General features: G+C 72.3%; 109 protein-coding genes (1 of these 109 only partly in view). 48 read left to right on the forward strand and 61 right to left on the reverse strand.

From position 1 onward, the window contains the following. On the reverse strand, nt 1-198 hold the start of the coding sequence (locus tag ABEA43_RS45470; protein WP_345572289.1) for a TetR/AcrR family transcriptional regulator. 459 nt of this gene lie to the left of the window's left edge; 198 of the gene's 657 nt are visible here — the first part of the coding sequence; the start codon lies at nt 196-198; its stop codon lies off the left edge, out of view. Nucleotides 199-310: 112 nt separating this feature from the next. Between ABEA43_RS45470 and ABEA43_RS45475 the strand changes: the two genes are divergently transcribed. The 4 genes from ABEA43_RS45475 to ABEA43_RS45490 all read left to right on the forward strand — a co-directional run bounded on the left by ABEA43_RS45475 (nt 311) and on the right by ABEA43_RS45490 (nt 5,146). After that, complete coding sequence (locus ABEA43_RS45475; protein WP_345572290.1) at nt 311-1,516, forward strand: cytochrome P450; 1,206 nt, start codon at nt 311-313, stop codon at nt 1,514-1,516. Nucleotides 1,517-1,661: 145 nt separating this feature from the next. Next, a complete protein-coding gene (locus ABEA43_RS45480; RefSeq protein WP_345572291.1) occupies nt 1,662-2,978 on the forward strand; it encodes an MATE family efflux transporter in 1,317 nt (438 codons plus the stop codon). Between the two features lie 111 nt (nt 2,979-3,089). After that, entirely contained in the window at nt 3,090-3,785 is a 696-nt protein-coding gene (locus tag ABEA43_RS45485) for a YoaK family protein (protein WP_345572292.1), read from the forward strand. A 227-nt stretch (nt 3,786-4,012) separates the two neighbouring features. Further along, nucleotides 4,013-5,146 (forward strand): MFS transporter, encoded by a 1,134-nt coding sequence (locus ABEA43_RS45490; protein WP_345572396.1) that lies wholly within the window; start codon nt 4,013-4,015, stop codon nt 5,144-5,146. Here the strand turns inward: ABEA43_RS45490 and ABEA43_RS45495 are convergent. Continuing rightward, nucleotides 5,130-6,239, reverse strand: coding sequence for an NADP-dependent oxidoreductase (locus tag ABEA43_RS45495; RefSeq protein ID WP_345572293.1), 1,110 nt, complete (start codon nt 6,237-6,239; stop codon nt 5,130-5,132). The two genes, ABEA43_RS45490 and ABEA43_RS45495, sit on opposite strands and share 17 nt — an antisense overlap. A 103-nt stretch (nt 6,240-6,342) precedes the next feature. Between ABEA43_RS45495 and ABEA43_RS45500 the strand changes: the two genes are divergently transcribed. Beyond that, nucleotides 6,343-6,909 carry a TetR/AcrR family transcriptional regulator gene (locus ABEA43_RS45500; protein WP_345572294.1) on the forward strand — a complete coding sequence of 189 codons (567 nt, stop codon included), beginning with the start codon at nt 6,343-6,345 and terminating at the stop codon, nt 6,907-6,909. Nucleotides 6,910-6,989: 80 nt separating this feature from the next. Here the strand turns inward: ABEA43_RS45500 and ABEA43_RS45505 are convergent, their stop codons facing one another. The 5 genes from ABEA43_RS45505 to ABEA43_RS45525 form a co-directional block, all read right to left on the reverse strand. After that, nucleotides 6,990-8,822, reverse strand: coding sequence for a rhamnogalacturonan lyase (locus tag ABEA43_RS45505; RefSeq protein ID WP_345572295.1), 1,833 nt, complete (start codon nt 8,820-8,822; stop codon nt 6,990-6,992). A gap of 497 nt (nt 8,823-9,319) precedes the next feature. After that, nucleotides 9,320-9,862 carry an MOSC domain-containing protein gene (locus tag ABEA43_RS45510; protein WP_345572296.1) on the reverse strand — a complete coding sequence of 181 codons (543 nt, stop codon included), beginning with the start codon at nt 9,860-9,862 and terminating at the stop codon, nt 9,320-9,322. Next, nucleotides 9,859-10,434, reverse strand: a complete 576-nt coding sequence (locus ABEA43_RS45515) for a GNAT family N-acetyltransferase (RefSeq protein ID WP_345572297.1) — start codon at nt 10,432-10,434, stop codon at nt 9,859-9,861. The genes ABEA43_RS45510 and ABEA43_RS45515 overlap by 4 nt, the downstream gene beginning before the upstream one ends. Nucleotides 10,435-10,485: 51 nt before the next feature. Next, the gene (locus ABEA43_RS45520; protein WP_345572298.1) at nt 10,486-11,004 is read right to left on the reverse strand and encodes a MarR family winged helix-turn-helix transcriptional regulator; all 519 of its coding nucleotides are present in this window, start codon (nt 11,002-11,004) and stop codon (nt 10,486-10,488) included. A 33-nt stretch (nt 11,005-11,037) separates the two neighbouring features. Then, nucleotides 11,038-12,702, reverse strand: coding sequence for a hypothetical protein (locus ABEA43_RS45525; RefSeq protein ID WP_345572299.1), 1,665 nt, complete (start codon nt 12,700-12,702; stop codon nt 11,038-11,040). A 180-nt stretch (nt 12,703-12,882) separates the two neighbouring features. Here ABEA43_RS45525 and ABEA43_RS45530 point away from each other — a divergent pair, with 180 nt between their 5' ends. Beyond that, the gene (locus tag ABEA43_RS45530; protein WP_345572300.1) at nt 12,883-13,047 is read left to right on the forward strand and encodes a hypothetical protein; all 165 of its coding nucleotides are present in this window, start codon (nt 12,883-12,885) and stop codon (nt 13,045-13,047) included. Here ABEA43_RS45530 and ABEA43_RS45535 read toward each other — a convergent pair. The 3 genes from ABEA43_RS45535 to ABEA43_RS45545 form a co-directional block, all read right to left on the reverse strand. Then, the gene (locus tag ABEA43_RS45535; RefSeq protein ID WP_345572301.1) at nt 13,037-14,698 is read right to left on the reverse strand and encodes an NAD-dependent malic enzyme; all 1,662 of its coding nucleotides are present in this window, start codon (nt 14,696-14,698) and stop codon (nt 13,037-13,039) included. The two genes, ABEA43_RS45530 and ABEA43_RS45535, sit on opposite strands and share 11 nt — an antisense overlap. Nucleotides 14,699-14,823: 125 nt before the next feature. Next, a complete protein-coding gene (locus tag ABEA43_RS45540) occupies nt 14,824-15,366 on the reverse strand; it encodes an MFS transporter (protein ID WP_345572397.1) in 543 nt (180 codons plus the stop codon). Continuing rightward, nucleotides 15,252-15,563: a hypothetical protein gene (locus ABEA43_RS45545; protein WP_345572302.1), complete on the reverse strand. Its 312-nt coding sequence runs from the start codon at nt 15,561-15,563 to the stop codon at nt 15,252-15,254. The genes ABEA43_RS45540 and ABEA43_RS45545 overlap by 115 nt, the downstream gene beginning before the upstream one ends. Nucleotide 15,564: 1 nt before the next feature. On the opposite strand from ABEA43_RS45545, the gene ABEA43_RS45550 reads away from it, so the two are divergent. Further along, a complete protein-coding gene (locus tag ABEA43_RS45550; RefSeq protein WP_345572303.1) occupies nt 15,565-15,693 on the forward strand; it encodes a hypothetical protein in 129 nt (42 codons plus the stop codon). A 47-nt stretch (nt 15,694-15,740) separates the two neighbouring features. Beyond that, a complete protein-coding gene (locus ABEA43_RS45555; RefSeq protein WP_345572304.1) occupies nt 15,741-16,826 on the forward strand; it encodes a serine hydrolase domain-containing protein in 1,086 nt (361 codons plus the stop codon). Between the two features lie 18 nt (nt 16,827-16,844). On the opposite strand, the gene ABEA43_RS45560 is transcribed toward ABEA43_RS45555, so the two are convergent. From ABEA43_RS45560 to ABEA43_RS45570, 3 genes are all read right to left on the reverse strand, one after another. After that, nucleotides 16,845-17,288, reverse strand: coding sequence for a phosphatase domain-containing protein (locus tag ABEA43_RS45560; protein ID WP_345572305.1), 444 nt, complete (start codon nt 17,286-17,288; stop codon nt 16,845-16,847). Continuing rightward, on the reverse strand, nt 17,285-18,103 hold the full coding sequence (locus tag ABEA43_RS45565) for a CGNR zinc finger domain-containing protein (protein ID WP_345572306.1): 819 nt from the start codon (nt 18,101-18,103) through the stop codon (nt 17,285-17,287). Before ABEA43_RS45565 ends, ABEA43_RS45560 begins: the two co-directional genes overlap by 4 nt. Nucleotides 18,104-18,454: 351 nt before the next feature. Beyond that, nucleotides 18,455-19,267 carry a helix-turn-helix domain-containing protein gene (locus tag ABEA43_RS45570; protein WP_345572307.1) on the reverse strand — a complete coding sequence of 271 codons (813 nt, stop codon included), beginning with the start codon at nt 19,265-19,267 and terminating at the stop codon, nt 18,455-18,457. Nucleotides 19,268-19,408: 141 nt separating this feature from the next. On the opposite strand from ABEA43_RS45570, the gene ABEA43_RS45575 reads away from it, so the two are divergent. The 3 genes from ABEA43_RS45575 (at nt 19,409) to ABEA43_RS45585 (ending at nt 21,309) form a co-directional block, all read left to right on the forward strand. Next, nucleotides 19,409-19,960, forward strand: coding sequence for a carboxymuconolactone decarboxylase family protein (locus ABEA43_RS45575; RefSeq protein ID WP_345572308.1), 552 nt, complete (start codon nt 19,409-19,411; stop codon nt 19,958-19,960). A 109-nt stretch (nt 19,961-20,069) separates the two neighbouring features. Continuing rightward, complete coding sequence (locus ABEA43_RS45580) at nt 20,070-20,639, forward strand: hypothetical protein (protein ID WP_345572309.1); 570 nt, start codon at nt 20,070-20,072, stop codon at nt 20,637-20,639. Further along, nucleotides 20,620-21,309, forward strand: coding sequence for a hypothetical protein (locus ABEA43_RS45585; protein WP_345572310.1), 690 nt, complete (start codon nt 20,620-20,622; stop codon nt 21,307-21,309). The genes ABEA43_RS45580 and ABEA43_RS45585 overlap by 20 nt, the downstream gene beginning before the upstream one ends. A gap of 72 nt (nt 21,310-21,381) precedes the next feature. Here the strand turns inward: ABEA43_RS45585 and ABEA43_RS45590 are convergent, their stop codons facing one another. Next, nucleotides 21,382-21,735: an FG-GAP repeat domain-containing protein gene (locus ABEA43_RS45590; protein ID WP_345572311.1), complete on the reverse strand. Its 354-nt coding sequence runs from the start codon at nt 21,733-21,735 to the stop codon at nt 21,382-21,384. Between the two features lie 615 nt (nt 21,736-22,350). Here ABEA43_RS45590 and ABEA43_RS45595 point away from each other — a divergent pair. Beyond that, complete coding sequence (locus ABEA43_RS45595; protein ID WP_345572312.1) at nt 22,351-23,199, forward strand: aminoglycoside phosphotransferase/kinase family protein; 849 nt, start codon at nt 22,351-22,353, stop codon at nt 23,197-23,199. Between the two features lie 73 nt (nt 23,200-23,272). Further along, nucleotides 23,273-23,971 carry a DUF5666 domain-containing protein gene (locus tag ABEA43_RS45600; RefSeq protein ID WP_345572313.1) on the forward strand — a complete coding sequence of 233 codons (699 nt, stop codon included), beginning with the start codon at nt 23,273-23,275 and terminating at the stop codon, nt 23,969-23,971. A gap of 84 nt (nt 23,972-24,055) precedes the next feature. Here the strand turns inward: ABEA43_RS45600 and ABEA43_RS45605 are convergent, their stop codons facing one another. Then, nucleotides 24,056-24,715, reverse strand: a complete 660-nt coding sequence (locus ABEA43_RS45605; RefSeq protein WP_345572314.1) for a DJ-1/PfpI family protein — start codon at nt 24,713-24,715, stop codon at nt 24,056-24,058. 187 nt (nt 24,716-24,902) lie between these two features. On the opposite strand from ABEA43_RS45605, the gene ABEA43_RS45610 reads away from it, so the two are divergent. Then, complete coding sequence (locus tag ABEA43_RS45610; protein ID WP_345572315.1) at nt 24,903-25,850, forward strand: GlxA family transcriptional regulator; 948 nt, start codon at nt 24,903-24,905, stop codon at nt 25,848-25,850. 39 nt (nt 25,851-25,889) lie between these two features. Further along, the gene (locus ABEA43_RS45615; RefSeq protein ID WP_345572316.1) at nt 25,890-26,330 is read left to right on the forward strand and encodes a hypothetical protein; all 441 of its coding nucleotides are present in this window, start codon (nt 25,890-25,892) and stop codon (nt 26,328-26,330) included. On the opposite strand, the gene ABEA43_RS45620 is transcribed toward ABEA43_RS45615, so the two are convergent. From ABEA43_RS45620 to ABEA43_RS45645, 6 genes are all read right to left on the reverse strand, one after another. Continuing rightward, nucleotides 26,281-27,546, reverse strand: coding sequence for an alpha/beta hydrolase (locus ABEA43_RS45620; RefSeq protein ID WP_345572317.1), 1,266 nt, complete (start codon nt 27,544-27,546; stop codon nt 26,281-26,283). The genes ABEA43_RS45615 and ABEA43_RS45620 overlap by 50 nt on opposite strands. A 67-nt stretch (nt 27,547-27,613) precedes the next feature. Next, nucleotides 27,614-28,219, reverse strand: a complete 606-nt coding sequence (locus ABEA43_RS45625; RefSeq protein WP_345572318.1) for a DUF1707 SHOCT-like domain-containing protein — start codon at nt 28,217-28,219, stop codon at nt 27,614-27,616. After that, nucleotides 28,216-29,019 (reverse strand): ABC transporter permease, encoded by an 804-nt coding sequence (locus ABEA43_RS45630; RefSeq protein ID WP_345572319.1) that lies wholly within the window; start codon nt 29,017-29,019, stop codon nt 28,216-28,218. Before ABEA43_RS45630 ends, ABEA43_RS45625 begins: the two co-directional genes overlap by 4 nt. Continuing rightward, a complete protein-coding gene (locus tag ABEA43_RS45635; RefSeq protein WP_345572320.1) occupies nt 29,016-29,981 on the reverse strand; it encodes an ATP-binding cassette domain-containing protein in 966 nt (321 codons plus the stop codon). The genes ABEA43_RS45630 and ABEA43_RS45635 overlap by 4 nt, the downstream gene beginning before the upstream one ends. Before the next feature lie 30 nt (nt 29,982-30,011). Further along, nucleotides 30,012-30,914: a DUF4097 family beta strand repeat-containing protein gene (locus tag ABEA43_RS45640; protein ID WP_345572321.1), complete on the reverse strand. Its 903-nt coding sequence runs from the start codon at nt 30,912-30,914 to the stop codon at nt 30,012-30,014. A 195-nt stretch (nt 30,915-31,109) separates the two neighbouring features. Beyond that, entirely contained in the window at nt 31,110-31,622 is a 513-nt protein-coding gene (locus ABEA43_RS45645; RefSeq protein WP_345572322.1) for a toxin-antitoxin system HicB family antitoxin, read from the reverse strand. Nucleotides 31,623-31,815: 193 nt separating this feature from the next. Between ABEA43_RS45645 and ABEA43_RS45650 the strand changes: the two genes are divergently transcribed. Both ABEA43_RS45650 and ABEA43_RS45655 read left to right on the forward strand, forming a co-directional pair. Then, nucleotides 31,816-33,060 (forward strand): serine hydrolase domain-containing protein, encoded by a 1,245-nt coding sequence (locus ABEA43_RS45650; protein ID WP_345572323.1) that lies wholly within the window; start codon nt 31,816-31,818, stop codon nt 33,058-33,060. A 274-nt stretch (nt 33,061-33,334) separates the two neighbouring features. Further along, a complete protein-coding gene (locus ABEA43_RS45655) occupies nt 33,335-33,769 on the forward strand; it encodes a nitroreductase family deazaflavin-dependent oxidoreductase (protein WP_345572324.1) in 435 nt (144 codons plus the stop codon). Nucleotides 33,770-33,788: 19 nt separating this feature from the next. On the opposite strand, the gene ABEA43_RS45660 is transcribed toward ABEA43_RS45655, so the two are convergent. After that, the gene (locus tag ABEA43_RS45660) at nt 33,789-34,313 is read right to left on the reverse strand and encodes a hemerythrin domain-containing protein (RefSeq protein WP_345572325.1); all 525 of its coding nucleotides are present in this window, start codon (nt 34,311-34,313) and stop codon (nt 33,789-33,791) included. Nucleotides 34,314-34,803: 490 nt separating this feature from the next. On the opposite strand from ABEA43_RS45660, the gene ABEA43_RS45665 reads away from it, so the two are divergent. After that, a complete protein-coding gene (locus ABEA43_RS45665; protein WP_345572326.1) occupies nt 34,804-35,817 on the forward strand; it encodes an alpha/beta hydrolase in 1,014 nt (337 codons plus the stop codon). A 42-nt stretch (nt 35,818-35,859) separates the two neighbouring features. Here the strand turns inward: ABEA43_RS45665 and ABEA43_RS45670 are convergent, their stop codons facing one another. Both ABEA43_RS45670 and ABEA43_RS45675 read right to left on the reverse strand, forming a co-directional pair. Continuing rightward, nucleotides 35,860-36,267, reverse strand: coding sequence for a tautomerase family protein (locus ABEA43_RS45670; RefSeq protein ID WP_345572327.1), 408 nt, complete (start codon nt 36,265-36,267; stop codon nt 35,860-35,862). Between the two features lie 24 nt (nt 36,268-36,291). Further along, nucleotides 36,292-36,855 carry a TetR/AcrR family transcriptional regulator gene (locus ABEA43_RS45675; protein ID WP_345572328.1) on the reverse strand — a complete coding sequence of 188 codons (564 nt, stop codon included), beginning with the start codon at nt 36,853-36,855 and terminating at the stop codon, nt 36,292-36,294. A 344-nt stretch (nt 36,856-37,199) separates the two neighbouring features. Between ABEA43_RS45675 and ABEA43_RS45680 the strand changes: the two genes are divergently transcribed. The 5 genes from ABEA43_RS45680 (at nt 37,200) to ABEA43_RS45700 (ending at nt 42,721) form a co-directional block, all read left to right on the forward strand. Next, on the forward strand, nt 37,200-37,592 hold the full coding sequence (locus tag ABEA43_RS45680) for a GntR family transcriptional regulator (RefSeq protein WP_345572329.1): 393 nt from the start codon (nt 37,200-37,202) through the stop codon (nt 37,590-37,592). Then, nucleotides 37,589-38,479 carry an ABC transporter ATP-binding protein gene (locus ABEA43_RS45685; protein WP_345572330.1) on the forward strand — a complete coding sequence of 297 codons (891 nt, stop codon included), beginning with the start codon at nt 37,589-37,591 and terminating at the stop codon, nt 38,477-38,479. Before ABEA43_RS45680 ends, ABEA43_RS45685 begins: the two co-directional genes overlap by 4 nt. Then, nucleotides 38,476-39,492: an ABC transporter permease gene (locus ABEA43_RS45690; RefSeq protein ID WP_345572331.1), complete on the forward strand. Its 1,017-nt coding sequence runs from the start codon at nt 38,476-38,478 to the stop codon at nt 39,490-39,492. Before ABEA43_RS45685 ends, ABEA43_RS45690 begins: the two co-directional genes overlap by 4 nt. A gap of 22 nt (nt 39,493-39,514) precedes the next feature. Continuing rightward, nucleotides 39,515-40,702, forward strand: coding sequence for an alpha/beta hydrolase family protein (locus tag ABEA43_RS45695; RefSeq protein WP_345572332.1), 1,188 nt, complete (start codon nt 39,515-39,517; stop codon nt 40,700-40,702). A 285-nt stretch (nt 40,703-40,987) separates the two neighbouring features. Next, nucleotides 40,988-42,721, forward strand: coding sequence for a carbohydrate binding domain-containing protein (locus tag ABEA43_RS45700; protein WP_345572333.1), 1,734 nt, complete (start codon nt 40,988-40,990; stop codon nt 42,719-42,721). Between the two features lie 115 nt (nt 42,722-42,836). Here ABEA43_RS45700 and ABEA43_RS45705 read toward each other — a convergent pair whose 3' ends face one another. Both ABEA43_RS45705 and dnaE read right to left on the reverse strand, forming a co-directional pair. Beyond that, nucleotides 42,837-43,868: a LacI family DNA-binding transcriptional regulator gene (locus ABEA43_RS45705; protein ID WP_345572334.1), complete on the reverse strand. Its 1,032-nt coding sequence runs from the start codon at nt 43,866-43,868 to the stop codon at nt 42,837-42,839. Between the two features lie 102 nt (nt 43,869-43,970). Then, the gene (gene dnaE / locus ABEA43_RS45710; protein WP_345572335.1) at nt 43,971-47,516 is read right to left on the reverse strand and encodes a DNA polymerase III subunit alpha; all 3,546 of its coding nucleotides are present in this window, start codon (nt 47,514-47,516) and stop codon (nt 43,971-43,973) included. A gap of 131 nt (nt 47,517-47,647) precedes the next feature. Between dnaE and ABEA43_RS45715 the strand changes: the two genes are divergently transcribed. Further along, nucleotides 47,648-48,583, forward strand: a complete 936-nt coding sequence (locus ABEA43_RS45715; protein WP_345572336.1) for a LysR family transcriptional regulator — start codon at nt 47,648-47,650, stop codon at nt 48,581-48,583. 138 nt (nt 48,584-48,721) lie between these two features. Beyond that, nucleotides 48,722-49,324: a Dps family protein gene (locus ABEA43_RS45720; protein WP_345572337.1), complete on the forward strand. Its 603-nt coding sequence runs from the start codon at nt 48,722-48,724 to the stop codon at nt 49,322-49,324. Between the two features lie 34 nt (nt 49,325-49,358). On the opposite strand, the gene ABEA43_RS45725 is transcribed toward ABEA43_RS45720, so the two are convergent. The 3 genes from ABEA43_RS45725 to ABEA43_RS45735 all read right to left on the reverse strand — a co-directional run bounded on the left by ABEA43_RS45725 (nt 49,359) and on the right by ABEA43_RS45735 (nt 51,386). Beyond that, nucleotides 49,359-50,171, reverse strand: coding sequence for an SGNH/GDSL hydrolase family protein (locus tag ABEA43_RS45725; RefSeq protein WP_345572338.1), 813 nt, complete (start codon nt 50,169-50,171; stop codon nt 49,359-49,361). Further along, on the reverse strand, nt 50,158-50,514 hold the full coding sequence (locus tag ABEA43_RS45730) for a virulence activator alpha C-terminal domain-containing protein (RefSeq protein WP_345572339.1): 357 nt from the start codon (nt 50,512-50,514) through the stop codon (nt 50,158-50,160). Before ABEA43_RS45730 ends, ABEA43_RS45725 begins: the two co-directional genes overlap by 14 nt. A gap of 71 nt (nt 50,515-50,585) precedes the next feature. Next, entirely contained in the window at nt 50,586-51,386 is an 801-nt protein-coding gene (locus ABEA43_RS45735) for a hypothetical protein (protein ID WP_345572340.1), read from the reverse strand. 102 nt (nt 51,387-51,488) lie between these two features. Between ABEA43_RS45735 and ABEA43_RS45740 the strand changes: the two genes are divergently transcribed. Continuing rightward, the gene (locus ABEA43_RS45740) at nt 51,489-51,842 is read left to right on the forward strand and encodes a DUF1932 domain-containing protein (RefSeq protein ID WP_345572341.1); all 354 of its coding nucleotides are present in this window, start codon (nt 51,489-51,491) and stop codon (nt 51,840-51,842) included. Between the two features lie 28 nt (nt 51,843-51,870). Here the strand turns inward: ABEA43_RS45740 and ABEA43_RS45745 are convergent, their stop codons facing one another. Then, on the reverse strand, nt 51,871-52,434 hold the full coding sequence (locus ABEA43_RS45745; protein WP_345572342.1) for a TOPRIM nucleotidyl transferase/hydrolase domain-containing protein: 564 nt from the start codon (nt 52,432-52,434) through the stop codon (nt 51,871-51,873). A 232-nt stretch (nt 52,435-52,666) separates the two neighbouring features. On the opposite strand from ABEA43_RS45745, the gene ABEA43_RS45750 reads away from it, so the two are divergent. From ABEA43_RS45750 to ABEA43_RS45770, 5 genes are all read left to right on the forward strand, one after another. Continuing rightward, the gene (locus ABEA43_RS45750; RefSeq protein ID WP_345572343.1) at nt 52,667-54,106 is read left to right on the forward strand and encodes an MFS transporter; all 1,440 of its coding nucleotides are present in this window, start codon (nt 52,667-52,669) and stop codon (nt 54,104-54,106) included. An 89-nt stretch (nt 54,107-54,195) separates the two neighbouring features. Continuing rightward, a complete protein-coding gene (locus ABEA43_RS45755) occupies nt 54,196-54,345 on the forward strand; it encodes a hypothetical protein (RefSeq protein WP_345572344.1) in 150 nt (49 codons plus the stop codon). 122 nt (nt 54,346-54,467) lie between these two features. Beyond that, a complete protein-coding gene (locus tag ABEA43_RS45760) occupies nt 54,468-55,229 on the forward strand; it encodes an alpha/beta hydrolase (protein WP_345572345.1) in 762 nt (253 codons plus the stop codon). Then, entirely contained in the window at nt 55,226-55,720 is a 495-nt protein-coding gene (locus ABEA43_RS45765; RefSeq protein ID WP_345572346.1) for a hypothetical protein, read from the forward strand. Before ABEA43_RS45760 ends, ABEA43_RS45765 begins: the two co-directional genes overlap by 4 nt. Nucleotides 55,721-55,780: 60 nt before the next feature. After that, nucleotides 55,781-55,912, forward strand: coding sequence for a hypothetical protein (locus ABEA43_RS45770; RefSeq protein ID WP_345572347.1), 132 nt, complete (start codon nt 55,781-55,783; stop codon nt 55,910-55,912). Between the two features lie 110 nt (nt 55,913-56,022). Here ABEA43_RS45770 and ABEA43_RS45775 read toward each other — a convergent pair whose 3' ends face one another. From ABEA43_RS45775 to ABEA43_RS45790, 4 genes are all read right to left on the reverse strand, one after another. Further along, nucleotides 56,023-57,516, reverse strand: a complete 1,494-nt coding sequence (locus ABEA43_RS45775; RefSeq protein WP_345572348.1) for an acyl-CoA synthetase — start codon at nt 57,514-57,516, stop codon at nt 56,023-56,025. A 99-nt stretch (nt 57,517-57,615) separates the two neighbouring features. After that, nucleotides 57,616-58,074, reverse strand: a complete 459-nt coding sequence (locus ABEA43_RS45780; RefSeq protein WP_345572349.1) for a MaoC family dehydratase — start codon at nt 58,072-58,074, stop codon at nt 57,616-57,618. Further along, nucleotides 58,071-58,961 (reverse strand): amidohydrolase family protein, encoded by an 891-nt coding sequence (locus ABEA43_RS45785; RefSeq protein ID WP_345572350.1) that lies wholly within the window; start codon nt 58,959-58,961, stop codon nt 58,071-58,073. Before ABEA43_RS45785 ends, ABEA43_RS45780 begins: the two co-directional genes overlap by 4 nt. Beyond that, nucleotides 58,958-59,860, reverse strand: coding sequence for an SDR family oxidoreductase (locus tag ABEA43_RS45790; RefSeq protein ID WP_345572351.1), 903 nt, complete (start codon nt 59,858-59,860; stop codon nt 58,958-58,960). Before ABEA43_RS45790 ends, ABEA43_RS45785 begins: the two co-directional genes overlap by 4 nt. 664 nt (nt 59,861-60,524) lie before the next feature. Here ABEA43_RS45790 and ABEA43_RS45795 point away from each other — a divergent pair. The 3 genes from ABEA43_RS45795 to ABEA43_RS45805 are packed head-to-tail and all read left to right on the forward strand — an operon-like array spanning nt 60,525 to nt 64,420. Beyond that, nucleotides 60,525-61,571: an ABC transporter substrate-binding protein gene (locus ABEA43_RS45795; protein ID WP_345572352.1), complete on the forward strand. Its 1,047-nt coding sequence runs from the start codon at nt 60,525-60,527 to the stop codon at nt 61,569-61,571. Then, nucleotides 61,568-63,271, forward strand: a complete 1,704-nt coding sequence (locus tag ABEA43_RS45800) for an ABC transporter permease (RefSeq protein ID WP_345572353.1) — start codon at nt 61,568-61,570, stop codon at nt 63,269-63,271. The genes ABEA43_RS45795 and ABEA43_RS45800 overlap by 4 nt, the downstream gene beginning before the upstream one ends. 18 nt (nt 63,272-63,289) lie before the next feature. After that, nucleotides 63,290-64,420 carry an ABC transporter ATP-binding protein gene (locus ABEA43_RS45805; RefSeq protein WP_345572354.1) on the forward strand — a complete coding sequence of 377 codons (1,131 nt, stop codon included), beginning with the start codon at nt 63,290-63,292 and terminating at the stop codon, nt 64,418-64,420. Here the strand turns inward: ABEA43_RS45805 and ABEA43_RS45810 are convergent. From ABEA43_RS45810 to ABEA43_RS45860, 11 genes are all read right to left on the reverse strand, one after another. Beyond that, nucleotides 64,380-65,663: a 2-hydroxyacyl-CoA dehydratase gene (locus ABEA43_RS45810; RefSeq protein ID WP_345572355.1), complete on the reverse strand. Its 1,284-nt coding sequence runs from the start codon at nt 65,661-65,663 to the stop codon at nt 64,380-64,382. The two genes, ABEA43_RS45805 and ABEA43_RS45810, sit on opposite strands and share 41 nt — an antisense overlap. Beyond that, on the reverse strand, nt 65,651-66,865 hold the full coding sequence (locus ABEA43_RS45815; protein WP_345572356.1) for a 2-hydroxyacyl-CoA dehydratase: 1,215 nt from the start codon (nt 66,863-66,865) through the stop codon (nt 65,651-65,653). The genes ABEA43_RS45810 and ABEA43_RS45815 overlap by 13 nt, the downstream gene beginning before the upstream one ends. Nucleotide 66,866: 1 nt before the next feature. After that, nucleotides 66,867-68,105 (reverse strand): CaiB/BaiF CoA transferase family protein, encoded by a 1,239-nt coding sequence (locus ABEA43_RS45820; RefSeq protein ID WP_345572357.1) that lies wholly within the window; start codon nt 68,103-68,105, stop codon nt 66,867-66,869. Then, nucleotides 68,098-69,222, reverse strand: a complete 1,125-nt coding sequence (locus ABEA43_RS45825) for a CapA family protein (RefSeq protein ID WP_345572358.1) — start codon at nt 69,220-69,222, stop codon at nt 68,098-68,100. Before ABEA43_RS45825 ends, ABEA43_RS45820 begins: the two co-directional genes overlap by 8 nt. Further along, nucleotides 69,219-70,016 (reverse strand): amino acid ABC transporter ATP-binding protein, encoded by a 798-nt coding sequence (locus tag ABEA43_RS45830; protein ID WP_345572359.1) that lies wholly within the window; start codon nt 70,014-70,016, stop codon nt 69,219-69,221. The genes ABEA43_RS45825 and ABEA43_RS45830 overlap by 4 nt, the downstream gene beginning before the upstream one ends. Next, entirely contained in the window at nt 70,013-70,837 is an 825-nt protein-coding gene (locus tag ABEA43_RS45835) for an amino acid ABC transporter permease (RefSeq protein WP_345572360.1), read from the reverse strand. The genes ABEA43_RS45830 and ABEA43_RS45835 overlap by 4 nt, the downstream gene beginning before the upstream one ends. Before the next feature lie 17 nt (nt 70,838-70,854). Next, nucleotides 70,855-71,772: a transporter substrate-binding domain-containing protein gene (locus tag ABEA43_RS45840; RefSeq protein ID WP_345572361.1), complete on the reverse strand. Its 918-nt coding sequence runs from the start codon at nt 71,770-71,772 to the stop codon at nt 70,855-70,857. 263 nt (nt 71,773-72,035) lie between these two features. After that, on the reverse strand, nt 72,036-72,959 hold the full coding sequence (locus tag ABEA43_RS45845) for a PaaX family transcriptional regulator (RefSeq protein ID WP_345572362.1): 924 nt from the start codon (nt 72,957-72,959) through the stop codon (nt 72,036-72,038). Nucleotides 72,960-73,016: 57 nt separating this feature from the next. Further along, nucleotides 73,017-74,405 (reverse strand): cytochrome P450, encoded by a 1,389-nt coding sequence (locus ABEA43_RS45850; protein WP_345572363.1) that lies wholly within the window; start codon nt 74,403-74,405, stop codon nt 73,017-73,019. Next, a complete protein-coding gene (locus ABEA43_RS45855) occupies nt 74,402-74,929 on the reverse strand; it encodes a cytochrome P450 (RefSeq protein WP_345572364.1) in 528 nt (175 codons plus the stop codon). Before ABEA43_RS45855 ends, ABEA43_RS45850 begins: the two co-directional genes overlap by 4 nt. Before the next feature lie 24 nt (nt 74,930-74,953). Then, a complete protein-coding gene (locus tag ABEA43_RS45860; RefSeq protein WP_345572365.1) occupies nt 74,954-75,706 on the reverse strand; it encodes a cytochrome P450 family protein in 753 nt (250 codons plus the stop codon). A 102-nt stretch (nt 75,707-75,808) separates the two neighbouring features. Between ABEA43_RS45860 and ABEA43_RS45865 the strand changes: the two genes are divergently transcribed. The 3 genes from ABEA43_RS45865 (at nt 75,809) to ABEA43_RS45875 (ending at nt 78,200) form a co-directional block, all read left to right on the forward strand. Beyond that, a complete protein-coding gene (locus ABEA43_RS45865; protein ID WP_345572366.1) occupies nt 75,809-76,459 on the forward strand; it encodes a uridine kinase family protein in 651 nt (216 codons plus the stop codon). Nucleotides 76,460-76,638: 179 nt separating this feature from the next. Beyond that, entirely contained in the window at nt 76,639-77,232 is a 594-nt protein-coding gene (locus ABEA43_RS45870; protein WP_345572367.1) for a TetR/AcrR family transcriptional regulator, read from the forward strand. After that, nucleotides 77,229-78,200: an alpha/beta fold hydrolase gene (locus ABEA43_RS45875; RefSeq protein WP_345572368.1), complete on the forward strand. Its 972-nt coding sequence runs from the start codon at nt 77,229-77,231 to the stop codon at nt 78,198-78,200. The genes ABEA43_RS45870 and ABEA43_RS45875 overlap by 4 nt, the downstream gene beginning before the upstream one ends. Nucleotides 78,201-78,343: 143 nt before the next feature. Here the strand turns inward: ABEA43_RS45875 and ABEA43_RS45880 are convergent, their stop codons facing one another. Then, nucleotides 78,344-79,417, reverse strand: coding sequence for a Gfo/Idh/MocA family protein (locus tag ABEA43_RS45880; RefSeq protein WP_345572369.1), 1,074 nt, complete (start codon nt 79,415-79,417; stop codon nt 78,344-78,346). Nucleotides 79,418-79,609: 192 nt separating this feature from the next. On the opposite strand from ABEA43_RS45880, the gene ABEA43_RS45885 reads away from it, so the two are divergent. Then, nucleotides 79,610-80,518, forward strand: coding sequence for an NADP-dependent oxidoreductase (locus tag ABEA43_RS45885; protein ID WP_345572370.1), 909 nt, complete (start codon nt 79,610-79,612; stop codon nt 80,516-80,518). Between the two features lie 56 nt (nt 80,519-80,574). Next, nucleotides 80,575-81,288 carry a histidine phosphatase family protein gene (locus tag ABEA43_RS45890; RefSeq protein ID WP_345572371.1) on the forward strand — a complete coding sequence of 238 codons (714 nt, stop codon included), beginning with the start codon at nt 80,575-80,577 and terminating at the stop codon, nt 81,286-81,288. Nucleotides 81,289-81,388: 100 nt separating this feature from the next. On the opposite strand, the gene ABEA43_RS45895 is transcribed toward ABEA43_RS45890, so the two are convergent. Beyond that, nucleotides 81,389-84,172: a DUF7507 domain-containing protein gene (locus tag ABEA43_RS45895; protein ID WP_345572372.1), complete on the reverse strand. Its 2,784-nt coding sequence runs from the start codon at nt 84,170-84,172 to the stop codon at nt 81,389-81,391. A 396-nt stretch (nt 84,173-84,568) separates the two neighbouring features. Here ABEA43_RS45895 and ABEA43_RS45900 point away from each other — a divergent pair, with 396 nt between their 5' ends. Continuing rightward, entirely contained in the window at nt 84,569-85,138 is a 570-nt protein-coding gene (locus ABEA43_RS45900; protein ID WP_345572373.1) for an RICIN domain-containing protein, read from the forward strand. A gap of 74 nt (nt 85,139-85,212) precedes the next feature. Here the strand turns inward: ABEA43_RS45900 and ABEA43_RS45905 are convergent, their stop codons facing one another. From ABEA43_RS45905 to ABEA43_RS45945, 9 genes are all read right to left on the reverse strand, one after another. Continuing rightward, entirely contained in the window at nt 85,213-85,563 is a 351-nt protein-coding gene (locus tag ABEA43_RS45905; RefSeq protein WP_345572374.1) for a DUF3703 domain-containing protein, read from the reverse strand. Beyond that, on the reverse strand, nt 85,560-86,315 hold the full coding sequence (locus ABEA43_RS45910; RefSeq protein WP_345572375.1) for a cation efflux transmembrane domain-containing protein: 756 nt from the start codon (nt 86,313-86,315) through the stop codon (nt 85,560-85,562). Before ABEA43_RS45910 ends, ABEA43_RS45905 begins: the two co-directional genes overlap by 4 nt. Beyond that, the gene (locus ABEA43_RS45915) at nt 86,315-86,656 is read right to left on the reverse strand and encodes an ArsR/SmtB family transcription factor (protein WP_345572376.1); all 342 of its coding nucleotides are present in this window, start codon (nt 86,654-86,656) and stop codon (nt 86,315-86,317) included. Before ABEA43_RS45915 ends, ABEA43_RS45910 begins: the two co-directional genes overlap by 1 nt. Before the next feature lie 93 nt (nt 86,657-86,749). Next, a complete protein-coding gene (locus ABEA43_RS45920) occupies nt 86,750-87,577 on the reverse strand; it encodes an ABC transporter ATP-binding protein (protein ID WP_345572377.1) in 828 nt (275 codons plus the stop codon). Then, entirely contained in the window at nt 87,571-88,593 is a 1,023-nt protein-coding gene (locus ABEA43_RS45925; RefSeq protein ID WP_345572378.1) for an ABC transporter ATP-binding protein, read from the reverse strand. The genes ABEA43_RS45920 and ABEA43_RS45925 overlap by 7 nt, the downstream gene beginning before the upstream one ends. After that, the gene (locus ABEA43_RS45930; protein ID WP_345572379.1) at nt 88,590-90,128 is read right to left on the reverse strand and encodes an ABC transporter substrate-binding protein; all 1,539 of its coding nucleotides are present in this window, start codon (nt 90,126-90,128) and stop codon (nt 88,590-88,592) included. The genes ABEA43_RS45925 and ABEA43_RS45930 overlap by 4 nt, the downstream gene beginning before the upstream one ends. A 62-nt stretch (nt 90,129-90,190) precedes the next feature. Continuing rightward, nucleotides 90,191-91,051 (reverse strand): ABC transporter permease, encoded by an 861-nt coding sequence (locus ABEA43_RS45935; protein WP_345572380.1) that lies wholly within the window; start codon nt 91,049-91,051, stop codon nt 90,191-90,193. Next, nucleotides 91,048-91,977, reverse strand: a complete 930-nt coding sequence (locus ABEA43_RS45940) for an ABC transporter permease (protein WP_345572381.1) — start codon at nt 91,975-91,977, stop codon at nt 91,048-91,050. Before ABEA43_RS45940 ends, ABEA43_RS45935 begins: the two co-directional genes overlap by 4 nt. A 28-nt stretch (nt 91,978-92,005) precedes the next feature. Next, a complete protein-coding gene (locus tag ABEA43_RS45945) occupies nt 92,006-93,052 on the reverse strand; it encodes a LacI family DNA-binding transcriptional regulator (protein ID WP_345572382.1) in 1,047 nt (348 codons plus the stop codon). 195 nt (nt 93,053-93,247) lie between these two features. On the opposite strand from ABEA43_RS45945, the gene ABEA43_RS45950 reads away from it, so the two are divergent. The 6 genes from ABEA43_RS45950 (at nt 93,248) to ABEA43_RS45975 (ending at nt 103,475) form a co-directional block, all read left to right on the forward strand. Beyond that, the gene (locus tag ABEA43_RS45950) at nt 93,248-94,216 is read left to right on the forward strand and encodes a dihydrodipicolinate synthase family protein (RefSeq protein WP_345572383.1); all 969 of its coding nucleotides are present in this window, start codon (nt 93,248-93,250) and stop codon (nt 94,214-94,216) included. 40 nt (nt 94,217-94,256) lie between these two features. After that, nucleotides 94,257-96,317: a golvesin C-terminal-like domain-containing protein gene (locus ABEA43_RS45955; RefSeq protein WP_345572384.1), complete on the forward strand. Its 2,061-nt coding sequence runs from the start codon at nt 94,257-94,259 to the stop codon at nt 96,315-96,317. Nucleotides 96,318-96,377: 60 nt separating this feature from the next. Beyond that, nucleotides 96,378-98,264, forward strand: a complete 1,887-nt coding sequence (locus ABEA43_RS45960) for a glycoside hydrolase family 127 protein (protein ID WP_345572385.1) — start codon at nt 96,378-96,380, stop codon at nt 98,262-98,264. A gap of 10 nt (nt 98,265-98,274) precedes the next feature. Then, nucleotides 98,275-100,125 carry an MGH1-like glycoside hydrolase domain-containing protein gene (locus ABEA43_RS45965; RefSeq protein ID WP_345572386.1) on the forward strand — a complete coding sequence of 617 codons (1,851 nt, stop codon included), beginning with the start codon at nt 98,275-98,277 and terminating at the stop codon, nt 100,123-100,125. After that, the gene (locus ABEA43_RS45970) at nt 100,122-102,176 is read left to right on the forward strand and encodes a golvesin C-terminal-like domain-containing protein (RefSeq protein ID WP_345572387.1); all 2,055 of its coding nucleotides are present in this window, start codon (nt 100,122-100,124) and stop codon (nt 102,174-102,176) included. The genes ABEA43_RS45965 and ABEA43_RS45970 overlap by 4 nt, the downstream gene beginning before the upstream one ends. Before the next feature lie 99 nt (nt 102,177-102,275). Continuing rightward, nucleotides 102,276-103,475, forward strand: coding sequence for an MFS transporter (locus ABEA43_RS45975; RefSeq protein ID WP_345572388.1), 1,200 nt, complete (start codon nt 102,276-102,278; stop codon nt 103,473-103,475). Here ABEA43_RS45975 and ABEA43_RS45980 read toward each other — a convergent pair. Genes ABEA43_RS45980 through ABEA43_RS45990 form a run of 3 tightly spaced genes read right to left on the reverse strand, consistent with a single transcriptional unit; the run spans nt 103,472 to nt 106,359 of the window. Then, nucleotides 103,472-104,653, reverse strand: a complete 1,182-nt coding sequence (locus ABEA43_RS45980) for an alpha/beta hydrolase family protein (protein ID WP_345572389.1) — start codon at nt 104,651-104,653, stop codon at nt 103,472-103,474. The two genes, ABEA43_RS45975 and ABEA43_RS45980, sit on opposite strands and share 4 nt — an antisense overlap. An 18-nt stretch (nt 104,654-104,671) precedes the next feature. Further along, on the reverse strand, nt 104,672-105,451 hold the full coding sequence (locus ABEA43_RS45985) for an ABC-2 transporter permease (protein WP_345572390.1): 780 nt from the start codon (nt 105,449-105,451) through the stop codon (nt 104,672-104,674). After that, complete coding sequence (locus tag ABEA43_RS45990; RefSeq protein ID WP_345572391.1) at nt 105,448-106,359, reverse strand: ABC transporter ATP-binding protein; 912 nt, start codon at nt 106,357-106,359, stop codon at nt 105,448-105,450. Before ABEA43_RS45990 ends, ABEA43_RS45985 begins: the two co-directional genes overlap by 4 nt. 133 nt (nt 106,360-106,492) lie before the next feature. Here ABEA43_RS45990 and ABEA43_RS45995 point away from each other — a divergent pair, with 133 nt between their 5' ends. Continuing rightward, nucleotides 106,493-107,686, forward strand: a complete 1,194-nt coding sequence (locus ABEA43_RS45995) for a sensor histidine kinase (protein WP_345572392.1) — start codon at nt 106,493-106,495, stop codon at nt 107,684-107,686. Further along, nucleotides 107,683-108,342 carry a response regulator gene (locus tag ABEA43_RS46000; RefSeq protein WP_345572393.1) on the forward strand — a complete coding sequence of 220 codons (660 nt, stop codon included), beginning with the start codon at nt 107,683-107,685 and terminating at the stop codon, nt 108,340-108,342. Before ABEA43_RS45995 ends, ABEA43_RS46000 begins: the two co-directional genes overlap by 4 nt. Before the next feature lie 14 nt (nt 108,343-108,356). Here the strand turns inward: ABEA43_RS46000 and ABEA43_RS46005 are convergent, their stop codons facing one another. Both ABEA43_RS46005 and ABEA43_RS46010 read right to left on the reverse strand, forming a co-directional pair. After that, nucleotides 108,357-108,797, reverse strand: coding sequence for an OsmC family protein (locus tag ABEA43_RS46005; RefSeq protein WP_345572394.1), 441 nt, complete (start codon nt 108,795-108,797; stop codon nt 108,357-108,359). Then, entirely contained in the window at nt 108,791-110,098 is a 1,308-nt protein-coding gene (locus tag ABEA43_RS46010) for an alpha/beta fold hydrolase (protein WP_345572395.1), read from the reverse strand. The genes ABEA43_RS46005 and ABEA43_RS46010 overlap by 7 nt, the downstream gene beginning before the upstream one ends. Between the last annotated feature and the right edge of the window lie 127 nt (nt 110,099-110,225).

The raw sequence follows: 110,225 nt of genomic DNA on the forward strand, positions 1-110,225 counted from the left end.
GTCGTCGATCATCGTCGTGCAGGCGGCTTCGGCCAGCTCGTGCACGTCGCGGTAGTGGTCGTAGAACGTGGAACGGCTCACCCCGGCCCGCTCCGCGACGTCGGCGACGCTGATCCTGGGCAGGTCGTGGTCCTGAACGAGGTCGATCAGCGTGCGTTGCAGGGCCGCCTGCGTGCGGCGCACCCGTGGGTCGAGCAAGGCGCTGTCTCCGTCTCTGGCGAGGGCCACGCCTCAGTGTACCGACCCCTACATCTGTAGGTTAGTTTACAAGTGTAGGGATGTTGGGATGGCAAGCCGAATGGGGACGACCATGACCACTGCTGACTCCACTGAGACGCTGCAGATTGCCCGCACCTGCCCGTACGCTCCGCCTGAGCAGCACCTTCGGCTCCTGCGCGAGCAGCCCGTCGCCGAGGTCACCTTGCCCGGCGGGTCGAACGCCTGGGTGGCCACCCGCTATCAGGACATCCGCAAGGTCCTGAGCGACCCGCGGTTCAGCGCCGACCGCCGCAACCCCAACGCCCCGAAGCTGAACGGCGAGATGGGTGCGGGCGAGTCGCCGTTGCCCAAGATGATGCTGGAGATGGACCCGCCCGAGCACGGCCACGCGCGTCGCGCCGTGATCGGGGAGTTCACCGTACGGCGCATGGCTGCGCTCAAGCCCCGTATCCAGCAGATCGTGGACGAGCACCTCGACGCCATGCTGGCCGGCCCGAACCCGGTGGACCTGGTGCAGGCGCTGGCCCTGCCGGTGCCCTCGCTGGTCATCTGCGAGCTGCTGGGCGTGCCGTACGAGGAGCATGACTTCTTCCAGACGCACTCCGCGCAGTTGCTGAACCACACCATCACGGCAGAGGAGCGGCAGCACTCCGCCCTCGAACTGGTCATCTACCTGGACAAGCTGATCAAGGCGAAGGAGGAGAACCCGACCGACGACCTGCTCGGCCGCCAGGTGCGCAAGCAGCGCGAGAACGGCGAGGTGGACCACGGAGGACTGCTCAGCCTGGCGTTCCTGCTGCTGATCGCCGGGCACGAGACCACGGCGAACATGATCTCGCTGGGCACGTACATGCTGCTGCAGCACCCCGAGTCGCTCGAAGCCCTGCGCGCGGACCCGGACAAGACGGCGGGCGCGGTCGAGGAGCTCCTGCGGCACTTCACCATCGCCGAGTTCGCCATCATGCGCGTGGCCCTTGAGGACGTGGAGTTCGGCGACACGGTCATCCCCGCGGGGTCAGGCGTGCTCACGCTGGCCAACGCCGGCAACCGGGATCCGGAGGCGTTCGAGGACCCGGAGGCGTTCGACATCGAGCGCGACGCCCGCAGCCACCTGGCCTTCGGCTTCGGCCCCCACCAGTGCCTCGGCCAGAGCCTGGCCCGCGTGGAGCTGGAGATCGTCTTCAGCACCCTGTTCCGGCGCATCCCCAGCCTGCGGCTGGCCGTTCCCGCCGAGGAGCTCGCGTTCAAGGACGAGGCCTCTGTCTACGGCATGCACGAGCTGCCCGTCACCTGGTGACATAGCCGCTTCGTGAACCCCGGGTCCGATGACCCGGGGTTCTTGCTTTCTCCGGCAGTAATAGGCGTTGCCCGGAAGAGATCCTTACCCTTAGGCTTCAGTCCGTAAGGATCGCGAGCGGCTTGAGAGCATTACCGGAGGGCGCATGGCCGAGCAGGACGAGCGGGCCGGGTCCACGTTGCGCCAGCTGCTCACGCTCGCCGTGCCCGCGCTCGGCGTGCTGGCCGCTGAGCCGCTCTACCTGCTCGTCGACACGGCCGTGGTCGGCCATCTGGGCGCGGTGCCGCTGGCGGCGCTCTCGGTCGGCGCGATCGTGCTGGCCCAGATCGCCACCCAGATGACGTTCCTGTCCTTCGGCACGACGGCGCGCGCGGCCCGGCTGCACGGCGCGGGCCGCCGGGCCGATGCCGTCGCCGAGGGCGTCCAGGCGACCTGGCTCGGCGCGATCGCCGGGCTGGTGCTGCTGGTGGCCGGGCAGTTGCTGGCCGCGCCGGTGGCGGGCCTGCTCACCGGTGACGACCAGGTCGCCGCGGCGGCGGAGGGCTGGCTGCGGATCGCCCTGCTCGGCGCTCCGATGATCCTGATCACCATGGCGGGCAACGGGTGGCTGCGCGGGGTGCAGGACCTGCGGCGTCCGCTGCGCTACGTGCTCGCGGGCAACGGGATCTCGGCGGCGCTGTGCCCGGTGCTGGTGCACGGGTTCGGCTGGGGGCTCAACGGCTCGGCGATCGCCAACGTGGTCGCGCAGGTCATCTCCGCCGCTCTGTTCGTGCGGGCGCTGGTGGCCGAGGGCGTGCCGCTCGCGCCGGTTCCGGCCGCGATGCGGGCCCAGCTCGGACTCGCGCGTGACCTGGTGCTGCTCGGGCTGGCGTTCCAGACGTGCTGGGTGTCCGCGACCGCGGTGGCCGCGCACACCTCCACCGTGGCGGTCGGCGCGCACCAGGTGGTGTTCCAGCTCTGGATGTTCCTGGCGTTCGTGCTCGACGCGCTGGCCGTCGCCGCCCAGGCCCTGGTGGGCGCAGCGCTCGGGGCGCGCGACGGGGCGCGGGCACGCCGGCTGGCCTGGCACGTGGCGGGCGGCGGGCTGATCTTCGGAACGCTGCTCGGCGCGCTGTTCGCGGCGCTGGCCGGGGTCCTGCCGCGGGCGTTCACCCGCGACGCGGCGGTGCTGGGTGAGATGTCGCACGTGTGGTGGTTCTTCGTCGCGCTGCAGCCGGTCGGCGGTGTCGTGTTCGCCTTGGACGGGGTGCTGCTCGGCGCCGGGGACGCGGCCTACCTGCGCACGGCGACGATGGGCGCGGCGGCGCTGGGGTTCCTGCCGGTGGCGTGGGCGTCGCTGAGCTTCGGCTGGGGGCTGACGGGGATCTGGTCGGGACTGTCGGTGTTCCTGCTGGCCCGGCTGGTCACGTTGCTGGCCAGGCTCCGGTCGGGCCGCTGGGTCGTACTCGGCGCGGTGCGCTGATCGGGCCGCCGATCCGTACGCCGGGTGCGACGTGATCACGAGGGGCTAGCACGGGCCGTCGCGGGGAAAGACCCAGGTGAAGCCGGGTTATGTGAGCGTGGCGGAGGGCCGGTGAGGGGCGGGTTGCGGTGGGTCGCCGACGGGCTGTTCCCCCGTGGCGCGAACCCGCACGGCGTCCTGCCCGCGCTGCTGATCCTGCTGGCCCTCGTGACCGGCCTCGTGGACGCCGTCAGCTACCTCGGCCTGAACCGCGTCTTCGTCGCCAACATGACCGGCAACATCGTCTTCCTCGGCTTCGCCCTGGCCGGGGATGCCGATCTGTCGAAATGGGCGCCGCCGCTGGCCCTGGCGGTCTTCGCGGCCGGCGCGTGGAGCGCGGGACGGGTGGCCGGGCGGACGGGGGACGCGCGGCGGGCGTTCGCCGCCGTCACCGCCGTGCACGCGCTGCTCGTCGCGGCCGCCCTCGTCGTGGCGCGGGTGGCGGGGCACCACGAGGCCGGGGCGCAGGTGGCGCTCATCGGGCTGCTCGGCTTCGGGATGGGCCTGCAGAACGCTTCGGTACGCGCGCTCGGGGTGCCCGACCTGACCACCAACGTCCTCACCACCACCCTCACCGGCCTGGCCGCCGACAGTCCTGGACGTGCGGCGTTGCGCCGGTTCGTCTCCATCGGGGCGATGTTCGCCGGTGCGCTGGGCGGTGCCGCCCTGTATCTGACGGCCGGCCCCGTACCGGCGGTTGCGGCGGCCCTGGCACTGCTCACCGTCGTCGCCCTCGCCGCCCGCCACCACAGCCGGTCGGCGAACTGAGCCCCGCCGTCCCCGGCCGATCGGACGGGCCCACGGTCGGTCGGTCGGACGGACGGACGCCTCGTTTCGGGGATGGTCTCGTCCGAAACCTGCCGGTGTGTGCGGTTCCATCGCTGCTTGGCTGGTCCTCGTTCCCCTGTACCTCTGCCTGAACGGGACCCATGCCGACCACCACGCTGCCCCGACCGCGCTCGCCACTCATCGGCAGGCTCGCGGTCGTGTCACTCATGCTGAGCATCTTCGCCATCGTCACCAGCGAGATCCTGCCCATCGGCCTGCTGACCGACATCGGTGCCGATTTCGGCATCTCCGATGGCACCACGGGGCTGACCATGACGCTGCCCGGCGTCGTCGCCGCGATCGCCGCGCCGGCCGTCACGGTGGCCACCGCGCGGGTGGACCGCCGGGTGATGCTGTGCCTGCTCATGGCCGTGCTCGCCGCGGCCGACGTGCTGGCGGCCGTCGCAGGCTCGTACGAGGTCGTGCTGGTCTCCAGGGTGCTGGTCGGTCTCACCATCGGCGGCTTCTGGTCGATCGGGGCCGGGCTGGCCGCCCGCCTGGTGCCGCCGCCGGCCGTCGGCACCGCCACCGCGGTGATCTTCTCCGCCGTGCCGCTGGGGTCCGTGCTGGGCGTGCCGGCGGGCACGTTCGTCGGCCACCTCGCCGGGTGGCGGGCCGCGTTCCTCGTCCTGGCCGGGCTGGCCGTGCTCGTCCTGGCCGCCCTGGTGATCCTGCTGCCGCCGCTGCCCGCCGAGCAGGTCACGAGCCCGCGCGTCCTGCTCGCCGTGCTACGCCGCGCCGGTACGAGGACCGCTCTGCTGGCCACCTTTCTCATCGTGCTGGCCCATTTCGGCACGTACACCTATGTCACGCCGTTCCTCCAGCACGTCACCCATCTGCCGCCCGCGGCGGTCGGCGCGGTTCTGCTCGCGTACGGCGTCGCCGGGATCGCCGGGAACTTCCTCACGGGCAAGGTCATCGCCGTCAGCCTGCGGCATGCGTTCGTGGCGAACGGCTGCCTGATCGCGGCCGCCACGCTGCTGCTGCCCGTGGCCGGCGGCAGCCCGGCCGGCGCCGTCGTGCTGCTCGTGCTCTGGGGGCTGGCCTACGGCGGGGTCCCCGTCTGTTCGCAGGCGTGGTTCATGAGTGCCGCTCCGGACGCGCCCGAGGCGGCCACGGTCGTCTTCACCTCGTCGTTCCAGGCGACTTTCGCTCTGGGCGCGTTCCTCGGCGGGGGTGTCGTGGACGCCTTCTCGGTCTCCACCGTGATGATCTGCGGGGGGCTGACCGCGGCTCTCATGGCGGCCTGGCTGTGGATACACAGCAGGCCGGGGTCTGGCTCCGTCAAGGGCGGGCGGTGAGGGTGATCTTGCCTTGGCGGGGTCCCTGTGCGGCGGCCGCGTGCGCTTCTGCGGCCCTGATCATGGGGAACACCGCCTGTACGGGGATGCGGAAGCGGCCCTGTTCGCTGAGCGCGGCGGCTTGGGCGAGCCCGTGCCACCCGTCCGGCTCGCCGGCCAGCGCGCCGCGCGACAGGCCGACGCCGAGTCGCGGGCCGGTGAAGTCGGCGAGGGTGAGGACGGCGGCCGGCGTACCGGTGATCGCGATGAGCTCGGGAAGCGAGCCGGCGCCTGCGACGTCCAACGCGAGATCGATCCCGGCGACGGCCGACGGCCGGTCCTCCCGGGCGACGTCCGACGCGAGATCGACTTCGGCGACGGCCGATACGGGATCCACCCGGGCAACGTCCGATGCCGAATCATCCCGGGCGACGTCCGACGGCCGGTCCGCCCGGGCGGCGACCGGCGTGAGAGTGGCCGGTGCGGGCTCGGCACGTCCGAGGGTCAGCGTGCGGATGCGGTCGGCGAGCCCGGGGCCGTAGGCGACCGGGACGGCGCCCAGCCGGGCGATGAAGGCGTGGTTCTCCGGGCGGGCGGTGCCGATCACGCGGGCGCCGCGGGCGATCGCGAACTGGACGACGACGCTTCCCACCCCACCGGCGGCGCCCTCGACCAGGAGCGTCACCCCCGGCCGGACGCCGAGCCGATCGAGCGCCCTCGTGGCGGTCTCGATGCTCGTGCCGCCCGCGCCGGCCTGCGTCCACGGCATCGCGGGTGGCTTCGCGGCCCAGAGCTTCAGTACGGCGTACTCGGCGCTCGCCCCGCCCAGCCGCGCGACGTCGACCGTACCGAAGACCTCCTCCCCCACCGCGGCCCCCGTGACGCCCGCACCGACCTCGTCGATCACCCCGGCGGCGTCGACGCCGGGGATGTGCGGCAGCGGGAGCCGGTCACGCGACGGCGACGAGCCGGATCGCAGCGCGAGGTCGACCGGGGCGACCCCGGCGGCCTCGACCCTGATCCGCACCTCGCCGGGACCCGCGTGCGGCTCGGGGAACGGGCCGGTCGTGAGCACCTCCGGCGGACCGAAACGGCCGAACTGAACTGCGAACATGATCACCTCTCGGGGCTGAGCTGCCGGGACCGCGCACTACGGTAGGCGGAGAAAAGGGATCGGCTGCTGCGGATCGCCCGAAGTGAGAGGGGTGCGGACGACAGTGACTCGGAACACCCGGACCGACGCCACGCACAACCGGCGCCGCATCGTGACGGTCGCGCGGGCCGCGTTCGCCGCGGACGGGCTGGAGGTGCCGATGCGCGAGATCGCCCGGCGGGCCGGGCTGGGCGTCGCGACGCTCTACCGGCACTTCCCCTCGCGGCCGGATCTCATCGGCGCCGTGCTCGCCGAGCAGGTGGCCGTCTGCGGTGCGGAGATGCGGGCCGCGCTGGACGACCCGGACCCCTGGCGGGCGCTGCGCGGCACCATCCACCGCTTCTCCGAGCACCAGGTACGCGACCGGAGACTGAACGAGGCGCTGTTCGGCTCGCACGCGGCGGCGCTCCCGTTCGCCGGGCAGCGCCGCGCGCACGCGAAGGGGTTCGAGCGGCTGGTCGAGCGGGCCCGCAGCGCGGGCGTGGTGCGCCGGGACCTGTCGGTCGAGGACGTGCGGACCGGCCTGATGGCGATCTCCTCGTTCCGCACGCTCCCGCCCGAGACCGCGGCCACGGCGGTCCGGCGGCTGGCGGACCTGCTGCTCGCCGGCATGGCGGCCCCGCGCGCCTGAGCCGTACGACGCTCCGGGGCCGAAGCGGAAACAGGGCCGTGGCGGAACGGGGGCGCCGCCCGCGCACGGCCCCGGGGCGGTCAGCGGACGTAGATGTTCGGCCTGGCCGGGGTGGGCATGCCGTCGCCGATGTAGAAGCTCGTGTGCGGCGGCTGGTTATAGGCGGTGTTCTGCCAGGCGATCGACACGCGGTAGAGCGGGTCGTGCATCAGCGTGTAGAGGCGGCGGTCCGTCGGCGTGGGCGTGGCGTAGATCCGCAGCGCCCGGTTGTCGCTGGTGGGCCAGACGACCTCCTCGCGCCAGTCGCCGAACAGGTCTCCCGACAGCGACGGGGTCGCCTTGGTGCCGTTGTTGGAGTGCACGCCCGACGCGGTCAGCAGCCGGGTGTCCGAGCTGGTGCCGTACTTGTCGATCCTGGTCTGGTCGAGCAGTTCCCTGACGGGGTCGGCGTCCCACCAAGCCAGGAAGTTGACCGAGGACGGCTTGCGGCCGGCCGTGTTGCCGGTGACGCTGCGCAGGTTCGCGTCCGCGGCCGACCAGAACTCCGAGGCGACCCGGACGGTCGAGATGTCACCGGCCACGCCGCGGCCGTTGTCGGAGCCCGAGGGCGTCTGCCAGAGGATCTGGCCGGTGCGCGGGTCGATGTAGAGCGAGCCGGGCTGGCTGGTGGACTCGCTGACCTTGAAGTACTCCAGGCCGGCCCTGGCCGGGTCGAAGTCCCCCAGGTGCTGGGCGTCGCCGTGGCCGGTGCGGGTGCTCCACAGGCCGGTGCCGTTGTCGTTCACGGTCATGGCGCCGTACACGATCTCGTCGCGGCCGTCGGCGTCGACGTCGCCGACGGACAGGCTGTGGCTGCCCTGCCCGGCGTACTGCGAGCCCGCCGAGTTGCTGTCGAACGTCCACCGCTTGGTCAGGGTGCCGTTGCGGAAGTCCCAGGCGGCGATCACGGAGCGGGTGTAGTAGCCGCGCGCCATGATGAGCGAGGGGCGCTCGCCGTCCAGGTACGCCGTCCCGGCCAGGAAGCGGTCCACCCGGTTGCCGTAGCTGTCGCCCCAGGAGGAGACGGTGCCGCGCGGCGGATCGTAGGAGACCGTGGACAGGGCCGCGCCGCTCAGGCCGCTGAACATGGTCAGGTATTCGGGGCCCGACAGGACGTACCCGCTGGAGTTGCGGTGGTCGGCGCTCGAACTGCCGATCAGCGTGCCGGCGCCGTCCCTGGTGCCGTCGGCGGTCTTCATGGCGACCTCGGCGCGGCCGTCGCCGTCGTAGTCGTAGACCTGGAACTGGGTGTAGTGGGCGCCGGCGCGGATGTTGCGGCCCAGGTCGATGCGCCACAGGCGGGTGCCGTTCAGCCGGTACGCGTCCACGAACACGTTGCCGGTGTAGCCCGACTGGGAGTTGTCCTTGGCGTTGGACGGATCCCACTTGAGCACGATCTCGTACTGGCCGTCACCGTCGACGTCGCCCACGCTCGCGTCGTTGGCGCTGTAGGTGTACGCGACCCCGTCCGGAGTCGTCCCGCCCGACGGCGGCTGGATCGGGACGTCCAGGTACGAGCCGCCGGTGAAGCGCAAGGAGGCGGGCGAGGCGGCCTGCTCGGCTCCGCCGGACACCGCCCTGACCGTGTACGCGGCGTCGGCGGCGGCGCCGTTGTCGAGGAAGTTGGTCGAGGTCGTCAGGCCGGTCGCGACCCTGGTGGAGCCCCTGTAGACGTTGAAGGAGACGCCGTCGGGATCGGTGCCGAGCAGCCGCCAGGACACGAGGTTGCCCGAGCCGGACCGGACGCTGATCAGCCCGCGGTCCAGGTCCTCCATCTGCTTGGTCGGCGGGGCCGCCTGGGCGGGGGCGCCGATGGTCACGGTGGCCGCCGCCAGGGCGAGGGCTACGGCCGCGCCGGCCTTTCTTAACCGCATCGCGGGGTCCTTTCTGCGGGGTTGTCGAAATGCGTGGCAACTATCTCCGGTAAGCGCTTTCCCGATGGGCAAAAAGAAAGTTTCATCGGCTTCGTCGAACGCCTGTTAGCGCTAACGCCGTTGCGCCGGCAAAGCGTGTGCGCACGACGTGCGGGTACGGTCATTTGCTCTCCCAGCCGGGTACGGGGGTGTGGCCGGCAGGTCTCCGGCGTATTAAAGCGTCCGCACAACCGGGCCGCAAGCGTTTGCGGGATCCTGCTTTTTGGGTGGCGGGTGTCGTGCGGGAGATCCTTACTCGGGGCTTGACAACGGCGGGCCGGTCGGGCTTTATCGTGAATGGCCGGGCGCCAGCTCATGAGAGGCCCTGCGGGCGGATTTCACGCCGTCGGAGGTGCCGGATCGCACGTGGAGACGAGTCGGGGCGGGCGGATGTGCTCGGTGAGGCCGACGCCGTGCGAGCCGGCGACCTCTCGTGCGGCACCGGCGGAGCCTGGGTGTCAGACGCGGTCGAGGGGGTGGTGTGGCTCGGCCGGGAGCTGCGCCGTGATCGCGTCGCCGGGGCGCACGACGCCGCCCTGCCGGACGACGCTCATGACGCCGGCCTTACGTACCAGGTTCCCGGCCTCGTCGCGGCCGACGACCTGCTTGAGCAGGCCGCCCTGGAAGATGTCGATCTGCACGCACGGGTTGCGCAGCCCGGTCAGCTCTACCACGGCCTCCTCGCCGATGTGCAGCAGCGTGCCGACCGGCAGGGCGAGCAGGTCGATGTCGCGGGTGGTGATGTTCTCGCCGAGCTCGCCGGGCCCGACGGTGAAGCCCGCCTCGCCCACTTCGGCGAACAGCTCCTCGTGGATGAGGTGCACCTGGCGCAGGTTCGGCTGGGTGGGGTCCTGGGCGACCCGGGAGCGGTGCTTGACCGTCACGCCCGCGTGCACGTCCCCTTCGACGCCGAGGCCGGTGAGCAGGGTGATGCTTTCCCGGTTCGGCTTGGTGAAGGAGTATTCGCCGTTGCTGCTGACCGCGGTGACCGTACCGTTCATCCTGCTTTGCCCCCTGATGTGCCCTTGACCCGCTCGGAGCTTATCGAAGCGCGGGTGTAGACCACGACGTCGGCGTCCGGCCCGGTCAGGCGCTGCCAGCCGAGGCGTTCGTAGAGCCTGATCGCGTCGTGCGCGTCCGGCGCCGTGAGCAGCCAGCAATCGGGGGCGCCGGCGCAGAGCAGGCCGAGGATGCGCGCCGCCAGCCCTCGCCCGCGGGCGTACGGGCTGACCGCGAGCTCGTCGACCTCCAGCGCCCCGGTCAGCCGCGCTTCCGTCTGATCCCCGAGCTGACGGCGTACCCGGTCGTAGGAGCGGCCCGTGGGGAACGGGCTGAGGGTCGGCCAGGCCGTGCCGAATCCGGCGGGTTCGCCGTCCTGGCCGGCGAGCACCGCGACGAAGCCGGGGCGGCGGGCGTCCGCGGTCAGGCGCTCGGCGAAGGCCGCGACGCCGTGATCGTCCTCGAACCAGGGCGGGCCGCTGAACGAGGCGCGGTAGACCTCGATCAGTTCGGCGGCGCGGTCGAGGGCTTCGGCGCCGCTGAGCCGTTCCAGATTACTATCTACATGCGGCATGACAGTGACGATAGGGCGCCTTTCCATCACTGGTCAACTCGCAATAGGCAGTTATGATCGCTGGCGCTTGCGGGGGGCGGCGGAGCGGGGCGGCCGGGCGCGCATGTGATCGCGTACGCGGGTCATGATGTCGCCGAGGTGGCGCACGTCGTCATCCGTCAGGGGGTCGAACAGCAGGCGGCGGGAGACCTCGACGTGGCCGGGCAGGACGCGGGCGACGAGGGCCCGACCCGCGCCGGTGAGGGTGACCAGGGTGGCGCGGTCGTCGTCGGGCGCGGGGCCGCGGGTGATGAGGCCGGCCTTCTCCAGCAGGCCCGCCTGGTAGGTCAGGCCGCTGCGGCTGTAGACGACGCCGTCGGCCAGGTCGGTCATGGTCAGCGGGCCGGGGCCATGGGCGAGGCGGGCCAGGAGCTGGAACTGCACGTAACTGATGTCGCCTTCGGCGCGCAGCTGCTGTTCGACCTGGTGCTGGAGCAGGCTGACGGCTTCCATGAGCGCGAAGTAGGTGCCCAGTTGCTCCGGCTGGAGTGGCTGAACTGGCCGTACGTCGTCGGAGTGGGTGTCGGTCACCCTCTTACCGTACCTGTTTCGAATTCGCAGCACCTAGAGCTGGATGATGTCGTAGTGGTCGAGGCGGTCGACGGTCAGCGTCAGCTTGCCGTGCCGGCAGGAGAACGCCGGCGACTTCGCCTGCGGGAAGTCCGGCGAGATCAACGAGACACGGCGCGGGCAGGAGCCCAGGTCGGCCTGCACGCTGAACCCTGTCTGGGGCACGATGCCCTGGTCGTAATTGTGGTTGACGAGGTGGATGGAGCGCTTGCCGGTGCCGCGCTGCACGAGCAGGCTCGCCGCGACTCCGGCCGCACCGGCCCGCACCGGCTGGGCGCCGATCTCGTTGTCCTTGAAGATCGCGCGATGGTCCTTGTAGAAGCGGGTGTAGGTGGTGAAGAAGTCCATCATTCCGAGGTCCGTCGCGGTCGGGCTGCCGACCGTGTCCTTGAGGTGGAAGGCGGGGAAGATGCCGTTCGCGTACGCCTCGGCCCCGAAGATCCGCCAATAGTCCTGCTTCTCCCGCAGCGGCAGGTTCAGGTAGTCGGTCATCATGTCGTTCGGCCAGTCGATGAACACGACGACCGGCACCTGGCCCGCGATCCGGGCGTTCTGCTCCTTCAGGTAGCGGTACTGCGACTGCAGCGACTTGGCGCCGTCGAGGTGGCCGCCGTCCACCGGCACGTAGTCGGCGCCGCGGAAGTCGGGCGTCTGCTCGTCCGGGTTCCACGGGTACATGCCGACGCTGTTGACGTCCACGTAGGGCCACAGCCCGTTCGAGGAGATGAGGATGCCGCGGTGCCGGGTGCGCCGGGCGTACGCCCGCATCTCGTCGACGATCTCCTTCCAGTACCGGCGGATGTACGTGGCGGTGAACGACGTGTCCTCGGCGTACATGCGGTTGGCGACCACCCGGCCCCACTCGGGGGCGAGCGGGTTCGCCGCGTTCACGGGGTCGCGGTTCCAGCCGCCGGCCCGCAAGTGATCGCGGTAGTTGAAGTTGGCCGTCAGGTCGCCGGGCGGCACGTCGCGCCGGAGGATGTTGCCGTCGGTCATGCCGAAGCGCGACTTCCAGTCCGCGGCGGTGAACGCCGGATATTTCGCCAGCAGGTAGCGGTTGAAGTCGGCGATCGCGTAGTCGTCGAAGCCCTCGTTGCCGTTGAAGCCGTATTTCGACCCGCCGCTGAATCCGGCGTTGATCTCGTCGAAGTTGAGCCCGTCGACGCCGCCGTCGACCTGGATCCGTGCCCAGGAGAGGAGGTATTCGCGGTACTTGGGGTTGAACAGGTTGCCCCGCCGGGCCGGCTCAGGGAAGCCGAATTCGTCGTGGGGCACCGGATCGCCGTCCGCGTCGCGCGTCGACATGTCGTCGAAGATCTCGGCGGTGGCGAAGTCCTCCGGGAAGATCACGCTCGCCGTGCCGCTGCCCATGAAGGTGATGCCCTTGGCGTGGTAGCGGTCGATCTGCGCGAAGTCGTAGTCCGCCGCCTCGTCCCCCGCCGTGGACCACTTCCCGATCGCGCGGATGGTGGTGTCCGGGTCGAGCTCGTAGACCTGCGGGTCCTCCTCCCGCACGTCCGACTGGCTGAACCCGTAGACGACGAAGTCCCCCGCCCTGGACGGGCTTCCGGCGGCACCGACGGCCGGCGGTCCCGACGCCACGAGCGCCACCGCCACGATGCCCGCTGACCAGCGCCGTACCCCAGATCGCCGTGGCATCGCGTCCCCCTGGGAGCTTCGGTGCTGCTGATCGGCAGATTTTCGAAAGCGTATGCCCGGGTCCCCGATATGGGAAGCGCCCAAAGGCTCCGTGCCTAGGACGACAGACGGAACGCGACCGGGCCCGCAGACCCAGGCGCCCGCCTGGCCGCGCTGGCCGCCGACGCCGGGGTACGCCGGGTGACGCTGCTGTGGAACGGGCAACCTGGGCCCGTGGAGGAGGCGTTCGAGGACGGCGACGTCGAATGGACGCGCATCCAGCCGACGGACTTCATGAGCAACACGCTCGGCTGGGCCCCGGACATCCGCCAGGACGGGCAGGTCAACGGCCGCCTCAGCCGCTGACCGGAGGGTAGGCGGGCTGCCACATCGCGTCCTGCACCCGCTGGACGAGGTTCCCCGGCTCGGCGCGGGCCAGGCCCTCCTCGGCCGCCTGCCCGGCCACCGCGACCGCCACCGTGGCCGAGACCGCCCGCAGGTTCTCCACCTGCGGCAGCAGCGGCGCGCCCGGGGCGGAGACGTCCACCATCCCGCCCACCGCCTCGGCCGCGGCCCGCAGCATCCCGTCGCTGATCCGCCGCGCCCGCGCCACGATCGCGCCGAGCCCCAGACCTGGATACAGCAGGGCGTTGTTCGCCTGGGCGATGTCGTGGGTGACGCCGTCATGGACGATCGGATCGACCGGGATGCCCGTGGCCACCAGGGCACGGCCGTCGGTCCAGCGGAGGAGGTCCGCGGGCATCGCCTCGATCCGGTCCGTCGGGTTCGAGATCGGGAAGATGACGGGCCGGTCCACGCCGGCCGCCATCGACCGCACGATCTCCTCCGTGAAAGCGCCGTGCGCCGTCGAGGTGCCGAGCAGCATCGTCGGCTTGACCCGCTTGACGACCTCGCCGAGCCCGATGCCGGCCGCGCCCCGGTCCCAGCCGGAGACCTCGGCGGACGGCCGGGCGTACAGGGCCTGGAAGTCCCGCAGATCCGGCATGTCGTCGATCAGCAGGCCCTGCTTGTCGACCGCCCAGATCCGCCGCACGGCCTCCTCCTGGTCCAGACCGTCGCGGACCATCGCGTCCCGCAGCTGGTCGGCGACGCCCACGCCCGCCGTACCCGCCCCGAACACGACGATCCGCTGCTCGCGCAGCGGCGTCTGCGCCACCTGGCAGGCGCCCAGCACCGCCGCCAGCACGATCGCGCCCGTCCCCTGCATGTCGTCGTTGAACGTCGGCAGCGCGTCCGCATACCTCCGCAGGATGCGCCGCGCGTTCGACGGCCCGAAGTCCTCCCAGTGCAGCATGGCCTCGGGGAACAACCTGCTGATCGCCGACACGAAAGCGTCGATGAACTCGTCGTACCGCGCCCCGCGCACCCGGGCATGCCGCTCCCCCACGTAGAACGGATCGTTGAGCAGCGATGCGTTGTCGGTCCCCACGTCCAGCGCCACCGGGACGACCCGGCCGGGATCGATCCCCGCCGCGGCCGTGTAGACCGCCAGCTTCCCGACCGCGATGCCGGCGCCGCCCCCCACGCCCCAGTCCCCGATGCCCAGGATCTCCTCGGCGTCGGACGCGACGACCAGGTCCACGTCGTCGGCGCCGAGGCCGAAGTTGCGGAATGCGTCCTCGATGCCGGCGACATCGCCGATGGACAGGTACACCCCGCGCGGCCGCCGATATTCATGGCTGTACGCCTTGATCGCCTCGGCGACCGTCGGGTCGTACACGATCGGCAGCATCTCCCGCAGATGGTCGCCCAGGACGCGGAAGAACAGCACCTCGTTGCGGTCCTGCAGCGCGCTCAGGTAGACGTGCTTCAGCAGATCGTCCGGCTGCGCGCGGTACTGCGCGTACGCCCGGCCCGCCTGTGCCTCGATCGTCTCCACCGCCGACGGCAGCAGCCCGGCCAGGCCCAGCGCCTCCCGCTCCGCGCGGCTGAAGGCGGTTCCCTTGTTCCGCAGCGGATCGTCCAGCACCGTCCGGCCGCGATGACTCGTCGACATGCCTGAGCCCTACCCGGACCGCCGCACGCGGAAGTTCAGATCCCGTTCAACGAAACACCCCGAACCGGTCAGCTCAAGCACGACCACCACCTGGGGAAGACCGACGCCGGCACGCCCTTTCGAACTCAGCGAGTTCCAGGCCGGATCGGTGCTGTCCGGCCGGACCGCGGAACGTCTTTTTTGCGCTGCGCGGTGAGCAGCAGGCAGCAGGCGGTGGCCGCGCCGGGGGCCGCCGCCGAGGCCAGGAGCACGGTTCGCATCGCGTCCGCGAAACCGGCGGCGAAGACCTCCTGACCGAGGCGGGCGAAGCGGGCGGCGTCCGCGGGCGTCAGGCCGCCCGGCGGCACGGGCGGGCTGAACTGCCGTGCGCCCGCGACGGCACCTTCGATGAACGGGGTGCGCAGGCCCGCGGGCAGGTGGGCCGCCTGCTGCGCCGCCCCGTCGTGGAGCGCGGAGACGAGGCCGATGACGATCAGGCCGGGCAGCAGGTGCCACGCGCTGCTGTGCGGTCCTGCGGTCAGGACGAGGATCAGCAGCCCGGCGGCGAGCAGGGTCAGGCCCGCCATGAGGACGTACCTGCCGCCGATCTTGTCCGAGAGCCGGCCGGCCCAGGCCGAGCCGATCGCGGTGAGGACGGCGCCGGGCAGCAGGACCAGCCCGGTCTGCAGGGGTGAGTATCCGCGTGCGCCTGCAGATAGAGGACGAGCACCAAGGCGATGCCGATCATGCCGAGCTGGAAGACGAACCCGATCCCGTTGCCGGCCGCGAAGTCGCGCCCGGCGAACAGGCTCAGCGGCATCAGCGGCTCACCGCGCTGGAGGTGCTGCCAGCCGACGAACAGTCCCAGCAGCACGACGCCGGCCACGATGATCGAGGCGATGCTTGGCGGCCAGCAACTGCGCCGGGGAGCCGGCCAGGCCGCACAGGGCCGAGGCGACGGTGAAGGCCGCGGCGCCGGCCAGGAACAGGCGCCGGTACCCGGCAAGCCGATTTAAGCAACTCGTGTTGACTAAGCCCGAATTAGTCAACTACGGTTGCTTGCATGTCAACCAGCTTCCTCCCCCGCGCGAGCCTGCTCGCCCTCGCCCTGACCGTGGCGGGCGCCACCATGACCGCCCCCACCGCCTCCGCCGCCGGCCACGACCGGGGCCACGCCAAGATCCAGCGCGCGCTGGACCGGATCGTGGCCGGCGACGGCGGCCCCGGCATCGTCGCCGAGCTCAGGGCCGGCCACGCCAAGCCCTGGTTCGGCACCGCAGGGGTGGCCGACACGACCACCGGCCGCGAGCGCCGGCCGGGCGAGCACTTCCGCATCGGCAGCTTCACCAAGGCGTTCGTCGGCACGGTCGTCCTGCAGCTGACGGCGGAGGCCAAGCTGAGCCTCGACGACACGGTGGCGAAGTGGCTGCCCGGCGTGGTCGAGGAACACCTCGGCGCGGACGGCGCCAAGATCTCCATCAGGCAGTTGCTCAACCACACCAGCGGGCTCCCCGACGCACTCCCCGGCCAGGAGACCCCCCGCCCCGAAGAGCCCGGCAAGCGCTTCATCTACTCCAAGGTCAACTACACCCTCGCCGGCATGATCGTCGAAGAGGCGACAGGATCGACGATCGCCGACGAGATCCAGCACCGCATCGCCGGCCCGCTGCACCTGACCGGCACGTACCTCCCGGGCGCCGAGAAGACGGTCCGCGAGCCGCACGCCCGCCACTACTCCAAGCAGGACCAGAACGGCCAGGAGACCGCCGTCCACGACGTGACCGAGATCGACGCGGCGTGGGCCGGGGCGGCCGGCGGCATGATCTCGACGACCTCGGACCTGCACGTGTTCCTCAACGCCCTGCTGCGCGGCCGCCTCCTGCCGCCGGCCCAGCAGGAGGAGATGTTCACGACGGTCTCGACGGAGGGCGCGGGCTGGGTCCCGGACACCCGGTACGGTCTCGGCGTCTACTCCCAGAAGCTCCCCTGCGGCGTCACGCTCTGGGGCGGCGGCGGCTTCATCCAGGGCTCGATCTCGTACGCGATGGGCGACCGCCAGGGCACTCACGCGCTGGTGAGCAACCTGAACGGCGACTGGAACGACTTCCAGGCGACCTTCGAGCAGCTTTTCGGGGCACAGTTCTGCTGACTGCCTTTACAAAGTAGATCAGGATGTGGGGAAGCGGGACACCCAGCGCCGCTGCCACGGCGTCTCGATCGCCCGGGGGTGATGGTGCTCCCGGGTCCAGGCGACGGCCTCCGCCGGGGCCAGCCCGGACAGGACCGCGAGGCAGGCGATAACGGTGCCGGTACGTCCCACGCCTCCCCCGCAGGCGACCTCCGCCGCCGCGCCCGCGAGCGCCCGGTCGTGCAGCGCGCGGATGTGCCGGACGGCGGACTCACGGTCGCGGGGCAGCAGGAAGTCGGGCCATTCGACCCAGTCGTGCGCCCAGGCCAGCTCCCCTTCGTGGCGGCGGCGCAGCCGGCCGGACCCCAGGTACAGGCCGTACTCGGGCGCCGGCCCCGGCGGCAGCGGGCGGCGCAGGCCACGCCCGCGGATCCAGGCGCCGTCCGGCAGGCGGACGGCGCCCTCCAGCAACGGGACGCTCACCACGCCACCCCCTCGGGAACGGCGGCGCCGCCACGAAGGCCGTCCGGCGCCACCCCCTCCGGAACGGCGGTGCCACCCAGGAGTCCGTCCAGCGCCACGCCCTCGGGAACGAGGGCGTAGCCCGTGATGCCGTCCAGCGCCACCCCTTCGGGAACGGGGGCGTGGCCCGTGATGCCGTCCAGCGCCACCCCTTCGGGAACGGGGGCGTTGCCCCGGAGGCCGTCCGGCGCCGTATCCGAGTGGTCGGCGCGTGGCGTCTCCCGGCGGCGGGCGCGGTGGTTGGCGACGTTGACGCGGTTGCCGCACAGGTCCGGCGTGCAGTAGCGGCGGCGTCCCGCCCGGCTGGTGTCGACGAACAGGCCGCGGCAACCGGGCGACAGACAGGCGCAGAACCGCTCATGGCCGAGCGCACGGACGACGCCGAGCAGCCCGATGCCGATCAGCGCCGCCAGCTCGCCGGCCAGCGGCGCGCCCGGCGCGGTCGGGACGTACCACTCCAGCCGGCCACCGGGCGCGCAGCGCAGGCCCGGGGTCAGGCCGGCCCGGCCCGCCAGCACCATCGCGCCTGCGACGGCATGCTCCTCCGTGGCGGTCTCCAGGACGACGCGCACCTCCCTGCGCAGGTAGCGCACCTGATCGAGGTCGTCGTCGAGGGGCCGGCGCCCGTCCGTCAGCAGGTCGTGGCCGGCCAGGAAGGCCGCCAGCGCGTCCGTGTCCTGAAGGCCCTCCCCCGCGGCCCGCACGGTGGGCGAGGTGTTGACCAGGTCGGTCGCCACCGCCGCTCCCACGCTGTAGTCGGCAAGAGGAATGATCATGCGCCGCCCTTCGCCTGTAACTGGTATAGCGGGATCATAACCCTTACCAAGGCGACCTGTCGCCGCACCGGACAAACCGGGTGGCCGGTCGCCGAGTGACCGGGTGACCGGGTGGCCGGGTGACCGGCGCCCGCGGATGGCCAAGGCGACGCGCCTCTCGGACGACACCGCGATCGCCCCGGACGAGCGCGCCCGTCGGGCGACACCGCGATCGCCCCGGACGAGGCCAGCCCGTCAGGCCTCCGCGGCGCCCAGATGGCGGACCAGGAGGGCGAGCTGGTCAGCGAAGTGGCCGATGAACTATGTACGGCCATGCCTGGTCACATGGGCCTGCGACACGGCCATCGCCGCTCAGGTCCAGCGGTGCCGCTCCGTCGCGGCGTCGGCGGGGTAGAAGCCTTCGAGCCGCAGCTCCTGAGCCGTGATGTCCTGCGGCGTGCCGACCGTGGTGATCATGGAGAAGTAGCTCGCGGTCACGCCGCCGCTCACGAAGTCGACCGGGATGATCGGCATGATCGTGGAGGTCAGGTCCGGCTCGCGCCACCCGGCCCTGATGCCCGGGCGCGCGAGCACCTCCGCCAGCAGGGCCCTGGTCCCCGCGTCCTGGACGCCGCCGACCGCCTCGCGGTGCACCCGCTGGATGAGGGCGGGGGCGACCTGCTCCCAGTTGGCGACGTGCGGCCGGAGCCCCGCGGGGTCGAACATGAGCCGGACCACATTGGACGGGCCGTCCGCGACCTGGTCGCCGAGCAGGCGGGCGAACATCACCTCGGCGGTGCGGTTGGCCTGGGTGATGTTCCAGTGGCGGTCCATGACCACGGCCGGGTACGGCTCATGGTGGGCCAGCGCCCGCTCCAGCGCGGCCCTGATCGCGGCCATCGCGGGCGCGGCGATGTCGCTCTCGCGGTAGGCGGGGGCGTACCCACCGGCGAGCAGCAGGTCGTTGCGCTCCCGCAGGGGCACCTCCAGCGCGCCCGCCAGCGTGATGATCATCTCGCGGCTCGGCGTCGACCGGCCGCTCTCCACGAAGCTGAGGTGCCGCGGCGAGACCTGGGCGTGGTGGGCCAGGGCGAGCTGGCTCATCCGCCGTACCTGCCGCCAATGGCGCAGCAGCCGGCCCAGCGGACTGTCCGGCCGCCGGGGCCGGAGATCGGGCGTACGCACTCTTGCAAGCTAACCGGCTCCCGCCCCCGGGGCACTTCCCTCGGAGGGAATTGGAACGCCGCCCGCCCGGCCCGACAGTGGTGCTGCCGGTGCGGGAGAGCCCCGCCGGAGTCACCACGCAACGTCGCCCGGAGGCCCGCGATGACCGTCTTCCCCGTCCACTCGGCCGGCTCGGCCCCGCAGCAGTCCCAGCAGCCGCTGGACGAGCTGCGGCAACGAGTGGGGTTCATCCCCAACCTGGCCGCCACGATGGCCGAAGCTCCCACCACGATGGACGGATTCAACCAGTTGCAGCGCGCGCTGGCGCACAGCACGATCACCGCCGCCGAGCGCGAGGTCGTCGGCGTCACGGTCAGCGTCGCCAACCGCTGCCCCTACTCCGTGGCCGCGCACTCCGCCTTCGCCGCGCGCGCCGGCGTGTCACCCGAGGTGATCGCGGCCCTGCGCGCGGGCAAGGACGACCTGCCGGAGGAGAAGGCGGCCGCGCTGAGCGCGTTCACGAAGGCGCTGCTGCGCTCCGGCGGGCTCGTGGACCGGGCCGAGATCGACGCGCTGCTCGGCCATGGCTATTCGCCTGCGCAGGTTCTGGAGGTGATCACCCAGGCCGTGTACACGACCATGGCGAACTGGGTCGCCAACGCGACCGGCGCGCCCCTCGACGATGCGCTGGCCGCCCACGCCTGGACCGCCTGAGGTCCGCGCGGGACCGCCCGAGGCTGCGCGCGGAACCGCCTGAGGTCCGCGCGCGGAACCGCCCGAGGCTGCGCGCGGAACCGCCCGAGGTCTGCGCGTGGAGCCGCCTGTGGACCGCGTGCCGGGCCGGTACGCTGTGGCGGTGATCAACGTGGTCGAGTGGACCAGGCTGGCGCCGTGGCGGGTCGCCCGCTCCCGCCTCGGCCACGGCCAGACGGTGATCGTCAAGTGGGCCGGCCCCCACGTCGCCGGCGGGCGCACCGACGGGTGGCGGCTGCGCACGGAGGTGGCCGCCCTCAGATTCCTGTCGGAGGACCTCGGGGTGCTCCTGGCCCCGCGCGTGCTGGCCGAGGACCTGCCGGCCGGCTGGATCGTGCTGGAGGATCTCGCGCCGCGCACCGCGCTGGACGAGCTGCTGCGCCGGGACGGCGCCGGCCCGCATCTCGCCCGGCTGACCGCTTTCGCCCGCGCCCGGGGCGAGCTCGGCGCGCTCACCGCCGGCCGGGCGGAGCCGTACTATCGGCGCCGCCATGCTCGGGCCGGGCGACCCCGACGCCGACCGGCTTGGGCAGGTCGCGGCGGTGCGCTCGGAAGGGCTGCCGCGAGCCGAGGCGCTCGGGGTCCCGGTCTCCGGCGCGGTCTCGCGGGAGGTGGGCCTGATGCTGGCGGAGCTGGCTGAGCCGGGGCCGTTCCTGGCGTTCAGCAACAACGATCCGGAGGCCAACAACGTCCTGGTGCAGCCCAGCGGACCGGCCGATCCGCGCCTGATCGACTTCGAGTTCGCCGGCTTCACCCACGCACTGAACGACGCCGTCTGCCTGCACGTGCCAGGCCCGGCCTGGATGTCGGTGCGCATGGCCACCTCGGCGGGCTCGGCGGGCTCGGCGGAGTCGGCGGGCTCGGCCGGCTCAGCGAGGTCGGTCGGGTCGGTCGGCTCAGCGGGATCGGTCGGCTCGGTCGGCTCAGCGGGATCGGTCGGCTCGGTCGGCTCAGCGGGATCGGTCGGCTCGGCGGGGTCGCCGGCCGAGGCCTATCGGCGCGCCCTGGCCGCCGGGGTGCCGCAGGCCGAGGACGACCTGCGCTATGGCGTGGCGCTGGGGGCGGCGTGCCTGGCGTACGCGCTGGTCCGCTTGTCGCGTCTGCCCACGCTGGACGCCCGCCCGGCCGGGGACGCCAGCCGTGCCCAGCTCGTCTCGACCCTGGAGGCGGCCGCCGGCACCGCCGCATCCCATCGGGCCCTGCCGCAGCTGGCCGGCTGGTGCCGGCGCCTGGCCGGGGCGCTGCGCCGCCGGTGGCCGGACGCCGACGTGGACGTCACGGCGCTGGCTCCGTACACACCGCGGCACTAATCCGTACGCAGCGCGGCATCAAGGCGTACGGCGGGTACGGCCCGGAGGCTGCCGGGCCGCACTCGCCGGTTTCTAGTTGCCGCCGCGGTTCAGCCAGGCGCGGACCGCGCCGCCGTTGTAGACGACCAGGTAGTCAGCTTTGCCGTCACCGCTGATGTCGGCGAACTCGACGTACTCCCGCGGGTAGTCGGACGCGTGGGCCCAGTCGTACCGGGCCTCGAAGCTGCCGTTGCCCCCGCCACCGCGGTTGAGGAAGGCATGCACCGCGCCCTCGACGCTGACCTGCAGGTAGTCGGCCGCGCCCTCACCGTCACCGTCGGCGAACCGGACGGCCGCCAGCGACGAGCCCCGGGGGCCGCCGGCCCAGTTGAGCCACAGCGGCCAGTACGAGGCTCCGCGTTGCCGGTGCCGCCTCCGGGGTGCCACCGGTTCTGGTACACGTGGACCGCGCCCTCCGCGCTGACCCGCAGGATGTCGTCGCGCCCGTCCCCGTTGAGGTCGGCGAAGCGCAGCGCGATGCCGGTGCTCGTCATCGACAGTTGCCCGTGGAAGTCGGGCCAGTTGTCGAAGTCCTCGCCGCCTCCCTCCATGCCGTGCGGATTGTCCTGGAAGTCCTGGCGGAAGGTGTCGCTGAGACGCGGGTTGCGGTTCTGCGTCTCCTCGAGGTTCCGGCGCATCTCCTCCCAGTCGTACTTGTCCCCCTCCAGGCTCAGGGTGACGGACTCCGCCGCCACGGCCACGGAGAACGTCCCGGCTGGGCCGCTCGGCACGGCGAACCGCGGCGCCGCCGCCGTCACCGGGGGCGTCAGGCCCAGTAGCAGAGCCGCCACCATGGACCTGATCAAGGCCAGGCGACCGGTCGTTCTCCGCGTGTTCACGCACACTCCCGCGTTCGGGGAGTTGATCATGCCAAGCGCGGAGGATAGCGGCGTGAATGTGCCCTTTACGCTCGCGGTGCGTTGATAACGAGCTGAAAGCCCCACCTGCCCGAAGCTCGCCGCCGCTATCATGATCCGCCCGGCCCGCTACCCAAAGGGACACATGGACTCCGCCACGTACGTCGAACCGCCCGGACCCCAGACCGAGATCCCGCTGCTCGGCGGTGACGTCACCGAGGGGGTCGTGCGTGCGGGCGAGACCGTGCGCCGCACCGCCGGCCCCAACGCCCCGCTCGTCCATGCGCTGCTGCACCATCTGGAGGCGATCGGGTTCGCGGGCGCTCCGCGGTTCCTGGGCTTCGACGCGGCCGGGCGCGAGGTGCTGACGTTCGTCCATGGGGAGGTCGCGGGCCGGCCGCGGCCGGCGTGGCTCGCCGACGAAGGGCGGCTGGCCTCGGTGGGGCGGCTCGTGCGCGCGTACGACGACGCCGCCGCGAGCTTCGTGCCGCCCGAGGGCGTACGCCCGGCCTACGGGCCCTCCGAGACGCCCGGCATGCCGCCCGCGCCGCCCTACCCGCCGGAGCTGGTGGGGCACATGGACTACACACCCGACAACATCGTGTTCAGGGACGGCGCGGCGGCCGCGCTGATCGACTTCGACATCGCGAAGCCGGTCACCCGGGTGGACGAGGTCTTCAACGCGATGCTCTACTGGGCGCCCGTGGGCGACCCGGTGGACGCCGATCCGCTGCTGCGCGAGGTGGACGTGCCGCGCCGCTGCCGGATCCTCGCCGACGCCTACGGGATGTCCGGCACCGACCGCTCCCGGCTCGTCGAGGTGGGCGTGCTGCGGACGCGGCGGGCGTGGTTCTCGATGAAGCGGATGGCCGAGGAGCAGGGCGGCGGGTGGGCGCGGATGTGGGACGAGGGCGTCGGCGACCAGATCAAGCGGCGCGAGGCCTGGCTCGACCGCAACGGCGCGGCCCTCGACGCGGCGCTGACCGCCCCGTAAGACGCTGCGTTTACAGAGGTCTTAGCCCGCTCGGTGCACAGTTGTGGCGTTGTATACCTTTCGGGAGGACGAGATGATCCCTGGGCCGGACGGATTCAGCACCGAGGAAACACTGACGAACGAACCGCCCAGGCGCCGCCTCCCCCGTTCTCTGCTGCTCGTGGCCACCACCGCGCTGGTCGTGGTCACGGGGGCGGGCGTCGCCGCCGCCGCGGTGTTCTCCCCCTCGCCGTCGCCCACGCCGACGGTGAGTGACACGGCCAGCCCGTCCGCGACCCCTTCCGAGCGGACACCGGGGCAGGATCGCGGCTGGGGCCGCAAGCTCGGCCTCGGCGGCCCCGCGCTCCACGGCGAGTTCGTCGTGCCCGACGGCGAGGGCACGTACGTGACCGTCGCCACCCAGTACGGCGACGTCACGGCGGTGGACCAGGACTCGATCACGGTCAAGAGCGAGGACGGCTACACGAAGGAGTACGCGGTCAACGCCGACACCCGGATCAACCGTGGCGGCGATGGGGTCGACACGCTGAAGGCCGGCCAGAAGGTCACGGTCATGGCGAAGGTGGACGGCGGGACGGCCACGGCCGTCAGGATCCGCGACACGACCCTGCGCGAGGGGCGCGGCTACGGGCAGCGCGATGGACAAGGGGATGAGCAGGGCTGGCGCGGCGACGGTGGCCGCCGGCACCGGCCCGGCCAGCCGCCGACCTCATCACCCACCCCTTCCGACGCCACCCCGTCGCCGACCACGACCACGACCGCGACTTCCTGACCTGACCCGACCTGACCCGACCTGGACCGACCCGCCCCGGCCTGGCCTGGCCTGGCCTGGCCTGGCCTGGCCTGACGGGGAGGGTCACAGGGCGGCGGGGGCCGGGCCGTGGCTGCGCCAGACGGTGCCGCGGCGCTCGTGGGCGAACAGTCCCTCGACCGCATGGGCGATCTGCGGGCCGATCTCGCGTTCCAGCAGGTAGAGGCTCAGGTCGAGGCCGGAGGTGATGCCGGCGCCGGTGACCAGGTCGCCGTCGTCCACGACGCGGGCGCGTACCGCGTGGGCGCCCGTGGCGCCCAGCACGTCCAGGCCCAGGTGGTTGGTGGTCGCGCACCGGCCCTCCAGCAGCCCGGCCATGGCCAGCACGAGCGAGCCGCCGCACACCGTGGCGACCGTCACGCGCGGGTCGGCCATCGCCGCCTTCAGCAGCCCGGGCAGAGCGGTGGAGAGGGTACGGCCCAGCAGGACGGAGACGTGCTCGTCCCCATCGGCGCCCGGGTCCTCGCTGACACGGCCGGCGGCGCCGGGGACGAGGACCAGTCCCGGGCGGCCCGGGTCGAGGGCCGCGGTGGCGCGCAGTGCCAGGCCACCCGTACCGCTGATCACCTCCCGCGGCCCCTCGGCCGAGACGAGCTCCACGCTGACCGCCCCCGCGGAGGCGGCGCCACCGGCGTGCAACACCTCGAAGGGGGCGATGACGTCGAGCGGGTCGAAGCCGTCGAACAGAACGATCTGAGCGTGCATGCGGTGGTCCTCCGATGGTCGAGCGCCTGATTCGCCTCGACGGTAGCCGGGCCGGAGCGGCGCGGCCCAGTGGCATTAGTGACGGTGTTCAACGGAATATCGCCATCCGCTGTTAGAGGTAAGCGACCTGCTCAGATGCGTGCCGGCGAGCATGGGCGGGTGCTCGGCGGACGGGTATGTTCTGGACATGCACACCGTCGCCGTCCTCGCGCTCCCGCAGGTGATCCCGTTCGATCTGGCCACGCCGATCGAGGTGTTCACCCGCACCCGCCTGCCGGACGGGCGGCCCGGCTACCAGATCCGCGTCTGCGCGGCGGAGCCGGAGATCGACGCCGGCGCCTTCGTGCTGCGCGCGCCCTGGGGGCTGGACGGGCTCAAGGGCGCGGACACCGTCATCGTGCCCGGCACCGCCGACCCCACGGTGCCCCTCCCGCCCGGCGTCGGCGCGGCACTGCGCGAGGCCGCCGCCGCGGGCACCCGTATCGCCTCCATCTGCTCGGGCACCTTCCTGCTGGCGGCCACCGGGCTGCTCGACGGCCTGCGCGCGACCACCCACTGGCTCGCCGCGCCCCGGCTCGCCGCCGCCTACCCGGACATCGACGTCGACCCCGGCGTGCTGTACGTCGACAACGGCCAGATCCTCACCTCCGCGGGCGCGGCGGCCGGGCTCGACCTGTGCCTGCACCTGATCCGCCGCGACTACGGCTCGGCCGTGGCCGCCGACGCCGCGCGCCTGTCGGTGATGCCGCTGGAGCGTGAGGGCGGGCAGGCGCAGTTCATCGTCCACGATCACACGCCCAGCCCGAAAGGCGTCGTCCTGGAGCCCGTGCTCGACTGGCTGCGCGACAACCTCGCCCGCGAGCTCACCCTCGACGAGATCGCCGCGCACGCCGGGGTCAGCACCCGTACGCTGATGCGCCGCTTCCGCGAGCAGACCGGCACCACGCCGCTCCAGTGGCTGCACCGCGCCCGCGTCCGCCAGGCGCAGCACCTGCTGGAGACCACCCGGCACTCCGTCGAGCGCATCGGCGCCCAGGTCGGCTTCGGCTCGCCCACCGCCTTCCGGGATCGCTTCAAGCGCACCACCGGCGTCAGCCCGCACACCTATCGCCGCACGTTCAGCAGCCCCGGTTAGCCTCTGGCGGGGGCGATGCCGGCATGTCACCATTCATGGATGATCGTGTCGTCCGGCGAGAACCCGAGCCCGCGGCTCCTGCCCGCCGCCGTAGCCGGGATCATCCTTCCCGTCGGCCTGTTCGCGTGGGCGGCGCTGATGACCCGATTCTTTCCCGACTCCCACCACTGCGGGGAGTACACCGGATGCATCGGTTTTCTCGCCGAGGCGTGGGATGTCGGGCGGTGGGTGGCGATCGTCCTGGCGTGGCCGCTGCTCCACCTCTTGCGGGTACGGCCGGCGTGGCCCGTCGCCGTGCTGGCGGGCGCGTTCCTGCTGGTGATCTGGTGGGTCGCCGGGATGCTGCGGCTGGATCACGCTTTCACCGTCGTCGTCTTCAGCGGCCTGCTCGCCTATCCGGCCGCGGCCTGGCCGGCCGGAAGAATGCGGATCAGTCGCCGGATGCCCGAACCGCCGTCAGCCACTCGGCGACGTCCGTGATGACGGCCGGATCGACGTGCTGGGGCGGGCCGTATCCGGCCGGCGTGGACGGTCCGGTGCCGGGGAAGAACAGGTGGTCGTCCGCGTCGTACACGCGGATCGTGACGCCGGGCCGGTCGGCCAGGCCCTTCCGCCAGCCGGCCAGATCGTGCTCGACGGTCACCTGGTAGTCGCGGCCGCCCTGGAGGATGAGCATCGGCTGGGGGATGGTCGCCGCGGTCGCGACGGGGTCGTAGCCGCGCAGGTCGAGCCAGTACGCGCCGGAGAAGCCGAACGGCAGGTCCGCCGCCGGCGTCGCGGGCGACAGGCCGGGGCCGTCGACCACGGCCGCCTGCCGGATGATCGTCTCGACGGCGGCGTCGGCGGCCGGGCCGGGGTCCAGCGCGGCGAGATGGCGGACGACGCGGACGGCGGCCCGATGCATCGGCTGGGTGTCGCCCGCCAGGATCACCAGGCCCGCCAGCGACTTCTCGGCGACCGCGACACGGGGGGCCACTTTGCCGCCCATGCTGTGGCCGAGCACGAACACCCGCTCCGGGTCCACGCCCGGCTCGCGCTGGAGCAGGCGGATCGCGGCGACGGCGTGCGGGACGTACTCGTCGCCCATGGTGAAGTCCTGGGCCTTCGCCACCTGGGCGGCGTGGGCGTGGGTCACCTTGTCGAACCTGAGCACCGCCACTCCGCGCCCGGCCAGCCCCCAGGCCAGGTCCTTCAGCGGCTTGTTCGCGCCGGTGGTGGCGTCGCGGTCGAACGGCCCGCCGCCGGCGAGCAGCACCACGGCGGGCCGCCGGCCGTCCCCGCGCGGCAGGGTCAGCGTCCCCGGCACGGCGAGCGGGCCGTCGCCGACCGTGACCTCCCGCTCCTCGAAACCGGCGGGGCCGGCGTAGGGAGGCGGCTCCCACTGCGGGGCGCCCGCGCGCACGAACTGCAACCCGGTCAGCAGGCCCGCCTCGTCGACCGGCATGACCACCGTGAACTCCCCGCGCTCGCACCCCACCAGGACGCTCACCCGTGCCGCCCCGTCGCCGACCGGCTGTCCTGCGGTGGAAACGGGCCCGTTCGCGGCCAGCTCGGCGGACCAGGCCGCGCGCAGCGCCTCCGCCGGCACCTGGGCGCGCAGCGAGGGCGCGAACAGCTCCACCATCTCCGTGAAGCGGCCCTCACGGGCCAGGTCCACGAACGTCGTGGCGGTCGCCACCGGATCGGCTTCCCTCATGACCCCTACCTTTCTCGCTTTTGGAGAAAGGTAGCACGGTCTGAGATCGTAGTGCGGGCGGGTTCGGTCAGCGGGCGGCTCTGCGCCAGGTGTTCGCCTGCTTGATCTTCAGGCGGCCGTAGCCCAGCTCGCCGGTGACCCGGATGTGTGGCCGTCCCGGGCGCGTGCGCTGCGACGCCGTGCAGGTCACACGGCCCCATTCGGTACGTGTGCCGTCGGCGTTCGCGCTCGCGCCGGGCGGGAGGATGATCGTGGCGGAGCCGTACGCGAGCCGGAGCTCGATGTCGATCTCCGGATGGTCGATCACGGCCCGCGACAGGTCGAGCCGTACGCCGCCGTACTCGGAGTCGATCCGCAGGATGCGCGGGACCCGCCACTCCCCCGAGCGCTCGATGCGCGCGCCCGTGGTGGTGAGCCGGACGGCCTCTTCGGTCAGGCCCGCGAAGGCGGGCTTCAGGTCGCCGCGGGAGGTGGCGGTGAGCGCCAGTTCGAGGCGCGCCTCCATCTCGCCGGAGGTGAGCCGGCCGTCGGCGAACGCCTGCTGGAGCCGCTGGACGGCCGTTTCGCGTTCCGTGTCGGAGACGCGAATGAGGTCCGTGTCGGAGACGCGTATGAGATCGGCGTTGGTGTCGGAGACCCGTACGAGGTTCGTCCAGTGCTTGATTGTCGTCATCGGCTGACCGTCCGCTGGTAGAGCCGGGTGGCCAGCGGCATGAACACCACGAGCAGCAGCGCCGACCAGAGCAGCGCGGCCGGGACCGCGTGCTGGAGTGGCCACGCGCTCGGCACGGGCATGGCGGGGTTGGTGTTGCCGAACAGCTCGCGCACGGCCTGGACCAGCGTGGAGACGGGGTTCCATTCGGCGATCAGCTTGAGCGGGCCGGGCAGCTGGGACGTGTCCACGAACGCGTTCGACAGGAACACCAGCGGCATCGAGACGACGGTGGCGATGTTGTTGAACACCTCGGGCGTGCGCAGGGTCAGCGCGACCGTCGCCGTCACCCAGGAGAAGGCGTACGCGAACAGCAACAGCAGCAGGAAGCCGAGCACGGCCTCGTGGGGCGCGGAGTGGATCCGCCAGCCGACCAGCAGCCCGACGAGCGCCATGGTGACGATGCTGGTCACGTTCATGATCACGTCGCTGACCGTCTGGCCGACGAGCACCGCCGACGGGGACATCGGCAGCGTGCGGAACCGGTCGAAGATGCCCTTCTGCAGGTCCTGCGTGAGCGTGTAGCCGGTGATCTGCGCGCTGGTGACGATCGTCTGGACGAAGATCCCCGGCAGCAGGAACTCCTGGTACGACATGCCGGGCACGTCGATCATGCTGCCGAAGACGTACGCGAACAGCAGCACGAACACGATCGGGAGCGTGATCACCCCGCCCAGCAGGTCAGGCGCTCGCTTGATCTTGAGTGCGTTGCGTTTGGTGATCGTCATGCCGTCGGCGATCGCCAGCTGGAGGGTGTTCATCGGGCGTTCTCCTTGATCAGCTCGCTCGCCTCGTGCCCGGTCAGGGTGAGGAACACGTCGTCCAGGGTGGGCCGCCGCAGCCCCGCGTCGCGTACGGCGATCCGTTCTGCGGCCAGGTGGCTCAGCGCCCAGGTGAGCGAGGCCGCACCGTCGCTGACCGGGATCGTCACCCGGAACCCGGCGGCGTCGGTCTGGATGCCGTCGGTGGCCAGGGGCGCCAGCATCCGCCGGGCGCTCTCCAGGTCCGCCGCGCTCGTCACCGTCACCTCGATGCGGTCGCCGCCGACCTGGCCCTTGAGCTCGTCGGCGGTGCCGAGGGCGATCACCCGGCCGTGGTCGACCACCGCGATCCGGTCGGCCAGCCGGTCGGCCTCCTCCATGTACTGGGTGGTGAGCAGCACGGTCGTGCCGTTCTTGACCAGCTCGGCGATGACGTCCCACAGGCTCGCGCGGGCTCTGGGGTCCAGCCCGGTCGTGGGCTCGTCCAGGAACAGCACCGGCGGATCGGCGACCAGAGCACCCGCCAGGTCGAGCCGGCGGCGCATGCCTCCCGAGTAGCCCCGCACTGGACGGTCGCCCGCCTCGGTGAGGTCGAAGCGTTCGAGCAGCTCGCGGGCGCGTTCCTTGCTGCGTTTGACGCCCAGGTGGTAGAGGCGGCCGACCATCTCCAGGTTCTCGGCGCCGGTGAGGTGGTCGTCGACGGCGGCGTACTGGCCGGAGGCCCCCATGCGGGAGCGCAGCGGGCGGGCGTCGCGTACGACGTCGAAGCCCGCGACCGTGGCCCGGCCGGCGTCCGGCAGTAACAGGGTGGTCAGGATGCGGACGGTCGTGGTCTTTCCCGCGCCGTTGGGGCCGAGCAGGCCGAACACGGTGCCCTCGGGGACCGACAGATCCATCCCGTCGAGGGCCACCACGTCGCCGTACTTCTTGACCAGGCCTTCCGCTTCGATTGCCGGTGGCATATGAGCTCTCCTCTGTGGTTTCTGGAACTTCTAGGAGCGGTGGATCACGATGTCGCCGTACGAGGTGTGGGCGCGTACCTCGACGGTCTGGTCGGAGTGGGCGGGGCCGTCGCAGGTGTCCAGGGAGACGTCCACGGTGCCGTACGTGGAGCTGACGTCCAGCCAGGCGGCGCTGCCTTCGCGGATCCCGAGGTCCAGCGCGCCGCCCGAGGTCTCCATGACGACCGAGCCCGACACGACCTCGCCGATCCGGACGCTGCCGTACGCGGTCTTGGCGGCTACTCCGGCCAGGGCGCGGCCGACGGTGATGTCGCCGTACGCGGTGTTCAGCCGCAGGTCACCGGTCACGTCTCCGAGGCTGAGGTCGCCGTTGGAGGTCTTCACCACGGCGGTGCCGTCGATCTCGCCGATCCGTATGTTGCCGTTGGAGGTGGTGACGTCGGCGTGCCCGGTGGCCTTGGCCACCCTGATGTCGCCGGACCCCGTCTTGAGCCGCAGCCGGTCGGTCTGGTCGAGCTGGACGTCGCCGTAGGACGTCGTGAACTTCACCTCGCCCAGACGGCCCCTGCAGCGGAAGTCCGCCGCCGCGTTCGCCTCGACATGGGATCCGGCCGGCAGGTCGATCGTCACGGTGACCGAGCCGCCCCAGCCGAGCAGCGAGCGCGCCCACTTCATCGGCCCCTCGACCAGCAGGTCGAGCGGGCCGCCCCGCACCGGTGGGATGGTCCGCTCGGTGGGCGCCTTCACCAGCAGGGTTCCATCGGTGTACTCGATCTGGGTGCGCTCGGCGGCGTGCACGTCGGTGTCGTCGAACTGGTCGCTGGGGCGCACCTCGACGACCGTGTCGGTGCGGTCGCTCGCGTTGATCCGGACCTTGGCGCTGGCGAGGTCGATGATGGCGGCGATGGGCTCGGGGGTGACGAACGTCGGCATGGCGGTCCCCTCATCTCGGCTTTCTGAATGGCGTTCTGGTCAGCGGGATATTCGGGCGCGGGGGCTGACGGCCGTCTCGCGCCTGGCTCGTCGGCGGGGGGGCTTGTCGGCTGTACGCGTCTGCTCGTCGGTGCGCTGGCTTGTCGGCCGTACGCCCGGCTTCGGGGTTTGTCGGCTGTACGCCCGGCTTCTGGGTCAGTGGACCCAGCCGGTGAAGCGCTGCCCGGTCCGGGGTTCCGCGCGCTGGTCCGAACGGCGGCCGGCGTCGCCGGGTCCGAGTGCGGCGGAGACGGCGCGGACGAGCCAGGCGTTGACCGAGAGCCCGTCACGGGCCGCCGCCTCCTCGATGCGCGGCTTGAGGTGTTCGGGGACGCGGAGCGAGATCCGCGAGGTCCCGCCCTCGTCGGCGTCCGGCTGAGGCGGCGGGGCAGGCGTCTCGGCGCTTGCGGTCTCGAACTGGCCGGCCGGTGGTGGCGTCACGACGAAGCCGGGGTCGCGTCCGCGCAGGCGTACCTCGACGGAACCGGGTGCGAGGTCGCGGGTGATCTCGTCCGCCGCCGCCGACAACGCTTCCAGCAGGGCGAGCCGGGTGGCCGACTCGAGCGTGGCGGCGAGACGCTCGGCCAGCGCGCGGGCTTCCTCGCCGCCAGCCCCGGCGGCGACGGCCAGCTCGCGGCGGAGATGGTCGACATAGGGCGCAAGGTCCATGACGCCACTATGACGTCATGATGGCGTCAATGCAAGCGGCCGAACGCCATGCCCATTGGCATCATGCCCTTGAACTGGTCTTTCGATTTTCAGATGGATGGCGTCAAGGTGACGCAGAGCGCGCTGACGACCTTGGCGGCGTACCCTTTGGCCGTGCGTACGAAGTGAGCGAGCGGGCGGTGATCGGCGGGCCATGAGTGCTGACGAGATGCGCGAGCGCCTGCAGGCGGCGGCCGACGACCTGGTGGCGAGCGGCGCGGAAGCGGGGCTGCAGGTCGCGGTGACGCGGCACGGCCGGATGGTGGCGGACGTGACCGCCGGCCGTGCCGCCACCCACCACGGGCACGGCGGGCCGACCAGCACCCGCCATGGGCACGGCGGGCCGGCCGACACCCGGCACGGGGACGGCAGTCCGGCCGGTGCTCGCCGCGGGGACGGCAGCTCGGCAAGCGCCCGCCGGGAGTCCCCGGTGGAGTCCAGCACGCTGTTCTACGCGGCTTCCACGGCCAAGGGCGTGGCCTCGGCGGTGGCTCACGTGCTCGTCGAGCGCGGGGAGCTCGCGTACGACCTGCGGGTGGCCGAGGTCTGGCCGGAGTTCGGCGTCCACGGCAAGGACGGGGTGACGCTCCGCCACATCCTGCTGCACACCGCCGGTGTCCCCGCCCCGCCGTACGACACGACGGTCGAGGATCTGTGCGACTGGGAGCACATGTGCGCGGTGCTCGCCAAGGCCGAGCCCTGGTGGAAGCCCGGCACCCGCTTCGGCTACCACGCGCAGACGTTCGGCTTCCTGCTCGGCGAGACCGTACGGCGGGCCACGGGACGAACCCTGTCGTGGTGGCTGCGCGAGGCCGTCACCCGTCCGCTCGGGGTCGAGGACGAGGTGCACTTCGGGGTTCCCGAGCCGCTGCTGGACCGGGTGGCCCTCCAGGAACCGCCGATCGGCCCGCCGCCCGCGGAGCCGGAGCCGGGATCCCCTGCCGATCGCGCGATTCCGCCCGGCATCCGGTCCGACGCCGCCTATGCCAACCGGGCGGACGTCCTCTCCGCCGACGTCTACGCGGCCGGCACGATGACCGCGCGCGGCGTGGCCCGCGTGTACGCGGCCCTGCTCGGCGACGTCGAGGGCGTCCGGCTCGTCTCGCCGGCGCGCCTGGGGGCCATGGCGGCGGTGCAGTACGAGGGCATGGACGAGGTCATGGGGTTCCCGACCACCTGGGCGTTCGGCTTCAGCACCTACCGTCCGGGGGACGGCGCGGCCCGATCGGGATCGACGTTCGGCATGGTCGGGATGAACGATTCGGCGGCCTACGCCGACATCGACTCGGGCGTGGCGGTGGCGGTGATGCGCAACCGCTTCGGCGGCGGGCTGGAGGCGTTGTCCCGGATCGGCCGCATCGTCAACGACGCCTTCCCCTCCCGCGGCCACTCAGGTTGACCCAGGCGCGATCCGGCGGCGGCCCGGACGCGATGGGGATGCGATCCGGCTGCTGTCCGGCGGCGAAGCGGACGCAATCCGGGCGATCCAGCGGCCGCCCAATGGTGACCCGGGCGATCCCGTACCGGCCCGATGGTCGAGGGGTGTGTCATAGTGCGATATTCACCTTTTTGATCATTCCAGGGAGCCCCATGCGCATGACGACAGCCGCACTCCCCGTGGCGACGGCCGCCTCCCCGTTCCGGCGGGCCGGCCGACTGCACGGAGCGGCCCGATGAGCCAGGAGCCGACCGACAGCCCGGCCGGGTGGGTGGCCAAGCACGTCAAGAGCTACGTCGAGTCCGGCGGCACCCGGGGCCACCTCTACCAGGGCGCGCCCACCCTGCTGATCACCACGACCGGCCGCCGTTCAGGTCTCCCCCGCCGTACCGCTCTCATCTACGGCCGCGACGGCGACCGCTACCTGGTGGTCGCCTCCAACGGCGGCGCCGACGACCACCCGCTCTGGTTCCACAACCTGCTCGCCCAGCCGCAGATCAGCGTGCAGGTCGGCGCCGAGGTGTTCGACGCCGAGGCCCGCCCGGCGGACGCCGACGAACGGCCCCGCCTGTGGGAGACGATGACCGGGATCTGGCGGCACTACACCGGCTACCAGCAAAAGGCGCCGAGGGAGATCCCCGTCGTGGTCATCGAGCGGATCCAGCCGTAGCCGCCGCTTCCGGGCCAGGTCACGCGGGTTCGCCGTCCTGGCCGCCGGGCGCGGTGGTGAGCAGGAAGCCGGGCGGTGAGAGGGTCCAGCCGGGGACGTTCAGGGCGTCGAGGGCCGCGACGATCTTCCGCTCCTCGTAGGTGAAGTGCGACTCCAGCAACGCGGCCAGGCCGTCCAGCTCGGCGCGCACGCGCCGAGGCTCGATCGTGCCGAGGCCGTCGAGCAGCTCCTGCAGCCGGTGCAGGATCTCGCTGACCTGCCGGTGGTCACGGCTCAGCTCCTGGAGCACGGGCCGCAGCTCCGGGAAGTGCCCGGCCAGGGCGGGGAACGCGCCGCCGTCCTCGCCGGTGTGATGGCGTTCCAGCACGGAACAGAAGGCCAGGCAGTGCGTACGCAGCTCGCGCGGCCGGTCGGCCCGCCCCGCCAGATGGGCGTCGACGTCCCGGCGGAGCCGGGCCAGCTCCTCGCGGAGCCAGAGATGCACGTCGATCAGCTGGGTGCCGAACGCGGTGAGGCGCTCGGCGGGTTTGACAGGTGGGTCCATGGGCGTCCCATGTTTGCGCGCCTCCATGCCCTCGGCGATCTGCTTGCCGGGTACACCGCGACGCTGACGTGGGATCCCATCACGCTTCCCGCCGGGCGTCAAACGGCGGATGGTTTGACAGCCGGCGACCGCCGTGGCTGTAATGGCCTTCGTGTCGCGTGATGCCGGGCGAGGAGAACGCCGGCCGCATGGAGGCACCGTAATAGGGGGTAATCTCGTGACTTCTCAGCTCACCGGGCGCGGCTGACACCTCCATCGCGCGCACCCGCCACGCCGATCGCGTGTGCGGCGGTGCCGTGCGTCAGCGTCGCGGCTACCCGTCCCCAGCTTGCGTTCCCCACCCGCCTCCGGCTGCTCGCGGCTCATCGTCGCGCGCCGGCCGGCCGCGGGTTGCCGCCGCCCTTCGAGCGGCTTTCCCCACCGGCTTACGACCACGTAGGACGGCGTACGGCGCCAGCCTGCCCACCGTCCCGCACCAAGGACTCATCTCGTGTACATCACCCACATCCCCGCAACCCCCGATGGCGGCGCCATCGTCCTGGCCGAGATCATGGCCATGCAGTCGCAGCCTCCTGCGCTGCCGCCCGACGCCGATCTCACTCCTCTCCTGCCGCGCACCGGCGGCGTCCCCGCCACCTGGGTCACCGCCCCACGCCAGCCAGCCGAAACCGTCACCCCCGCGAACCACCCGGCGGAGACTGTGAGCACCACAGGCCAGTCGGCCGATGCCGTCACCGTCGCGCACGGCTCGACCGAGACCATCAGCACCGCAGGCCAGTCGGCCGAGGCCGTCACCGTCTACGTCCATGGAGGCGGGTTCGAGTACGCCAACCCGCACATGGAGCGGGTCATGGCCTACCGTCTGTCCCAGGCGACCGGCCGCCCCGTCGTCGCGGTGGATTACCGGCTCGCGCCCGCCCATCGGTATCCGGCCGCGCTCGAAGACGTGGTGGCCGTCTACCTGAGCCTGCTCGCTCAGGGTGTACCGGCTTCGGGGATCGTCCTGGCGGGCGAGTCCGCCGGCGCCACCCTGGTGCTGTCGGCGCTGCTCGTGCTCAAGGAAGCCGGGGACGAGCTCCCCGCGGCGGCCCTGGCGGTCTCCCCGCAGACCGATCTCACCCTGTCGAGTCCCTCGATCGAGGCCAACGACGGACAGGACGTCGTCCATCGGGCCGTGCTCGATCACGTCCGTACCCAGTACCTGGCCGGTGCGCGGCCGGACGAGGCGCCCCAGTCGCCCCTGCACGGTGACCTGCGCGGACTGCCGCCGCTCCTGCTCGCGGTGGGCTCCAAGGAGGTGCTGCTCGACGACGCGCGCCGCTTCGCCGAGGCCGCGTCGGCCGCCGGCGGAGACGTCCGGCTCGACGTCTACGACGAGATGCCGCACGTTTTCCACGCGTCCGCGCTCGCCGCCGAACCGGGCCCCACCGCCGTCACCTGGCTGCGCCGCGTCAAGGAATGGAGCGGCAGCCGGTCGCCTGTCTCCCCCGGTAACTCAGGCTGACCGCCACGTGCCACCTGTCGCCCCGGCCGCTCGGACTGACCGTCACGCGCCGCCCGTCGCGTCGGCGGAGACGGCGTAGTGGGCCACGCCGTCGGCGAACGACCAGTCGATCGGTTCGTTCTCGGTCAGGGCGACGAACACGTTTCGCGGCTCGGTCCCCGCGTACTCGTGGGCGAGCTCGGCGATCCGCCGGTAGAGGGCCTGTTTACGCTCGGGCGTGCGGCCGGAGCGCATCGTGATCGCGACGTACACGAGGCCGTCGTCGCGCCGCACGCCGGGGAAGCCGTCGTAGCGCAGTGTGCTCTGAGTGCCGTCATGGCTGGTCAGGACCTGGAAGCGGTCGTCGATCGGGATGCCGATGGTCTCGACCAGAGCGTCGTGGACGGCGCGGCCGAGCGCGTCGAGCCGGTCGGGGCCGGCCCGCAAGGCGTCGATACGGACGAATGGCATGGTTTCTCCTAACAGCGCGGGTTTCTAACGGGCGTGGCAGGCGAGCAGGCCGAGGGCGCCGTCGATGGCCTGGGCGTACACCTCGGCCGAGCCGGCGGCGCGGGCCAGCACGTAACCGCCCTGCAGCGCCGCCACCAGCGCGGCGGCCGTGGCCGCGGGGTCGAGCTTGTCATCGAGCTCACCACTCGTACGCCCCTCCGCGAGCAGCCCCGCCAGCCGTCCGGTGAGCCAGGCGAACACCTCCGCGATCGGCGCGCGCAGATCCGGATCGGCCATCACGTCGGGATCCTGGGTCAGGCGGCCGACCGGGCAGCCCTTCAGCGCGTCCCGCTCCAGCCGCAGGTAGGCGGCGACCCGCTCGACCACGGTGCCGGACCCTGCGAACGCGGTCTCCGCCCGGTCTCGCAACTCCTCCGCACTGCGGCTGATCGCGGCGAGCGCCAGGTCGGGTTTGCCGTGGAAGTGGTGGTACATGCTGCCCTGACCCGCACCGGAGCGCGCCTGGATCGCCTTCGGGCTCGTGCCCACGTAGCCGCGCTCCCACAGCAGCTCGCGGGTGCTCTCGATGAGACGTTCCCTCGTGTCCATGTCAGCATCATACATACTAGTAGGTACAGAGGCTTTATGGCGGCCTGGTGCGGCGGTGGAACTCGTGTGATTCTGAGCTCATGGAAAGCGGAGCTCCGCACGGTGTCCGGCTGGCCACGACGACTTGGCGGCGTTTCGCCACCGGTTCGCGCCCGTAGTGCGGTGACCCGCCCATGGATGTGGGCGCTGGCGTTGGTGATCTCCGAGTGGGTCAGACAGCCGGGTGAGCAGCCCGATCAAGGCCGGTCCGCCCGTAAAACCCTTGGGTCCTGAGGCTCCGCGTTGCCAGGCGCTCGACCATGACCCTATAGTGCTATCTAGATAGATAAATGAAGGAGCGCTTGGTGATCGAGTTCCATCTGGACAGCAAGTCAGGCCTGTCGCCGTACCAGCAGCTCGTCCAGCAGGTGCGGCACGCGCTGCGGCTGGGCCTGCTGGTGGAAGGGGACCAGCTGCCGAAGGTCAAGGACGTGGTGGCGGGGCTGGCGATCAACCCGAACACCGTGCTCAAGGCCTACCGGGAGCTCGAACACGCCGGGCTGGTCGCCGCACGCCCCGGGGTCGGCACGTTCGTCACCGCGACGCTGTCCGGCGCGTCCCCCGCCGCGCTCCGCCCGCTACGTCAGGACCTGCAGCGCTGGCTGCGCAAGGCCCGGCTGGCGGGGCTCGACGACGAGAGCATCGAGGCGCTGTTCAGCACCACCTTTCGGACCGCCGCAGAACAGGACATAGCGTGACGCCGGTCCTGCGGACTCAAGGGCTGGGCAAGAAGTACAAGCGGGACTGGGTGCTGACCGGCTGCACGCTGGACGTCCCGGCCGGGCACGTGACCGGGCTGGTCGGCCCCAACGGCGCCGGCAAGTCGACGCTGCTGAACCTGGCCGCCGGGATGCTGGCGCCGACGTCCGGCACGATCGAGGTGTGCGGCGGCGTGCCCGGCAGCGGCCCGGCGCAGCTGTCGAAGGTCGGCTTCGTCGCCCAGGACACCCCCACCTATGCCGGCCTGACCGTCGCCGAGCACCTGCGCCTCGGCGCCCGGCTCAACCAGCGCTGGGACGACGCCCTGGCCCGGCACCGGATCGAGCGCCTCGGCCTGGACCCGGACCGGCGGGCCGGAAAGCTGTCCGGCGGGCAGCGCGCCCAGCTCGCCCTGACGCTGGCCCTCGCCAAGCGGCCCGAGCTGCTCCTGCTCGACGAGCCGGTCGCCGCACTCGATCCGCTCGCCCGGCGCGAGTTCCTGCAGGACCTCATGGAGGCCGTCGCGGAACACGGGCTCAGCGTCGTGCTGTCCTCCCACCTGATCGGCGATCTCGAACGCGTCTGCGACCACCTCATCGTGCTGGTCGCCGCACGGGTGCGGCTGACCGGAGAGGTCGACGAGCTCCTGTCCGCCCACCACCGGCTGACCGGGCCGCGCCGCGACGAGACCACCCTGCCCGCCGACCAGGAGGTCCTCTCCGCCAGCCACACCGACCGGCAGTCCACGCTGGTCATCCGCACCGAGGCGCCGATCCTCGATCCGGCCTGGACGGTCGGCGCGATCGGCCTGGAGGACCTCGTGCTGGCGTACCTGGCCCGGCCCGCCGACGCCGGCCGCCACCCCGCCTTGGAGCTGCTTCGATGATCTGGCTGACCTGGCGGCAGTTCCGTGTCCAGGCCGTGACGGTGTACGCCCTGCTCGCCGTGCTCGCCGCCCTCCTCGTGATCGCCGGCCCGCCGCTCGGCTCCGGCGGGCCGCTCGTCCAGGGGGACGGATATCTGTACGACGCCGGCATCACGGCGGTCTTCGGGCTGCCCGCGCTGATCGGCGTCTTCTGGGGTGCCCCGCTGGTCACCCGTGAGCTGGAGACGGGCACCTATCGCCTGGTGTGGAACCAGGGCGTCACCCGCACCCGGTGGCTGGCCGTCAAACTCGCCGTCGCCGGCCTGGCCGCCGTCGCCGCGGCGGGGCTGCTCAGCCTCGCGGTCACCTGGTGGGCCGCCCCCGTCGACGCCGCCAGCCGGCCCGGCACCATCCTCGTCGACCTGATCACGCCGGACACCGGGCTCTTCACCGCGCGGCTCTCGCCGCTGGTGTTCGGCGCGCGCGGGATCGTGCCCGCCGGATATGCCGCCTTCGCGTTCGTGCTCGGCGTCGCCGCCGGGATCCTGCTGCGCCGCACCGTGCCGGCCATGGCCGCCACGCTCATGGTGTTCGCCGCCGTCCAGGTCGCCGTGCCCTTCGCGGTACGCCCGTACCTGCTGCCCCCGGCTCAGGAGAGCGTCACCATCACGGTCGCGAACCTCTCGAAGATCGGGGTGGACGACTCGGGCGGGCTGGCCGATCTGGCCGTGGCCGGGCCGCGCGGCGCGTGGGTGCTGGCCAACGAGACCGTCGACGCCTCCGGTCGCGTCACTCGTCCGCCCTCCTGGCTGGCGGGGTGCGTGCTGCCGGCGGGGCAGCAGATTCCGCTTCGTCCCTCGTTCAGCGAGGAGTGCTTCGCGAAGCTGTCCGGCCAGGGCTACCGGCAACTGGTGACGTACCAGCCGGCCGGCCGGTTCTGGGCCCTGCAGTGGATCGAGACGGCGCTCTTCCTCCTCCTCACCGCCTTGCTGACCTGGCTCTGCTTCCGGTGGACCCGCCACCGGCTGACCTAGAAAAGGAACAAGGAAGACCTTCATGCACAACCTGATAGCGCGTCGTACGCTGACGCTCGTGACCGGCCTGCTCACCCTGGCCATCTGCGCCGTACCCGCATCCGCGCAGGCCCGCGCGTCATCGTCGGGTACGGCGGCCACGCCGCACCTGCCGAAGCCGACCGGGTCCCAGCCCGTCGGCACCACCTCCCTCTACCTGAAGGACACCTCGCGCCCCGACCCGTGGGTGCCGTCGGTGAAGGCCAGGGAGCTCATGGTCTCGCTGTGGTACCCGGCCAAGGCGCCGGGCCGCCAGCGGGCCCCGTACATGACGGCCAAGGAGTCGGAGCTGCTCCTCAAGGACGGCGAGATCACCAGCGTGCCGGCCGACGTGCTGAGCAAGACGCGCACCCACGCGTTCCTCGACGCCAAGCCGGCCGGCCGGAAGCACACCCTGCCCCTCGTCGTGCTCTCCCCCGGCCACTCCAAGCCCCGCGCCGAGCTCACGGCGCTCGGCGAGGACCTGGCCAGCCGCGGCTACGTGGTCGCCTCGATCGGCCACACCTACGAGAACGTCGCCCAGACCTTCCCCGACGGGCGGGTGACCACCTGCGTCACGTGCGACATCAAGAAGAACCCGGCGTGGTGGGCGGGCCTGGAGAAGAGCCGGGCGGCCGACGTCTCCTTCGTGCTCGACGAGCTGACCGGCGCGCATCCGAGGTGGAAGCACGGCGGCCTGATCGACCGGTCCAGGATCGCGATGGCCGGCCACTCCGCCGGAGGCGCGAGCACCATCGCGGCGCTGCTCGCCGACTCCCGCCTGCGCGCCGGCATCGACATCGACGGCACCACGGAGAGCGAGATCCCGGCGGCCGGGCTGGCGCGGCCGTTCCTGTTCCTGGGCAAGCCGGGCACCTACACCCCGGGGGAGGGGGAAGCCGCCGCGACCTGGGAGCGCGACTGGAAGCTGCTGACCGGGTGGAAGCGCTGGCTCCTGATGACGGGGGCGGAGCACACGTCCTTCACCGACCTCGGCGTGCTGACCGACCAGCTCGGCATCGACGACGGGTCCGAGATCCCGGGCGCCCGCGCCATGAAGATCACCCGCACCTACGTCGCCGCCTTCTTCGACCTGCACCTGCGCAAGAAGCCCCAGCCGCTGCTGGACAAGCCGGCCGCGAGCTATCCCGAGATCACGTTCTGCGTGCCGGAGACCAAGACCTGCGCCTAGGCGCCGGACTGCAAGAAGGTTGAAAGCGTCGCCAGCCAGCGATTGGCCCGTTAGTCTCTCTGCGGAATTGAGAGAGCTTCAATCCGCCCTTTCAGCAATATATGGGGATAAAAGGGCGCAGCTTTTCTGCAATTCTCCCTGAAAGGCATTGCAAGGTATTGCAGAACGCGTCTTCAGTTAGTAACTTCCGGGCAAGCACGGGCCCCTCAAGCGTGAACGGGCCAGGTGGTGGCTCACCCGGCCCGTCCTACGGGATCCCGTTACGCATCCTGGAGACCCCCGCTGATGAAACCGTACAAACCCCTCATTACGGCCGCGTTAAGTGTGCTGGCGAGTGCCGCCATCGCGGTCCCCGCGCTCACCAGCCCCGCCGCGGACGCCGCGACCGGCACCGGCGTGATCGCCAACCTGTGGAACTGGAACTGGAGGTCGGTGGCCAGGGAGTGCACCGCCGTCCTCGGCCCCGCCGGGTACGGCGCCGTGCAGGTGGCGCCGCCCGAGGACTCGATGACCAAGGGCGGCTCCGTCTGGTGGGACGTCTACCAGCCCGCCCGCTACGAGCTGACCAGCAAGTTCGGTGACCAGACCGCGTTCAAGAGCATGATCGACACCTGCCACGCGGCGGGCGTCAAGGTGCACGTGGACGCGGTCGTCAACCACATGACCGGCCAGGGCAGCACCAGCTACGGCGGCTACGCCTTCGGCAAGTACGACTACCCCGGCCTCTACTCGGCCGCCGACTTCCACCGGCCCACCTGCTCGATCACGAACTACGGCGACGCGGCCAACGTGCAGGGCTGCGAGCTCGTCGGGCTGTCGGACCTCGACACGGGCTCGGACTACGTCCGCACCAAGATCGCGGGGTATCTGGGCAAGCTGATCGGGCTGGGCGTCGACGGCTTCCGCATCGACGCGGCCAAGCACATCAGCCCCGCCGACCTGGCCGCGATCAAGGCCAAGCTGCCCGGCTCGCCGTACTTCGAGCAGGAGGTCATCTACGGCGCGGGCGAGGCGGTGCAGCCGAGCCAGTACACCGGGATCGGCGACGTCCAGGAGTTCGTCTACGGCCGCAAGCTGCGCGAGCAGTTCACCGGCCAGATCAGGTACCTGCAGACCTTCGGCCAGAGCTGGGGCCTGTCGGTGGCCAGTGACAAGGCCGTGGTGTTCGTCGACAACCACGACACCGAGCGCAACGGCTCCACGCTCAGCTACAAGAACGGCGACGCCTACCGGCTGGCCAACGTCTTCATGCTGGCCTGGCCGTACGGGACGCCGAGCGTCTACGCGGGCTTCACCTGGAACGACAGTGAGGCCGGCCCGCCCTCGTCCGGCGGCGGGTTCGTCACCGACACCGACTGCGCCGGCGGCAGGTGGACCTGCTTCGACCGGCAGATGTCCGGCATGGTGGGCTTCTACAACACAGTGGCGGGCACCTCGGTCGCCAACTGGGCCGACGACGGCGGCAACCTGATCGCCTTCAGCCGGGGCGACAAGGGCTGGGTCGCGATCAACAACGGCGGCGGCGCCGTGACCCGTACGTTCACCACGGGCCTGGCCGCCGGGACGTACCAGAACGTGGCGGGCGGCGGCTCGGTCACGGTGGGCTCGGGCGGCACGGCCACGGTCACCGTCCCGGCCAAGAGCGCGATCGCCGTCCGCACCGGCGCGTCCGGCACGCCGTCTCCCACCCCGACCGGCAACCAGGCGACGGTCTTCTACAAGACGGGCTGGAACCCGGCCTACATCCACTACGGCGTCAACGGAACCTGGACCAATGTGCCCGGGATCGTCATGGACGCGGCCTGCGCGGGCTGGCGGAAGAAGACGGTCGGCCTCGGCACCGCGACGACGTTCCAGGTGACCTTCAACAACGGCTCGGGCAGCTGGGACAACAACCACGGCGCCGACTACACGATCGGGTCCGGCGTCACCGCCGTCGAGGACGGCGTCGTGCGGGGCGGCGCGGCCGACCCGTGCGCGCCGGGAGCCCCGTCGGTCACCGGGCGCGACACGAAGTAGGACCCCGGCGCGAAGCGAAGAAGGCCTCCGGGCGCGGAACGAAAGAGGAGGCCCTGCGCAGGGCGGGAGCCGTCCCCCGGCCCCGCCCTCAGGAGGTGCGGGAGGAGGTGCGGTGTCAGGAGGTGGCGGCGTGGAGGGCGGCGCGCGCGGGTGCGCTGGAGCGGCGGACGACCAGCTCCGGCCGGTGCACCAGCTCCCCGCGCGGCGCGGGCAGGCCGCGGATCTCGTCCAGGAGGCCGGCGACGGCGGCCAGCCCCATCTCGCGCACGGGCTGGCGGAGCGTGGTCAGCGGCGGGTCGAGGTAGGCCGTCATCGGCGTGTCGTCGAACCCCACGACCGACACGTCCTCGGGCACCCGCAGCCCCATGCTGCGCGCTCCCTTGATGGCGCCGATGGCCATGATGTCGCTGCCGCAGCAGATGGCCGTGCAGCCGCGCTCCAGCAGCTGCTGCGCGGCCGACCGGCCGCCCTCGACCGTGTAGAGGGTGTTGACCACCAGGTCGGAGGCGTCGGTCACGCCCGCGTAGTCGGCCACCGCCCGCTTGAAGCCCTCGGTCTTGCGGATCGTGGGCACGAACCGCTCCTGGCCGACCGCGAGGCCGATGCGCCGGTGCCCGAGCGAGACCAGGTGGTTGACGGCCATGTCGAGCGCGGCGACGTCGTCGTTGGAGATGTAGTGGCCCTCGATGTCGGCGCGGTAGCCGTTGATCAGCACCATCGGCAGCCCCAGCTCGATGAGCCGGAGGTAGCGGGCGCGGTCGGAGCGGGAGTCCGCGTGCAGGCCGTTGACGAAGATGATGCCGGCGACGCCGCGTTCGAGCAGCAGGGCGGTGTAGTCGTCCTCGGTGATGCCGCCGGGCGTCTGCGTGCACAGCACGGCGGTGTAGCCGGACAGCACGAGGGCGTTCTCGATGACCTGGGCGAACGCGGGGAAGATCGGGTTGTTGAGCTCGGGCAGGATGAGGCCGATCAAACCCGTGTGGTTCTGCCTGAGCTTGACGGGGCGCTCGTAGCCGAGCACGTCGAGCGCGGTCAGCACCGCCTGCCGGGTGTCGGCGGCCACGCCGGGCCGGCCGTTGAGCACGCGGCTCACGGTCGCCTCGCTCACGCCCGCTTGAACGGCGATGTCGGCGAGGCGCATAGTCACGACTCTCAGCCTACCGCCCGTACCCCTCCTGTCACGACGCCCGGATGGCAAGCCGGTCTGCAAGCCCTTGCAGTGGCTTGCAGACCGGAGGTGCCGGCTCGCTCATTGGCCGCCGATCGCGGCGGCGCCGAACAGGGCCTTGATGTCGCCGAAGAACGCCGGCTCCGCGGCGACCTGGAAGGGCTCCAGGTTCAGCAGCACGCTCCTGGCGCCTGGGCGGTGCAGGCACACGTGGACGGGGGCCCGTCCGGGATGGGTGCTCAGGATGTGCTTGAACTCCTGGACGACCCGGGCGTTGAGCTGCGCCTCCCTGATCGAGATCACGACGGGCGGCTCGGCGCCGGCGTCGGAGACGTCGAGCTGGACGATCTCCTCGCCGTACACGCTGATCGTCTCGTCGCGCACGTTGATCCGGCCGCGTACGGAGATCACCCGGTCCTCGGCCAGCTCTTCCCCGTACAGCAGGTAGGTCTTGGGGAAGATGAGGCACTCCACGGCGGCGTCGTGGTCTTCGAGGGTGACGATCGCCCACGGGCTGCCCTGCTTGGTGACCTTGCGCTGGAGCCCGGAGACGATGCCGCTCAGCCGGGTCACGCCGTCCTGGCGGCCGGAGGCCAGCAGTCCGGCGATGGTGGTGTCGCGGTTGGCGCTCAGCACGCGTTCGGCGGAGTCGAGGGGGTGGCTGGAGACGTACAGGCCGAGCATCTCGCGCTCGAACGCGAGCAGGGCCGCCTTGTCCCACTCCCCCTCCGGGATCGCGATCGAGAAGACCGCGTCCTGGCCCGGCTCCCCGAACAGCGAGTCCTGGCCGTGGGCCTCGTTCCGCTTGACCTGGATGACCGCGTCGACGGCCTGCTCGTGCACGGCGACCAGGGCCGCGCGGTGGTGGCCGAGGCTGTCGAACGCGCCGGACTTGGCCAGCGACTCGATGACGCGCTTGTTGCAGACGACGGACGGGACCTTGGTGAGGAAGTCGTTGAAGCCGGTGTAGGGGCCCTTGGCCTCCCGCGTGGCGACGATCGCGGCCACGACGTTCGCTCCGACGTTGCGCACGGCGCCCAGGCCGAACCGGATGTCGGCGCCGACGGCGGCGAAGTCGAGCTGGCTGGCGTTGACGTCGGGCGGCAGCACCTTGATGCCCAGCCGCCGGCAGTCCGACAGGTAGACGGCCATCTTGTCCTTGTCGTCCCCGACGGAGGTGAGCAGCGCGGCCAGGTACTCGGACGGGTGGTTGGCCTTGAGGTAGGCGGTCCAGTAGGAGACCAGGCCGTAGCCGGCGGTGTGGGACTTGTTGAAGCCGTAGCCGCTGAAGGGGACGAGGACGTCCCAGACCGACGTGATCGCCTCGTCGGAGAAGCCGCGGCCGCGCATGCCCGCCGCGAACCTGTCCCATTCGGCGTCCAGGACCTCCTTCTTCTTCTTGCCCATGGCCCTGCGCAGCATGTCGGCGGCCCCGAGGGAGTAGCCGGCCAGTTGCTGGGCGATGGCCATGACCTGCTCCTGGAAGACGACCAGGTGGTAGGTGTCGCCCAGGATCGGCTCCAGCGCCTCGGCCAGCTCGGGGTGGATGGGCTCGATCGGCTGCTTGCCGGTCTTGCGCAGCGCGTAGTTGGTGTGGGCGTTCATCTCCATCGGGCCGGGCCGATAAAGCGCGTTCACCGCGGCGATGTCGGTGAACGTGGTCGGCTGCATCAGCCTCAGCAGCACCCGCATCCCGCCGCTGTCGAGCTGGAAGACGCCGAGCGTGTCGCCGCGCGCCAGCAGCTCGTACGTGGTGGCGTCGTCGAGCGGCACCTCCAGGATGTCGATGTCGGCGCCCTTGTTGGCGCGGACGTTCGCGATGGCGTCGCCGATGACGGTGAGGTTGCGCAGGCCCAGGAAGTCCATCTTCAGCAGGCCCATGTCCTCGGCCTGGGTGAAGGGGAAGGCGGTGATGACCGGGCCGTCCGCCTTGGGCTTGACCAGCGGGATCACGTCGATCAGCGGCTCGCTGGAGAGGATCACGCCGGCCGCGTGGATGCCGGTGCCCCGCGTCAGCCCCTCCAGGCCGAGCGCGGTGTCGACGATGCGTTTGACGTCGGGGTCCTGGTCGTACATGCCCCGCAGCTCGGCCGCCTCGCCGTGGCGCGGGTGCCGGGTGTCGTGGATGGCGGCCAGCGGGATCTCCTTGCCGCCGGCCGCCGCCGGGAAGGCCTTGGTGATGCGGTCGCCCAGCGCGTACGGCAGGCCGAGCACGCGGCAGGAGTCCTTGACGGCGGCCTTGGCCTTGATGGTGCCGAACGTGACGATCTGGCAGACCCGGTCGTCGCCGTACTTGCGGGTGACGTAGTCGATCATCTCGTCCCGCCGCCGGTCGTCGAAGTCGAGGTCGACGTCGGGCATGGTGATGCGCTCGGGGTTGAGGAAGCGCTCGAAGATGAGCTTGTGCTCGATCGGGTCGAGCTGGGTGATGCCCGTGCAGTAGGCGACGATGGAGCCGGTGGCCGAGCCGCGCCCTGGGCCCAGCCCGATGCCGCTGCGCCTGGCGTGCCGGCAGATGTCGGCGACCACCAGGAAGTAGCCGGGGAAGCCCATGGCGTCGATGACCGACAGCTCGTAGTCGATGCGGTCGAGCACCTCCTGGGACGGATGGGGGCCGTAGCGGGCGCGGGCGCCGTCGAGCGCCTCCTTGCGCAGCCAGCTCGACTCGCTCTCCCCTTCGGGCACGGGGAAGCGCGGCGTCAGGTCCCGGTGGGCGAACACCTCGCCGTAGTCGCCGATCCGCTCGGCGATCAGCAGCGTGTTGTCGCAGGCGCCGGGCACTTCGGCGTCCCACAGCGCGCGCATCTCCCCGGCCGGCTTGACGTAGTAGCCGCTGCCGCTGAACCGGAAGCGGGCCTCGTCGGCGAGCCGTTTGCCGGTGCCGACGCACAGCAGCGCGTCATGCGCCCCGGCCTGGCCCTCGGTGACGTAGTGGGAGTCGTTGGTGGCCAGGGGCGGCAGGCCGAGCCGCTGGCCCAGGCGCAGGAGGTCGGCGCGGACCCGGCGCTCGATGGCCAGGCCGTGGTCCATCAGCTCCAGGAAGTAGTTCTCCGCGCCGAAGATGTCGCGGTAGCGGGCGGCGGCCTCGACGGCCTGGTCGTACTGGCCGAGGCGCAGCCTGGTCTGGACCTCGCCGGAGGGGCAGCCGGTGGTGGCGATGACGCCCTGGCCGTGCTCGGCGAACAGTTCATCATCCATGCGCGGATATTTCTGGACGTGTCCTTCTAGCCAGGCGCGTGTCTGGAGCCGGAACAGGTTCCGCAGCCCCTCGGCGCCGGCCGCCCACATCGTCATGTGCGTGTACAGGCCGCGCCCCGAGACGTCGCCGCCCGCGCCGGTGTCGTCGTCGGAGCGGCGCAGGGCCAGGTTGTCGCTGTAGTACACCGCCTTGCGGTGGTGCCGGGAGGCGGGGGCGACGTAGCTCTCGATCCCGATGACCGGCTTGACGCCCGCCTTGCGGGCCGCCTGGTAGAACTCGTACGCGCCGTGCACGTTGCCGTGGTCGCTCATCGCCACGGCCGGCATCCCCAGCCGGGACACCTCGTCCATCAGCAGGCCGACCTTGGCGGCGCCGTCCAGCATGCTGTACTCGGTGTGCACGTGCAGGTGTACGAAGGATCCCGCCACTGGCCACTCCCCCTGGTTGTAGAGTCTGACGCGACGCGGAGCATTCGACCCGAGGGAAGGCCTGGTTGTCCAACAATCGACACGCCGACACAGCACAACCAGCAGTTGTCGAAGAGGCCGCACCTGCGGACTTGGATCTGAGCGCGGTCCGGGCCTTCGTCGCCATCGCCGAGGACGGCTACTTCAGCGAGGCGGCCGTCCGGCTCGGCATCAGCCAGCAGGCCATCTCCAAGCGGATCGCGCGGCTGGAGTCCGCCCTCGGCCTGCGGCTGTTCTTCCGCTCGCGGCACGGGGCCGGGCTCACCGGCGACGGCCGGGCGTTCCTGCCGCACGCGCGCGCCCTGGTCGGGCTCGCCGACCAGGCGCTCGAAGCACTGCGCGGGCGGCGGCGCGCGCTGCGGGTCGACGTGCTGGACACCCGGCTGGCCTCCATCGATCTGATCCACGCGTTCCACCAGGCCACCGACGGGGCGGACGTCGACATCGTCACCTCCGACGGCTTCAGGACGGCCCGCGTCTCGCTCGCCCGCGGGCTGGTCGACGCGGCGTTCGGCCGGATCAGCGGCACGCTGGAGGACGACCTGAGCGCCCTGCCCGCCTACCTCGAACCGCTGCACCTGCTGGCCGCCCGCGACCACCCGCTCGCGGGCGGGGAACGGCAACGCCTGCGGATGGCGGAGCTGGCGGGGACCACCGCGTGGATGCCCGGCAACACCGAGGGCAGCGAGTGGGCCGAGTTCTACCGTTTCCTGGGTGCGGAGTTCGGCATTGTGATGGACATCTCGGGGCCCGACTTCGGCTACGAGCACTTCGTCCAGGAGATCGCCTCGAACCGGCTGGTGAGCTTCATCGGCGAGAGCACCCGGGTGCCGTGGCATCCGGACACCGTGCGGCTCCCGCTGATCGACCCGACGCCGGTCTATCCGTGGTGGCTGCTGCGCCACCAGCAGAATCCGCACCCGACGCTCGACCTGCTCGCCGACCACGTCAAAAGCGCCTGCCGGCCGTACGATCCGCGGCGCCAGTGGCTGCCCGAGCCCGACCGCGCCGCCTTCCTGGCGCCGTGACCCGTCAGGGCCGCGGCTCGATGACGGCGGCCCGGCGGGTTTGACCTGCTCTTGTGACGACTCGCAGGGACTCTTGGTGCAGCGCAGGGGAGGTTACGGGCGACCGTTCCTGTTCGCCTGTCTTCCAAGGAGTCACGCGTGGCCATCAGACGCTCGACCAAGGCAGCCCGGCCGAAGGCGGACAGCCAGCCGTGGCTGCACGTCAACGGCATCGAGATCCAGGAGTTCGGCTCGGTGCGGATGTTCCCGCTCGGGCTCACCCGTGACGCGCGGATGTACTCCTGCCAGCGGCTGAACCAGATCCTGGCGGACACGCAGATCCTCTACAGCCTGTACAAGAAGCACCACTGGCTGATGCGCGGCCCCACCTTCTACCAGCTCCACCTGCTGCTCGACAAGCACGCGGAAGAGCAGCTGGAGCTGGTGGACAAGATCGCCGAACGGGTCCAGACCCTCGGCGGCGTCGCGATCGGCGACCCCAGGCACGTGGCCGAGATCACCGTGATCCCGCGCCCGCCGAACGGCGCCGAAGAGGTGCCCGCCATGCTGTCCCGCCTGATCGAGGCACACGAGACGATCCTCGTCGCCTGCCACGACGCGGCTGCCCGCGCCCAGGAGATGGGTGACGACGGCACCAACGACCTGCTGGTCTCCGAGGTCATCAGGACCGGCGAGCTGCAGACCTGGTTCCTGATCGAGCACCTGGTGGACACGCCGCTGGTCGAGCGGCCCGAAGGCTGACCGGCGGGCCGGTCACGCCGATCGCGCCCGGGGGTCAGTCCGTCAGGCGCGCCTCGCCGTCGGCGGGGAGCGTCTGGAAGGGCAGCAGGTCCGGGCGTTTGGCCGTGCGGCCGTCGCCCGACGAACGCCCGCGCAGGCGGCGCACGATCCACGGCGTGAGGAAGGCGGCGGCCCAGCGCAGCTCCGTGGCCGACGCGCGCCACCTCGACGGGATGAGCGCGGGCGACGCCAGGGGGTGGGTCCACGCGTCGCTGCTGCCGGGCAGCTCGAGCGCGTGGGCGATGGCCGCCGCGATGCGTTCGTGGCCGAGCGGGTTGGCGTGCAGCCGGTCGGCGCACCAGAGCCGCGGGTCGGTGACGACCTCGTGGTGGGCGGTCTCGGCGACGATCACCCCGTGGCGCTGGGCCGCGGCGCGGATGCGCTGGTTGAGCGCGGCGGCCCGGGGGCCGAACGGGCGGGCGAGCGGCGTGATCCTGGCCATGTCGGGGAAGGTCAGGGTGGCCACGAGGGCCCCCTGCGCGGTGAGCGCGGCGAACATCGCCTCCAGATGACCGCCCACTTCGTCGGCGTCGAACCCGGGCCGCAGCAGGTCGTTGACCCCCGCGACGACGGTGGCCAGATCGGGCCGCAGGGCGAGGGCGGGGCCGAGCTGCTCGGCGCGCACCCCGCCGGCGAGGCGGCCGCGTACGGCCAGGTTCGCGTACTGGAGGCCGGGGCTGGTCGCGGCGAGCTGCGCGGCCAGCCGGTCGGCCCAGCCGCGCAGGCCGGTGTGGTCGTCGCCGTCGCCGAGCCCTTCGGTCTGGCTGTCGCCCAGGGCGACGTAACGCAGGTATTCACCGCTCGGCATGAGCCGTCCGCCTCTCTCGCAGGATCGCCGCGCTGCGGCGGCACCAGTCCCGGTCGCCCTCCTCGAAGGCGAGCCCGCGCCGGCACGTCAGGTAGGGGCCTATCCGGTCGCCGTGGCGCAGGAACTCCTCCTCGCGCCTGTCGCCGCGCATCCGCCGCAGCAGCCCGGCGAACAGCTCGATCTTGGCATCGGCGATCACGGCCCGCTCCTCCAGCTGCGCGATCAGCTCGCCGGCGTCGAGGTGGCCGGCGGCCTGGACCTTGACGAGGAGGTCGTCGCGGATGAAGGAAGGCTTGTGGACGGAGGTCGCGAACCGCTCCAGCACGGCGTGCCGCAACGCCATCGAGCCACCCTCCCTTTTCCCGCCATCGTACTCAAGAAGATGACTATTCACTTTCTTGAGTAGGGGTGCCGCTAGGTGAGGTCGCGGCGGCGCAGGCCGTACAGGGCGAGGCCGGTCAGTACCGCCGCCAGGGCGGTCAGCAGCACCGTGGCCACGGGCGCGAACTGCCCCAGCGGGTGCCAGGGAAGGTGGGACAGCAGGGAGGTGTCCGACACCCAGGCCGGTAGGCCGGCGTAGCTGCCCAGGACCGTCACGAACCCGCTGTAGACGAGCACGGCCCAAGCCGCGCCGACGGCGCGCGGGGCGAGCCCCAGCAGCGCGGCGGGGACGGCGAGCAGCACCAGCGGCTCCGGTACGCGGATGAGGCTCGCCCGGACGACCTCTCCCAGGAGGCCGGGATCGCCCGTGGAGAGGGCGGCTCCGAGGCCGAGCGCGGCCCCGTACACCGCCGACAGCATGACCACGGCGAGCGCGGTGACCAGCAGGGACGACCCCAGCCACGCGACCCTGCCGGTCGGCCCGGCCAGCACGGGACCGATCCGGCCGCGCGTCTCCTCCGCCCGCAGCCCGACGACCGACAGGACCGCGAAGACGCCGATGTAGAGGGATCCGGTGAACACCATGAGGCTGATCCACGCCCGCCCGAAGTCGGCCTCGGCGAAGAGGGGCAGATCGGTCTCCGCCATGCCGCCGGTCATGGCGCCGAAGACGAGGCCGACGGCGAGGAACACGGCCGTCCAGTAACCGATGGCGGCCCGCTGCAGCCGCAGGGCGAGCGTGAACGGCGAGCCCAGCCACGAAGGCGCGAACGCCTGGGGAGCACGATCGGCGGCTTCGCGGACGTGGCCATCCTGGGCCCGGTGCCGATGCACGGGCAGCAGGTGCCCCTGCTGGCCAGCGGCCCCGGGGGCGGCCGCGATCGCCGGGCTGCTGGGCGCGCCGGTGGAGGTGCTCGACGGGCCCCCGGTGCGGCCATGGGCCGCAAGCTGCTGCGCAGCGTGTTCATGAAGGGGCTGGCCTCGGTGGTCTGCGAGGCCGTCGCGGCGGGGCGGGCCGCGGGTGACGAGAGGTGGATCCGCGCCGAGGTCGCCGGGCAGCTCGCGGGCGACGGGCAGGCGATCACCGACCGGTTCCTGACCGGCACCCGCACGCACGCCGTGCGGCGGGCGCAGGAGATGCGCGACACGGGCGGGTACCTGGACGATCTGGGCGTGCCGTCCGAGATAACCCGGGCGTCCGAGATAACCCGGGCGTCCGAGATAACCCGGGCGTCCGAGATAACCCGGGCGTCCGAGCAGACCTTGGTACGGCTCGCGAACCTCAGCTGAACCTCCTGGACGGCGGCCGGACGTCGCGTCACCGGCTCCGGCTGCCTGACAGGTGGGCCAGCAGCAGGTCCAGCGGGCGCGGCACGCGATCGAGATCGAGGGCCGCGACGAGCAGGGCGGAATAGCGGATCTTGCGGCCGCCGCCCGACCCCATGAACCGGCGCAGCTGGTCGTGGGTGCTGCCCGCGCGCCAGGCGGGCTGCCGCTGGAGCGTGCGGAACGAGCGGAGCTCTCCCTCGGCATCGACGACGCGCTCGACCGCGTCGGTGCCGAGGGCGCGGATCAGCTCGTCCTCCAGGTCGGCGACGCATACGAAGAACCCGAGCGCCTCCAGGCCGGAGCCGAGTCCGGCGCGTTCGAGGGCCCGCCGGAAGTCGGCTTCCTCGCCGGCGTCGCACAGGCCGGCCAGCCGGAGGTCGCGGCCGAGGGGGCCGTACCTGGTGACGTACGTCCCGATGTTCGTGGCGCCGCCCATCGCCACGACGGAGACGTCTTCGGCGGCCAGGTCCCGGCCACGGCGCTCGGCCAGCGCTTCGATGGCCGACTTGTCGCTGACGCCCTCGACCAGGACCACGGTTCGCGTGTCACTCACGGGCCCAGCCTCGCACCGAACCTGGAGAGGATCATCTCCTTTTCCGGCCTTCACGGCACCGATCGGCGCCGTGAACAGGCGTCCTCGCCAGGGTCGAGCCCCATGGAAGCCCTTATCGGGACTTGAGTTCCCTTAATGTCCCATCTGGTGCTACTGTTCCTCTCGTCTTAACGGAACTGCAAACCCGTTTGCAGCGGCGTGCTGTCCGGCACGCCTGAGAGGAAGTCCTGTCATGACCACCACCAAGCCCTTGCCGGCGTCCGCCCCCGAGACGCCGCCCCGGCACCTGACCGGCCGGCTCAAGATCGTCCTCGCCGTGCTGCTGGTCGCCCAGTTCATGCTGGCCGTCGACTTCTCGATCCTGAACGTGACCCTGCCCGCCATCGGCGACGACCTCGGCTTCCCCCTGGCGAACCTGCAGTGGATCGCCACCGCCTTCGCCCTGAGCGCGGCCGGGTTCACCCTCTTCTTCGGCCGCATCGGCGACCTGATCGGCCGCAAGCGCATCTTCCTCGGCAGCCTCGCGCTCCTCGGCGTGGCCTCGCTCGCCGGCGGGCTCGCCCCCACCCCCGAGATCCTCATCGTGGCCCGGGTCGCCCAGGGCCTCGCGACCGCCGCCGCCACCCCGGCCGGGCTCGCGCTGCTCACCACGTCCTTCCCCGAAGGACCGCTCCGGCAGAAGGCGCTGGGCCTCAACGGGGCCCTCATGTCCGCCGGGTTCACCACCGGGGCCGTGCTCGGCGGCGTCCTGACCGACCTGCTGTCCTGGCGCTGGGCGTTCTTCATCAACGTGCCGGTCGCCCTCGCCGTGCTCCTCGTCGCCCCCGCCGTCATCGCCGAGTCCCGCCCCGCCGCCCGGCCCCGGCTGGACCTGCCCGGCGCGCTCAGCGTGACCCTCGGCCTGCTCGGCATCGTCTACGGCCTGACCCAGGCGGGCGAGCACGGCTGGACCCACCCCCTCGCCCTGACCGGGCTGCTGGCCGGCGCCGCCCTGCTCGTCGTCTTCCACCGCGTCGAACGCACGGCCGCCCAGCCTCTGGTCCCCCTGCACGTGCTGCGCAAGCCGACCGTGGCCTGGGGGAACCTGCTCGGCCTGCTCGCCTTCGTCACCGAGACCTCGCTGGTGTACCTGCTCACCCTCTACCTGCAGAAGACCCTCGGCTTCTCCGCCCTCGCCGCCGGGCTGTCCTTCGGCGTGCTCGGGCTCGGCACCGTGATCGGCGGCCTGCTCGCCCCGAAGGCGATCGCCCGTACCTCGATCGTGACCGTGCTGGTCGGCGGCGGGCTGCTGCAGACGGTCAGCACCGCCGCCCTGCTCCTCCTCGGCAGCAGCCCGGCCTCCATGGGGCTGCTGCTGCCCGCCACCTTCCTCGGCGGCGTCGGCAACATGCTGGTCATCGTCGGCTTCATGGTCACCGCCACCACCGGCCTGCCCGACCACCAGCAGGGCCTGGCCACCGGACTGGCCTCGATGTCGCAGCAGGTCGGCATCACCATGGGCACCCCGATCATGTCCGCGATCGTCACCGCCACGACGGGCGGCGTCGTGGCCGCGGGCGCCGTCCTGCACGGGGTCACCGTCGCCATCGCGGCCAACGCCGCCCTGGTCCTGCTCGGCGTGCTCATCGCCGCGCTCTTCCTGCGCGCCCGCCGCGACCGCACTCACACCTGACCGGCCCCGCTCACCCCTGACCGGCCGCACCCACTCCCCGCCGGCCCCGCCCACTTCCGACCGACCCGCACTGTTTCACGGAGCACACCATGGACCTTCAATTCACCGGCACGGTGATTCTCGTGACCGGCGCGACCAGCGGCATCGGCCTGGCCACCGCCCAGATGCTGTCACCCCTGGCCGCGCAGGTCACCGGAGCGGAGTGGGCCCTCGACGGCGGCGCTCTGCGTCAGCTGTGAGCACGGCGATGCGACCCGCAACCACCACCGGCCGGCGCCGGGCACCGTCATGGCCGGGGCTCGTCCTTCCCGGCACGCCTCCCCCGCCGGCCCGGGCATGGTCAGGGCTCGTCCTTCCCGGCGTGCCTCCCGTGCCCGCCCGGGTCTATCTGCCGGAGGGCCGCCGTCCCGACGGGGTACTGGTCTGGGCGCACGGCGGCAGCTGGCAGCGCGGCTCGGCCGCCGAATGGCACGACGCCACCGCGGCCCTGGCCACTCGCTCCGGATGGACGGTGATCAGCGTGGACTACCGGCTCGCGCCGCGTCACCGCCACCCCAGCGCCGTACAGGATGTCCTCACGGCCCTCACCTGGGCCCACGGCGAGGCGGCCGGAAGCCCGCTCGCGGTGGGCGGCGACAGCGCCGGCGGCACACTCGCCGCCGGCGCCGCCCTGGCCGCCCGGGACCGCAGACTGCCGCTGGCCGCGCAGGTGCTGGCCTACCCGCCGTTCGACCCCGGCTGCGGCAGCCCGTCCTACCACCGCTCGCCCTCCGCGTTCCCGCAGGCGGCGGCGCTGCGCCGGGCGTGGCGCGCCTGGCGCGGCGACGGCGTGACCGCCGTCCACGACGCCGACGGCACCCGCCTGTACGCGACGCCCTGGGAGGCGCCCACCCTGGCGGGGGTCGCCCCGGCCGTCCTCGCCGTCGGCCGCGACGACCCCGTGCACGACGACGTCGAGGCGTACGCGCGCCGGCTGCGCGAGGACGGCGTGCCGGTACGGCTCCTCCGCCCGCCGGGCGCCGTCCACGGGGACGTGCTGCGCCCGGACCGTCCCCTTCTTCACCAGCTCGCCGGGGCTCTGCGCAGGATCGCCCCGTCCGACCAGCGAAAGGACTCGCGATGACCACGAACGTTCCCCCTGCCCCGCTCGATGCTCTCGTCCGCCACTTCGCCGACCTGCGCGACGGCACCCACGCCGGGCACACCACCCGCCAGGGCAAGGAGAGCGCCTTCCGGCAGGTCGCCGGCCTCCTCGACGCGCCCGCGCGGCAGGTGCTGGCCGAGTTCGACCGGCACCTGCTCCTGGGCGCCGGCGCCATCGAGGCCACCGGCCTGCGCGCCGACGCCACCGGGGGCAGCTTCGCCACCTGGTCGCTGTCGTGGCCGGCGCAGCGGGCGGCGGGCATCGCGCCGATCACCCTGACCGCCCACTACGGCGCCGGATTCCACCACCCGCACCTGCGGGGCGCCACCGTCGGCGAGTGGCCGCTCAACGTCACGGACGCGCGGCAGGCGGCGGAGCTCGTTCCCGTCCTGCGGGCCATCGCCGCCGCCGATCTGCACAACCTCGTGTTCCAGCGTGACTGGCGCATCGTGCCTGCCATCCACCCTTGATGGAACGTCAGCGACGCCGTCAACCGGTGGATCCGCAGCTCCGGCGAGTACGACGCGGTGGTGGACCTCGACCGCGCCATGGCCGCCCCCGGCGACGCCGACGTGCTCAACCCCGCCTACGACAGCGGCGACCACCTGCACCCAACGACGCCGGCTACACCGCCATGGCCCGCCACGTCGCCGACGAGCTGACCTCCAGGGCGAAGTAGGCCCCGCGACGAGACCCACGCGTCCGGCCTCCCCGGGGAGACCGGACGCTCCGTCGCTTGTGCGAAGCGGACGGGAGATCGGCGACCCGGCGCTCAGCCGGGTTCCCGGCCGTCGGCGTAGGCCGCGCGCAGTTCGGGTTTGACGATCTTGCCGGAGGACGTGCGCGGCAGTTCGCCGGCCCAGACGAAGGAACGGGGGACCTTGTACGCCGCCAGACGCTCACGCAGGAACGCCACGAGCTCGCCGGCGCCGGCGGTGGCACCGGGCACGAGGACGACGATGGCGCGGCCGACCTCGCCCCACGTGTCGTCGGGGACGCCGATGACGGCGGCCTCGGCGACGGCCGGGTGCTCGGTCAGCACCGCCTCGACCTCGGCCGGGTAGACGTTCTCGCCACCGGAGATGTACATGTCCTTGGCCCTGTCCATGATGTGCAGGTGGCCGTCGGCGTCGAAGGCGCCGATGTCGCCGGAGCGGAACCAGCCGCCGGCGCCGAAGGCCGCCCGCGTGGCGGCGGGGTCGTTCCAGTAGCCGGGCGTGACGTTGGGACCGTGGATCAGCACCTCGCCGGGCTCGCCCGGCGCGGCGTCCGTGAGGTCGGGGCGGGCGACGCGGACCCGGGAGAAGAAGACGGGCACGCCGGCGGACCCGGCCTTGCGCGCGCTCATCGCAGGCTCCAGGAAGGTGGCGCCGGGCGCGGTCTCGGTCATGCCGTAGCCCTGGGAGAACGTCAGCCCGCGTTCCTGGTACGCGCGGATCAGCCAGGGCGGGACGGGTGCGCCGCCGGCCATCAGCAGCCGCAGCGACGACAGGTCCGCTCCGGGCCAGCGGGGTGAGCGGGCGAACCCGGCGAACATCGTGGTGACCCCGAACATCCAGGTCACGCGATGCCCGGTGATGAGGTCGTAGCAGCGCTCCACGTCCCAGGAGGGCATGATGACCGAGCGGCCGCCCTTGAGGAAGGTCGGCAGCAGCGTCTGGTTGAGCGCGGCGACGTGGAAGAGCGGGGCGCTGACCAGGGTGACCTCCTCGCTGGTGACGTCCACGTTGGCGAGCAGGTTGAAGGTGTTCCACACCAGGTTGCCGTGGGTGAGCACGGCACCCTTGGGGCGGCCGGTGGTGCCGGAGGTGTAGAGGATCAGGGCCGGGTCGTCGAGGGTCACCGGCACGTCGATCGGTTCCGCCCCTTCGCCGGACGTGTGCGGTGCGTCGGCGGCGATGCGGGTGACGGGCAGGCTCGCGACGGCGGCGGCGTGCTCGGGCGCGTGCACGAGCACGCCCGCGCCCGAGTGGTCGATCATGTACGCGAGCTCGGGCGCGGCCAGCCGGAAGTTCAGCGGGACGAAGATCGCGCCGAGCAGGTGGACGGCGAACATGGTCTCGGCGAAGGCCAGGTGGTTGGGACCGAGGTAGGCGACCCGGTCACCGGGCCCGACCCCGGCCGCGCGCAGGCGATGGGCGAGCCCCGTGGTCCGCTCGTACGCCTGCGCGTAGGTGATCGCCTGGTCGCCGAAGACGAACGCCGTCCGATCGGGGCTCATCAGGGCCCGGCGGGCCGGCCAGCCGCCCAGTCCGGCGTTACGCATCCGGGCTCCCGCAGGACTGCGGCGACGCGGCGGGGCGCGACCGGACGGGGTTCGACGGAAGGGACATGGGGGTTCCGTTCGTCGCGTTCCTGGAGGAGGTCAGGCGTAGTGGCGGTAGATGGCGCGGGCGGCGCAGGCGGGCTTGGCGGAGCCGTCGATCTCGACGGTGAAGTCGAGGTGCATCTGGACGCCGTCGCCGGGCACGTCCTCGACCTCGGCGACCCGGCCGGCCAGCCGGACCTTGCCGCCGACCTTGACGGGGCTGGGGAAGCGGACCTTGTCCAGGCCGTAGTTGATGCTCATGCGCACGCCCTGGATGTCGAGCAGCTCGCCGAACAGGGGGATGAGCAGGGACAGGGTGAGGTAGCCGTGGGCGATGGCGCCGCCGAAGGGACCGGCCTCGGCCCTGACGGGGTCGACGTGGATCCACTGGTGGTCGTTCGTGGCGTCGGCGAAGGTGTTCACCCGATCCTGGGTGATCTCCAGCCAGCCGGTGCGGCCGAGGTCGCGGCCGGCCAGGGCCTTGATCTCCGCCAGGCCGTTCGCGGTGGTGGTCATCGTGGGTCCTCCGTCGAGGTGGGGGTCGGGGCGAGGCCGAGCAGGCGGGCGGCGTTGTCCTTGAGGATCTTGGGGCGGACCTCGGGTTTGATGTCGAGCTTGGCGAAGTCGGCCAGCCACCGGTCCGGGGTGATCACGGGGTAGTCGGAGCCGAACAGGACCTTGTCCTTCAGCAGCGTGTTGGCGTAGCGGACGAGCTGGGGCGGGAAGTATTTCGGCGACCAGCCGGACAGGTCGATGTACACCGACGGCTTGTGGGTGGCGACGGCCAGGGCCTCGTCCTGCCAGGGGAAGGACGGATGCGCCAGGATGATCTTCAGGTGGGGGAAGTCCACGGCGACGTCGTCGACGAGCATCGGGTTGGAGTACTTCAGCCGGATCCCGGCCCCGCCCGGCACGCCCGCGCCGATGCCGGTCTGGCCGGTGTGGAACAGCGCGACCGCGCCCAGCTCCTCGATCACCTCGTACAGCGGGTAGGCGAGGGGGTCGTCCGGGGCGAAGCCCTGGATGCTGGGGTGGAACTTGAACCCGCGCACGCCGTGCTCCTCGACGAGGCGGCGGGCCTCGCGGGCGCCGGCGCGGCCCTTCCACGGGTCCACGCTGGCGAACGGGATGAGCGCATCGGGATGCCGGGCGCAGCTCTCGGCGATCTCCTCGTTGGAGATGCGCGGGTGGCCGGTGGCGTGCTCGGCGTCCACGGTGAACACCACGGCGGCCATCTTGCGCTCGCGGTAGTAGTCCGCCATCTGGTCGATGGTGGGCTTGTCGTGGGAGCCGAAGTAGCCGGCCGAGGCGCCGAACAGCTCGGGGGCCAGCGAGGTGTGGCCGTCCTTGGAGATCTCGGCATGGGTGTGCACGTCGATGGCGGTCAGCTCGCCGACGTTCATGCGACCGGCGCCTTCGGTGCGGGGATGCCGTAGGTCTCCGGCTCGAAGGTGTCCCAGACGGCCGCGATGGCGTCGGCGCTCCAACCGCCGCCGGCGTAGACGGCGCTCTTCTCGGCGGGGTGCGACCACAGGGCGAGCTTGTCGCCGCCGATGCCGACCGCCTGGCCGGTCACGCCGGCCGAGGCGTCGGAGGCCAGGTAGACGATCAGCCCGGCCACGTCCTCGACCGTGCCCATGCCCTCGTCCTTGCGCAGCCAGTCCGGCAGCGGCGCGCCGGTGCGCTCGGCCTCCGCCAGCACGGGGGCGAAGGCGGGGATGGTCTTGGTCATCTCCGTGGCGGCCACCGGGACGACCGCGTTGACCGTGATGCCCGCCCTGGCCAGCTCCATGGCCCAGGTGCGGGCCATGGCCACGATGCCGGCCTTGGCGGCGGCGTAGTTGGTCTGGCCGAAGTTGCCGCGCTGCCCGGCGGGCGAGGAGATCAGGATGATCCGGCCGCCGCCGCCCTGTTCGCGCATCCGTACGGCGGCGGCGCGGCCGCAGGTGAACGTGCCCCGCAGGTGGACGCCGACGACCGTGTCGAAGTCGTCGTCGGACATCTTCCACAGCACCCGGTCGCGCAGCACGCCCGCGTTGGTCACCATCACGTCCAGCCGCCCGAACTCTCCGACCGCCGCGGACACCAGCCGCTCGGCGACCTCCGTGCCGCCGACGGCTCCCGGCGCGGCCACCGCCCGGCCGCCCGCGTCGCGGATCGCGCCCGCCGTGCTCTCCGCGGCCTCGCCGTCCACGTCGTTGACCACCACGGCGGCGCCCGCGGCGGCCAGCGCCTCGGCGTACGCCCGCCCGAGACCCCGGCCCGCGCCGGTGACGACGGCTACCTTGCCCGACAAATCCATCAGCGACACCTCGTCCTGCAGTTGGGAACACGGCGAACATATGACAGTTCTGTTTCTGTCGTCAAAGGTATGCCTCACATTGAGCGGTCCGGCCACCTCCGGCTTCCCGGCGCCCGGCGCCGACCTCCCGCCCGCGCACCTCGTTCGCCGTCGCACGTCGGCGGCCCGAACACCGCGAGCGGGCCAGGGGCGCCCGGAGGGATGGCGTTCCTGGCGGCGACAGACGAGTGGAACGCAGGTGAGGACCCATGACGGTCGCGAGATTGATCATCAACAGATGTCCCACCCATCGGATCCGTGTTGTCCCCCTCGGAAGGCGAATCTACGGCCTCAGCTGCGGATATACACCGAGCTTGGCCGAGTCGGCCAGAGCTCTCCCCCACAATAAGCAACATTTATCTTGACGATCAATACGGCTAGCCCGATTATCACAGGCACTCGGCTCCTGGTTCCCGACAGGGCGCCGCGTGCTAGACGGTCCCGTCGCGGTCGTCCGTCCACCGTTCTCGCGACCGCCCTCACCCACCGCCCGAGGGTGACCCGTTCATACGGCATATCTATTTACGGTCGCTGGTCTTTGTGTTACACATAGGAAAATTCCTCCGGGCGCGGCCCGCCTCTTCGATCAGGGCCGCCGTCTCCCAGAACTCTCTTGGGGTGCCCCGTGCCACATCGACTGACCGCCGCCGCCAGATACACCGCCCTGCTCCTCGTATCCGGGCTTCTCGCCTCCGGGTGCGGTTCCGGCGGGACGGGGGGCGGTCCCGCCGACGTCCCCGCCGGCGCCTCCCCCGCCCTGCGCACGCTGATCGAGGCGGCCCAGAAGGAGGGCGAGCTGGTCTGGTACAGCGTCCCGGCGGAGAACATCGCCAAGGCCGTCTCCGACGACTTCGCCAAGACGTACGGCATCAAGGTCAAGTTCATCCGGCTGACCTCCAGCGACCTGGCCCAGCGCTTCGCCGCCGAGGCCGAGGGCGGCAAGCCGGCCGCCGACCTGTTCGTGGGCTCCTACACGCCGTTCGTGCCGCAGGCCCTGGAGAAGGGCTGGACGGTCAAGCTCGCCGACGCGGACATCCCGGACTACCCCGGCGGCTTCCCGGACAAGTACCTGCTGCCCGACGCCGGGACCGCGGTGGTCCAGATCCAGCCGACCGGCATCGCGGTGAACACCCAGCAGGGCGGCGACGCGATCAAGGACTGGCCGGACCTCCTCGACCCGAAGTGGAAGGGCAAGATCATCCTGGTGGATCCGCGGACGTCGGCCGCGTACACGCCGTTCTGGAAGCTCATCATCAAGGAGCACGGCGAGGAGTACCTCACCAAGCTCAAGGCACAGAACCCGGTGGTCGCCTCCGGCGCCGCCCCGGCGACGCAGCAGCTCGCGGCGGGCGAGGCGGCCGTCGTCATGCCCGCCGTGCAGTCCATCGCCGACGACCTCAAGGGCAAGGGCGCGCCCGTCGGCTACGTGCAGCCGCCCGCCTCGACCGGTCCGGAGATCGTGCCCGGTCTGGCCGCCAAGGCCGCCCACCCCCATGCGGCGCGGCTGTTCGTCCACTATCTGATGAGCGCCGAGGGCAACAAGAAGCTCAACGCGGTCCCCGGCTCCGGCTCACCGCTCGACCCCGCCACGCTGCCGGCCCGCTACACCTTCAACCGCGAGCTGTCCGGGACGCCCGCCGAGCGCGTCACCGCCCTGCTGGGGCTCACGTGATCGCTCGGCTGCGCGGGCTCACCCCCTTCCAGGCCGCCGGGACGCTGATGGCGCTCGCGCTGGGCGCGCTGGCCGGCTACCCCCTCGCCCTCGTGGTGATCCGGCCGTTCTTCACCGGCGGCCGGATCGACCTGACGCCGATCCTGGACACCCTCGCCCAGCCGGACCTGGCCACCCTGCTCTGGCACACGGCGGTCGTCGTCGGCGGGAGCGGGGCCGCCGCGATGGTGATCGGCTCGGCCCTCGCCTGGGTGAACGAGCGCACCGACGCCCGCATGGGGCTGCTCACCGACGTGGTGCCGCTGGTGCCGTTCCTGCTGCCGCCGATCGCGGGCGCGATCGGCTGGTCGCTGCTCGGCTCGGAGCGCTCGGGCTATCTCAACCAGCTCCTGCGGCCGCTGCTCGGCATCGACGGCACGCGGGGGCCCATCGACATCCACTCCTGGTACGGCCTGATCTTCGTCTACACGATCTACCAGGTCCCGTACGTCTTCATGATCGTCTCAGCGGGTCTGCGCAACACCGACGCCGCCATGGAGGAGCAGTCACGGGTGAGCGGCGCCGGCCCGTTCCGCACCCTGCGCCGGATCTCGCTGCCCGCGGTGCGGCCGAGCCTGGGCGCGGCGGCGCTGCTGATGGTGTGGACCGGGTTCGGCCTGTTCTCGATCCCGGCGATCCTCGCGCCGCAGGCCCATCTCGACATCCTGTCGGTGCGGGTGGTGCAGCTGCTGTCGTTCACCTACCCGCCGGAGACCGGCGTGGCGGTGAGCCTCAACCTCGTCGTCATGCTGGTCGTCACCCTCGTCTGGTACGCCCAGACCCGGCTGCTGCGCAGCACCCGCACCGCGGGGCTGGGCGGCAAGGGCGCCAGGCCGCGCCCGATGCGGCTGGGCCGGTGGCGCGGGCCCGTACGCGCGGCGATCGTCGCGTACCTGGCGCTGACCTCGGTGCTGCCGCTCGGCGGCCTGGTGCTGGTGTCGCTGACCGGCTTCTGGAGCGGCGCCGTGAACTGGTCGCGGCTGAACCTCGACGCCGTCACCCGCACGCTGACCGACACGGCCACCCAGGAGGCGCTGGTCAACAGCCTCGTGCTGGGCGCGGTGTGCGCGACGATCGGCGTGCTGGCCGCGGCCATGGTGTCGGTGCTGGTCAGGAGGTCGGGGCGGGGCACCGGGATGCTGGTGGACGCCGCGATCAAGTTTCCGCCGACGTTGTCGCACCTGGTCATCGCGGTCGGGTTCGTGCTGGCGTTCAGCGGCGCGCCGTTCCACCTGGGCGGCACGCTGTGGATCCTGGTGCTGGCGTACGTGTCGCTGCACATGCCGCAGGCCACCACCGCCTCCGACGCCGCGGCCGGCCAGGTCCCGGCCGAGCTCACCGACGCCTCCCGGATCAGCGGCGCCGGGCAGGCCCGCACCTTCCGCCGGATCACGCTGCCGCTGATGGCGCCGGGCCTGCTGGCCGGGTGGGCGCTGCTGTTCGTCACCATCGCCGGGGACATCAGCGCCTCGGCGATCCTGGCCGGCACCGGCAACGAGGTGGTCGGCTTCCGCCTCCTCGAGGTGTTCGCCAACGGCGACTACGGCATGCTCGGCGCCATCTCCGTCCTGCTCACGCTGGCCACCTCACTGGTGGTCCTCCCCATCACCTGGTACGCGCGACGGCGCGGCGCCTCCCCGCTCTCCCGAACCCCCTTCTGAGGTCCCCACATGCAAGCGATGGACGTAGAGACCGTTCCCGGGCGGGCCGCCACGACGCCCGTCGTCCGGCTCGACGGCGTGCGCAAGAACTTCCGCCGGGCCGACGGCAGCCTCGCCGCGGCCGTGGACGGCGTGTCCCTGGAGGTGGCCCCGGCCGAGATCCTCGTGCTGCTGGGCCCGAGCGGCTGCGGCAAGACGACGCTGCTGCGCTCGATCGCGGGCCTGGAGCCGCCCGACGAGGGGCTGGTGGAGATCGCCGGCCGGGCCGTCTTCGACGCGGCGCGCGGCCTGGACCTGCCGCCCGAGCGGCGCGGCCTGAGCATGATGTTCCAGTCGTACGCGCTGTGGCCGCACATGTCCGTGTTCGACAACGTGGCGTACCCGCTGCGCGGCCGGCGCGGCGGCCGGATCCCGAAGGACGAGGTCGCCTCCCGCGTCGGGCAGGCGCTGGCCCTGGTCGGCATCGCCGAGCTGGCCCGGCAGTACCCCGGCGAGATGAGCGGCGGCCAGCAGCAGCGGGTGGCGCTGGCCAGGGCGCTGGTGGCCGGGGACGGGCTGATCCTGTTCGACGAGCCGCTGTCCAACGTGGACGCCAAGGTCCGCGAGCGGCTGCGGGTCGAGCTGCTGGCCATGCAGCGCAGGATCGGCTTCGCCGCCGTGTACGTCACCCACGACCAGACCGAGGCGATGGAGCTGGCCACCCGCATCGCGGTCATGCGGGCCGGCCGGGTGGAGCAGCTCGGCCCGCCCCGCGAGATCTACGACCGGCCCGCCACCCGGTACGTCGCCGGCTTCGTCGGCATCGCCAACGAGATCGCCGGCGAGGTGGCGGAGGCGGACGGCGACCGGGCCGTGCTGCGTACCCCGTACGGGCCGCTGACCGGGATCGCCGGGCCCGGCCTGGCCGAGGGCGCGGCCGGAGTGGCGATCTGGCGGCCGGAGCACGGCCGGATGAGCGAACGCGAGCCGGAGTGCCCCAACCGGTGGCGCGCCCGGCGCAGGATCTCCATGTTCGCCGGGCCGCACATCGAGCACCACCTCGACGCCGGGGACGTCGCCTGCCGGCTGTGGTCGGACGGCTCGGACGCCGGCGGCGACGACGTGTGGCTCAGCGTGGCCCAGGACCGGCTGCTCGTGCTGCCCGCGTGAGGACGGTGTCCTCCAGCCAGCGGCCGATCCGCCCGGCGACCCCGTCGCCGTCGTAGGTGCGGGTGTCGACGTTGTCGGCCTCGATCTCGATGACCGGGATCCCGGCCGACTCCAGCGCCCGCGCGGTGAAGTAGCTGCCGCGCGGGTCGTCGGACACCAGGTGGACCACGCCGTCGATGCCGTGCAGGCGGCCCTCCTTGACGTACCACTCGCTGGACCAGGGCGGAGTGTAGAGCTGGTCGGTGAAGGCCGCGAAGCGGGCGGCCAGGGCCCGCATGGGGTCGTCGCCGTAGCGGATGTAGCCGTCGGCGGCGATGGCCAGATACATCGACCAGACGAAGACGGCGCCGTACTCGTCCTGGAAGCGCTGGTAGAAGCCCATGTCGTACCAGAGGCCGCGGCCGATCCACATCAGCCGGGCGCGCTCACCGGGGCAGGCCGCCTGCCCCGCGTCCACCCGCTCGCGGACCTCCTCGTAGAAGCGGCGGGCGGCGTCGCGGGCCCATTCCGTGCCGCGGTGCCACTGCGGCAGCATGACGCTGGGGATGCCGTCGGCGACGGAGATCGGGGCGGGCCGGGTGCGGGCGATCAGGTCGCGCGTCTTCCTGTTCCACTCCTCCTGCTCGTTGACCAGGGCCAGCACCTCGCGGAAGCGGGACTCGCGGAGCTGCCTGCCGGTGGTGGTCTCCAGGAACCTGACGAGGCTCTCCAGCTCGGCGGTGAGCAGGTCGAGCCGGGCCGGGCCGACGGCCTCCTCCCAGCGGTGCGGCATGAGCTCCCACCAGTTGGCCGGCACCTCGTTCTCGGCGGCGCTCTCCAGCGGGTAGAAGGTGACGCCGGGCTCGCGGCCCCAGATGTCGAAGATCTTGCGGGTGACGTCGCCGGAGGCGTCGCCGACCACGATGCTCGGCTTCGGCAGGCCGCCCCACGGGCCGTCGTCCGGGTCGGGGTCGAACGCCGAGCCGAGCGTGACCGCGTTGTACTGCTCGGAGTAGTCGGGGTAGCCGCGCCGCCGCAGCAGCTCCAGGTAGTGGCCGGAGCGCTGCTTGGCGGCCACCACGGAGGCCCACCACTGGCTGACCACGTACGGGATGTCCATGGCGCGGAAGATCTCGTGCGGCACGTCGGCGTTGACGACGGCCAGCGGCTCGCCCGCGGCCACCCGCTCACGCAGTCCGGCGAACCACTCGCGCTGGTGCCTGCCCGCCTCGGCGGCCGTGGCCAGCGTGTTCACCCGGCGCATGTTTCCTCCTTCCGCAGGGCGGCCAGGTCGGCGCGCCCGTAGTCCTGCCGGTCCAGCAGCACGGCCGGTATGTCGAGCGCGGCCCGCTGCGCCGGGAAGTCCCAGGCGGGGGCGTCGTCGCCGGTCCTGGCGTAGGAGACGAACAGCTCGGCCCGGCAGCGGCGCACCGCCATGGCCGCGTGGGCGGCGCGCTCGGCGGCCGTAGCGCGCTGGGCGGCCGGGCCCGACTCGTGGTAGTGCTCGGCGATCACGTCGAGGCCGCCCGCGCCGACGCCGTGCTCGGCCTGGGGGTCGAGCCCGCCCGCGCCGACGCCGTGCTCGGCCTGGGAGTCAAGGCCGCCCGCGCCGACGCGACGCTCGGCCTGGGGGTCGCCGAAGGAGTGGTCCTCCCCGACGATGACGTGCCCGTCCGCTTCGATCGCCCCGTAGACGTGGGGCGTGTCGTGGTCGGAGCCGCTGAGGAAGACCCGCCGCCCGCGGTGCTCCGGCAGGCGGCCGGCCTGGGCCAGCAGCTCGCCGAGCAGGGCGGTGTGCTCGGCGACGGGGAGTGCGGCGTTGGCGGCGGCGAGGAACTCGCGGCCGGTCAGCCTGGCGGGCACGGCCCTGCGCAGCTCCGCCACGGCCGCCAGCAGGCGGCGGCGCTCGTCGTGCGCGCGCACCGCGGCGGCGACGTCGAGCGGGCGGCCGCTCCACACGGCCAGCCGGGCGGCGAACTCGCCGATCCTGCGGCGGTTGTAGCGGGCGGTGCTGCGATGCGGCAGGTGCAGGACGCCCACCAGGTACGCCTCCGGCACGCCCGCGCCGGGTTCGATGCGGCGCAGCTCGCGCAGGGCGTAGAAGAGGCGCAGGGACGCCTCGCAGTCGTGCCCGATCACGACCCGGCCGAGGTCGCCGAAGGCCCCGGTCAGGAGGCGGGTGAGGACCGACCGCGCCGCCGGGTCCACGCCGCGGCCCAGGTAGCGGTCGCCGAGCGTGGCGGGCACGCCGGGGTCGCCGGTGAGGCGGAGCGGGCGGAACCCGGCGGCGGTCAGCAGCTCGACGGGCACATCGGCGCCGACGTAGCCGATCAGCGGCCCGCCGGGCACGTCGCCGCCGCTGGGCGCGTTGCCATAGTCGGCGCCGCCGCCGGGCTGGGTTTCCTGCCCGGCGGGGGCGCGGAGCCGCGCGTACGCCTCCTCCAGCGCGGCCAGAGCGGGGACCATGTCAGATCACCCCGTCCTCGGACAGCGCCTTCAGCTCGTCGTCGGAGTAGCCGAGCAGCCCTCCGTAGATCTCGCCGTTGTGCTCGCCCAGGCCGGGCGCCGGCTCGTCCAAGGCGGCCGCGGCGGCCGAGAAGCGGATCGGCACCCCCGTGCCGACCAGGCCGGCCGCGGCTCCGTGGCGCGGGTGCTCCAGCGGCACGACCTCGGCCCGGTCCAGCACGAGCGGGTCGCGGACGGCGGCGGCGGGCTCGCGGACCTCGGCGGCGGGCACCCCGTGGCGGGCGAGCAGGCCCAGGACCTCGTCGAGCGGCCGATCCGCCGCCCACGCCGCGAGCATCGCGTGCAGCTCGTCCGCTCCGGCCACCCGGGCGTCGCGGGTGGCGAAGCGCGGGTCAGCGGCCAGCTCCGGGCGTTCCATGGCGGCGAACAGGCCCTGGGCGAAGGCGTCGGTCGGCCCGCACAGCGCGAACCAGCCGTCCGCGGCCGGGAACGTTCCGAACGGCGCCAGCCGCGGCACGGTCGTCCCGGTGCGCGCGGGCAGTCCGAGCCGTTCGTAGGCGTCGAACGGCTCGCAGGCGACCAGCGACGTGAGCGCGCCCAGCATGGACACGTCCACGTGCTGCCCGCGGCCGGTGGCGTCGGCCTGGATGACGGCGGCGAGCGTGCCGATCACCGCGTAGAGGGGCGCGACCAGGTCGCCCACGGGCAGCCCGAAGCGCACCGGAGGCTCGCCGGGCGCGCCCGCCGTCATCATCACGCCGCTGAGCGCCTGCACGATCGTGTCCATCGCCTTGCCGGAGCCCGGCCCGCCCTGCGCCCCGAATCCGCTGATGGAGGTGCACACGATGCGCGGGTTGATCGCCTCGGCCCAGTCGTGGCCGATGCCGAGCCGGGCCGTGACGCCCGCGCTGTAGTTGTCGACCATGACGTCGGACACGCGTACCAGCCCGGCCAGGAGGTCGCGGGCCTTCGGATGCTTGAGGTTGAGGGTGACGCCGCGTTTGCCGCGGCCGCGCAGCAGCATCGACACCGACATGTCGTCCGGTTCGCGCCGTACGGTGGTCAGCCCGTCCGCGCCGACGTACGGCGAGTTGTTGCGGGAGCTGTCGCCGCCGGTCAGCGGGTTCTCCACCTTGATGACGCGGGCGCCGAGCCCGGCCAGCAGCAAGGTCGCGTACGGCCCGGCCAGCGCGGTCGTCAGGTCGATCACCGTGCGTCCCGTGAGAGGTCCCTCAGCCACGCAGCACCACCTCGTCGCCCTCCCAGCCGAACTCCGTGCCCAGTCCCGCCCTGCGGGAGATGTCCTCGATGTACGCGGCGACCCGCCGCCCTTCCTCGCCGTCGCCCAGCGGCACCGGCCGGCCCGCGTCGTCGATCCAGCAGGGCACGAACCCGGCCGACACCAGCCCGTCGCGGTCGAAGCGGCAGACGGCGATGGCGGTGTTCCTGCTCTCGGGGTGGAAGGGGTAGAACGGCATGGCCGGGTCGGGGGCGAACCCGTACAGCTCCTTGCGGCGGCGCGCCCATTGCGCCCGCTCGCCGGCGTCGCCCGCGGTGGGCGTCAGGGCGTGGGTGACGGTGACGAAGTTGCCGAGGCCGTGGTAGATGGGCCGGCCGCGGTACATCTCGATGCCGCGCATGATGTGCGCGTGGTGCGCGAAGACGGCGTGCGCGCCCGCGTCGATCGCGGCGCGGGCGACCGGCTTCTCGTACATGGCCAGCGCGGCCGGGGTGTGGCCGACGCCCTTGTGCAGCGACACCAGCACCACGTCCGCCTCGGCGGCCAGCGCCTCGACGTCGGCGGCCATGCGCTCCAGGTGTGCCGGGTCGGCGAAGGTGTAGACGGCCGGCGGCCCGCCGGGGCTGGCGTGGTCGAGCTCGTAGTGGGTGAGGACCTTGATGTGGGCGCAGCCGGGCTTGCGGGAGGTGGCCCAGGACTCGCGCGGGCCGACGCAGTTGTAGCTGAGCACGCCGACGCGCAGCCCGCCGCGCTCGGTCACGGCGGGCCTGCGGGCCTCGTCGAGGGTCACGCCCGCGCCGGCGGTGGCCAGGCCGGCCTCGGCCGCGTACTTGATGGTGTCGGCCACGCCCTGGTCGCCGACGTCGTAGACGTGGTTGCCCGCGAGGGTCACGACGTGGAAGCCCGCCTCCGCGATCGCGGCCAGCGCGGCCGGGTCGGCGGGCGGGGCGGGGACGTCGGTGCTGACCTGGGCGGTCGAGGTGCTGTGCGGCACCTCGACGTGCCCGATCACGACGTCGCCGCGGCTCAGCGTGTCCTTGGCGGGTGCGAAGAACGACGCCGGGTCCGGCTCGTCCACGACCAGGTCGCCGACGGACATCACGGTGATCGCGCTCATGGGGTGTTCTCCTCCAGTACCCGTTCCTGAGAGAACCGCGACAGGAACGCCCGCAGGCGCGGCGACGCGGGACGGTCGAAGATCTCCTGCGGGGTGCCGCTCTCGACGACGCGGCCGTGCTCCATGAAGAGGCACCGGTCGGCGACCTCGCGGGCGAAGCTCATCTCGTGCGTCACGATGATCATGGTCATGCCGCCGGCCGCTAGGTCGCGGACGACGCTCAGCACCTCGTCCACCAGCTCGGGGTCCAGCGCGCTGGTCGGCTCGTCGAACAGCATGATCCGCGGGTTGGTGGCCAGGGCGCGGGCGATGGCGACGCGCTGCTGCTGGCCGCCGGAGAGCTGCCGCGGGTGCGCCTCCGCCTTGCCCGCGAGTCCCACGCGCTCCAGCAGCCGCAGCGCCTCCTCCCGCGCCTGCTCGGGCGTGCGGCCGTGCACCGCGACCTGCGCCTCGGTGAGGTTGCGCAGCACACTCCAGTGGGCGAACAGGTTGAACTGCTGGAAGACCATGCCCATCCGGCCGCGCTGGGCGGCCGCCCGCCGGTCCGGCAGCGGCCGCAGGTGGCCGCGGTGGAACTCGTAGCCGAGCAGCTCGCCGTCGAGGTACATGGAGCCGCCGTCGATGCCTTCGAGCTGGTGGACGCAGCGGACGAGGGTGGACTTGCCGGACCCGGACGGGCCGATCACGGTGACGACCTCGCCCGCACGCACCTCCAGGCTCACGCCGTCCAGCGCCACGTGGTCGCCGAAGCGTTTGCGCACGTCGTGGACGCGCAGGACCGGTGCCGCGGTCACCGCTGCCCCTTTCCGAAGTGCCGCTCCAGACGCCGCTGGCCGAGGGACAGGACGGTGACCACCGCCAGGTACCAGGCGCAGGCGACGATGAGCAGCGGCACGATCTGATAGGTCCGGTTGTAGATCACCTGCACCGAGTAGAGCAGGTCGGCCATGGCGATCACGCTGACCAGCGAGGTGCCCTTCAGCAGGCTGATGAACTGGCTGCCGGTGGGCGGGATGATCACCCGCATGGCCTGCGGCAGCACGACCTTGACGAAGCTCTGGCGGGGCGTGAAGCCCATCGCGCGGGCCGCGTCGCGCTGGCCGCCGTCCACGGCCAGGATGCCGGCCCGGACGATCTCGGCCATGTACGCGGCCTCGTGCAGTGTGAGCCCGAGGATCGCGGCGGTCAGCGAGCTGATGACGGCGTTCGTCGGCCATGAGGCGAAGGTCGGCCCGAAGGGCACGCCCAGCGAGATGCGCGGCAGCAGGTAGCCCAGGTTGAACCAGAAGATGAGCTGGACCAGCGGCGGGATGCCGCGGAAGACCGCCACGTAGACGCCGCAGGCCCACACGACCGGCTTGAACCCGCTGAGCCGGCCGCCCGCGAGCAGCACGCCCAGCCCGCTGCCCAGCGTCATGGCGATCACGGTGAGTAGGAGGGACATGCCGAGGCCGGCCAGGATGTTCGGTTCGAGCAGGTATTCGGCGACGACCGGCCATTCGAGGCGCGGGTTGGTGACGAGGAACCAGACGAGCTGGGCGGCGAGCACGAGCAGCGCGGCTCCGGCCAGCCAGCGCAGCGGGCGCACGCGGGGACGGGCTGTGGCCACGTCCATCGCCGGGGAGGGGAGACTCACTGCGCCGCCCCAGTAGTCGGCGCGGTATTCGTCGCAGTGTTCATCGCGGGCTGGTCCACGGCGACGTTCTGCAGGCCGTACTTGTCGACGATCCGCTTGTACTCGCCGTTGGCGAAGATCTCCTTGAACGCTTCCAGCACGACCGGGCCGAGGCCGCCGGTCTTGGGCACCAGCATGGCGAGCTGGTCGACCCCGGCGCCCTGCTCGTCGGTCTGCGTCACGTAGGTGTAGGCGTCCTTCTCCTTGGCCATCGCGTCGATCGCGGCGCTCTCGGTCATGCCGGCGGCGTCGGCGCGGCCGGACTTGGCGGCGAGGATCGTGCCGTTGGTGTCGGCGAGCCCGATGAAGGCGAGCGCGGGCCTGCCCTGCTTCGCGCACCAGTCGCTCAGGCGCTTGGCCTGCTCCTCGACGACGCTGCCCGCGGCGCCGGCGACGCGCTTGCCGCACAGGTCGCCGGAGTCCTTGACGGCCGCGGAGCCGCCCTTGGGGATGAGGTAGGAGGTGCGGCTGACCATCCAGACGATGGCGTCGAACTGCTTCTCGCGCTCGGCGGTGTCCTTCACCGGCCCGTTGAAGGCGTCGTAGCGGGAGGCGAGCATGCCGGACAGCGCGGCGGGCAGGCCGTTGACGATCGAGATCTCGGTGCGGACGCCCAGCGCCTTGCCGAGGGCGTCCTGTATTTCCTTGTCGATCCCGGTCACGGTCTTGCCATCGTTGGCGACGATCCGGTAGGGAGGGTGGGAATCCCCGGCGAATCTGATGACGCCCGCCTCCTTGATGGCATCGGGTAGGCGTCCGTACAGGGCCGTCCCGCCGGTCGTTCCCGTCGTCTCGCCGCTGTTTCCGCCGCAGGCTGCGGCACCGGCGAGGGTCAGGGCCGCCGTGGCCGCGATGGTGATCCTGGGCAATCTCATGGTGGTCCTCCAGCGACCCGGATCAGGCTGCAACTGACGTTGCGATCGTTCGCGTTAATGTCACATCTACGACTGCACGTCTGTCAAGGGGTCCTCGTGCGGAGAAGGAAACAGGGCCCGCGACGCAAGGCGCTGCCAGGGCGCAGGTCAGAAGATCGGACAGGAGGACGTCAGGCCGGGCCCCGCACCGGGGACCCCACCGGCCCTGCGCCGGTCCCTGCGCTCTTTCTGCGCCGCGCCGGGCGGGCGGCGCGGCCGGCGTTTCAGCGGGGGGCGAGGATCAGGCTCGTGCGGTGGTGCGCCACCAGCTCGGCCAGGCTCGGATCGAACTCGGCGACGATCTGCTTGACCCGGAACTCGGCGAGCGGGCCCAGGGTGTCGTAGATCTCCACGAACACGTCCCTGGCCGCGCTCCGCGGCCAGTCGGCGGGCAGCAGCTCGGCGGGCAGGTCGGGGTCGTGGTTGGGGAAGGTGCGCCAGGTGTCCATGATCCCCGTCCGCGCCACCAGGGCCTCGGACGCGCTCACCGCCCCCTTGCGGACGCGGACCAGCAGGGGCGAGTATTGCGCGGCGAAGCCCTCATAGGTACGCCTGAGCTGGTCGAAGTCCCACGCCTCCTGCGGGGTGCGCATGCCCGCCAGGTCGAGGGGCTGGGCGCGGAAGATCGTGGAGGTGGGCACCTCCAGCTCGGCGAGGACCGCCGCCGCGTCGCCGGCGTCCGCCGTGGGAGAGACCCACAGCCCGTCGTACAGCGGGGCGAAGCCGAGCCAGCGCAGCCGCGAGCGCAGGGCGTGACGCAGGTCGCGCTGCTCCTCGGAGATCGAGAACGCGGCCACCACCCAGGCGCCGTCCCAGGCGCCCTGATCCAGGCCGAAGGACATGATCCGCTGCCGCCCGTTCAGCAGCACAGCGGCGGCCTGGTCGGTCAGCCGGTAGTAGGTGCGCCGTCCCACCTTGGACGACTCCAGCAGCTCGCGCCGCGCCAGGCGGGAGAGCGCGGCCCTGGCGGCGACGGCGGACACGCCGAACTCCTCGGCCAGCCGCACCAGCGCCGCGGACGGCAGCTGCTCGGGCCGGCTGATCCAGTAGTCGCCCAGCAGCGTCGTGATCAGATGCTGCGGGGGCGCGCCCACCTGGAAGCGCGGGAGATCGACGTCGCCTGCCTCGGCCCATGCACCCTCAGTCACGCTAGGAGTATATGTATAACGCTTACGCATACGCACGCAATCGAATCGTCGTATATCTCAGGCCGGCCGAAGTCGTAAGGGAACGGACACCGCGCCGAGCTCGGGCATGCGTGCGCTCTCGACCGGGCCGCTGACCTCGATCGCGGAGGTGCGCCGGAGCAGCTCCTCCAGCGCGATGCGCATCGACAGCCGGGCCAGCGGCATGCCGGCGCAGGCATGCCGGCCGCGCCCGAAGGCCAGGTGCGCCGCGATGTTGGGGCGTCCCATGACGAACGTGTCGGGGTCGGGGAAGACCGCCTCGTCCCGGTTGGCCGAGGCGTAGACGAGGGTCACCGGCTCGCCGGGAGCGATGCGCCGCCCGTGCAGCTCGATCTCCTTGCTGACCGTACGGGCGAATCCGCGGTAGGGCGCGTACAGGCGCAGGAGCTCCTCCAGCGCGGCCGGCAGCAGCTCGGGGCGCGCCCGCAGCTCCGACTGCAGCTCCCGGTGCCGCGACAGGTGCACGCAGATGGAGCCGAGCAGGATGGGCGGCGCGACCAGGCCCACGACGAGGCACTGGCGCAGCGCGCCCACGATGTGCTCCTCTGCCAGCGGCCGCCCGTCCGGGCGCTCGGCCAGCAGGGAGCTGGCCGGGTCCTCCGCCACGGGGCGCGGGCGCTCGCGGCGGTCCCGTACCAGGTCGCGGGCGATGCCGTACATGCGCTCGCTGGTCTCGTCGACCACCTCGCGGTCGAGGGCCCGCCAGGCGCGCACCCAGCGGGCGGCCGTGCCGGCCAGCTCGGGGGCGAGCTCCGGGTCGAGGTTCAGCCATTCGGTGGTGACCCAGGCGGGGAACCGGGCGCCGAACTCCTGGGCGACGTCGCCGCCGCCGCGCTCGACGAGCGGGGTCAGCTCGCGGGCGGCGTGCTCGCGCAGCCGCGGCTCCAGGCGGGCGATCCTGGCCCGCTGGAGGGTACGGTCCAGGGCCCGGCGGTAGGGCGTGTGGGCGGGGGCGTCGTAGTTGAGCGGCGGGCGGCGCAGGCCGCGGGGGTCGCTCGGGACGACGGCGCGTACCGAGGAGATGAAGGTGACCGGGTCCGCGGCCGCGGCGGCCACGTCGGCGTGGCGGGTCAGCGCCCAGAATCCGCCGTAGCCGCCGCTGCGGGCCACGGGGCCCGAGCCGCGCAGCCGGGCGTACATCTCAAGACTCTCCTGTACGGAGCCGGCCTCGTCGGGATCGAAGTCGGGTCCGGCATCGGGACCCGAACCTGGGCCGAAGCCGGGACCGGAGCCTGCACCGAAGTCCGGGCCAGGGCCGGAGCCGGAACCTGGGCCGAAGCCGGAACCTGGGCCGGAGCCGGAACCTGGGCCGGAGCCGAGATCAGGGGCGGAGCCGGAACCTGGGCCGGAGCCGAGATCAGGGGCGGAGCCGAGATCAGGGGCGGGGTCTGGGTCCTGGATGGTCATCGGGCCGCCGCCGTGAAGCGCATGGGGACGGAATTGGTGCCCCACTCGGCCCAGCTCGCCATCTTGGTCTCGCCGCTCACCTCGAACGCCGACGTCCGCGCCAGCGCCTCCGCGAGCGTGGTGATCAGCATGATGCGGGCCAGCGGAGCGCCCGGGCAGGTGTGCACGCCGCCGCCGAAGGCGAGGTGCCTGGTCAGGTTCGGGCGGTCGAGCTGGAACGTCTCCCCGTCCGGGAAGACGCGTTCGTCCCGGTTGGCGGAGGTGTACACCAGCGCGATGGGCTCCCCCGCCTTGATCAGCCGGCCGCCGAGCACGACGTCCTCCCGCGCGGTCCTGGCCATCCCCCGGTACGGCCCGTACAGCCGCAGGAACTCCTCGACCGCGGCCGGGATGCGGGACGGGTCCGCGCGAAGCAGCGCGGCGAGCGCGGGATCGCCGCTCAGGTGCACGAACATGTTCCCGATGAACACGCTGGGCGCCACCATGCCGGTCACCAGCAGCTGGCGGACGCACCCCAGCACCATGTCGGGCGGCAGCGGCTCACCCTCTTACTCGGCGGCCATGAGAGCACTGGTGAGATCCTGGCCGGGATCCATCGGATCAGCGCGCCGCTCGTCGATCACGGCCTGCGCGATCTCGTACAGGCGCCGGCTCAGACGTACGACGTTATCCGTGTCGACGATCTGAATGGCTGCAACATATGCGGCGCTGATCTCCTTGATCAACTCGGCCAGACCGGTCGGCAGATTGAAGAACGACGCGAACACATGTGCCGGGAACTTCTGCGCGTAATCGATGGCGACGTCGCCCTCGCCGGCCTCGATGAGCGGCCGCAGCAGCTGGACGGCGTACTCGCGGGCCCGCGGCTCCAGAGCGGCCATCTTGTCGCGGGTGAAGAAGCGGTTGATCACCCGGCGGTAAGCCGTGTGCTCCGGCGGATCGAAGTGCAGCGGCGGACGCCGCCCGGTGAAGGCGAACTTCGGCACCGTGTTCTGCACCGACGTGGTGAACAGGGCACGGCCGTCCAGCACGCGCTTGACGTCCTCGTGACGGAACAGCGCCCAGAACCCGCCGTCGTAGGTCGTGCTGTGAGCGACCGGGCAGGTCGCCCGCATCTCCTTGTACAGCGCGTGGGCACTGGTGAAGGTCTCGGAGGCGCGCGGGTCGAAGTCATGGGTGAGGTCGCGGCCGGATCCGGCGTCCTGGTGCGGCGTGGTCATCAGCGCCTTTCCTCGCACTGGCAGGCTCGACAGGGACCTCTCAAACCCTAGACATTTATCATTACGTGCGTCAACAAGCATGCTTGATGCGACCACGGACCTTCTCCGCCCTGACGCCGATAAGGTGGGGCGATCGTTGGCCCGCCCGGGCCCTTGTCCGCACCTCCGATCGGCAGGTGGCCGATGCGTCTGCATCCAGGCGAGCCCGAGGCCGTCGGCTGGCGGGTGGTGACCGTGCTCGACGCCGTCCGGCAACTGCGCGACGCATCACCCGACGTCGCCGGACGTCCACGGGTGATCGCGATCGACGGCCGGGGCGGCGCCGGCAAGACGACCCTGGCCGAGCGGCTGCGCAAAGCGGTGCCCGGCTCCGCCATCGTGCACACCGACGACGTCGCCTGGAACCACGCCTACTTCGCCTGGGGCGCCGTGCTCGCCGAGCACATCCTGCGACCGCTGCACCGGGGCGAGGCGGTGAACTTCCGCCCGGAAGCCTGGATCACCCACGACCGGCCCGGCTCGATCACCGTCCCCGCCGGCGCCGGCGTCATCTGGGTCGAGGGCACCGGCATCATCCGCGAAGAGCTCGCCCCGTGGCTGGACGCCTCGGTGTGGATGCAGGGCGACCTCGACGAGCAGGAGCGCTTGCTGACCGTCCGCGACGGCGACTCCCCCGAGCAGCTGACGCACGTGGCGAACTGGCTGCTGGAGGAACTGCCGTTCCTGCTACGGGAAAAGCCGTGGACCCGAGCCACCATGATCGTCGCCGGCCCGCCGCAGATCGACCACGACCCGGACACCGAGCTGGTCGTCGCCCCACCGGCCGGCCCTTAGGCCGGCCCACCCGCAGAACGCGGAGCGAGGTTGTCCTCAACAGTGCAGCCGTCAACCAGGGGTCGGCACATCCTGCAGCGGGTCCCCGGACGATGAGGAGGGTGCAAACCTAGGGAGCCAAGGTGTAACCTAGTCTCACTAGTTTTGATCGAAGGTTTCTAGGAGAGGGCTGATGCACCGTGGCGCGGGCCGGGCTGACGACGGATCGGGTGACTCTCGCGGGCGCCGAGTTGGCGGACGAGGTCGGGCTTGACCACGTGACCATGTCGGCGGTGGCGCGCCGGCTCGGGGTGAAGGACGCGAGCCTGTACGTGCACGTGCGCGGCCTGGAGGACCTGCGCGGCCGGATCGCCCTGCTGGCGGCGGACGAGAAGACCATCCGCATCGCCGAGGCCACCGCCGGGCGGGCCGGCCAGGACGCGCTGACGGCGTTCGCGAACGCCTACCGCACCTATGCCCACGACCACCCGGGCCGGTACACGGCGACGCAGATCCCGATCCAGATCGACCCCGAGCTCCTGGCCCAGGCAGCCGGGCCGCGGCGTGCGGTGGACCTGACCTACGGGATGCTGCGCGCGTACGCGCTGCGGGAGCCTGACCTGACCGACGCGGTCCGGCTGGTACGCAGCACCCTCCACGGCTTCGTCAGCCTTGAGGCGGCGGGCGGGTTCGCGCACGAGCGCCCGGCGGAGGACTCCTGGGTCCGCTGCCTCGAAGCCCTGCACAACGCCCTGGAGCACTGGCCCGCACATCAAGAAGGAGCTGCGACATGACGAACCCGGCCATCGCCCACCTCCGCGTGGACGGCGCCACCCTGCACTACGAGACGCGCGGAAGCGGCCCGTTGCTGCTGCTGATCCCCGGCGGCACGGGCGGCGCGGCCTCCTTCGCCGGCGTCGCCGGCGACCTGGCCGCCGACTACACCGTCGTCTCCTACGACCCGCGCGGCCTGTCCCGCAGCCCGCTGGACGACCCGGAGGCCGAGCAGCGGGTCGCGCAGCACGCCGACGACGCCTTCCGGCTGCTGGAGCTGCTGTCTCCGGACGCGCCCGCCCGGGTGGCCGGCTGCAGCTCCGGTGCGATCGTCGCGCTGCACCTGCTCACCGCCCATCCCGGGCGGATCGAACGCGTCGTGGCGCACGAGCCGCCGATGGTGGAGGTGCTGCCGGACGCCGCCGAGCATCGCGCGCTGCTCGCCCGCGTCCAGGACACGTTCCGCCGGGACGGGCTGATGCCCGCAGCGGCCGAGTTCGCGGCCGGTCTCAGGCGGCCCGGCAACGGTCCCGCGTCCGGTCTCAGGCGACCCGACACCGATCCCGCCGCCAGCCCCACCCGACCCGACACCAGTCCCGCCGGCGGCCCGGCGCGACCCGACGCCAGTCCCGCCGCCGGCCCCACGCGGCCCGACGCCGATCCGGCGGACGGCTCGGCGGTCGCCGAGCTGCCGCCGGAGGCGGCGGCTCGCGTTGAGCGGACGATGGCGGACATGCCCTACTTCCTGGGGCGGATCGTGCCGAGCTTCATGGCCTACGTCCCGGACGTGGATCGCCTGAAGGCCCTGTCAGATCGGCTCGTGCTGGCGGCCGGGACGGACTCGCGCGGCGAACTGCCCTATCGTCCCGCCGCCTACCTGGCCGAGCGGTTCGGCATGGAGCTCGTCCATTTCCCCGGCGGGCACACAGGCCTCAGCACGCACCCCGCCGAGTTCGGCGAGCAGCTCCGCAAGGTACTGAGCGCCTGAGCGACCGGACCGAACGGGCCCACGACCGGCACAGCATGATCTCGATATGACGGCAGTCGCTCGTGGTGGCGCTGGAGTGCGGCCCAGCGTTCGGCGGGGTGACCGGTGAGCTACGTCGAGACGATCGTCGCGGCCCGCATCCGTCAGCCGGACCAGGCCTCCTTGCCGGTGGTGACCGGGCCGCCGCTCTGCACCGATTCCCCGATGGCCACGCTGATCAGGTGGTCCTGGCAGGCCTCGGCGAGCGGGTACGGCGGCGGGCCCTCCTGGCGCGCCCAGGCGCCGGTGCGCTCCAGGATGTCCGCGACCGCGATGTCATCGTCCGACAGACCCGCGCCGTCGAACGGGTTGCGGTAGACCACCCGCCCGTCGAAGCTGATGTGCTTGAGGTCGCGCAACTCCAGGTTGAGATCGACGCCGGTGTCCCGCCGGACGAGCTGGGACTCCACCGGCGTCACGGGGTCGGCCAGCCGGACCACCCGGTCGTCGACCAGCTCGCCGATCGAGCCGCGCACCACGATCCGCCGCATCCGCAGGGGGTTCCACCACTGGTTGTCGGTGAAGTCGTACAGGCCCATCGTGCCGCCGAAGTCGATGGTGGCGATGGTCGTGGTCGATCGCCGCGGCGTGCCGTCACCCCGCCACCCGTCGAACCCCAGCGGATCGGCGAGCGGCGCCTCGAACGCGCTCGCACGCACCTCGGCCGCCCCGAACCCGGCGCCCAGCAGGCCGCGGATCATCGACACCGCGTGGTACAGGTGGGTCGAGGAGACCTGGACCGAGGTCGGCTCGCCGATCACGCCCTCACGGACGATCGCCAGCCGGGCCGCGTGCCCGGGCATCAGCAGATACTGCTCGGCCACCTGGACCAGGCCGGTGCCGCCCACGTCGCCCCACAGCGACCGCAGCCCGTCCAGGTCCGCCGCGGGCGGCGTCTCCGCCAGGACCGGCACCCCGCGCGCGGCCGTCTCACGGATCGCGTCCGGCATCGCGGGCCACGGCACCGCCGCGGCGATGTAGTCGGGCCGCTCGTGCCGGAGCAGCTCGTCGATCGAGCCGAAGGCCGGTACGCCCCACTCGGCGGTGATCTCGGCGGCCCGATCCGCGCTGCGGGTCACGATGCCGCTCACCCTGAACCGGTCCGGCGCCGCCGCGGCCAGCCGCAGGAAGAACCGCGTCCGCCGGCCACTGCCGATCGCGCCGAATGTCGTGGTCATATAAGCCAGACCTCCTCAGGAACCGGAACGATCTCGTACCAGAGCGAATCCGGAAATAGCGTACTCGGCGGGCTTTATCGCCAGAAGTTCCACCACTGATGGCCGACTGCCTCGGTGAGGACGCGCATGGGCGGCCATCGGCAGGTCAGAGGACCGCTGTGGTTGAGTGGAGATGAGAGGAAGGAGCCCGGCATGGCGAAAGCAGTGCGGTTCGACGCGTACGGCGGCACGGACGTGCTGCGCGTGATCGACGTCCCGGTCCCTGATCCGGCTGGCGGCCAGGTGCTGGTCCAGGTCAGAGCCACGGCGATCAACCCCGGTGAGGCGAAGATCCGCGAGGGACTGCTGCACGCGCAGTGGCCGGCCACCTTCCCCTCGGGCGAGGGCAGCGACCTGGCCGGGATCGTGACCGGGACCGGCCCCGGCGTCGAGGGCTGGACCGCCGGGGACGAGGTCATCGGCTTCACCGACAACCGTGCCAGTCACGCCCAGTACGTGCTCGTGGAAGCAGCCGACCTCACGCCCAAGCCGGCCGGCGTGCCGTGGGAGGTGGCCGGTTCGCTGGCCGTCGCGGGATGTACGGCCTATGCGGCGGTACGCGCGGTATCCCTGACGCCGGGCGACACGGTCGCGGTGTCGGGCGGCGCGGGCGGTGTCGGCTCCGTGGCCGTCCAGCTGGCCAGGCGCGCCGGCGCTGAGGTGATCGGCATCGCCGGCCCCACCCACCACGCATGGCTGGCCGCGCACGGGGTCAAGCCGATGGCGTACGGCGAGGGCCTGGCGGACCGGCTGCGCGAGGCCGGGATCGACGCGTTCATCGACACCCACGGCGACGGGTATGTGCAGCTCGCCATCGACCTCGGCGTGCCACCGGACCGCGTCAACACGATCGCCGACTTCCCCGCCGTGCGGACGTACGGGGTCAAGGCGGACGGCAGCTCCGTCAAGAGCGCGGCGATCCTGGCCGAGCTGGCCGCCATGGTGGCCGCCGGGGACCTGGAGGTGCCGATCGCCGCGACGTACGCGCTGGACGACGTGCGGGCGGCCTTCGAGCGGCTGGAACAGGGCCACACCCGAGGCAAGATCGTTCTGCTGCCCTGACCACGTCGAGGAGCCGCCTGGAGGCGGCGGCAGGGTGCTCAGTAGAGTGATGTTCTGTGACTGTGGGACCTGAGGGTGACAAGCCCGCCGAATATCGTCAGGGCCGGTTCCGTACGCCGCCTGGAGCCACCGAGATTCTGCTGATCCGGCACGGCGAGTCGGAGCCGGCGCGCCCTGACCGGCCGTTCCCCCTGGTGGACGGCCAGGGAGACCCGGGGCTCGCCCCCGAGGGCCACGAGCAGGCGGAGCGGGTGGGCCTGCGGCTCGCCACCGAGCGCATCGACGCCCTCTACGTGAGCTCGCTACGGCGTACGTCCCAGACGGCCGCGCCGCTCGCCGCCCGGCTCGGCCTGACGCCGGTGGTGGAGCCCGAGCTGCGGGAGGTGCACCTCGGCGAGTGGGAGGGCGGCCTGTTCCGGCGCATGGTCGCGGAGGGCCACCCGATCGCGAAGCGGATGTCGGCCGAGGAACGCTGGGACGTGATCCCGGGCGCGGAGCCCGCCGCGGCCTTCTCCGAACGCGTGCGCAAGGTGCTCGGCAGGCTGGCCACCGCCCATCCCGACCAGCGGGTCGTCGTGGTCACCCACGGCGGTGTGATCGCCGAGGCGCTGGCGGCGGCCACGGAGGCGCGGCCGTTCGCGTTCCTCGGCGCCGACAACGCGTCGGTGTCGCACCTGGTGCTGACCGAGGCCCGGTGGATCCTGCGCCTCTTCAACGACACGGCGCACCTCGACCCCGCCTTCTCCACCACAGCCACCCTGCCCACCTGACGCCCCGGCGCCCCGGCGACCTGCCCGAGCCGGAGGGGCGGGACGCGCGGCGCCCGCGGGACTGATCCCGCGGGCGCCGTAGAGACCGGTTGCGCACCGATCAGTAGCGGGTGCTGAGGTTGAGGTTGATCGAGGCCAGCAGGGTCTGCGCCGTGGTGTACCGGAGCAGGTTCCCCGGCGAAGCCGGCAGCTCCAGCGTCGCCTGCCCGTGCCTGGCCGCCGCGGCAACGTTCGCCGTCCCCAGTTTCGTGGCGGTCAGCGACTCGATGCGGGTCGAGGCGTTGATCCGCCGCTCCCCCAGGTTCAGATAGATCGCCAGCAGCTCCGCCCGCAGCAGGGCCGGGGGCGTCACCGGCAGGGTGAGCACCCTGCGGACCTCCGCCACCGACAGCAGCCCGTCGGGTGCCGAGCCGTCGGCGCCGTCGAAGCGGGTGTCGGTGGCCTGCACCCGGGCCAGCAGTTCGGCCGGCACCTGGCCGGTGTGCAGCAGCCACAGCGCGGGCGGCCGGGGATCGCGGCCGGGCGGCTGCTCGGTCACCGTGCTGGTCGCCGTGGCACTCGCCGCCGGGTAGACGCACCCGCCCGCCCCTCCGTACGCCGCCGAGGCCCGCACGGTGACGGCGGTCCCGCCACCGGTCAGCAGGCTGGTGCGCACGGCGAATCGTGCGGTGCCCGTCGCGCCGGCGGCCACCGTTCCCACCTCCTGCCGCAAGGTGCGCGGCGAGACGTCGGCGGGCGCGTCGAGGGTGACGACCACGCCGGTGGCCGGGGCGGATCCGGTGTTGCGGTAGGTGACGGTGTAGGTGAGCGTCTCCCCCGCGCCGGCGGCCGCCGTCCCCTCCACGGCGACGGACATGCCGGGAATGTGGGCGGTGGTGGCCGCGGTGGCGGCGTTGTCGCCGAGCAGCCACTCGGGCTCGGGCCGCCCGGAGGAGTCGCGGCCGGTGACCGTCACCCGGTTGGTCAGCACCTGGCCGTCGGTGACCGTGCACGGCACCGTGTAGGTGACGCTCTCCTCGGCCCGCCGGCCCGCGGGCAGGTCGGCCAGCGTACGGGTGATGTCCTGGCCCGTGGGCGGGGTGTCGGTGATGGCGACGGTGGTGGCGGTGCTGGGCCCTGCGTTGCCGGTGGTGATCTTGTACGTCAGCTCGTCCCCGGGCCGCGCGTCGCCCTTGTCCACGCTCTTCGCCACGTTGAGATCGGCCGCCGCCAGCCGCTGCAGGTCCTCGGCGTCGATCTCCTCGGGAGCCGGCCCGTGCACGCCGTCGGAGAAGTAGGGGCTGTTGGTGAAGTTGTAGACCAGGCGGTCCCAGTCGGGGTTGCTGACCAGCTGCTGCCCGGCGGAGGGCACGTCGCATTCGGAGAACATGGTCAGATGGTTGAGGTCGACGGCGACCGACGGCTCCAGTTTGAGATCGCCGTTGGGCAGGAAGTCCACCTTCCAGTTGATCCGCCCGTTCGCGGGAGCGTGGAACCAGCGGCCGGCCCCGTTCCCGCCCCAGATGATGCGCCGCGTGCCCGCGCCTGACACGCCCGGCAGGGCCGTCTCGTCCAGCGCCGCCTCGTTCAGGGTCTGGACGTTGTTCAGGCGCTGGAAGTCCAGCGGCCGGTTCGGGTCGAGGTGCTCGCCGGCCGGCAGCGTGGCCACCGTGGCGAATTGCAGCGGGTAGTTCATGACGCTCAGGTAGTTCGGCTTGCAGTTGATCCGGTCCGCTGTGCCGTTGTCGGTACGGCCGCCGTGCCCGAGACCGAAGGTGTGGCCCAGTTCGTGCAGGAGCGTGGCCTGTTCCGCCTTGGCCCGGCCGCCGAACCTGCCCAGGTCCACCGCCGCGCCGAGCCTGCCGAGCGAGACGACGAAGTCGTTGCCGCCGCGGTCGTCCAGCTCGGCCCGGCCGGAGATGGTGTTGGGCACCGGGGTGCCGGCCGGGCCGGGCACGGTCGGCGGGGTCAGGCCGTTGATGAAGATGCCGTAACGGAAGTGCAGCCGCTTGAACAGCAGGATGCGGTCGCACTCCGGGCTGGTGCGGTCGGCGGGGGTGCCGAAGTGGCCGTCCTCGCCGCCGTGGGCGCAGGTCTGATCGGATCTGCCCGACTTGAGGTCGTCGAAGTCGTCGGCGGGCCCGGGATCGCGGGTGTCGTCGAAGCGCAGCGTCTCGCCGTAGGGCAGCTGCTCGTCGGGGAGCAGGTGCAGCGCCAGCCCTTGACCGCCGGTCGCCGGGTTGGTGATCGGGGCGTTCGAGAAGACCTGTTCGACGGCGGCCAGCACGCCGCTCTGCGGTGCGAGTCCGGCCATCCAGTCGATCTCGACGAACAGGTCACGCCGCCGCGGGTCGGCCCACTGCTCCAGGTGCAGGTCGATCGTGCCGTCGTCGTTGAAGTCCAGGCCGCGGTGCTCGGCGTAGTCGGTGAAGCTGTCGCCGTCGCTGTCCTCGAAGGTGTACGGCCGGATGTCGTAGCAGACCTGGACGGGGTGGCCGTCCCCGCCGCCCGTCGTGCAGCCCGTCGGGTCGGTGAGGTCGCCGGACAGCGAGCCGTCGACCAGGTCGAGCGTGAAGCGGGCCGCGCTGTCGCCGCTCCTGCGCGAGGCGTCGGCCAGGTCGTCACCGTTGGGGTCCGTGTCCGGGTCCTCGTCCATGATCCGGACGGCGAGGTCGACCGAGGGTAAGGAGGTGGAGACCTGAGTGGTCAGCGTCCAGCCCTCCGGGATGAACACCTGGGCCTTGTCGGGCACGACGGGGGTCGTCTTCGACTCCGAGCCGATGGACAGGATGGCGTAGAAGTCCGGCGGGCCCATGCCCGCCGCCTCGATGCCGGTGGCGTCGCAGGCCGACGCGCACTCGACCGACAGGATGCGCAGCGTCACCGGCTGCGTGGCCGGAGCCACGTTCCGGACCCCAGCCTGGGTCCCGGCCTGGGTCCCAGCCTGGGCCCCAGCCTGGGTCCCGGCCCGAGGACCGGCCTGCGCTCCGGCGGGTCCGCCCGGCAGCGCCACCAGGCCCAACATCACCAGCCCTGCGGCAACCCATGCCCTGCCCCATCGCGCCCCATTACCCATCTCTCGCTCCCTGCGTCCGGTGCTGTCCGGCTTTCAGGGTGGGTGGCGGGCACGTGCTGCGCATGAGTAGGGCAGTACTCAGTTACTCTGCGGGGCTTCCGACGGGTGGCCATGCGGGAAGGTCGCGTTCGGACCCATGGCCCGGCAAGGAACGGGACGAAACGCCTATCACGTAGACACGCGTCCCGCGTGCGCAAGATCCGTCAACCGCTCAAAGGAGCGAACGTGCGCAGATTGCTCTACACCGTCCTCACCGGGCTGGCGCTGTTGATCTCCCTGGGGGTGACATCGGCGACCGCCCAGGCCGCCGCGTTCCCGTCTACGGTGATCGCCACCACCTCCGGCATTCCCCGATGCATCGGGCCGCTCAACGGCGGCACGGCTGACGGCACTCCGCTGGTGCTGGCGAACTGCGCTGGAGCCAGTCAGCTCTGGCACGGCACCGGCGGCAACACGCCCGACCGCTCGGTCCGCCACGTCAGCGGCAAGTGCCTCAGCCTGGCCGTCACCAGCTCACCGGTTCCCGTGGGCACCCGGCTGGTGCTGCGGGACTGCAGCGGCGTCGTCCAGGGTGATCAGCAGTGGACGTTCGTCGCCTTGACCCCCGGCGGCCTCGACCGTATCTGGGTCCTGCGCAACGGGCCGTCCCTGAGATGCGCCACCGTGTCCGGCGGCGGCACTTCCTTCGGCACCCCCCTGGTGCTGCAGAACTGCTCCTTCCGCTTCGAGCAGCAGTGGGTGCTGGCGAACCCGCCGTCCACGTACGGGTTCTCCTTCGATGACGGGCTGGCCTGACCTCACGGCCAGACAGCCATGACGGCCTGTCCCTTCCGGCGGAAGGGACAGGCCCCTGAACCCCAGGGGCGCTCTCAGGCGGCCTGAAGCAGCTCGGCCAGGTCGGCGGGCATGGGCATGGGCTGGGTCAGGCCGACGCCGGCCCGGCCGGTGTTGCCCTCCGGATAGCGGCCCAGCGCGGAGCCGGGAGCGGCCACGATGATGCGGATCACCTGGCCGAAGGCTTCGCGCCGATCACGCTGGACGATGGCCAGGGCGAGCATGGCCATGTGGTTGCGGGTGTGCGGCCAGGGCCAGGGCTGGGAGAGGATGTGTGCGCGTTCCAGGTGCCGCCACCGCGGATCAGGGCCGGTGGCGTCGCGGGCGGCGTGCATCTCGGCGCGGTAGGCGGCGCGCACCTGGGCGGGCATCGGACGGCCGATCATGAGGGGGTCTCCTTCGTCGGGGGCGGGCAGCAGCCGTCGGCGCAGGGCTGGTCTGTCTGCTCCGGCCGGGCGCCGGCGATGGGTACGCAGCAGGTGTCCCCGCGCCAGGCCTCGCGGCCTTCCTTGACCGCGACGGCGGCGATGACCAGGGCGGCGATCGGGTCGGCCCACGACCAGCCGAACAGGCTGTTGAGCGCGAGACCGGCCAGCAGCACGGCGGACAGGTAGGTGCAGAGCAGGGTCTGCTTGGAGTCGGCGACGGCGGAGGCTGAGCCGAGTTCGCGGCCCGCGCGGCGCTGGGCGGCCGACAGGAACGGCATGACCAGCAGCGACAGGGCGGCCAGGATCAGGCCGGGGGTGGAATGTCCGGCTTCTCCGCCGACGCCCAGCAGGGCGCGGACGGCGTCGTAGGTGACGTAGGCGGCCAGCGCGAAGAACGAGATCGCGATGACGCGTAGCGCGGTCCTCTCGCGGCGTTCGTGGTCGGCGGCGGAGAACTGCCAGGCGACCGCGGTCGCGGAGGCGACCTCGACGATCGAGTCGAGGCCGAAGCCGATCAGGGCGGCGGAGGAGGCGACGGTGCCGGCGGTGATCGCGACGGCGGCCTCGATCACGTTGTACGTGATGGTGGCGGCGACCAGGAGCCGGATACGGCGCCGCAGCACGGTGCGCTGGTCCGACGAGGGTCCGAGGGCGAGGCCGGCGGCCGTCAGTCCCCCGTCCCCGGCGGCGCGGGTGCGGTCGGCGGCCATCAGCAGCAGTCCTCGTCGGTGGTGGCGGCGCAGGTGCGGTCGGCGTCGGTGGCCACCGCGACCACGGCGGTGCGCAGGTCGTCCAGGGCGTGGCCGAGCCGGGGGTCGGCCAGCTCGTAGCGGGTGCGGCGCCCGACCGGGACCGCCACGACCAGGCCGCAGTCGCGCAGGCAGGCCAGGTGGTTGGACAGCCGGGTCCGGGAGATGCCGAGCAGGTCGGCGAGCTCGGCGGGATGCGCCGGCGCCTCGCGCAGGGCGACCAGGATGCGGCAGCGGATCGGGTCGGCCAGAGCGCGGCCGAACCGGGCCAGCACCTCGATCTCGGTGGCGATCGTCAACATGACACCGACAATACACAAATACCTGAATTCACGAAATCCTGTACTCAGGAGTTCCGGCCGCCGGCGCGGATGAGGCCGTGCTCACCAAACGCGTTACGACTCCGCCGGGGACAGTTCGAGGGCGGCGTCGAGCAGGCTGCGGGTGTACTCGTGCTGCGGCGACCCCAGGACGTCCGTCGCCGGTCCTTCCTCCACCACCACACCGCGGCGCATGACGGCGATCCGGTCCGCGATCTGGTGCACCACCCCGAGGTCGTGGGAGATGAAGAGCATCGCCAGATGGTGGCGCTCACGCAGGTCGACCAGAAGCCGCAGGATCTGCGCCTGGACCGACACGTCCAGGGCGGACACCGCTTCGTCGCACACCAGCAGCCGCGGCCTGACCGCGAGGGCGCGGGCGATGCTGACCCGCTGGCACTGCCCGCCGGACAGTTCGTCCGCCCGGTGCCGGGCCACGCCCGCGTCGAGCCCGACGTCGTCGAGCAGGCGGTGCAGGGCATCGGTACGGTCGCCGTCCGGGGCCGAGCTCGGGTGGGTGCGCCAGGCCTCGTCGATGATCGCGGCCACGGTCATGCGCGGGCTGAGCGAGGAGCGCGGGTCCTGGAAGACCATCTGCGCGGCACGCTGCTGCGCCGTCGTGCGCCGCCCGACCGGTCCCACGGGCGCGCCGTCGAGCAGGACGGCGCCGGAGTCGGGCCGGACCAGGCCGACCACGGCACGGGCCACCGTGGTCTTGCCTGAGCCGGACTCCCCCACCAGGCCGACGATCTCGTCGGGAGCCACCGTGAGGCTCACACCGTCGACCGCGACGAACTCCCCGGACCCGCGGGAGCGGAGCCACGTGCCCCGGCGGCCGAAGCTGACCCGCAGGTCGCGTACCTCCAGCAGGTCTTCCTGCGCGTCGGCGGCTTCCTTCAGCACGGCTGCAGCTCCTCGGCGAAGTGGCACGCGGCCCACCGGCCGGGCGCGACGGATCTCGTCTGCGGTTCCTCGGTACGGCACCGCTCACGGGCCAGCGGGCACCGGGGATGGAACGCGCACCCGGCCGGCCGGTTCGCCGGGGTGGCCGGGGTGCCCGGCAGCGGGTGCGCCAGCGCGGTACGGGTCCGCACCGCGGGCACGCTGTCGACCAGCGCGCGGGTGTACGGGTGGGCGGGGCGGGCCAGCACCGCCGCGGTGGGGCCGCGCTCGGCGACCCGCCCGGCGTACATGACGACGACCTGGTGCGCGACGTGCGCCACGACCCGCAGGTCGTGGCTGACCAGCAGCATCGCCAGCCCCTGGTCCTCCTGGATGGAGCGCAGCAGGCGCAGGATGCGCGCCTGCACGGTCACGTCCAGGGCGGTGGTGGGCTCGTCGGCGAGCAGCAGCGCCGGGCTGCCCGCCAGGGCGAGGGCGATCATGGCCCGTTGCCGCATCCCGCCGGAGAACTCGTGCGGGTAGCCGCGCATCCGCGTGGCCGGTTCGGGGATGCCGGCGAGGTCGAGCAGTTCGACGACCCGCCGCTGGACCTCGGCTCGGGGGCGGCCGGCGCGGCGGAGGATCTCGCCCACCTGGCGGCCGATCGTCTGGGACGGGTTGAGCGCGGCCAGCGGGTCCTGGAAGATCATCGCGATCTCGTGGCCGCGCAGCCGGCGCCTCCGGGCAGGGCTCGCCCGGAGGAGGTTCTCGCCTTGCCAGCGCAGCTCCCCACCGGTCGCCGCGCCGCCGGGGAGCAGGCCGAGCACGGCGTTCGCGGTCATCGTCTTGCCGCTGCCCGACTCGCCGATGAGCCCGACCGTCGTCGCCGGCGGGATGTCGAACGTCACCCGGTCGACGACGCGGACGGCGCCCGCGGCGGCGGGCAGGTCGACGACCAGCCCGTCCACCTCGAGCAGCCCGTCCGTCTCCAGCATCGGGCCGTCCTGCGCCGCGGCCGGCGTCCGCGTCCGGCTCACGAGCTGCTGACCTGCATGCCGGCGAAGTCGGGCAGCCCGTTGGGGTCCGGGGTGACGCCGGTGACGCGGTGGTTCCAGGCGTAGGCGTACTTGACGGCCATCGGGAACATGCCGACCGCGTCCGACCAGATGATCTTGCTGGCCTCGCCGTACAGCTTGACCCGCTCGTCCTTGTCCGGGCTCGCCCCGGCGGCGGCGAGCAGCTTGTCGAGCTCGGGGTTGCAGTAGCCGTTGCGCTTGGCCGCGCACGGGTACAGCCGGCCGAGCGTGTTGGCGGCGTCGAACGTGGGGTTCGACAGCTGCTGGAAGTTGACGTCCCAGTTCAGGGCGAGCAGGTCCTTGGTGAACACCGCCTGCTCCTTCTCCAGCAGGTCCACCTGGACGCCGATCTTCTGCAGGTCGGAGACGATCGCCTGGTTGAACGGCCGGAACTCGGCGTTGGCGAACTGCAGCCGCAGCTTGGCGGAGAAGTCGAAGCCGGCGGCGGTCAGCGCCGCCTTCGCCGCGGCCGGGTCGTACGTGACGGGCTCCTGGGGGACGTGGCCGAGGGTGACAGGCGAGACCGGGGCGTCGGCCAGGGTGCCCGTCTGCGGGTAGAGGCGCTTGATGATGGTGGCGAAGTCGACCGCCTGCCACAGCGCCCGGCGCACCTTGGCCTCCTTCAGCTCCGGGGTGGAGGAGTTGAACCACATGGTGAACACGGCGGTGCTCGGCACCGTCTCGACCTTGAGGGTGGAGTCGCTCTGCAGCCCGCCGAGCTGGTCGTCGGGGATGCCCCAGACGAGGTCCGCCTCACCGGTGCGCAGCGCGGTCAGCCGGGCCGCGAGCTCGGGCATCTTGCGGATGGTCACCCGCTTGACCTTCGGCGCCCCGCCGTAGTAGCCGGCGTTCGGCACCAGCACGAGCGTCCCGGAGGAGTCGTACTTCTCCACCTTGAACGGCCCGGATCCGACCGGGTTCTGGAAGAACGCCGGGTTCTCACCGGTCAGGCTCGCGGGCACCACGTAGAAGATGGCCAGCTTGTACGGCACCGCCGCGTCCGGTTTCGCCGCCTTCAGCACCACCTCGGAGGGCGACGTGGCGGTCATCGTGTAGCCCGCGAAGTTGGCCGCGTTCGTGCTCTTGAGCTCCAGGAGCCGCTTGAACGAGGCCACGACGTCGTCGGCGGTGAGGGGCTTGCCGTCGCTGAACTTCACCCCCGGACGCAGCGTGAACGTCCACTGCGAGGCGGTGCTGTCCGGCTTCCACTCGGTGGCGAGGTCGCCCTGCAGGGTGCCGTCGGGGCGCGGCCGCACCAGCCGGCTGAAGATCGCCTGCGAGGCCAGCTGGGTGCCGGTGGCGCTGCCGCCCGTGGGGCTGGCCGAGTCGAGGCTGTCGATCGCGTACGTGCCGGCGACGGTGATCTCGCCGCCACCGGTGCCGCCACCGTCTCCGCCACCGCTGGCGGAGCTGCAGCCGCTGAGCGCGACGGCCGCGGCGGTGATCAGGACGAGTGCCGCGAGCCGCGGTTTACGTGAGGCAAGAGGTCTGGTCATGGACGTCTTCCCGCCTTCCGGGGGTTTTCTGGGGGGTGCTTGTGCGGGGAAGGGAGGCCGGCTCATCGGAGGTGCCCGCGTCCGTGCCGGGCGGTGAGCTGGTCGCCGAGGATCCCGATGTTGACGATCAGCAGCGACAGGGCGATGCCGGGCAGAGCCGAGATCCACCAGGCGGTTTCGAGGTACTGCTTTCCGTTCGCGATGGTCTGGCCCCAGGACACCGCCGAGTTGGGCAGGCCGATGCCGAGGAAGCTGAGCCCGGCTTCGGCCAGCACGACGAGGGCGAACTCCAGCGTCGCCAGGGCGACCACCGGGCCCACCGTGAGCGGCAGGATGTGACGTACCAGGATCGAGACCGGCCGCACGCCGAGGACGCGGGCCGCGTCGATGAAGGCCCGCTCCCGCACCGACAGGGCGACGCCGCGGGTGACCCGCGCGAAGGAGATCCACGCCGTCGCCGACAGCGCGGTCACCACCACCACGACGCTGCGCTCGAAGGCGCCGGCGATGACGATGGTCAGCAGGATCGCCGGGAAGGCGAGCAGGATGTCGATGCCGCGGGCGAGCGCCATGTCCGGCCAGCCGCGGAAGTAGCCGGCGACGATGCCGACGCTCACACCGATCAGGCAGGAGACGACGACCGTCGAGACACCGATGATCACCGACGTGCGGGCGCCGTAGACGACCTGCGCGAGGACGTCACGGCCGAGGCCGTCGGTGCCGAACCAGGCGATCGCGCCCGACGCGACCTGCGATCCCGGGCCGAGCAGCCGGTCGTCGAGCGAGACGCGCACCGGGTTGTAGTCGATGAGCAGCGGGCCGATCCCGCCGGCGACGACGTAGAGGGCGAGCACGATGTAGGGGATCCTGCCGAGCCACCGCCCGCCCACGACGAGCCGGCGACCGGCGGCGACGGCCGTCATGACGCACCGTCCAGCTTGATGCGCGGATCGAGCTGGGAGTACAGCAGGTCGGCCAGCAGGTTGAACAGCATCACGATGCCCGCGATCAGGAAGGTGGCCGCCTGCACGACGGCGTAGTCGCGGTTGGAGACCGCGTCCACCACGAGGGTGCCGAGCCCGGGCCAGGCGAAGACGTTCTCGACCACGACCGCGCCGCCCATCAGGCCGCCCATGTGCAGCCCGACGATGGTCACCACGGGGATGAGCGAGTTGCGCAGCGCGTGGCCGAGCAGCACCTGCGGCTCGGTGAGCCCTTTGGAGCGAGCCGTCTGGATGTACGGCTCACGCATCGTCTCCGCGACGCTCGTCCTGGTCAGGCGGGCCACGATGGCGGTGAACGGCAACGCCAGCGTGACCGCCGGGAGGATGAGGTGCGCGGGCGTGCCCGCTCCCGCGCTGGGCAGCAGGCGGATCACCAGGGCGAAGATGAGGATCAGCATGATGCCGACCCAGAAGGTGGGGAACGACTGCAGCGCGATGGTGCCCGCGCTGACCACCCGGTCGACGACGCCGCCGGGACGCCCGCCGGCCAGCAGCCCCAGCACGAGCCCGGCCACCACGGCGATGAGGGTGGAGGCGAGCATCAGGTCCACGGTCGCGGGCAGGCGCTCGAACACCTCCGACATCGCCGGCCGGGCGAACCGGTAGGAGTCGCCGAAGTGCAGCCTCGCCACGTCGGCCAGGTAGCTGAAGTACTGGGCGGACATCGGCCGGTCGAGCCCGAGCTCCGCGGTGAGCTCGGCCACCTGCTCCCGGCTCGCCTCGGGGCCCAGCAGGATCGTCACCGGATCGCCGGGGGCGACCCGGACGATGAGGAAGATGAGCGAGGCGGCTCCCCACATCACCAGCACGCCGACGAGCAGCCGTTTGGCGATGATCCGGATCATGTGGGCCGCCCCGCGGTGACAGGGTTGGTCACTGCTCTCTCCTTGGTGGGGCCACCGTCGTGCCCGGCATCAGGGGGCATTCGACGTACTCTCTGCGGGCCTCCGGCTCGGGCGCCTCCAGCAGCCGCACCAGCAGGTGGGTGGCCTGCCGGCCCATCTGCTCGCGGGGGACCGTCAGGCCGGTCCAGGGTGTGTCGGTGCGGCGGGCGCCGATGGGGTCGCCCAGCGCGACGATGCTCAGGTCGCCGGGAACCGACAGCTCCTGGCGCTGCGCGCAGGCCAGGAGCTCCTCGGCGAGCAGGATCTGCTCGGCCACCACGGCGGTGATGCCGCCGTGCCGGATCTCCGCCAGCAGCCCCGGCACGTCGTCGGGGGACTCCAGCGTCCAGGCCGGGCCGGCCAGCCGCCTGGCCTCCCCGGCGGGCGCGGCCTCCCGGAATCCCTTCTCCCTGTCACGGCTGGGCTGCGCGCCGCCGTCGCCGATACGGGCGTAGGCGACGCGCCGGTGCCCCAGCTCGAACAGCCGCTCGGTGAGCTGCCTGGTCGCCCCGGTGTAGTCGGCGGCCACGTAGGAGACCGGCGCTCCGGACACCTCGCGATGCCCTATGTAGACGAACGGGTAGCCGGTGTCGCGCAGCCGTTCGATCTCCTTGACGTTGGGGTCGCGCCCGAGCAGCAGCGCGCCGTCGGCGAGCGACAGCCGGGTCGATCCGTCGCGGAAGACCTGCCGCGCGCCGCCGACGCTGGTGAACATCAGCAGGTCGTATCCGAGGTCCGCGGCCGCCTGCTCCATGCCGAGCAGGAACGGGAAGTAGAAGTCCACGCTGGTCGTCGGGAAGACCGGTTCGAAGGTGTACACCCCGATGATCTTGTTCTGGCCGCCGGCGAGTGAGCGTGCCGACGCGTTGGCGACGTAACCCCACTCGCGAATCGCCGCCAGCACCCGCTCCCGGGTCGTCGGGCTGATCCGGACGTCGTCCCGCTCATTGAGCACGAGCGAGACGGTGGCCTGGCTGACTCCGGCGAGGCGCGCGATGTCGGCCTGTGTCGGCCTTCGCACCGGTCCTCGACTCATCCGAGCCTCCTGCTAATGCGCCTAACACGGTGAGCGCAAAGTCTTGCTCTCGATTCTGTGAGATGTCAATGGACCTGGGAAACCTGCTGATCAAACAAGCTCAGGTAATCAGCTCGAAACACTAATACCCATTAGCATCTGGCCTTCTTGGCAGATCATCGGTACCGTCCGGAAGCACTCGCCGAGGGAGGCGCCATGGCCGCCGTTGCCGAACCGTCCGACCACGTGGTCGCCGGAGTGATCATTCCGCTGGTCACCGCGCTCGACCGGCGCGGGCAGCCCGACCCGCCGGCCGTCCGGCCGCTGCTGACCCACCTCGCGGCCGGGGGCGTCCGCACGCTGATGCTGGCCGGCACCAACGGCGAGGGCCCGCTGCTGCCCGCCGGCGCCGTCCGGGCGTACGCGGTGGAGGTGTCGGCCATGTGGCGCGACCTGGCCGGGCCGTCCGCCCGGATCATGGTCACCGCCGCTGGCACCGGCACCCGCGACACCCTGGAGCGGGTGGAGAGCCTCGACGGCCTCGACCTGGACGCCCTGGTCGTGCTGGCGCCGACGTACTTCCGGCACACCGAACGCGAACTGCACGCCCACTTCCGCGCCGCCGCCCGCCACGGCAGGCCCGTCGTGATCTACAACAGTCCCGGCTACACCGGCAACCCGATCCCCGTCTCCCTGATGCGCGGCCTGCTCGGCGAGCCGAACATCGTCGGCCTCAAGGACAGCTCGGGCGACATCGCCCTGTTCGCGCGGTTCTGCGCTCTTGCCGCGGAGCGGCCCGCCTTCCAGACGGCCCAGGGCGCCGAGCGGCAGCTCGCCGAGGGGCTGCGCCTGGGGGCCGCCGGGCTGGTGCCGGGCGTGGGCATGCTCGCGCCGGCCCTCTGCGTCGGGCTGCTCCAGGCCGTCCGCGCCGGCGACCACGCCGCCGCGGCCGCGCGGCAGGGCGACGTCGACCGGCTGACCGCGCTCTTCGGGATCCGCCCTGGCTCCAGCGGCATCGTCGTCATCAAGACCGCGCTGCACGAGCTCGGGCTGTGCCCGCCGCACGCCGCGGAGCCGTTCCTGCCTCTCACGGAATCCGAGCTCGCCGCGCTGCGCGACGCGCTGGCCGAGGTCGGCCCCCTCGTACGGCCGCACGCCCTGCAGTCAGGGCGCCGACCGGAGTAATCACCCCCCGTCCTCTGGAAGATCACCCGAGGAGTGCCCCATGCCCATCAGCCGCCGCACGTTCGCCCTCGCGCTCGCCGCGGGCGCCGCCCTTCCCTTACCCGCCCGCGCCGCGCAGGCCGCGGCCGCGCCCTTCTTCGCGGAGACCACCTTGTGGGACTCCGCCGTGGATCCGCTGGCCAGTTACCACGTGTACGGCCTGGCCGCGCTGCCCGACGACACGATCCTGGCCTGCACGGAGGGCCGGCACGAGGTGTGCGACGCCGGCCCGCACGACCTGCTCATCCGCCGCAGCATCGACAAGGGACAGACCTGGAGCCCCTCCCATGCCGTGGTGCCGTCCACCGGCGGCCAGTGCTGGGCCAACCCCACGTTCGTGGTGGACCGGGTGACGAGCGAGGTGTTCCTGTTCTTCGGCCTCTGCGTGCGGCTGCCGGAGAACACCAGCTGCTCCGCGGACTCCAGCACGATGTACGTCATCTCCAGCACGGACGGCGGCGTCACCTGGGGCGATCGGCGCGAGCTGACCAGCCTGTTCGGCCACTTCCCGCACAACTGGGCCATGCACGGCCCGGGACCCGGCCACGGCATCCAGCTCGACTCGGGCCGGCTGCTCCTGTCCGTCGGCCACCGGACGATCATCACCGGCGTCCCGGCCGCCGACCGCCACTACGGCGTCTCCACCCTCTACAGCGACGACCACGGGGCCACCTGGCGGTCCGGCGGCGAGGTGCCGATCGGCACGGGCCTGCCCGTCATGGGGGAGTCCAGGCTGGTCCAGCGCGCGGACGGCACGGTCGTGCTGAACAGCCGGCCCGGCTCGGGCGGCGACTGGCCGCGCGATGTCGCGGTCAGCCAGGACGGCGGCCTGAGCTGGTCGCTGCCCGCCATGGAGTTCGGGGCCGGGCTGTTCAACGGCGTCGACACCGGTTTCCAGCGCTACACCGGCGGCCCGGGCAGCCAGGACGTCAACCGGGTGCTGTTCAGCCACCCGGACTCGCCCATGCGCTGGAACATGACCGTCTCGGTGAGCTACGACGAAGGCGACTCCTTCAGGTACAGCCGGGCCGTGCACCCGGGCCGCAGCTACTATTCGGACCTGGCGTCCCTGTCCGACGGCACGATCATCCTCCTGTACGGCTGCGACGGCGACCTCGACGGCACCCCGCAGCGGGTGTCCGCGGCCCGCTTCAACCTCGAATGGCTGACCGCGGGCCGGGACAGCCTGGCCACCGGCCCGAACCTGACCACGCAGGACCACAACCTGGGCCGGCCGCTGGCGCGCTCGGGCGGAACGGTGAAAGTGCTGCGCGACGTCAACGCCGGGGAGGACGCCCGCCTGGCCTTCGCGCCCGCCGCGGTCGGTGACTTCGTCGAGTACCCCTTCGTCGTCGCCCGCGACGGCGAGCACGAGTTGTGGGTGCGCTATTACCGGTCGTCGGACGGCGGCCTCATGACGGTGACCGTGGACGGGACGAAGCCCCGCACCTCCACGGTGGACCTGACGGCGTTCCGGGGCGACGGCCACGACGTCGTCCTGCTGGACCGGCTGCGGCTGACGGCCGGCCGGCACACCGTCCGCTTCACGCTGGCCGGCGCCGGCCGGGGCGGCGGCACGGCCATCTCGCTCGACCGGCTCACCCTCGTCCAGGCGGCCGCCACGCCCGACGTCCGCGAGGAGGTCACGGTCGACAACGGCGGTCTCGGCTTCGGCGTCACGGGCACCTGGGCGAGCGGCAGGAGCATCCCCGGCTATTACGGCTTCAACTACGTGACGCACGCCCGCGGCACCGGCACGAACACGGCCCGCTGGCGGCCGGCCCTGCCCGGCGACGACCGGTACCAGGTGCTCGTCTCCTACACGGCCGACCCCAACCGGGCGACCAACGCCGTCTACGCCGTCCACCACGCGAGCGGCACCACCTCGGTGACGGTCAACCAGGAGCAGCGCGGCGTGCCCGACGTGCGCACCGGCGAGTGGAAGTCCCTGGGCACGTTCACCTTCCGCGCCGGCATCGCCGGGTACGTCGAGCTCAGCGACGCGGCCAACGGCTACGTCATCGCCGACGCCGTACGCTTCCGCCGGCAGGCGCGCTCATGACCGCCGTGCCCGGCCCGGAGGCGCGCTCATGACCGCCGTGCCCGGCCCGGAGGCGCGGTCATGACCGCCGTGCCCGGCCCGGAGGCGGCGGTGGCCCTGCGTCCGCTGCCGCCCCGGGCCGCCCGCGTGACCGGCGGCTTCTGGGCCCGGCGCCTGGAGGCCAACCGCGCCGCGATCCCCCTCGGACGCGAACGGCTCGCCGGGGCGGGCAGCATCGGCAACCTCCGGATCGCCGCGGGCGAGGCCACCGGCGCGGCGGAGGGGGCCGGCTTCCGGGACTCCGACGTCTACAAATGGCTGGAGGCGGTCGCCTGGGAGTACGCCCGCGACCCCGCGGAAGGGCTGCTGGCGGAGCTGCGCGAGCTCGGCGGCACGATCGCGGCGGCCCAGCGCGCGGACGGATACCTGAACTCCGTCGTCCAGATCCGCGGCGAGGAGCCGTACGCGCGGCTGTGGAACAGCCACGAGCTCTACTGCGCCGGCCACCTGTTCCAGGCCGCGGTCGCCGCGGCCCGCGCGACCGGTGAGAAGGGGCTGCTGCGGGTCGCCACCCGGCTCGCCGACCACCTCGCCGGCACGTTCGGCCCCGGCCTGCGCGGCGAGCTGGACGGACACCCCGTGGTGGAGACGGCGCTGGTCGAGCTGTACCGGGAGACGGGGGTGCGCCGGTATCTGGACCTGGCCCGGCACTTCGTCGAGGCCCGCGGCCACGGCCTGGCCACGAAACCGGGCTTCGACCCCTCGCACTACGGCGACCCCGGCCACTACTCCGACCGGCTGCCCGTCCGTGAGGCACGGGGGCCGGAGGGGCACGCCGTGCGCGCCGTCTACTTCGCCGCGGGCGCCACCGACGTCGCCATCGAGGCCGGCGACGCCGGGCTGCTGGCCGCGCTACGCCGGCAGTACGACACGATGCGCCGCGGCCGGCAGCACGTCACCGGCGCGGTCGGCGCACGCTGGGACGGCGAGGCGTTCGGCGAGGACTACGAGCTGCCGCCCGACCGGGCCTACGCGGAGACCTGCGCCGCGATCGGGACGCTGCAGTGGGCGTGGCGGCTGCTGCTGGCCACCGGGGAGTCCGGCTACGCCGACCAGATCGAGCTGCTGCTGTACAACGCCGTGCTGCCCGCGGTGTCGCTGACCGGCGCGGACTACTTCTACGTCAACACGCTGCACCGGCGCACCGGCGCGCGCGGCGACCTGCAGCGGTCACCGGCGCACGGCCGCCGCCCGTGGTTCAACTGCGCCTGCTGCCCGCCCAACGTGATGCGCACGCTGGCCGCGCTCCCCGCCTACCTGGCCACCGGCGGCGACGACGGGCTCCAGGTGCACCAGTACGCCCCCGGCACGCTGGCCTCCGGCGGGCTCACCGTGGACGTCGGCACCGGCTACCCGTGGGACGGCCTGGTCACCGTGACCGTGCGGCAGGCGCCGCCGCGCGAGACGGAGCTGGCGCTGCGCGTACCGGAATGGGCCGGAGGATCCACCCTCGACGGCGAGCCGGTGGCGGCCGGCGGCTACGCCCGCGTGCGCCGGGTGTTCCAGGCCGGCGACGTGGTGCGGCTGCGGATGCCCATGCCCGCCCGGCTCCTGGCGGCGGGCGACCGCGTGGACGCCACCCGCGGCTGCGTCGCCGTCACCCGCGGGCCGCTGGTCTACGCGATCGAACAGCCCGACCAGCCGTCCGGCGCCGTCCTGGAGGACCTCCGCATCGATCCCGCCGTACCGCCGCGCCCCGAACACCGGCAGGACCTGCTCGGCGGCGTGACCGTGCTGCGCGCGGACGGCGCGCTCGCGCGGGGACCCGGCGACTCCCCGTACCGGCCCTACGGGCAGCCCGCCCCGGCCGGGCCGGCCGCGGACCTCACCTTGATCCCCTACTACGCCTGGGCCAACCGCGGCCCGCACGCCATGCGGGTCTGGATCCCCTGCCTGCAGTCCACGTGAAGGAAGACACGTGAAGGAAGACATGACGAATTACGCCGCCGTCCAGGCCGCGCTCGCCCGGGGCTGGAACACCTGGGACACGCGCAGCGTGCTCACCCAGGTGCTCCTGCCCGACGCCCTCGGCCTGTCCCTCGGGCTGAAGGAGTACTACCGGGGCACCTCCCTGCGTACCGCCCAGATAGGCCGCCGCACCGAGGGCGCGGAGAGCGTCACCCTGGGCCGGCACGCCTACGACGGCGCCTACACCGAGACGACCGTGAGCTGGGCGGGCGTCACCATCCGCGTGCAGACGGCGCACGCGGGCGACGACCTGGTCGTCCTGGTGACGCCCACCGCCAACCAGCCCAAGAGCGCGCTGCTGACCGTCGGCGCCGCCTACCTGTGGAACCGGCCCGGCTCCGTCACCCGCGAGGGCGACCGGCTCACCGCCGGAGGACCCGGCGGGACCGTCCAGGTCTTCTGCACGGCCCCGCACGTCGACGACCCCTACACCGACATCGACGGCCCCTACGTGGCGATGGAGCTGACCGGCGCCGTCGGGATCAGCACCGGCAGCCCCCGCGACCTGCCGGAGATCGCGGCCCTCGTCGCCCGCGCCTCCGCCGGGATCGGGACGGCCGGCGCCGACCCGCTCGCGCAGCACCGCGAGATCGTCAGGGACGCCATCTCCTGGAACACCATCTACGAGCCGTCGCAGTCGCGCGTGATCACGACCGTCAGCCGGCTCTGGAACGTCGGCAAGCGCGGCGGCTACGCCCTGTTCTGCTGGGACGCGTTCTTCAACGCGCTGCTGGCGGGCGTGTCGAGCAGGGAGCTCGCCTACGTCAACACCGTCGAGATGCTCCGCGCCCTGACCCCGGAGGGCTTCGTCCCGAACGTCGAGCAGGGCACCGGCCGCAAGACCTACGACGGGTCCCAGCCGCCGGTCGGCTCGATGGTGACCCGCGAGCTCTATCGCCGCTTCGGCGAGCGATGGTTCCTGGAGGAGACCTTCGGCCCGCTGCTGTCCTGGAACCGCTGGTGGTGGCGGACCCGCAGGCACGGCGACCTGCTGTGCGCCGGCTCGACGTACTTCGACCCCGAGTTCCCCTCACCGCAGGACATCCCCCGCATCCACCAGCACTTCGGCGCCACCTGCGAGAGCGGCTGGGACAACCACCCCGTCTTCGAGGACGTGCCCTTCGACAAGACCACGAGCCTGCTCGCCGCCCACGACGTCGGCCTGAACAGCCTGTACGCGGCCGACTGCGAGGCACTCGCCGACCTCGCCGACGTCCTCGGCGAAAGCGAGGCCGCCGCGGAGCTGCGCGAGCGGCACGCGGCCGTCGTCGCGGCGATGGAGTCGCTGTGGGACGAGCCGAGCGGCATCTACCGCAGCAGGCGCACCGACACCGGGCTGCCGACCGAGCGGCTGTCCGCGATGAGCTTCTACCCCCTGCTGGCCGGCGTCGGCACCGACGATCGGGCCCGGCGCATGGTGTCCGGGCACCTGCTGGCCGACGACGGCTTCGGCGGCGAATGGGTGCTGCCCACCTCACCGCGCAGCGAGCCGATGGACCTGCGCGAGGGCACCTACTGGGCCGGACGGGCGTGGCCGCCGGTCAACTTCCTGGTCTATCTGGGGCTGCTGCGGGCCGGCGCGCGTGACGCGGCCGCGTGGCTCGCCGAGGGCAGCTCCCGGCTGGTGCTCAAGGAGTGGAACGAACTGCGTCACGTGCACGAGAACTACTCCAGCAGTCACGGGGGCGCGTGCGACAAGCCGAACAGCGAGCCGTTCCAGACCTGGGGCGCGCTGCTGAGCCTCATCGTCCTCATGGAACGCGGCGAGGCGGACTTCTTCGGGAAAGGCAGCGTGGCATGACCGACGGGCTCATCGGACGCAGGGCGTTCACCTTGGGGATGGTCGCGGGCGCGGCCACCCTGGCCGGGACGGCGCCGGCCGTCGCGGCCGGGCGGGCCGAGCCGTACTTCGAGGAGAGCACCCTGTGGGACTCCTCGACGGGAGAGCTGGCCAACTACCACGTGCACGGGCTCATCGTGCTGCCCGGCGACACGATCCTCGCCTTCTCGGAAGGCCGGTACGAGGTCTGCGACGCGGGCCCGCGTGACCTGCTGCTGCGCCGCAGCACCGACGGCGGCCGGACGTGGAGCCCGTCGCAGGTCGTGGTGCCCTCGGCCGGCGGCAAGTCGTGGGGCAACCCCGCGCTGGTGTGCGACCGGGGCACGGGCGAGGTGTTCCTGTTCTACAGCCTGTCCGGGCGCCTGCCGGAGAACACCTCCTGCTCCGGCGACACCGGCAGCCTGCACGTCGTCTCCAGCACCGACGGCGGTCTCACGTGGGGGCAGCCGCGCGTGCTCGACGACCTGTTCGCCTCCTTCGGCTACGACTGGGCGCTGCACTCCCCCGGTCCCGGGCACGGCATCCAGCTCGACAACGGGCGGCTGCTGATGAACGTCGCCCACCGGCGGGTCATCGTCGGCAACAGCGTGGCCGAGCGCATGTACGGGATCGCGTCCGTCTACAGCGACGACCACGGCCGCACCTGGCAGGCCACCGGCGCCGTGCCCGTCTCCGCGGACTATCCCATCAACGAGGCCAGGATGGTGCAGCGCGCCGACGGCTCCGTGCTGGTCAACGGGCGGGCGGCCGCGGGCGGCAACCGGCAGCGGATCGTCTCGGTCAGCCACGACCGCGGCCTGACCTGGTCGCCGCCGAAGCTGGACGGGGCGACCGGCACGTTCAACGCGGTGGACGCGGGCCTGCTCGGCTACTCCAGGGACCGGATCCTGTTCAGCCGGCCGGACGCGCCCGTGCGCTACAACATGACCGTCTCGGTCAGCTACGACGGCGGTCACTTCTTCCGCTACAGCCGCGTCGTCAACCCCGGCCGGTCCTACTACTCCGATCTGGCCCGCCTGTCAGACGGGACGATCATCCTGATCTACGGCTGCGACGGCGACATCGCCAGCTTCCCGCTCAAGGTGAACGTCTGCCGGTTCAACCTGGAATGGCTCACCCGGGGGCGCGACGGCTCGGCCTCCGGCCCCCGGCTCAGCGAGAAGGCGTACGACCTGGCCCGCCTGGCCGGCACCCGGCACTCGGGCGGCACGGTCACGGTCGTCAGGGAGCCGACGGCCCGCGCGGGAGCCCGCGCGGTGTTCACCCCGGCCGCCGCCGGCGACCACCTCGACTACCGCATCGCCGTCCCGCGCGGCGGAGAGTACGACCTCCTGCTGCGCTACCACCGCTCCCCCGGCGGCGGCCTGGTCGCCGTGACCGTCGACGGCGCGAACCCCCGCAACTCCGTCATCGACACGACCTCCGAGCTCGCCGAGGGATACGACGTGCTGCTCCTCGGCACGATGCGGCTCACCCCCGGCCGGCACACCGTGCGCTTCACCGCGGCCGGCGCGGGCCGGGGCGGCGGCCTGAGCATCTCGCTGGACGAGCTGAGCCTGATCCAGGCCCCGGCACGGGCGGACGTCAACGAGGACGTCACGGTCGACAACGGGGCGCTGGGCTACACCGTGCTCTCCGGCGCCTGGCCCTCGGGCACCGGCGTGGCCGGCTTCTACGGCGGCAACTACGCCTCCCATCCGCCCGGCGACGGCACCGCCGCGGTCCGGTGGCGGCCGGCCCTGCCCGCCCAGGCCCGCTACGAGGTGAAGGTCTCCTACACCGCCGCGTCGAACCGGTCCCGCGCCGCCGCCTACGTCGTCCGCCACGCCGAGGGCAGCACCCGGGTCACCGTGGACCAGACGGCCCGCGGCGTGCCCGGCACCCGGGGCGGCGAGTGGGTGTCGCTGGGCACGTTCGCCTTCGGGGCGGGCATCGAGGGCGCGGTCGAGCTCAGCGACGCCGCCGACGGTCACGTCGTCGCGGACGCCGTGCGCTTCACGCGCCGCGACTGACGCGAGGCGGTCACGAAGATCGGCTTTACCACCGCGTCGATCGGGGGTGATCTTCTCGGCTAGCGTTGTGGCTGCCGTCGTCCGGATGGAGTCGAACGCGTGTCGTTGTGGCGCAACAAGAATTTCAACATCTTCCTCGTGATCCAGGCGTTGTCGGTCGGGGGTGACTCGTTCTCGCTGATCGCCATCCCGTTGCTGTTGTTGCGCGAGACGGGTTCCGTCGTGCAGATGGGCGTGCTGACCGGCTTGTCGGGGGCCGCCTCGTTGCTCACGGGGGCGTTCGCCGGGGTCGTCGCCGACCGCCTGGACAGGAAGAAGCTGCTGATCGCCTGCGACATCCTCCGGGGAGTCCTCTACGCGCTCATCCCGATCGTCTGGGCCTTCTCACCCCAGATCTGGCTGCTGTACGTGGTCGTGCCGCTGGCCGTCTCCGTCGGGATGATCTTCCAGGTCACGTACGTCACCGTCGTGCCGAGCCTGGTGGACAGGGAGCAGCTCACCCAGGCCAACGGCCGCCTCTACGCGGTGTACGCGGCCGCGGGCGTCGGCGGCCCGGCGTTCGCGGGGCTGGTCTCGCAGGCGTTCGGCCCGGCCGTCGCGCTGGGCATCGACGCGGCCACCTTCGCCGTCTCCGCGGGCGGCCTGCTGTTCGTCCGGCTGCGCACCAGCCGGGGCGCCGTCGCGCGGGGCGGGTTCCTCGAAGGGGCGAGGTTCCTCTGGCGGCACCCGGTGCTGCGGTCGCTGACGATCCTGCTGACCTTCTACATCTTTCTCACCGCCGGGCTCGACGACATCGTCATCTACTACCTCAAGCACGACCTCGCCCAGAACGACGACACGGTCGGACTCGTGCTCGGGTGCGCGGCGGCCGGGTCGATCGGCGGTGCGGCGGTGGTGGCGCGCGTACGCAAGCTGCTCGGCTTCGGCGCCACCTGGATCGCCGCGGTCGCCCTGTCGGGGGCGACGGTCGCCTGCGCCGGCCTCGGCCCGGGGGCGGTGGGGATCGCCGCGATCATGGCGGGGTTCCTGCTGGGCGGGGCGGTGGCCGGGATCTGCTCGCAGTCCCTGCGCCAGGAGGTCACCCCCGGCCACCTGCTCGGCCGCGTCACGTCCGCGTTCTGGACCGTTCACTACGCCCTCGGCCCGCTGGGCGCCGCGCTGCTCACGCTGGCCGTCTCCCAGTACGGCGTGCCGCGGACGATGCTGACCGCGGGCCTGGGCATGGCGCTGATCGGCCTCCTCGCGACGCTGACCCCGGTTCGCCGGCCCCGGCCGGAAGGCCGGCAGCCGACGGCCTAAGGGGTGTGGAAGGTGACCTCGCGGTCGGCCGGGGCCGGGCCGTCGAGCAGGGGTTGCTTCTTGTGCTTCAGGTGCCGGTCGAAGAAGGCGCCGACATAGGCGCGGGTGAGCTGCAAGGAGCGCTGCGGGGAGAGGGTGCCGGGATCGGACATCCCCGCGGCCTGCTGCAGGAGGGAGAGGTCGGTGAAGCTGGTGTGCTCGGTGCCGGCGACGGTGAGCCAGCGCTTCCAGCCGCCGATGTCCGGCCAGCTCGCGTCCCAGGTGTCGTCCTTGCCGGGGACGTGGTCGGCCTGGCTGCCCATCAGGAGGAAGGGGCGCTTGCCGAGGCTGCCGGCGGGGACGGCGGGGTGGAAGGTGCCGTCCAGGTTCGCTCCGGCCCGCACGCGCTGGTCGGCCCCCATGGTCGCGGCGCTCGCGTCGCCGCCGAGGGAGTGCCCGGCCATGCCGATCCGCTTGGCGTCGATCAGGCGGGCGTTCTTCCAGGCCGGGTTCCGGCCGGTCAGCCGGTCGAGGACGAAGGAGATGTCCCTGGTCCGGCTCTTGGTGATGGTCGCCTGCCCGCCTTCCGGCGGCTTGGGCTGGTCGCAGAGGGGTGCGCAGGTGAGGGTGCGGCCGTCGGGGAAGGTGGTGCCGGACGACTCGTAGGCGTGGTCGACGAGCGCGACGACGTACCCGCGGCTGCCCAGGTCCTCGGCCAGGAAGGTGAGGCTGGCGCGGTGCAGGCCGCGGCCGGGTGAGAGCACCATCAGCGGGTGTCGGCCGTCCTTCGGGCGGGCTCCGGCGTGGGCGTAGGTGCGGGTGGCGGCGACGGTCTCGGCCGGGATGGTGGCGGCGGGCGCCTTGCGCTTCAGCAGCGACCGGGCCTCCTCAAGGGTCATGTACGGGGCGGCCGCGCCGGTCGCGGACCGGGCCGGGTAGTACATCGACACCATCAGCTGACGGGGACCGTCCGCGGGCACCCAGGGGTCCGTGCGGCTCTGGTCCACCAGGTGCAGGACGTCGCGGCCGACCGGGTACGGCCCGGTGGGGCGGGGCAGCTCCAGCGTGACCGCGGCGGCGGTCGTCGTCGGCGCGGGACTCGGAGAGCCGGCGGCACTCGCCTCCGCGCAGGACGTCACCAGCAGGGACATCGCGAGCGCGAAGAGCGGCAGGCGGGCACGGGTGTGGTGCTGCTTCACAGGATTCCTCTCAGATGGTCACACGTCGCGGCGGCGCACGACGATGAGGGTCACGGCCGCCGAGACGAGCGGCCAGAGCGCGAACACGGCCCACGATCCGGTAGCCGTGGGCAGGGCGGACTTGTCGCACGCATGGACGGCGGACAGGCAGGTCCGCCAGACGTAGAACGGGAACATGGCGTAAAGGTCGTTGGCCCACTGGTGCACGGTCGGCTTGAACAGCGTGGGCAGGATGACCAGCACGCCGCACACGGCGACGACGGTGGCGGCGGTGTGCCGCAGCAGCGCGCCGATGCCCATGCCGGCCAGCGCGGACACGGGCGCGAGCAGGGCGTTCGCGACCAGGGCGCGGACGACGTACGGGTCGCCGATCGAGCCCCCTGTGCCGCGGCCGGACAGGATGGCCTGGCTCGCGCCGTACGTGGTGAGCGCGACGAGCGTGCCGGCGGCGAGCATGACGCCCGCCACGACGAGCACCTTGGCCGCCAACACCCGGCCACGGGCGGGGACGGCGGTGAAGGTGGTGCGGATCAGGCCGGTGGCGTACTCGCCGGTGACCGTCAGGGCTCCCACGCTCCCCGCGCCGGTCATGACCACGATCGCGCCGAGCGCGCTGAAGGCCTCCGTCATCGGGTTGAACATGGCCTTCTCCTGCGGCCGGAAGGACGGCCACTCGGCGTACACGTCAAGGCTCGACTGCACGGCGAGCCCGGTCAGCAGCAGCACCCCGGCCGCGAGCACCCAGCGGGTGGACCGCAGCGACCACAGCTTGATCCACTCCGCTCCGGCCAGGCTCATCCGCGGCCGTCCACGACGTGGTCGGCGTGGCCGGCGGTGGACTCCATGAACGCCTCCTCCAGCGACGCGGTGCGCGGGGCGAGCTCGTACAGCATGATCCGGCGCGCGAAGGCGAGCTCGCCGACGCGGCCGGCGCTCATCCCCGTCACCGTGAGCACGTCGCCGCCGTCGCGCCGGACGGAGGCGCCGTCGATGGCGAGCACGGCGGCGAGCTCGTCCGGGTCGGGCGTGCGCACCGTGACGCGGGCCTGTGCGCCGCGGGCGGCGAACGCGGTGAGGCTCTCGTCGGCGATCAGCTGGCCGCGGCCGATGACGATGAGGTGGCCGGCGGTGTTCTCCATCTCGCTCATCAGATGGCTGGAGACCAGGACGGTACGCCCCTGCTCGGCCAGGCGCCGGAACATGCCTCGTATCCAGCGCACCCCCTCGGGGTCCAGGCCGTTGACCGGCTCGTCGAACAGCAGCACGGGCGGGTCGCCCAGCAGCGCGGCGGCGATGCCGAGCCGCTGGCGCATGCCCAGGGAGAACCCGCCGACCCGCCGGCGGGCCACGCCCTCCAGCCCCACCTCGCTCAGGACCTCCGCCACCCGGCGGCGTGGCAGGCCGTTGCCGCGGGCCAGCGCCCACAGGTGCGCCGCGGCGCTGCGGCCCGGATGCGCGTCACCGGCGTCCAGGAGCGCGCCGACGTGCCGCAGCCCCGCGCGGTGCCGCGCGAACGGCTTCCCGTCGATGGTCGCGCTTCCGCTGGTGGGCCGGTTCAGGCCGAGGATCATGCGCATGGTGGTGCTCTTGCCGGCGCCGTTCGGGCCGAGGAACCCGGTGACCCGGCCGGGCCGCACCGTGAACGTCAGCGCGTTCACCGCCGTCACGGCGCCGTAGCGTTTGGTCAGATGGTTGACTTCGATCACCCGGTCAACGCTGCCGGAGGCCGCGCCGTACGACATCTGGCCGCGGGCCAGAATCCGCGCCGGGGCATTGGCCCGAAGGCATACGCCTCCAGGCCGATGCTGGTGAGACGGGGTGACGGCTACGATCGGGGGCGTGCTCGCCCATCCGCCCCGTCCGCCGCTCCTGCATCGGCTGCCGCCGTACGCGCGCGGTCTGCTCACGTGGTGTGCGGTGGCCGCCTTCGCGCTGCTGCAGCTCGCCGCGCTGCTGAGCGGCAGCGACGACGCGAATCCGCGGGCGCTGCTGCTCGCGGGCGCCGCGGTCGTCATGACGGTGCCCCTGGCGTGGGCGCGGCACCGCCCGGTTCCCGTGCTCACCGTGCTGCTGGCCGAGGTGGCCGCCGCCACGGCGCTGGGAGCGCCGGCCGAGCAGGTCTGGCCGCTGTTCCTGGCCGCGTTCGTCCTGGTCTGCGGCATCGCGGCCACCCGATCGGGGGTGGCCGCGGCTCTCGGCACGCTCGTCGTGGTGGAGGGGGCGTGGCACGCGGACCTGTGGCGGCACGGCTACCGCGCCCTCGCCCCCGGGTTCCTGGCGCTGACGGCGCTGCTGGCCGGCGGCGTCCTGCTCGCCTGGCTGGCCGGGACCGCGCTGCGGCAGCGGCACGAGTACGCCGAGGCCCTGCGCGTCCACGCGGTCACGTCCGAGCGGCTGAGCATCGCCCGCGACGTGCACGACATGGTCGCCCACAGCATCGGCAGCATCGCCATCCAGGCCGGAGCGGGCAGCAGGGTGATCGACGCCCGCCCCGACCAGGCCCGCGACGCGCTGGACGCCATCGAGGTCACCAGCAGGGAAACCCTCAAGGGCCTGCGGCAGATGCTCGGCGTCCTGCGCCGGCCCGGCACTCCGTCCACTGGGCTGGCCGACCTCGGTCCGGTCACGTCCGCTGCCGTCGCCGCTGGGGTCCAGGTCGACGTCCGCTGGCAGGGCGAACGCCGCCCGCTGCCCGCCGCCGTCGACCACTCCGCGTTCCGCATCGTCCAGGAGGCGGTGACCAACGTGGTACGCCACGCGGACGCCGCCCGCTGCCGGGTGTCGATCGGCTACGCGCGCGCCGAGCTGAGCGTCGAGATCGTCGACGACGGGCGCGGAGCGGGCGCGGGCGAGAGACACGGAGACGGGCACGGCGAGGGGCACGGCGAGGGGCACGGCGACGGCGCGGGCGAGGGCAAGGGGTACGGCATCGCCGGGATGCGCGAGCGGGTGGCGCTGCTGAACGGGCAGTTCACCGCCGGGCCGCGGCCCGAGGGCGGGTTCAGGGTCGCCGCGAGGCTGCCGATCCCATGACGATCCGCGTGCTGCTGGCAGACGACCAGCCGCTGGTGCGCGCCGGGCTGCGCATGGTCATCGACGGCACCCCGGACGTGGACGTCGCCGGGGAGGCCGGGACCGGCGCGCAGGCCGTGCACCTGGCCAAGGAGTCACGCCCCGACGTCGTGCTGATGGACATCCGCATGCCCGGGATGGACGGCATCGAGGCCACCCGGATGATCACTGCCGAGCTGCCGGCCACTCACGTCCTGGTCCTGACCACGTTCGACGAGGACGAGAACGTCTACGGCGCCCTGCGCGCCGGCGCCGCCGGTTTCCTCGTCAAGGACATGGCGCTGGACGACATCCTGACCGCCATCCGCGTGGTCGCCGCCGGCGACGCCCTGCTCGCGCCCGGTGTGACCCGCCGTCTCATCGACGAGTTCACCGCCCGCCCCCATCCCCGGTCCGCCCGGCCCCGCGAGCTGAGCGGCGTCACCGGACGCGAGCACGAGATCCTCACCCTCGTCGGCCGCGGCCTGTCCAACGCCGAGATCGCGGCCTGCCTGCACATCAGCCCCGGCACCGCGAAGGCACACGTGGCCAGCCTGCTCGCGAAGCTCGGCGCCCGCGACCGCGTGCAACTGGTCATCATCGCCTACGACACCGGCCTGGTCTCCCCCTCCGGCTGAGCCTAGAGACGGGGTTACACCGGTTCGAACGACAGCGATTTGCTCAACGTCTCGCGCACCGGGGACCGCGCGATGCGTTCGGCCACGGCCTTGTGGTGCCGTTCGTCCACCGGCGGATCCAGGACGAGGTCATAGCGGAACCTCGTTTCCGCGTCCGCACGCTCCAGGGTCACCGAGACGCTCACCTTGACGTCGGCCAGCCCACGCTCGTCCAGTGCCATCCGCGCCGAGATGGTCATGCACGACGCCAGCGCGGCCTCAAGCAGCTCATGAGGACGCGGGCCGGCCGAGCCGCCCGCACCGTTCTTGAGAGTGTCGGCCAGCCCGGTGTTCCCGCCGCACGGAACCTGACCTGGTACGGCGCGGCCAGCGCTTCGGCCTCCACCACAGCAGTCCCCTTTCGCTGCCTCCACGCTATCCACCATGTCCACCAAATGAGAAATACGTCTCACCATTTGGCCATGGCGATGAGGTGCTCGCGGAAGAACCGCGCGGTGGACTCGTGCAACCGGGTGCGGTGGGGCACGGTGGACCAGCCGTGGTCGGCGCCCTCGACGACCTCCAGCTCCGCGTTGCCGCCGTAGTGGCCGAGGTAGCGGCGGGCGTAGGAGACGGGCGCGATGTCGTCCCGGTCTCCGTGGATGATCCGCACGGGTCCGGTGTACGCGCAGGACCGGCCGTAGACGTCCAGGCGGGCGATGTCGTCGACCAGGGCCGGGCTCATCCGATGGCCGTCGGCGTCGAAGTAGCCCTTCGCCTTGAGCTCCGCGCCGATGTCCCGCCCCTTGAGGAACCCGGCGCCCACCTCGAAGGGAGCGACGGCGGCCGGTGACCACAGGCACGCCGCCCCGATGCCCGGCTCCTCGGCGGCCACGATACCGGCGACGACACCGCCCATGCTCATCCCGACCAGGCCGATCCGCTCGGGGTCGGCGAAGCCGAGGCCACGCACGGCCCGCACGACGGACCGGGTCTCGGCGATCTCGCCGGCGATGGTGACGCCGGAGAAGTCGCCGTCGCTCTCCCCGTGCCCGGACAGGTCGAACCGGACGGACGCGATGCCGGCACCCTCCAGCAGCCGGGCCATCAGCACGAACGAGCGATTCTCCATCCGGTTGTTGGCGAACCCGTGGACGAACACCACCACGGGCCACCCGGTCCCGCCCTCGGGGACGTGCAGCGTGGCGCGCAGGGTCAGCCCGTCGTGCCGGAAGTCATGGGTCCTGATCATCGGGCCTCCCAGCGGAAGACGTGCCGTCCCGCTCCCGCCTCGACGGCGGTGTCCGGGTCGGCGGGCAGGTGGACGGCGGCGGCGGTGTACGCGGGCACCACCACGACGAGCGTCACCTGGTCGCCGGCCCGGCTCCAGCCGGCCGTACGGGGTGTCGAGCGCGGCGCGGGCGTGGGTGAGGCCGCCGCCGGGACGCGGGCGTACCAGCAGCCGCCGGGAGCCGGTCTCGGCCCAGGACCAGGGGCTCCAGTCGCCGGCCGAGCCGTCGTGGCCGTGCACGCGCACCCGCGCGCCGCGCCGCGTGCGGGAGCCGAGCGCGGGGCCCGGCCAGGGCACCAGCACCGACTCCCCCGACTCGACCAAGCCGGTGGCCAGGCCGTCGCTGAGCTCGATCTCGTACGCCCGCTGCAGCCAGCCGGAGATGCCGGTCCGTACGACCCATGACAGGCGCGGGGCGCTCTCCCCGATGCCCAGGGGGTCTCGGTGGTGTTCGAAGGTGACCGGTTCGACGTTCAGGAAGGTCATGTCAGCCCTTGATGGCGCCGGCGGTCATACCGGCGACGATCTTGCGGTTGAAGAAGACGAACAGCAGCAGCGGCGGGATCGTGATCAGGACGATGTCCATGAACAGCAGGTTCCACTGCGTGTTGTA

The sequence above is a fragment of the Nonomuraea rosea genome, from assembly GCF_039539705.1.
Taxonomy (GTDB): domain Bacteria; phylum Actinomycetota; class Actinomycetes; order Streptosporangiales; family Streptosporangiaceae; genus Nonomuraea; species Nonomuraea rosea.

Bases quoted from the DNA above. Each gene is read 5' to 3' on its own strand.
- ABEA43_RS45850 (WP_345572363.1), bottom strand. From the start codon at position 74,405: ATGACCATCCAGGACCCAGACCCCGCCCCTGATCTCGGCTCCGCCCCT.
- ABEA43_RS46000 (WP_345572393.1), top strand. From the start codon at position 107,683: ATGACGATCCGCGTGCTGCTGGCAGACGACCAGCCGCTGGTGCGCGCC.
- ABEA43_RS45615 (WP_345572316.1), top strand. From the start codon at position 25,890: ATGATCGTGTCGTCCGGCGAGAACCCGAGCCCGCGGCTCCTGCCCGCC.
- ABEA43_RS45645 (WP_345572322.1), bottom strand. From the start codon at position 31,622: ATGGACCTTGCGCCCTATGTCGACCATCTCCGCCGCGAGCTGGCCGTC.
- ABEA43_RS45775 (WP_345572348.1), bottom strand. From the start codon at position 57,516: ATGCGTAACGCCGGACTGGGCGGCTGGCCGGCCCGCCGGGCCCTGATG.
- ABEA43_RS45750 (WP_345572343.1), top strand. From the start codon at position 52,667: ATGACCACCACCAAGCCCTTGCCGGCGTCCGCCCCCGAGACGCCGCCC.
- ABEA43_RS45855 (WP_345572364.1), bottom strand. From the start codon at position 74,929: ATGGTGCTGGGGTGCGTCCGCCAGCTGCTGGTGACCGGCATGGTGGCG.
- ABEA43_RS45765 (WP_345572346.1), top strand. From the start codon at position 55,226: ATGACCACGAACGTTCCCCCTGCCCCGCTCGATGCTCTCGTCCGCCAC.
- ABEA43_RS45505 (WP_345572295.1), bottom strand. From the start codon at position 8,822: ATGCGGTTAAGAAAGGCCGGCGCGGCCGTAGCCCTCGCCCTGGCGGCG.
- ABEA43_RS45595 (WP_345572312.1), top strand. From the start codon at position 22,351: ATGGACTCCGCCACGTACGTCGAACCGCCCGGACCCCAGACCGAGATC.
- ABEA43_RS45690 (WP_345572331.1), top strand. From the start codon at position 38,476: ATGATCTGGCTGACCTGGCGGCAGTTCCGTGTCCAGGCCGTGACGGTG.
- ABEA43_RS45960 (WP_345572385.1), top strand. From the start codon at position 96,378: ATGACCGCCGTGCCCGGCCCGGAGGCGGCGGTGGCCCTGCGTCCGCTG.
- ABEA43_RS45955 (WP_345572384.1), top strand. From the start codon at position 94,257: ATGCCCATCAGCCGCCGCACGTTCGCCCTCGCGCTCGCCGCGGGCGCC.
- ABEA43_RS45835 (WP_345572360.1), bottom strand. From the start codon at position 70,837: ATGGACGTGGCCACAGCCCGTCCCCGCGTGCGCCCGCTGCGCTGGCTG.
- ABEA43_RS45740 (WP_345572341.1), top strand. From the start codon at position 51,489: ATGGGCCGCAAGCTGCTGCGCAGCGTGTTCATGAAGGGGCTGGCCTCG.
- ABEA43_RS45525 (WP_345572299.1), bottom strand. From the start codon at position 12,702: ATGCCACGGCGATCTGGGGTACGGCGCTGGTCAGCGGGCATCGTGGCG.
- ABEA43_RS45480 (WP_345572291.1), top strand. From the start codon at position 1,662: ATGGCCGAGCAGGACGAGCGGGCCGGGTCCACGTTGCGCCAGCTGCTC.
- ABEA43_RS45725 (WP_345572338.1), bottom strand. From the start codon at position 50,171: ATGCCGAGCGGTGAATACCTGCGTTACGTCGCCCTGGGCGACAGCCAG.
- ABEA43_RS45810 (WP_345572355.1), bottom strand. From the start codon at position 65,663: ATGCGCCGGGTGAACACGCTGGCCACGGCCGCCGAGGCGGGCAGGCAC.
- ABEA43_RS45650 (WP_345572323.1), top strand. From the start codon at position 31,816: ATGAGTGCTGACGAGATGCGCGAGCGCCTGCAGGCGGCGGCCGACGAC.
- ABEA43_RS46010 (WP_345572395.1), bottom strand. From the start codon at position 110,098: ATGACCTTCCTGAACGTCGAACCGGTCACCTTCGAACACCACCGAGAC.
- ABEA43_RS45695 (WP_345572332.1), top strand. From the start codon at position 39,515: ATGCACAACCTGATAGCGCGTCGTACGCTGACGCTCGTGACCGGCCTG.
- ABEA43_RS45555 (WP_345572304.1), top strand. From the start codon at position 15,741: ATGTCAACCAGCTTCCTCCCCCGCGCGAGCCTGCTCGCCCTCGCCCTG.
- ABEA43_RS45860 (WP_345572365.1), bottom strand. From the start codon at position 75,706: ATGCTTGTTGACGCACGTAATGATAAATGTCTAGGGTTTGAGAGGTCC.
- ABEA43_RS45660 (WP_345572325.1), bottom strand. From the start codon at position 34,313: ATGGACCCACCTGTCAAACCCGCCGAGCGCCTCACCGCGTTCGGCACC.
- ABEA43_RS45885 (WP_345572370.1), top strand. From the start codon at position 79,610: ATGGCGAAAGCAGTGCGGTTCGACGCGTACGGCGGCACGGACGTGCTG.
- ABEA43_RS45605 (WP_345572314.1), bottom strand. From the start codon at position 24,715: ATGCACGCTCAGATCGTTCTGTTCGACGGCTTCGACCCGCTCGACGTC.
- ABEA43_RS45550 (WP_345572303.1), top strand. From the start codon at position 15,565: ATGATCGAGGCGATGCTTGGCGGCCAGCAACTGCGCCGGGGAGCCGGC.
- ABEA43_RS45630 (WP_345572319.1), bottom strand. From the start codon at position 29,019: ATGAACACCCTCCAGCTGGCGATCGCCGACGGCATGACGATCACCAAA.
- ABEA43_RS46005 (WP_345572394.1), bottom strand. From the start codon at position 108,797: ATGGTGAGACGTATTTCTCATTTGGTGGACATGGTGGATAGCGTGGAG.
- ABEA43_RS45585 (WP_345572310.1), top strand. From the start codon at position 20,620: ATGCTGGCGGAGCTGGCTGAGCCGGGGCCGTTCCTGGCGTTCAGCAAC.
- ABEA43_RS45915 (WP_345572376.1), bottom strand. From the start codon at position 86,656: ATGTTGACGATCGCCACCGAGATCGAGGTGCTGGCCCGGTTCGGCCGC.
- ABEA43_RS45640 (WP_345572321.1), bottom strand. From the start codon at position 30,914: ATGCCGACGTTCGTCACCCCCGAGCCCATCGCCGCCATCATCGACCTC.
- ABEA43_RS45930 (WP_345572379.1), bottom strand. From the start codon at position 90,128: ATGACCAGACCTCTTGCCTCACGTAAACCGCGGCTCGCGGCACTCGTC.
- ABEA43_RS45910 (WP_345572375.1), bottom strand. From the start codon at position 86,315: ATGGCCGCCGACCGCACCCGCGCCGCCGGGGACGGGGGACTGACGGCC.
- ABEA43_RS45755 (WP_345572344.1), top strand. From the start codon at position 54,196: ATGGACCTTCAATTCACCGGCACGGTGATTCTCGTGACCGGCGCGACC.
- ABEA43_RS45780 (WP_345572349.1), bottom strand. From the start codon at position 58,074: ATGACCACCACCGCGAACGGCCTGGCGGAGATCAAGGCCCTGGCCGGC.
- ABEA43_RS45865 (WP_345572366.1), top strand. From the start codon at position 75,809: ATGCGTCTGCATCCAGGCGAGCCCGAGGCCGTCGGCTGGCGGGTGGTG.
- ABEA43_RS45620 (WP_345572317.1), bottom strand. From the start codon at position 27,546: ATGAGGGAAGCCGATCCGGTGGCGACCGCCACGACGTTCGTGGACCTG.
- ABEA43_RS45825 (WP_345572358.1), bottom strand. From the start codon at position 69,222: ATGAGCGCGATCACCGTGATGTCCGTCGGCGACCTGGTCGTGGACGAG.
- ABEA43_RS45625 (WP_345572318.1), bottom strand. From the start codon at position 28,219: ATGACGACAATCAAGCACTGGACGAACCTCGTACGGGTCTCCGACACC.
- ABEA43_RS45880 (WP_345572369.1), bottom strand. From the start codon at position 79,417: ATGACCACGACATTCGGCGCGATCGGCAGTGGCCGGCGGACGCGGTTC.
- ABEA43_RS45670 (WP_345572327.1), bottom strand. From the start codon at position 36,267: ATGCCATTCGTCCGTATCGACGCCTTGCGGGCCGGCCCCGACCGGCTC.
- ABEA43_RS45510 (WP_345572296.1), bottom strand. From the start codon at position 9,862: ATGAACGGTACGGTCACCGCGGTCAGCAGCAACGGCGAATACTCCTTC.
- ABEA43_RS45805 (WP_345572354.1), top strand. From the start codon at position 63,290: ATGGACGTAGAGACCGTTCCCGGGCGGGCCGCCACGACGCCCGTCGTC.
- ABEA43_RS45875 (WP_345572368.1), top strand. From the start codon at position 77,229: ATGACGAACCCGGCCATCGCCCACCTCCGCGTGGACGGCGCCACCCTG.
- ABEA43_RS45610 (WP_345572315.1), top strand. From the start codon at position 24,903: ATGCACACCGTCGCCGTCCTCGCGCTCCCGCAGGTGATCCCGTTCGAT.
- ABEA43_RS45490 (WP_345572396.1), top strand. From the start codon at position 4,013: ATGCTGAGCATCTTCGCCATCGTCACCAGCGAGATCCTGCCCATCGGC.
- ABEA43_RS45515 (WP_345572297.1), bottom strand. From the start codon at position 10,434: ATGCCGCATGTAGATAGTAATCTGGAACGGCTCAGCGGCGCCGAAGCC.
- ABEA43_RS45700 (WP_345572333.1), top strand. From the start codon at position 40,988: ATGAAACCGTACAAACCCCTCATTACGGCCGCGTTAAGTGTGCTGGCG.
- ABEA43_RS45475 (WP_345572290.1), top strand. From the start codon at position 311: ATGACCACTGCTGACTCCACTGAGACGCTGCAGATTGCCCGCACCTGC.
- ABEA43_RS45935 (WP_345572380.1), bottom strand. From the start codon at position 91,051: ATGACGGCCGTCGCCGCCGGTCGCCGGCTCGTCGTGGGCGGGCGGTGG.
- ABEA43_RS45635 (WP_345572320.1), bottom strand. From the start codon at position 29,981: ATGCCACCGGCAATCGAAGCGGAAGGCCTGGTCAAGAAGTACGGCGAC.
- ABEA43_RS45575 (WP_345572308.1), top strand. From the start codon at position 19,409: ATGACCGTCTTCCCCGTCCACTCGGCCGGCTCGGCCCCGCAGCAGTCC.
- ABEA43_RS45950 (WP_345572383.1), top strand. From the start codon at position 93,248: ATGGCCGCCGTTGCCGAACCGTCCGACCACGTGGTCGCCGGAGTGATC.
- ABEA43_RS45840 (WP_345572361.1), bottom strand. From the start codon at position 71,772: ATGAGATTGCCCAGGATCACCATCGCGGCCACGGCGGCCCTGACCCTC.
- ABEA43_RS45535 (WP_345572301.1), bottom strand. From the start codon at position 14,698: ATGTCGACGAGTCATCGCGGCCGGACGGTGCTGGACGATCCGCTGCGG.
- ABEA43_RS45565 (WP_345572306.1), bottom strand. From the start codon at position 18,103: ATGATCATTCCTCTTGCCGACTACAGCGTGGGAGCGGCGGTGGCGACC.
- ABEA43_RS45495 (WP_345572293.1), bottom strand. From the start codon at position 6,239: ATGTTCGCAGTTCAGTTCGGCCGTTTCGGTCCGCCGGAGGTGCTCACG.
- ABEA43_RS45785 (WP_345572350.1), bottom strand. From the start codon at position 58,961: ATGAACGTCGGCGAGCTGACCGCCATCGACGTGCACACCCATGCCGAG.
- ABEA43_RS45945 (WP_345572382.1), bottom strand. From the start codon at position 93,052: ATGAGTCGAGGACCGGTGCGAAGGCCGACACAGGCCGACATCGCGCGC.
- ABEA43_RS45675 (WP_345572328.1), bottom strand. From the start codon at position 36,855: ATGGACACGAGGGAACGTCTCATCGAGAGCACCCGCGAGCTGCTGTGG.
- ABEA43_RS45985 (WP_345572390.1), bottom strand. From the start codon at position 105,451: ATGAGCCTGGCCGGAGCGGAGTGGATCAAGCTGTGGTCGCTGCGGTCC.
- ABEA43_RS45790 (WP_345572351.1), bottom strand. From the start codon at position 59,860: ATGGATTTGTCGGGCAAGGTAGCCGTCGTCACCGGCGCGGGCCGGGGT.
- ABEA43_RS45940 (WP_345572381.1), bottom strand. From the start codon at position 91,977: ATGATCCGGATCATCGCCAAACGGCTGCTCGTCGGCGTGCTGGTGATG.
- ABEA43_RS45905 (WP_345572374.1), bottom strand. From the start codon at position 85,563: ATGATCGGCCGTCCGATGCCCGCCCAGGTGCGCGCCGCCTACCGCGCC.
- ABEA43_RS45815 (WP_345572356.1), bottom strand. From the start codon at position 66,865: ATGGTCCCCGCTCTGGCCGCGCTGGAGGAGGCGTACGCGCGGCTCCGC.
- ABEA43_RS45655 (WP_345572324.1), top strand. From the start codon at position 33,335: ATGAGCCAGGAGCCGACCGACAGCCCGGCCGGGTGGGTGGCCAAGCAC.
- ABEA43_RS45600 (WP_345572313.1), top strand. From the start codon at position 23,273: ATGATCCCTGGGCCGGACGGATTCAGCACCGAGGAAACACTGACGAAC.
- ABEA43_RS45970 (WP_345572387.1), top strand. From the start codon at position 100,122: ATGACCGACGGGCTCATCGGACGCAGGGCGTTCACCTTGGGGATGGTC.
- ABEA43_RS45730 (WP_345572339.1), bottom strand. From the start codon at position 50,514: ATGGCGTTGCGGCACGCCGTGCTGGAGCGGTTCGCGACCTCCGTCCAC.